Source organism: Methanothermobacter sp. (assembly GCF_030055435.1).
GTDB lineage: Archaea > Methanobacteriota > Methanobacteria > Methanobacteriales > Methanothermobacteraceae > Methanothermobacter.
Map to the genome: position 1 here is coordinate 1 of NZ_JASFYG010000001.1, position 115,343 is coordinate 115,343.

Below are 115,343 nucleotides of genomic sequence, written 5' to 3' on the forward strand. Positions count from 1 at the left end.
GTATACCCAGGGCCATACCGGCTGACCAGAGCATACCTATCGCGGTATCCTCACTTATATCTGTTTTCCTTGTGATTTTACCCATAAGGAGAGCGGCTGCAACGGTGAAGGGGATGGCCGCTGTCACCGGATTCACACCGAGGAGGTATCCCAGCCCCACACCACCAAATGCCGCATGTGATATACCCCCGCTTATCGAGACTATCCTCTTGGTCACCACGTAGCTTCCAACTATACCGCAGGCTACGCTGACAAGCACCGCTGCAATCACTGCGTTCCTCATGAACTGGTACTGGAGAATTTCAAGCACGGCAATCACCCCTCCTTGTGTTCATGGAGCACCCTGTGGGGTATCCCATGTGCGATGAGTTCCACTGGACAGCCATATGCATCCTCAAGGCAGCTAACGGCCTCCTCCACTGTCCCATGGACGAATAGCCTGTGGTTCAGGCACGCCACACTGTCCACGTGCTGCGCGACCGTCCCGATATCGTGGGATACAAGGATCACCGTCATCCTCTCCCGCAAGCCATCTATGAGGCTGTAGAATGAGGTCCTGAAGGCCGGGTCAACGCTTGCAGTTGGTTCATCAAGGAGGAGTAGATCAGGGTCCCTCACAATGGCCCTTGCCAGGAAAACCCTCTGTAGCTCTCCCCCTGAGAGCTCGCCAATTTTTCTATCCCTGTAATCCAGCATCCCCACCATTTTCAGGGATCTGAGGGCCCTTTTTCTATCATCATCTGTATATGCCGCAAATCTTCTGTATGTGCCCATGAGGACTGTCTGGAGGACGTTTATGGGGAAATCTGTTTTGAAGTGACTCCTCTGGGGGAGGTATCCGATCTTTTCCCGGGCATCCTCAGGATTTTTCCCCAGCACCTTCACAGTTCCTGAAGATGGCCTTATCTGTCCTGTTATGAGTTTCAGGAGTGTTGTTTTACCCCCACCGTTGGGGCCGATCACTGCAAGGATTTCACCTTCAGGTACCTCAAGGTTGATGTCCTCAAGTATGGGCCTGCCATTCACGTGGTAATTGACATCCCTCATCTCAACTGCCAGCATTTCCATCACCCCTTAAGGGCCCTCAGTACCTCCTCAATGTTCCTGGTGTAGTTTCCCCCCAGTGGATCCACAACGGCAATCCTCGCCCCTATCTCGTCTGCAATGAGTTCTGCATTTCTGCTGCTGAACTGTGGGGATACGATTACAACCCTTATGTTCTTCCTTCTGGCATCCTGAATTATCAGTGATAATGTTGCCGGGCCGGGTTCCTTTCCCTCCCTTTCAATTGCAACCTGTTTTAGTCCGTATTCCCTGCAGAAGTATCCCCAGGCGGGGTGGTAGACCAGTATGCTTTCACCGGTCCTGTTTTTAAGTTCCATTCTGAGCCGGCTGTCCAGTTCATGCAGCTTTTCAAGGTAGGTGGCAGCGTTTTCCCTGTAGTATCTGCTGTGCTGGGGGTCGATCTCCTGGAGCCCCCTCAGTGTGTTGTTCACCATCACCATTGCGTTTCTGGGTGATGTCCACACGTGGGGGTCGTATGGGCTCTCTGATGATTCATGTGAATCTTCAATGGATGATGGGATGAACTCTATCCCCTCTGAAGTGTTTATTATCCTCATAGTGGGGTTGAGCGTCCTTATTTTATCAAGGTAGTGGTTTTCGAATTCAAGGCCGGATCCAACAATGAAGTATGCTCTGGCCTCTGACACTCTTCTTAGTGTCTCTGGTTCAGGTTCATAGGTGTGTGGGTCGGCGCCCTCCGGTACCAGGACAACCACCTCTGCCCGGTCCCCTGCAATTGCCTCCACGAACTCCTTCTGGGGCATTAGTGTAACCGCAACAATCAGTTTTTCCTGCTGCGGCTCATCCGACGTCTCTGATGTGAAGATGTACATTCCACTCATGGAGAGTATGGTTATGAGTGCAATTGCACCTATCTTCCATCTTTCCATCCAACCACCAATTCACTTTATGTCCATGAAAATATATAAAAATTGTTAATATATGAGGCATAATTTAATAAATTTTAGCATAAAGTATATAAATTCTTATTAAAATAGAGTGATCTATGGTTGTGGTCAGTGTTTCACTCAGTGAAAAGTTACTTGCAGAGATAGATGCACTTAGGGATGAGATGGGATTCTCAGGAAGATCCGATGTTATAAGGGCTGCTGCAAGGCTTCTGATAGATGAGAAAAGAAACATGCAGGAATTGAGTGGAGATATAAACGCGGTTCTCTTTCTAATACACAAAAGAAATGACGAGGACATGGTCACAGAGATAAAACATGACTATGAGGATATAATCAGCACCCAGATACACAGTCACCTCAAGGATGGGAAGTGCCTTGAACTCTTCATAATTGAGGGAGAGTCCTCAAGGGTGAGGGAACTCACAGAGAGCTTCATAGCCTGTGGCAGAATGGTCCACATAAAGCTCTTCACGTTCTGATCTCAGGTACCTAAAAAAGGAGAATAGGTTTGTTAAGGGCTTGCCGTCGCTTAAATCGGCGTCAGGGGAAATAATGTTGAGTACAAGATTTGTTCAGGACCTGTATTCATGGCTGAATCCGGCGTCATAGAGCTTGGAGGCCCTGAAATCCCCTGGATCTAGAACTCTTCCCACGATTATCATGGCAGTTTTTTTTATACCGGCCTCACGTACCTTCATGGATATATCCGCCAGGGTGCCACTCACAATCTCCTCATCAGGCCATGAGGCCCTCTTAACCACGGCAACGGGAGTGTCAGCTGGGTAGTGCTTCATCAGCCTCTCTGCAACATCCTCTATCATGTGGACACCCAGGAATATGCACATGGTTGAACCGTGCCTTGCAAGCTCCTCGATGCTCTCTGAAGGCGGCACAGGTGTTCTCCCTGCAGGACGTGTTATTATAACGGTCTGAGAAATCTCAGGGAGTGTAAGTTCAGCCCCCAGGGCGGCTGCGGCTGCAAAAACGGAACTTACGCCGGGTATAACACTGTATGGAATTCCTTTCTCATCAAGGACCCTCATCTGCTCCCTGATGGCCCCATAAATAGAGGGGTCTCCTGTGTGAACCCTCGCCACTGTTTTACCGGCCCTGCAGGCATCCACCATGATCTCCGTTATCTCATCAAGGTTCATGTGGGCGCTGTTGTGGACCTCCGCGCCTGGCGCATACTCTAGGATCTTTTTGTTTACAAGTGAACCTGCGTATATCACAACATCGGATCTTTCAAGAACCCTTATGGCCTTCAGTGTTATGAGTTCAGGGTCTCCTGGACCTGCACCTATGAATACAACCTCACCTGTAACTTTCTCATTAACTTCAGGGTTTTGTGTGCCTTTCAGATTATCATCTCCTCTGTGTTATTCAGGGTTTTACGTAAGGGGTAGGGATGACCCTGCGGATCCCGTCATGTCCGCGGGTTTATAATTTCTATGGCCCTATTGGGACATTCCCTGGCGCACCTCCCACAGGCACCGCAGGAGAAGGGATCCACCTCTGCAGTCACACCCATCCTTATGGTATTCATGGATAACCTGACAAGGGGGCAGACATCCCTGCAGAGGAAGCCGCACTCCTCTCCCAGACATTCCCGGGGGTCGACGTGGGCATAAACGCCGGGCACACCGGCAGCCCTCTTGAAGGCCTCCCTTGTGAGGTAACCTGCAACATGCAGGGGGGTATCCCCCAGCACAGGGTCAGCTTCCATGGACGCCAGGCAGGGGTAGTTGTGGAATCCTTCACCTGCAGCCACATCCACCTCAGGGAGGGGAACCCCCCTTATCCTCTCTGCAACGTAGAAGGTGGAACCGCATGGAGCGCTTCTTTTAACCCTGACCGAAAGGACACTCTCCTTCACATCCATCTTCACATCAGGCTTCCCGAATCTCGAGGCAAATGAGTCAATGAAGGGATTTCCTGTAATATCAAGTGAACAGAAGGGTAATGGGAAGACGGCTGATTCAACCATCCCTGAAATCTCAGATTTAAGACCTTCAGGGAGCTGACCTGGCGCATGGGATTCCACTATGATGGCCTTCGATCCCGATTCAACCGCTATTTCAGCCGCGACGAGGTTAAGGTCACCGAAGAGTCCCGCAGCAACTGTGAGATCTGCATCAGGGATTTCTGGGGGAAGAAGTGATGATGGATCATCCAGAAATTCATCTAGATAGTCATCATAATCAAATACAGCCACTATGTCCGGTGCCAGCCCATGGGCGGCGACGGTATTCACCACCCTGGCGCCGTATTCTCCACAGGCCACCATTATGATCCTCATGGAAGCACACCTATCTGTAGAAGAGTATGTATGCAATCACCATGAGGATCAGGGCTAGCACAACCCCTGTGATGGCCATGTTCCTGTCGCTGCCAAAGATTATGGGCACGGGCCCTATCATTACAACTCCCGCGGCCTTAACCTCCCCCTTTTCCCTTGTCTGGGAGGCGCTGAGGGCTCCTCCGATGAATGTTAAGAGTATGCCTGTGATTATAAGGATTACTCCCGCGGTTATGAGAATCTCTCCTCTCATGATATCCTCCACTGAATTGTTGTACTCCTATATCTGGTGTATCTGGTCTCAGTACAGCTATTGTACTCCTCATTTTATAAGTGGTATGTCGCGTGTCAGTGGCTGCTAAACCCCTCTCTCTGAATGAAATAAATTGCTGATGATTTTACTCTCGTTCCACGTATTCAATGGACACACATTCCCAGGGCTGGACCTCGGTATTTATTGTGGCGTAGAGTTCCCTATCATTGTGCCTGAAGAGGTCCTCACAGCTGAAACTGAGGTCTGATGATACCTTAACCGGGTAGATCCTCCCCCTGTTACTCTTTACGATTATCTCTCCATCTCTGCTTATACCTATCACAAGCTGTTTTATTTCATTTGCCATATTGAATCCTCCAGCTCCTATACTAATCTGAAGGACCACCTAGATAAATCTGACATGAATCCTCTGATTCGGGATGGACCCTGTAAATCTTCGTCAGCATAGAATCTCATAGCAGACGGTACTCGACCCTGTGGCCCATCTTTCTTCTCTCAATGAGTTCCATGTCAACCATTTCATCAAGGAGGCCGTCATCGGTTGCGATCTCATCTCCGGGGGTCCATGAAGGTTCTTCTGCGAGCCTATCGTAGACCTCAAGAAGGGACTGTATCCTCTCAAGGACATCTTTATCAACATCAAGGCCCTCTATCTCCCCCTTTATCCTTCGGGCGGTCTCTCTGAGCATGTCTTCATCTGTGCTGGGAATGATGCACAGGACTCTGACCTCATTCCTCAGGAAGTACTGACCCCTGTGAACACTGAATATGTCCCTCTGGATTATAAGGCCACCGGCATCCTCAACAAATTCCTCAAGTTCATGGAAGTTATGGGGTCCCCCTCTGAAGACCACTAGGGAATACATGTAAGTTTTTATGTGCATCAAACTATATCTATACACCAGTTAGTAATATTTATATACTAAAATTTATTAATTATCCTCATGGATAAACATGGTGTTCTGGCAGCTGACGCCGTAACATCAACCTTTTTCATGGTTCTGCTTTTATCCACCATGGTTGCCATCGCTGGTTCAAGGATTGAGGGTGTTCACCATGAGGAGGGACTTCTTGAACTCCGCATACTCATGGACGATGTGGCATGTGCCGTTGACCTTGCAGTTGCAGGGGGCCCGGGCCGTGAAGTTGTTGTTGAACTCCCACCCAGTCTCAACCACACATCAGCTTACAGGCTGAGGATCAACTCAACCGGGGTCTACGGCTGGGTGGATGGCTACAGGGGGTTCTCAGATATATGCCCTGTTATCATTGCGGACTCAAAGGGGAACCCCACATCAATTAACCTTGAGGCAGGCAGGAAATACTCAATAAGGAACACCTGCAGGAATAACAGGACCCTTATCATGGTCTCGGAGGTGAAACTTTGAGGTTGGATGTATCCAGGAGTCCCTGGGCTTCATCTGTGACAAATTTGAGGCCAGGTCATATCTATGGCTGCACCGGAGGGCAGGTACCCATTGAGTACCTGCTACTTACAGGGGCCGGGCTCCTCATTGCCATACTCATCTCTGGTCAGGCTGGAATGCAGCTTGAACTCCTGGCAGCCCATTCGGCTGCAAAAACCGGGGCCCTGGAGGGGGTTACGACTGACACCCTCGCAGTCTACCCTGCTGTTACCTTTGAGGAGTACCAGAACCAGAAACCGTCCCTACTCCAGCCATCAGATGTGAGGGTTCTCAGGGTTGAGATGATTGACGAGGGCTACAACAGCACATACGGTCGGAGGAAGTTCCGTCTGAGGGCATGGCTCTCTGGCCCACCTATGGAGCCTTCCCTGAGGGAGTCCCTCTCTGACAGGGTGAACTTCTGCATGAGGAGATCCATCTCACGGACCTTCAGAACAGAGAACCTGACCGGCACCTACCACAACCCCGCCCTTTCAGACCACTACGTCTTCACAACATCTGAGGCGGTGTGGGTTCCTCCTTAAATTACACCAAGGCTGGATGTAAACTGATATAAAGGGTTAACAACATAATTAAACTGTAATACTCATCGCCGGGGACACTTCCTGATACCGGTTACCGAGTCACTGGGGTGTATTGATGGCCAAAACAAAGAAGGAAAAACTGGATGATGTGCTCTCTGCTTTTATGCAGGTCGGTCAGATAAGGGCTGCGGGTATTGTTTCAAAGGAAGGGCTGCTTATAAACGCACGGACACCTCCAGATGTTGATGCCAGGATATTCTCAGCCCTCTGTTCAACAATAATGGGTGCTGCAGAGGCGGCTTCAGGGCAGATGAACACTGGCGGCGTTTCTGAGATAACCGTGAGAACCGAGAAGGGTATAATCATTCTCAAACCTGCAGGTGAGAAGGCCATATTCACGGCCCTGGCAGAACCTGAGGCACAGCTTGGTCTGCTGCTCTTTGAAATGGATTCAAGGGCAGCACAGGTTGATGAAATTCTAAGGGAGATGTGAACATGAAGAGGACTTACATCCCGAAACTCGACGACCTCCTTGGTGGTGGAGTGAGGGAGGGGGCTTCTGTGATGTTCTCGGCATCCCCCGGAGTTGACTATGAGGCATTCGGTTACCAGATGCTGAACGGGCGCCTTGCTGAGGGCGAGAGGGGGTTCATATTCACCAACGTCGAGGAACCAGAGAGCATAATATATGAATTCAGCTCCTATGGCTGGGACATCAAGCCCCACATTGAGAGGGGGGATATGTTCTTTGTTGATGGAAGTTCACCCTTCCTTGGAATGCCATCAGAGGAGCGTTATACTGTCAGTGATTACTCAGAGATAAAGGAGATTGTTTTGAATGCAATAGAGGATATTCCCGGTGGATTGGGGGTTATAAACTGTCTATCTGTAATCATAGATTACGTGGGGGATGAAGACACCCTTGAAATTGTTGAGGCATGGAACAGGAGGGCCTCTGAACTGGATGTAAACCTGGTCTACCTCTTCACCGAATGGGACTATGAAAGGGATCTCATGGATAAATTGAGATCACTTATGGACTGTGTCATTGACCTGAGGACTATTGAGGAGAGGGTCATAATAGGTCAGGGGTTCATGGTTGCACATTCTGACTGGTCCAGCCCCCCCGATACCATGGTGCTCTTCTTTGTTGTACAGCCAGGTGGCGTTAAGGTCTATGTGCCCAAGATACTGGTAACTGGCCCCTACAATTCAGGAAAATCCACATTCGTGAAGTCCATATCCACAAAAGCAGTTTCTGTTGATAGAAAGGCCCTCTCGGCGTTCCCCACAACCATTGCAATGGACATAGGCCACCTTGAGTATAAGGGCTTCATGGCGGATATCTTCGGTACACCGGGACAGGAGAGATTCGACCTAATACTGGATGTCCTCTCAAGGGAGGCTGTAGGGGCATTTATACTGGTGGATTCAACCGCACCTGAAACCTTCGCCAGGGCCAAGGAGATGATAAGAAAGACAAGGGCAGAGGCGATACCTAAGGTTGTGGTTGCCAATAAACAGGACCTTCCAGGCGCACTCTCACCTGATGAGATAAGAAAAAGGATGAAGCTTGGAGGTGATGTCCCCATAATACCTGTTTCACTTAAAGAGGGATGGGGAGTGAAGGAAGCACTTGAAACCCTCCTCGGACTTCTCTATGGTGGTTAAATGATTGTTAAAATTCCCTCAGGAATACGTGGCCTTGATGAGCTCATTGGTGGAGGGGCGATCCCTGAAAATACTGTTACACTTGTCTATGGGCCCCCGAAGGTTGGTAAATCCATATTCAGTTATGGTTTCGTGGTTGGGGGTGCCGAAAGGGGCGAACCCTGTCTCTACATATCCACAGACTATGGACTGATGGACCTCAAGAGGAACATGAAGGTTCTTGGTATGGATGCCGAGAGTTACATGGAGAAGGAACTTCTCTATGTGATAGACGCGATATCAAGCATATCAGGCCCAGCATCTGATGCTGGCAACACCTACCTCTCATCATCTGTGCATAACCCCACCGATATAATGGTGAAACTGGGGGTTGCCATAAGGAACATAACTGCAAGCTACAGCATGTTCAGGTCTGTCCTGGACTCCCTCACAACTCTAATGGCATTCAATGATGAGATGCTGATAGTCCGTGTCCTCACAGCATACATAATGAGGATCAAGGACGCTGGCGGAACTGCCATTGTCACCTACACCGAGGGATCAGCAGACCCTAAGGTTGAGACCATGCTCAAGGCGGTTGTGGATAACATAATACACCTCGATGGATCCGAACTCACAGTTGAGGCCATGATAGGGATCGGGAGGGTCAGCGCCCCCTACACCATAGACGATGAGGGCCTTAAGGTCAACCCATGAGGGATATCATGAGTGAGAACTACACCACAGGTATAGCGGGACTTGATGATATGGTGGGTGAACTGGAGCCTGGTTCAGTCATCCTGGTCACGGGTCCCCCCAAGGCAGGTAAATCTGTACTTGCAACGGAGTTCATCTACAGGGGGCTTCAGGCAGGAACCCCATGTCTTTTCATAGCAGCAGAATATGGTTACAGGGACCTTCAGAGGAATACGATGGCCTTTAACTGGTTCATCCAGACCTTCAGTGATAAACTTCATGTAATTGATCTTCCAACGGGACTTGGAGGTGGTAAACCCCAGGACTCAGGGAACATAAGATACTCTGCCCTTCAGAATACCACCGACCTCATGGTAAAGGTTGGTATAGCCACAAGGAGCCTCTACCAGGAGTCTGGAATATTCCTTTCAGCATTTGACTCTGCATCCATTCTCCTGGCATTCAACCCCCCAAGACTTGTGCTCAGGGTGCTCAAGGCCTACAATAACCGTGTGAGGGAGGCCAATGGAATAGCACTGGTGGCGTATACAGAGGGTGTTGCGGATCCAGAGATAGAGAATGGAATTTCTGAACTCTTCGATGTGCATATCCGCATGGACGGCTCCATGATATCTGCCAGTACCCCCAGAGAAACCAGGGAGGCACCCTACAGTATATGTGACCAGGGTCTTCTGGTGGGCTGATCTAGATTTCAGGCCCCATTTTTAGTGGCTGAAGTTATTGCATAAGGTCCATTAACGGCTAATTGGGTCATCAGGTCCCTTTACGGTAGCTATTTAAATTAAGATTCCCATATATTTCATTAATAATATCTGGGGCTGTAATGATGATATTAACCATTCTGAGCATATTTGATTTTCTTAAGGGAGAGGGGGAGACTGAATCTCTGGAGAAGTACCTCCGTAAACTTGAGGAACTCCTTGAGGAGGAATTTGACACCCTCATAAGAATAGCCAGCTTTTATGCTGATGAAGGGAATAGCCGGGAGGCCCTTGATTACCTTGAAAGGGCCTACAAGGTGGCATCTGATATGAATGACGAGGAACTCATGGCATTTGCCCTTGACTCCATGGGTGACGTTTACCTCAGTGATAGGAAAATCAAAACTGCAATGGAGTACTTTAAAGAGGCGCTCCGGATCTATAACTCTGTTAACTCTCCACTCAGAAAGGATTTAAGGGAGAAGATCAAGGAGGTCGAAAAGATCAGGGAGGCCATAGATATAGCAAGTCTCAACCGCCTCCAGGAGGAAGCTGAACCTGAGATGGCAGAGGTGGATCTTGGTGCCCTTGAACCATTACTGGACAGGCTTGTGGAAAGAGTTGAATCACTTACAATGTACCAGTCACAGTCCTATGAGGACTCCATATCCCAGATAAGGGAGGCCTACCATATTGCAAGGGATATTGGTGATACAGCCACAGAGGCATCATTGCTCCTGCTACTGGGGGCCTATTCACTTAAAAATGAGGATTTCAGCGATTCAAGGAAGTACCTTAAGAAGTCCGAGGATCTCTTTAAAAAGACAAACAATGATATGGGACTTGCCGTCGTAATGGTACTCATGGGGGTCCTTGACTTTATAGAAAACAACCCTGAGGGTGTTGCATCAAGTTTCAGAGGGGCTGTTGAGATCTTCCAGAAACTGGATGAGAGGGAGATGGAGTCTGTGACCCTTGAACTCCTCAACAAACTCTACAGTTTCTGAGACCAGAAGGGCAGATACTCTGGTTCACGGAACAACTGCATCAACAGAAGGTACTTCATAAGGTAAGAGATGAGGAATGTTATGAAACAAACTTCCTAATCAACAATTCTACTCTCTCCACCTTACTGGGGCTTTAAACTCTAAGGCCTTTGAATACGAAAATTCTTAGAAGGGGTCCAGAGGGAGTATGAATGCAAGTAGAACCCCCAGGGCCCCGAAGAATACCCCAATTGACCACACTATCATCACAACCTTCTTTTCGGTCATGGGTCTTCTTAGTATCCATCTTATGAGGGAGTTGAATCCCTCAGAGGGGGCTATGAGTTTTCCATCCTCTGAGATTTCTGTAGGCTTGTGATTGTGCCTTTCAACTACACCAGCACTGTAGAACTTCAGGAGACCATCTATGATGTTGGGGAGGAGGACTATTAGTGCTATTATCTTGATCCTACCTATGAATGCAACAGAGGCTATGCAGGCCCCTATTATTAGGGTTCCAACATCCCCCGGGAATACCCTTGATGGGTACCTGTTGTAGATTAGGAAGGCCAGGAGGGCTCCGAGCATTGCCATGGTTATTATGGAGACATTGTATTTGCCCATTATGATACATGAGGCTGTGAGGGCAGTCATTGCAATTGATCCAAGGCCAGATTCGATGCCATTCAGGCCAGCAAGCATGTTTGTGAGGTTTGATGCAATTGAAACTGCAACTGGCATCATAATCATGTAAAGTATTCCGACGTTTGGGGGGGCCACCCATATTATGGGAAGACCTGCAAGGAAGAGAAGGAAGAGTTTTTCACGTGATGATAGCCTCACAAGGTCATCAACCATGCCGACTATACCCACAAGGAGTATCACAAGGAGCGTCACCATGAGTTCGTAGTGGAGGCGCGGAAAGAAATACATACCGAGAAACATTCCTATTGTGAAGCCAAATAGTATCCCGATACCACCCATCTCTGCAACGATGGGCTTTGAGATCTTATGTATGTCGTTTCCAACGACGTTAGCATCTTTAAGCTTACTTATAAGTCTTGGCATAACCATATACGTTGATGTAAATGATATGATACAGCAGATTATTGATACGATAAGTACAGATGAATATTCGGGTGTAAAGTTCAGCACCATTAAAATCACCGGATTTATCCTACTATTAACGATACGGCTTTATAAATATTTTCAGTTAATCACCCATTCTTGAGTATATAGTATACTGTCCTGAGGGGTATGCCGAGCTCCTCAGAAATTTTTCTGGCTGGAACACCATTCTTTGCCATCTCACGAACCCTGAAGCGCGTGTTCTTATCATACTTCTTCTTCTTACCACGCTTCAGTTTCATATCGCCCTTGAGGTAGTATACAGTCTTGAGGGGTATATTTGTGATACCTGAAATCTGCTTGGGAGTTTTACCCTCCCTCAGGAGACTCTGAACCATCTTAACGTCCTTTTCTGTGTACTTCCGGGGTCTCCCGATTCTCTTGACAGGTTCAACCTCCACTCCAAGTTCCTCAAGGGCCTCCAGGTACCTCTTTGATGTACGGTGATAGAGGCTTATGGGACATGTGATCTTCTTGAGGTCAGGGTTCTTCTCAAGAATCTCAATTATTCTCCTGGCAGTCAGAGGCTGATTTAAATGGATCTTTTCTGCCATAAAATCACTCAATTACCTTTTATAAGGTTAAGAAACATTCTAGCCCTGTCAGTAGATGGCTTGCCCAGGTTTTCAATGCTTCTTTCTTCTTGTGTCACGTCCTCCACACTCACATGGAAGAGTTCAGCGCATGTTTCAGTGTCAATATCTGTCTCCATGTGCAGTACAGCGGCCCCGAATGCAAGGGGGTCAGGTTTCATGTGCAGGCCCTTCATTTTCTCCTCAATCTCAAATTTCCTCAGTAGAACATCCCCCAGGTTCTCAATATAGACCATTCCACAGTTCCAGTACCCCCTGAGGAGTTCAAGGGCATCCTCACTGAACTCATCGAAGGTCCTCACCTGTGTCCTGTCAAGTACGGGTCTAAGGTTGGGAAATGGACCCGAGTATTTGGAGCGACGATCCAGGGATGTTCCAAGGTAGTAGAAGGCGATGTCCCAGAGAATGAGGTTCACGGGAACATCCCTGAAGACCTCCCTCTTGAGTTCCTCCATTGTCTCAAGATCCTCCTTCAGCTTGGGATTCAGGTTACCATTTTCATCACCAAGACCGGCTTCATGGATTAGCCTGTGCATCCTATGCAATCTAACCTCCCTTAGTTCATCTTCGGAAATCCTGAGATCAGGTGAATATGTCCTGGCATCAAAGACTATCTCCCGGTACCTCTCCACAGCATCGTAATCCCTGAGATTCTCTCTGTAGACGGTATCCTGTATCTGATCTATTATCTTCTGGGATAGACCTGCATATGCAAGTGCAAGGGCGGTCCTCGTGTACCTGTCATTCACTATGCTGGATTTTTTCCTGTGGAACTGTATCAGCTCCACCCTAACATTTGGGCCATACTTCTGCCTCAGCATCCTCTCGTAGTCATCGTCCTCACTGTCAAGGGTTATGCGCCTTCTGATCCACCTTCCATCCTCAAGGACCCTTATAACGAGGCTGGCAGATCTTACAGCCCCCTTCTTTTCGTTTTTAAGGAGCCTCATTATCTTCTTGAGGGCCTTCCTGGCCCAGAGGCTCAGCTCAGACATCTTCACCATGTAATCCCCTGAGAGAGGGAGGTGCGGTATTATCTCAGGCCTGCAGATTGCCCGTTCATTGAAGATGACCTTCAGGCTATCTGATCCACAGGGGCAGTCAATACCCCCTGCTGGGTCATGAAGCTCAACCTCTCCCAGCCGCAGGGTTCTTGAACATCCATGGCATGTGAGGAAAACGTACTCCTCAATGTTGCCAAGGGCTATCCTGTGGGATGAGATTGCAGAGTTAACCCTGTCAAGAAGGTTCTTCTTTACAGATGCCTTCATACGGAAGTACTGGGCATGCCTCTTTATATCATGGATGTCCTCAGCGATTTCAGGGGACTGGTGGGTGCTGTACCCGGATATTGACCTGAAGGGGTACTTGAAACCCCTCAGCTCCATAGCCTCCTTCAGATCCTGAAGCTCCTCAAGGTTTCCACGGAGATAGATGTAAAGGTTAAGGAGCGCCTCCGGTGACTTAAGATCATCTTCAGAGATCCTTCTATCCCTTATACTCTCCAGAAACCTTTCTGACCTTGCAATTAGACCTGATTCGTTCATAATATTCTCCAGCCAGGCACAGCATACCGAAGTAGCAGAGGTTTATACACGTCTACATTATCCGTTCACCGATACCTGCATCACCAGGATCCAGGAGGTTCAGTGATTCACCGGTTGCAAGGACCATGCCCTCAGATTTAACACCAAAGAGTTTGGCTGGTTTAAGGTTGGTAAGGACGGTAACCTTCCTCTCAAGGAGATCATCGGGGCTGTACTTCTCTGCAAGGCCCGCAACCACCTGCATTTCCCTTTCACCCACGTCTATAATAAGTTTAAGGAGCTTATCTGACCCCTCTATTCTCTCAGCTGACCTTATAATACCCACCCTGATGTCCAGGGCTGCAAAGTCATCGATTGTCACGGTCTCAGACACACTATCCTCCTCCTTGATGAGTTTTGATTTCTCCTCCTCAATTACCTCATCAGGTATCTTTGAGAAGAGGGGCTTGGCCCTCTCTATGACCCTTCCCGCTTCAAGTTCATGGAAGCCCCATGGTTCATCCTCCATGTTCATGATGGAGAGCACTCTCCCCGCTGAGGATGGCATGAAGGGCATTAAGAGTTTCCCGAGGTTGGCCGCAAGGAGGTTGCATAGGTAGAGGCATGTTGAGGCCCTCTCAGGTGACTCCTTAATGGCCTTCCATGGTTCCTGATCGTTGAAGTACTTGTTACCCTTCTTTGCAAGTTTAATCACTGCCATCAGGGCGTCCCTGAACTGGAAGTTCTCCAGGAGCTCACCCACAGTATCTGGGGCTCTTTTTATGGAGTTGAGGAACTCCTCGTCCTCTGCGGTGAGTTCTGATGGTTCAGGCACCCTGCCATCAAAGAACCTCCCTGTGAAGGAGAAGGTGCGGTGGAGGAAGTTTCCAAGGACATCCGCCAGTTCATCGTTGACCCTCCTCTGGAAGTCGTCCCATGAGAAATCAGTATCCCTGGTTAGCGGGGCGTTGACTGTGAGGTAGTACCTCAGAAGGTCCTTATGGAATCTTTCAAGGAAATCTGATGTCCAGACAACCCAGTTCTTACTGGTGGACATCTTTCTCCCCTCAAGTGAGAGGTACTCCCCGGCTATTATGTTCTCAGGGGTTCTGCACCCGTAGGCCATGAGGAGGGCTGGCCAGAATATGGCGTGGTGGTATATTATGTCCTTTCCTATGAAGTGAACCGCGCCTGCATCCCAGTATTCCCTCCAGGGCTTTCCGCTTCTTCTGCTCCAGGCTGCAGCAGATGATATGTATCCAAGGAAGGCCTCACCCCAGACATAGATTATCTTACCATCATTTCCCTCAAGGGGTACAGGGACTCCCCAGTCCATGTCCCTCGTGAGTATCCAGTCCCTGAGGCCCTCCCTGAGCCACTGCAGGGCGTAGTTCTTAACATTTGAGGGCATATCCGATTCCTCAATCCATCCCCTGAGTTTATCCTGGAACTGGCTGAGGCGGAAGAAGTAGTGCCTTGAATCCCTCACCACGGGTTCTGAGCCGCACACCATGCACAGTGGATCCTCAAGCTGGAGGGGTTCAAGGTGCCTTCCACAGCTCTCACAGTGGTCTCCACGGGCACCCTCACCTCCACAGTGGGGACAGGTCCCCTCAACGTACCTATCCGGGAGGAAGCGCTCACAGCTGTTGCAGTAGAGCTGCTTTATATCCTTCTCGTATATGTAGCCCTTCTCATAGAGTTTCAGAAAGAAGTTCTGGGCTATTTCATAGTGCAGATCATCGGTTGTCCTTGTGAAACTGTCAAAGGATATGTCGCATTCCTCAAGGTCACGTTTTATCATCTCATGGTACTCTGTGGCCACTTCAATGGGTTCCAGGCCCTCCCTCTCTGCCTTGACAGCTATGGGTGTTCCGTGTTCATCTGTGGCGCACACAAACAGGACATCGTCACCCCGCAGCCTCCTGTACCTTGCATATATATCTGCGGGTATGTAGGTTGACCTCAGATGACCGAGATGTGTGGGCCCATTGGCATAGGGAAGTGCGCAGGTGATAAATACTTTGCTCAACTCAACTCCTCCTCGAATCATAAAACAGATTAGAATAAGATGAGTGATATCATTAAGATACAGTTTAGATTTACGGTTTACCTCTATATAAATTTATGTGAGGGAATTTAAAACCATCTCCATTTTCATGGAACCACTTTAGGGGCCCCCTTCCGAACATTAAGGTTTATATGACCCTTTCATGGCTTATGGGCAGAATCCTTCTGACCTCCTATCCTGGTAACTGTGAAGTATGGACCCATATCTTTATGGGTCACCTCAGTAAACAGTTAAAACATGGTGTCTTCACTTTTCATAAACCCTTTCTCAGAGGATGCCAGGGAAATTGTAAGGAACTATGGATCCCCTGACACTATATTTGAGGCCAGCAGTGCACTCCTGGATACAGTTAAACGTACAAGGGGCCAGAACCTTGATGATAATTCACTCCTCCCGGGAAGCATAGGTGAACTTGCCATCAAGAGACTGGAATGGTACCTCAGGAGGCAGAGAAAAGGTTTTGATCATGGGGACTACGCATACCTCATGAACCCCGAAATAGAGGAGTACGATGTAATTGCATTCTATGTCCTTGCACAGGCAGCAGGTGCAGGTTTCAGAAGGGGCTCAAGGGAGGTGAGACTGGTTGTTGAATCTGCAGGGGCCCTTGTGGAGGACCGCTTCAGGGTCCTTGGAAGTGAAAGGGCTGAGATAATCGAGGAAGTCCTCATTGAACTTGGATCCGAAGGAACCGGCTGGATTGAACTCTCAGAACTCATTGGGTCAGGTAAGCTGAGGCTCACAGACCTCATACTCCACAGGGGGAGGGTTGTGATTGATGAGGACGAATTCCTCATGACATTCCAGGATCGAATAACCGACAGGGACCCCAGGAGTCTCTATGCTGCACTTGTGGGTCTGGAACTCAAGGAGACACTGATATCCCGTATAATAATGCAAAAGACAGAGGACTACATTGAGAGGGTCTCTGAGATGAGCTCCACAGTGGAACCCCACCCCATCATCATTGAAACAGCAGAAAGGATAAGGGAGACTGTTAATGAGGTCACATCATTCAGGGGAGGGCCGGTTAAATCTGCAGGGCAAGGTAAACTTGTCCCGGATGCATTCCCCCCATGCATAAGGGGGACCCTGGATGGTGTGAAATCAGGTAACAGGAACGACGCCATCGTCCTCCTGCTCACCTCATTCATATCCTATGCAAGGTTATACCCCTCGGTTTTCAGGGACCGGACACCCCTTAAGGTTTCAGACCTTGACCCTGACCTAAGGGTGGTCAGGGAGGAGATACTCCCCATAATATATGGGGCAGCAGAGAGGTGTGAACCACCCCTATTTGAGGACGACCCCCAGGAGAAGCTGAACATAACCGCGAAGCTGGGATTTGGGGTCCATGATGAACTGGAACCCGAACATGAGGGTGAGAGTAAATGGTACACTCCCATGAGCTGCGAGAAGATCAAAATACACCTACCCGACCTCTGCAGACCCGATGAGCTCTGCAGGAGGATCACCAATCCCCTCACCTACTACAACAGGAAGAGGTGGGAGCTCCAGAAGGAGAAGTCAGAACAGGAAGGGGAGGACTGATAGGATCTTTGAGGCCGCAACACCCCTTGAGAGGAAGAGGTACTACCGTGAAGAGTGGGATGTAAGGAAACTCCCGGAATTCATAGCCAGGAACATCCATATGAGGGAGTTCGGATTTGACCACACAGGCAGGGGCCCCAGTGACAGGTACAGGGTATTCGATGATGAGAAACGCCTTTCAAGGTTCATGAGGGCCAGGTTCCCATTTGCAGCCTACTCCTCCGTCGCATTCTACAGGGAGCCAGGTAAGAGGAGGGGATGGCAGCGATCTGAACTCATCTTTGACGTGGACGCCAAGGACCTTCCTGTGAGGTCATGTAACTGTGAGGGGGTCTGTGAAACGTGCCTTGATGAGGCAAGGGAACTGGTCCTCATGATGGTTGACACCCTCAGGGGTGACCTGGGACTGGGGGACGTGCACGTGGTATACTCAGGGAGGGGCTACCATATAAGGGTCCTTGACCCTGGGGTCATGGAACTTGGATCAGAGGTGAGGGCTGAGATCCTGAGGTACACCGCCGGTGCACGCAGGCCCAGGAGGAAATTCATACACAGCGGCGAATCCTATGAGATGGAACACTTCTCCATCCCCCTAGGGTACCACAGGGTCTTCACAGAGAGGGCGAAGCACGTCTTCCTCCACATGAGGGGTGATGAGAGGATAGAGAATGTCACGGCAAGGACGGTCCGTGAAGTTGTGAAGAACAGGGAACTCCTCCTTGAGGACAGGTGGGGGGAGTTCAAGAGGAGGATAGGCCCAAGGGTCTACCCCCGGCTGGTTGCCGGTGTTGCCGGGATAAACATGAAGATGGTGGATGCCAAGGTCACAATTGACCTCAAAAGGATACTGAGACTCCCCACATCACTCCACTCGAAGGTTAGCATGATATGCATGGAGGTTAAGAACCCTGAGACATTTGATCCCCTCAAGAGTGCCGTCCCGAAATTTGTTCATGAAAGGGAATCATAATATCATCTTCTGATGGCCTTCCAGGGATTCAGGAAGGCGTCAAGGAACATCAGAAATTCAGGGGCCAGTGATTCAATTGTATCATTGAGTAGCTCAACACTGAAACCCTTTATTATCTCTTCACGGATGTGCTTTCCCATCTTCAGCCTTTCAGGTTTTGATAGGAGCCTTTTAATGTAATCAACTGCGTTCCTATCCCTCCTGGGGAATTCCACTACAAGCCTTGGACCCTCAACCCATACCCTCTCATGCCTTTCTGTGAACCTCTCACTGTGCCGTCTGGACCAGACAGGGGGGCCGTATCTTTTCCTGTAGGATGGAAGCTTCCAGACCTCCATTTCAATGAGCATAGAAGCTACACTTGATTCGTCACTCCAGTAGTCGGCCCCAAGAATCGAGAAACCTTCATTCTCCAGGTTCCTGACTATGGAATCAAGGGTCTTCCTGAGCTGTGGGTAAAGGGCATCCGCCGGGACATCAGGCACCCCTGTGGATACCAGGATGACCTTTGAGCCCCTTTTTTCAATGGTTTCAAGTATTTCACTGGGGTCTGAGGTGTACTGTGGTTTCCTGAAATATTCTGGTTTCGGGTCCCTCAGGAAATTCCTGGCCGCGGTTACAAATTCAGCCATCCGCTGGAGTGTGAGTGCCGCCGCAACGTTCCTATTACTATCTACAGGGTCAACCACCACGAGGGGCTCCTTGAAGTCCCCACCGGTACCATGGCCCTCGAGGTCTATGATGTACCCGGGCCTCCAAGTGAGGGCGCCCTTAAGCACCCCCTCGAAGTTTCCATAGTGGAGAACAAGGAGCTCTGCAAGGTAACCTGCAAAGCCTCCAACCCTGAACTCTGATCCATAGGTTCCCGTTGACTTCATGAACTGTTTGAGGAGAAGAACCTCATCCATCTGCTCCTCCTTAAGGTTCCTCTGGATGTACTTGGTGTGGAGTATGGTTCTGTCAACTGCGGATCTGAGTTCTGAGGCATGGGATATCCTGTAGCAGGGGACGAAGTCCACCTCGTAACCATCTATGTGTCCTGTAACGTAGGGGTGTGACGCATACCTCTCCTCGGCCTCTCCCCTGAACCTCTCTATGCACATGTATCCGAGTTTCAGGCCCTTCTCCTTCAGTTCATCCTCGGGGGTGTCCAGGGGGAAGTGGATGAATATGTCGATGTCGGCGCCGCCTGAGAGCCAGGTTCCCTTGGCAACTGAACCCACAAGGAAGGCCTCAGCATCTATCCCCATCCTCGCTGCGAGTTCATTTATACATTCAACAAGGCTATCTGATAATTCCATGACCCGCTGATATTCTTCTCTTCTGGGTTTTATACTTTCAAGTATCCCGCTGTAGTCCATGTTTATCCACCACGTATCCAGGTTTTATACTCTCAGTGTCCACTGTGGCCCATGATTGTCCGCCACAATTAAAATCAGATTCTGAAGACCTCAAGGTCACTGTAGATGGGTCCCTCCCGTGTGAGATCACTCCTTTTAAGTGAGACCCTGTCAACCCTGAGGGTTCCGGCTTCCACATTCTCAAGCTCATCTATCAGGGTTGCGAGTTTCTCACGGTTCCTCGGACCCTTGACCCGCCCGATGGTCAGGTGGGGCACATAATCCCTTTCCTTCCGGAATCCTATCCTGGCAAATTCCATGTCCAGGTTTCTCTGTAGCTCTGAGAATACCCCCGGGTTTTCAACGCCAAGCCACACCACCCGGATATAGCGTGGGTTAGGAAAGACACCTGCCCCCATCACGTGAAGGTCGAATGGTTCATAACCCTTCAGGGTTTCCTCAACTATCCCCCTTATCCTCCTCAGTTTGCCCTCACCCACATCACCGAAGAATTTCAGGGTGAAGTGGAGGTTCTCAGGTTCAACGAACTTTATCTGGGCATCGGCGCCCCTCAGGATATTCTGTATCTCACACACCCTTTCCCTTAGTTCATCGTCAGCATCAACTGCAAGGAAGGCCCTGACCTTCATTTCATGATCCTCCATGTTTCAGTCAAGTTTTTTCAGCCTTTCAAGGCTCCTGGCCGGTGTTTCAATGGTGTTGAGTATGTGGAGTTCCACCCTGCCCAGGAGTTCACTGAAGAACCTCCTGCGGAGCCCCATCTTTCTCTCATCCCTTACAAGCTGGTGGGGGTTGCAGAAGTCGTTTTCCAGCAGGTACTTCAGGCCCTCATCTGGATCCAGCCTCCTCATGGGGGGGTTATCAGGGTTTCTCTCAAGGAGAACGACCCTTTTGAGTGTGGTAGAATCCCTTATTCTCCCCCCGAAGAGCATTCCAACATCTGCGACCCCCCTGGATCTGGCATCCAGTTTCACAGATTCCAGGAGGGGGGAGTACTCCTTCCACACAGTCCCTATATCGTCCCGGATGTAGGAGTTCTTCTCGGATGCATAAACGAGGACTCCGTTCTCAAGGAGGCGGATGAAGAACCAGTCATCTGAGACATAACTGTAGGCCTCATCTAGGAGTAGACCGTAGGTGAGGGTCGTCTTACCTGTACCCGGCGGCCCTATGATCGCAAGTCCAGCCCCTTCACGGTCGAGGGCTGAGCCATGTACCGAGTAGCGGCGGTGCTCTGAATGGTACTCCTCAAAGAAGTCTGCAACCGCTGCAAGGGCTATGCTCTTAACCCAGCCATAGTAGTCACAGTTTCTGATTATGACTGTCTTTGAATTTGCCTCGTAGAGAACCTCCAGGTCACCACCATCTGACACAGCGAATACCTTTGCATGGGGCCTCACATCTTCGCTCATGAATCTGAAGTTGTCCTCCCACTCCTCCTTAAATGACACGTCATCTGTGAGGAGCTTGACACAGGCCCCATGGAGGCTGGCCTTCCTCTCAAAGAGTCTGAGTCTGGAGAGTTCAGCCAGGAATTCATCCTTTTCCCCGGGCGTTATGAGCCTGACGCTGTACATAGTATCCCATTTTCAGGGGTGGTGGGTTGATGATGGCGAATCCACCATCTGCCAGCTTATTTCTCGATTATGGTCTCTTTTATGGCCATACCGAAGTGCCTTGCAGAGTCCTCAAAGTAGACAAGGACCTTATCACCCTCACTGAGCTCACTCACAGATACAGGTTCACCCCTATCATTCACCAGCCTTATTGTCTCGGCGTTCTGCAGGAGGGTCCTCACCTTCACGCCCTCATACTCTGCCTCAACAAGTATCAGGGGCCTCTTCTCAATCTTAACCCTTCCAACAACCGCGGTCCTCGACCTCCCATTCCGGTCAACGATGAGGACCTCATCCCCGGTTTCAAGTTCAGAGAGGTACTTTGTCCTGCCACCGGGTATCATGACGTAGGCCTGTACAGGTCCGGCGTTCACTCGGAAGGGCCTTGAGGCCACATATTCGCTTTCAAGGGACTCACTGTGCACCAGGAAGAGACCCTGTGAGTAGCTGCCCACCAGCATACCCTCACCGACGTCCATCATTGAGCAGGTGTCCACGCAGACCCTGTCACCGGAGCCCAGGGGCTCAACCCTGGTGACGGTGGCGGGCTTGAGTTCATAGGTTTCACTTTCGATCTCCTCGAGGAGCTCTGCTATGGCCTTTATCTGTGAGATGTCCGCGGGTTCTATGAGGACACCGTCGGTTCCGTGTTCAAGGGTTTCAAGGGCAACCCTCGCCTCATCGGCATCTGCAACCGCAGCCACAAGTTTAACGTCCTCGTCCTGGAGATCTGCTATTATGTTCTCAAGGGGGATGATCTTCCAGTCCTCACCAACGAGTATGAGGTAGTCCACGATGCGGCCCAGTTTCCTTGCGAGTTCCTCGTGGGCCTTGCTCCTTATCTCAACGTAGGCCGCAACCTCTTTACCCCCGGATTTAAGCTCAGCTGCCATTTCAAGGTCCCTTGAGTAATCAAGGGTCTCGGGGAGTTCCAGGGTTCCATCGCCCTCCCCATCCTTTCCGATGAGTACTATGTCCGCCTCCTCCTCAGGGGATATGAGGGTGAGGTTTCCAAGTTTCTTTATCCTATCTGTATCGGAGGTGTCCACGATGTGGTCTATCCCTGATTCGAGGGCTGCTGTTATGAAGGCCTTCTTCTCATCCCAGTAGGTGTCAGGGGCCATCAGCCATGCGAATTTCATCTCAGTCGCCACCCCTGAGTATCCTGACGGCATCCTCAACTTCAAGGCCATCATGGACGATACCTGCAATGGCCCGGGTCATATCTGCCGGTGAATCAGCCTGGAAGATGTTCCTTCCAATGGCTACACCGGCACCACCTGCATCAACGGAGTCCCTGACCATCTGGAGGAGTTCATCCTCTGTTTCAATCTTTGGGCCCCCTGCTATCACCACAGGGACAGGGCAGCCCTTCACAACCTCCCTGAAGGTGTCAGGGTCACCGGTGTAGTTGGTCTTTATTATATCTGCACCCAGTTCTGCACCTGCACGCGCTGCAAGTTTAACAACCTCAGGGTCGTGCTCGTCCTTTATCTTCTCACCCCGGGGGTACATCATGGCTATGAGTGGCATTCCCCAGTCGTCACAGATCTCGGCCACGGTACCGAGCTTTATGAGCATTTCGGGTTCCCTCTCGGATCCCACGTTAACATGGACAGAGACGGCATCGGCGCCCAGCTTGAGGGCCTTCTCAACCGAGGTGACAAGCACCTTATGGTTGGGGTCAGGGCCGAGGCCCGTGCTTGCGGATAGGTGTATTATGAGGCCGATATCCCTCCCGTACCCCCTGTGTCCGCTCCTCACCATCCCCTTGTGCATGAGGACGGCGTTGGCTCCGCCACTTGCCACCTCATCAATGGTCCCAGCCATGTCTATTATCCCCTTAACGGGTCCAATTGAGACTCCATGGTCAAGGGGTACTATGACAGTCCTGTCGGTCTTCCTGTTGATTATCCTCTCAATTCTAATCTTTTTGCCTATCATGGGCACCCTCCTTGTAGATTTTACTGGACCAGAGTTTAAATTCCCTGAGCCTTGGTGGGATTCCAGCATCCCCACTTGACTCAAGCCATCCATACCCTGAGGTGAATGACTCTTCGGTGATGGATGAGCATACAAAGTCCAGGAGGCCCCGGTTCCTTATGATGGAGACCCCTGGTTTGAGTGTGGATGACCATATGAAGTACACCTTGAAGGTTGTATCTGGATGGTAACCCCCTCCAAGGTCAACGCTGAGCACATCACAGGATTCAATCATACTGCAGACCTCTTCAAGGGTTTCATGGAGGCGAACATCGCCTGATATGAATTCAACGTTATCCCTCTCCCTGCTGAGGGTCTCCATAACATCAACCGCCTCGGGACTGTTATCAACCGCCACAACCCTGCCACCCGGCACGAGGTCAGATATTATTCGTGTTGAGTTTCCTATGTGGCACCCCAGTTCAACAACGGTATCCCCTGGTCTCAGGACCTCCCTGAGGACGTCCCGGTAGATGTTTATATCATATACCAGTCTTATCATGGCCTCACCTGACTATTCCCTTCAAACCATTCCTCAGGGGATTCCCTGATGTAAGATGGAACAGTGATTAATATAATCTTTTAATTTAAAGTATTTTCCCCCTAAATCCACAGATCTGTTCATTATCACCCCTAAAACTCCATATGGTCGCCTACCACTCATCAGCATCACAGAAACCTTGCACCTGAAAAGTCAATTCCATACACATCATCCCCTCCGGCATCGGGGTCTTCTGACAGGGCGAATACAGTGTTACCCAGCATCGCCATGGATGCCCCCAGTGTCCCCTCAGAGAGGGCCTCCATGGGTTCTCTGAGTTCAGGGGTTATGAGTGAGGTTCCCGTGGCAAACTCACGGGAGAGTTCCATGAAGGTATGTGGTGTCGGCTCCCTGAGGAGCCTCCGGATCATCCCGGCGCCCATCCGGTTTATCGCCCCAACCTTTGCTTCGTCACCGATGACCGATGCCGTGTCAAGCTCCCCCAGGGTCTCTGTTAAGACATAGAGGCCCCTTTCAGTGATCCTGTCTGTCCTCCCGTATCCAGGTGGACCCTCCCTGGTTCTTATGACTATCCCGCCGGTCATCTCGGCTATCAGGTCCCCCAGTCCTGTTCCAAGTTCCACCTCGGCCCTGTGGGCCACTGAACCTGCAGTGTTGACCGTGATGGGGAGTTCAAGTTCCCTTGTGGCTGCAAGGACGCTCCCCAGGGCGCAGGCAGCTGATACCCCAAAACCACACCCTATGGGGACATCGACCCTGTGGTGTATGCTCACACCCTCCCTGAATCCTGTGATTTCCCTGAGGATTTCAAGGGAACGCAGGCTAACTGATTCCCCGTCTTCTCTTTTTCCGTTGACCCTTACAACTGTTTTATCTTCGGAACTCCTGACCTTTATGGAGGTTTCAACTCCCCGGTCAAGGACGACCCCTGCACCCCTGGAACCTGTTCTCAGGGGATCATCGGCCCTTACAACCTCAAAGAATCCGGTTATATGTGCTGGGACAAAGACGGTGGGCTTCATTTAAATACTTCCCTGGACATACTCTAACTGTTCACTTATATTGTAACATAAATATAATGATTTTTAAGGAGGACCTGCCATTAGAAAGAGGATTGATCTTCACACCCACAGCCTCCTGAGTGACGGTGAGCTCCTGCCATCTGAACTTGCAAGGAGGGCATGTGTCCTGGGACATGAGGCCATAGCCATCACGGACCACATCGACGCCTCGAATATAAACACCATAACATCCCTAATAGACGCGGTTGAGGATATCGGAGATAACTGGGACATCAGTGTCATCCCGGGGGCTGAGATAACACATGCACCTGTTGAGATAATTGAAAAGCTTGCAGTGAGGGCAAGGGGCCTGGGGGCTGAGATTATTGTTGTGCACGGGGAAACAATAGTTGAACCTGTGATTCCCGGCACCAATCATGCGGCTGTGAGCTGCCCGGAGGTTGATATACTGGCCCACCCTGGCCTCATAACGGTGGATGATGCTGAACTTGCCCGTGAGAATGGGGTTACGCTTGAGATAAGCGCAAGGAAGGGGCACTGCCTTGGCAACGGGCATGTTGCCCGTGTTGCCCGTGAGGTGGGGGTTCCGGTTGTCATTGACACTGACACCCATGCACCGGGTGATCTACTTGACTATGACACGGCACGCCGCGTTGGTCTTGGAGCTGGGCTCAATGAATCAGAGGTTGAGGAGGCCCTTGTTAAAAACCCCAGAAAGCTTCTTAAGGGTAATGGCATTATATAAGCTGTTATTTTTAATAGAATTTTCTGAGATTTTCATTTTTCAGCACTGGAAAAACGCGTGAATGATTGTAAGCCATTTAAGGGATTAAAAACGGATCTAAAAAAGAATTTAATAAGTGAATTTTTAATGTGTCTTCACCTTCGCCCGTTCTGAACTTCAGGGTCCACATTTTGTGGGGGGGGGGGGAATCCACCAGTGCTGCAGCGGGCACCACGAGGGTGTACCACCTGTTTCCGGAGAGCCTTGATAGGGGTTTCACATTGAGGGTGTTGCCGCTCACCCACTTTTTAATCCTCACTGTTTTCCCTAACTGGTCCCTGAGTGTTATACTCTTCCAGTATCTGCCCGGTTTTATTTGAGAGGAGAATGTAACACTGATGATGGGCCTTCTTGTAGTCATACCCCCCATCTGGAATTGCTTGAGGTTACACTGGGCCCGTTTTCCGTGTATCTCTGGAGGCCGTCAAGTGCTTTTACCAGGAGATCAGCGTCGCTGAGTTTCCTTGAGTAGGTGTCATGGAAGCATGTCTCATAGATCACAGTATTGTAACCCTGTGATGCTATAAGTATTATAACATACTGGGGGCTTGTTGTTTTGGGGACTGTAGATCTTCAGAGAATTCATGCGGGCTATTATCTGGTCAGTGTAGTTGATGGTTGCGGTGTTCTCTGATATTATGTACGGGAATCTTGGGTAGGCGTATACACTGTCATGGTAGTGGTTCTCATGGCAGTCTATGACAAGCATGGGGTTCTCGTTCTTTATATAGGCACTAAGAAGTCCCTTGCAAGGAGCTGGCCGTTCATACGACCCTTTGAGTAATCCTGCACGTCCTGGGTTACGTGGACACTGTAGAGAAGATACCTCTTTGTGAGGTTTGATGTCTGGATCTTCTCTCTCACTGCGCTTTGTATACCTGAATCCTGGGGGTGGACGCCTATGATGACTGCAATGGTTTCATTTGAGTTGAGGTCTCTGTAGTAATCCTTTTCAACATAGCCATAGGTCCTGTTTCCAAGTTACACGGCCTGTGAGGATCCCATGAGGGCAAAGGCCATTACAACAATTAAAAGTTTCCTAAATGCTTCATACTGATCAATGGAACTCATCTAAAATATGTCAAACATATAATGTATGATTGGTATGTTAATAGAGTCAAAATGGCAACATGATCTAGATCCTCCATCAAAGTATGAGATAAGGAATTCTTTTTGATATTGGATCCAATCTTGAATACTGTATTACTTCTGTAAGCGTTCTGGTGGCAGTCTATGAGAAGCAGGGTTTATCGTAAGTCCCTGGAGTATCTGCCATCATTTGTCAATGGAGAACTCATTGCATTACTTGTAACGCGTGGTAAAGGATGAATTACATTTATTCTTCCATAGACAATTTACAGCCTTAGAACTCCAGATCTGCCCTGAATATACTTATCGAGGGAGCTAATGTTATCTTACAGTAACCTTATGATATCACGGAGGGACAGTTGAAGTAGAATCAAATGCGATAAAAAGAATGATAGGTTATAAGAACACATTTCCAATTGTGCACTTGGAGTTACAATAAGTCTTAATAATTTGATGCCAATAAATAACAAAAACTTTATATCCCCTTCAGAATAAAATAACTCATTGTAACTAATACCATGATGGAGGAAAAAGCCAAAATGAGAAAACTCAGCACATGGAAACTGAAGCTAAGGATGTTCTTGGCAACAGCACTTTTATTTGGTATAATCTACGCCATACTCATAGCAATAGGGGCCCTAATGGGATTCGGCGGACCACTCTTCTATGCCCTGCTTGGTTTTGGCATAGTGTTCCTTCAGTACCTCCTATCCCCCAAGATAGTGGAACTCACAATGAACGTCCACTACGTCAGCGAGGCCGAGGCCCCCAGACTCCACGCCATGGTGGATGAACTTGCAAGGAATGCAGGAATACCCAAACCCAGGGTTGGAATTGCAGAGATTGCAGTGCCCAACGCCTTTGCATTTGGGAGAACAAAATCAGACGGCAGGGTATGTGTAACAAGGGGCATACTGAACCTCCTTGATGAGGAGGAACTCCGGGCCGTCCTTGGACACGAGATATCCCACATAAAGCACAGTGACATGATAGTCATGACCCTTGTGAGCGCGGTTCCACTCATCTGCTACTACATATTCTGGAGCACAGTATACAGCAGGGACGACGATGCAACTCTCCTTGGAATCGCGGCACTCATAGCCTACTTCCTTGGCCAGCTGATAGTCCTCTTCATATCAAGGACAAGGGAGTACTACGCGGACCAGGGCAGCGTAGAGATCGGTGGCCAGCCACACAAACTTGCAAGTGCGCTCTACAAACTGGTTTATGGCTCCGCTGCATTTGACAGGGATGAGCTGAAGCAGGTTGAGGGTGTTAAGGCATTCTTCCTTAACGATGTATCCGATGCCAGAAATGAGATAAATGATCTCAGGCAGCTTGACATTGACATGGACGGCACCATAAGCATGGCTGAGCTTCAGAGAGTGAAGTACAGTGGAGTAAAGGTTGGAGTTGGTGCAAGAATACTTGAACTTCTCTCAACACACCCAAACATGCTCAGGAGGATTAAGAGGCTCTCTGAGTTCACCTGATTTTTTATCTAGAATTCAATTTTTTGTGATATGATCGATTCTTTTTGGAGTGTATTGGCTCTGAACATATTCAGAATCCTCTGATTAAAAAATCTGATTCAGCAATGAGGCAGACATTCAACACTTCACAGATCCCTATGAGTTTCTTCATCAGTATCATCGTTCCAGGCAGTAGAAAACGTAGAAATAGGGACGAAGTGTGCGGGTTTTCAGTACTCCTTCACAACACCCACAATGGCCGACCTTGGAACCCATGTGTTGAGGGGCGTCCTCACGATGACCGATGTTGGTGTGTAGATGCGCTCAACCTTCTTGTTGTCGCTCATGAGGTACACCCTGGTGGGCTCTATCTTACCGACCCTCTTCACGATGAGGCCATACTCCGGGTGCTTGGCTATAACTATGTCCCCCACCTTGTAGTCGTCTGTTTTGAGCACTATGAGTTCCTGCCCATCCCTGAGCGTCGGGTACATGGAGTCACCGCTCACAACGGCTGGCATGGGGAGCTGGTCAACACCGAACTGGGACTCAATGGTCACATCCACCTTACTGTAGCCGTAACTCCTTGCTATCTCTGTGACATTAGCCTTTATTGTTTCAACGGTACTGTCAGGGTCATTTATAACGTCCGCTATGTATTCGCCGATCTTCTGCTCCATCTCAGGAGGAGTTTTCTGGAAGAATATGGTGTCTGCCTCAACCGTGATGTTAACCCCGTCAGTCTTTATTTTGATATCAACTGAATGGGCCTTCTCATTATAGTAAAATGCACCTGCAAAGGCAATGAAAAGCACTGCAAGGATAATCGGAACTTTCCTCATCTTCAATCCTCCGGCATGAGTTCATCAATCATTCTTCTGGTGATATGGACGTCCATCTGTCCCGGTGCTGTTGAACGATCCGCTGATGCAAAGGTTATTGGGGCACCGAAGAGGGCGGCTGCAACCCTAGTGTATTTCCCTGCTTCCCCCATGGATATTGCTATTGTGTTATCCTCCACCGAGAGCAGCTGAAGAACAACAAGGGTGTCCGCCATGTTCTGGGGCATAACCGCCACCTTTGCAATGTCTCCGAATTCCTTCTCCATACGGACTATCCGCAGGAGGGCCTCCAGTGAGGGTGTTCCCGTGAAGTCATGGTATGATATGATGCTTCTACTGGCAACTGCAGTGACGCTCTTTATGTAATCCGGCTCCGTGCTGAGTTCAACATCAACATAGGGGGCCACCTCGGCAGCGGACCTTAGGAGTTCTATCCTTTCAGTTTCAGTGCCACTGAAGTGGCCTCCCTCCTCCGGGGATCTGTTTGTTGCTATTAAAGGAAAGTCAATATCTTCTATAACCCTTTTCACTTCAGCCTCGGATACACCTTTGAGGGCGTCTATTCTGAGCTCCAGGATATCGGCCCCTGCATCTATGGCCCTTTCTGAGGATTTGATAGCAGCTTCATATGTCCTCTCAAATATGGGAACACAAATCCTGGTTTCCATTTAATTATTTCTCCTTAAGTTTGTGGAGTTTCGAGAACCAATAATTTACATTAACCTCTATATGTTATTTCTGGTAATTAAATTTTGTATTGTTTGGGTGCTTCTTATTCCCATCATACGAGACAGCACTCAGTAACCTCCACACTCCACATGGTTCTGCTGTAACCTATTTGTTTCTGCACTTTGAATGGGGTGAAGGTGAAGGGTGCGGTGTTCTGCTGTAACCTATTTGTTTCTGCACTTTGAATGGGGTGAAGGTGAAGGGTGCGGTGTTCTGCTGTAACCTATTTATTCCCGCACCTCAAATTAGGTATAAGGTGATTGATTTGAGGATAACTTCCATAGGTGCAGATATATCAGATAATGATACAAGCTGCAGCAGGGAACTTATAAATGCACTGGAGGCCTCGATACCGGGCCTCCTTGATGCGGGTGCAGAGAGCGCAGCACTTACAAACATAACAGGCGACGATGTGGTTATAAGTGCATTTGTAGAGGATGATATGCTGGAGGACGTGAACAGGGCAATAGTTGAGATACTCAGGGACTCATCAGAGAGCCTCGGTGACCTTGAGGGGATATCAGATGAACCTGATGGTGCAGGTGAGGGCATATCATATGCAGAGGCACTTGTGAGGCAGGATCGTTACCCTGATGCGGTTATACTGGCATTTGACACCTATGGTGGTGAGGACTTCGTGGCTGATGTTGCAAATTCAGCCATACAGGCTGCCGGGGGAATGACTGGCGTTACAGATGTGAGCCAGGAGATCAAACCAGGGGTTCGCAGGATTCCAGGAGTGGGTTACGTTTCGGATAAGACCGATGATCCGGTCGTTGTGGCAACGATAGAGGATATGGAGAGTGTTGGGGTAGTGGCAGGGGCAATGCTGGGGGCAGCCCTTGGCCACAAGAACGTGTACCTTGTAAGGAGGGGTTCACCTTCACATGTGATACCTGGAAGTGTAATAGTCTCTGCAACTGCATTCCTCAACGGGAACCTCATCGACCTCTCGGTGCCATTTGAGGAGAGAACCAGAATACTGATGGTCTAAACATGTGCCTCATGGATCCGATGATCTGGAATTGAGGCTTTCAGGTCAACTGGCTAGGTCGACTGATCACCAAGTATTTTAGATTTCATCAACATAGTATTGAGGGGATTTATCATGATACTGCTTGATGAGGATACAAGATGCCTGGTTCAGGGCATAACAGGTAAACAGGGATCATTCCATACGAAACAGATGCTTGAATATGGAACAAGGGTAGTGGCCGGTGTAACACCAGGTAAGGGTGGACAGGAGTTCCTTGGCCTCGGCGTGTACAACTCCGTTGAGGAGGTCAAGGAGGATATGGACGTCAATGCATCCATAATATTCGTACCTGCGCCCTTTGCCAAGGACGCGGCCTTTGAATCCATAAAGCACCTTGACCTTGTAGTTATAATAACAGAGCACATACCTGTCCACGACTCGATGCAGATAATGGAATACGCTGAAAGGATGGGTAAAACCGTTGTAGGGCCCAACACCCCTGGTATAATAACTCCCGGTGTTGGTAAACTGGGTATAATGCCCACAAACATCTTCAAAGAGGGCAATATAGGCATAGTCTCAAGGAGCGGAACACTCACCTATGAATTCGCTGCCCAGCTCACGGATGCTGGTTTTGGCCAGAGCACCTGTGTGGGGATAGGTGGAGACCCTGTAACGGGCCTTGGATTTGTGGATGTCCTTGAGAGGTTTGAGGAGGATCCCCAGACAGACGCAGTTGTCCTAATAGGTGAAATAGGGGGAGACGCAGAGGAGAGGGCCGCAGAGTACATAGGTGACCACATGTCAAAGCCGGTCTTTGCCTTCATCTCAGGTTCAACTGCACCTCCAGGCAAGAGGATGGGGCATGCAGGGGCCATCATAGAGGGCAGTTCAGGAACAGCTAAGAGTAAAAGGGAGGCCCTTGAAGCCGCAGGTGCAGTGGTTGTTGACAGGCCATCAGCCATAGTCAGGGAACTCAGGCGCATGGAGGGGGCTCTCTGATGTCACTCATGGATGACCTCCTTGAGGGTAAGATAAAGCTCTATGAACTTGAAAGGCATGTACCTGTTGATGAGGCTGTCAGGATAAGAAGGGAGTTCATTGAGAGGGTCTCAGGTGCCAGGCTTGAGCATGTATCCCACTATACAATTGACATGGATAGGGCGTCAAGGAGGAACATTGAAAACCCCATAGGTGTCGTTCAGATCCCCCTGGGGGTTGCCGGGCCACTGCTGGTTAAGGGTGAATATGCAGACGGCGAGTACTATGTACCCCTTGCAACCTCAGAGGGTGCACTGGTGGCCTCTGTGAACAGGGGTTGCTCGGTGATCACAGGGGCCGGGGGTGCATCTGTAAGGATAACAGGCGACTCTATGACAAGGGCCCCTGTTATAAGGACTGGTTCTACTGTTGAGGCTTTAAAGCTCAGGGAATGGATCCGGGAGAACATTGATGCCCTCAGGGAGGAGGCGGAGTCAACAACGAGGCACGGGAAACTCATAAAGATAGACCCGATTATCGTGGCGGGACCCTACGTTTACCCCAGGTTCGTATACACAACAGGGGATAGTATGGGGATGAACATGGTCACCATCGCCACAGAGAAGGCCCTTGAACTCCTCACAGAGGAGACAGGTGCCCATGTGATTGCCCTGAGTGGAAACCTCTGCACCGATAAGAAACCGGCATCCATAAACCTGGTTGAGGGTCGGGGTAAGAGCATCAGTGCAGAGGTAACTGTACCAGGGGAGATGGTTGAGAGTGTCCTCAAGACAACACCAGAGGCTGTTGTTGAGGTTAACACCGCAAAGAACCTTCTGGGATCAGCCCTCGCTGGGAGTATGGGGTTCAATGCCCACTATGCCAACATAATAGGGGCTATATTCCTTGCAACGGGACAGGATGAGGCCCACATTGTTGAGGGTAGCCTGGGGGTTACCGTTGCAGAGGAGAAAAACGGTGACCTTTACTTCTCCGTCAACCTCCCTGATGTGCCCCTTGCAACTGTTGGGGGTGGCACGGGACTTGAGACGGCATCCGAGTGCCTTGATATCATGGGTGTCGGGGGTTCAGGGGGTGTCCATGAGTTTGCAGAGATCGTGGGGGGAGCTGTCCTTGCAGGTGAACTCTCCCTAATGGGCGCCCTTGCAGCCGGACACCTTGCACGTGCACACAGTGAACTGGGGAGGGGTTAATCTCATTGACTGAAATTGGGATGGATGATCAGAGATGGATATACGTGAATTTCTTCATGAGTACATCAACATGAGCCGCTACGTGGCTCTCGGGACACTTGACGGTATACTGGCTGTGATGGGTGTTACACTCACCGCCAGTGGAGTTGCAGGTGCAGGTGGTCTCAGTGTGGAAAACCACCTCATAGCCCTGACAGGACTCAGTGGTGGCGTGGCCCTTGCAATGTCCAATGCCTTCGGTTCATTCATAGGTGAGAGGGCTGAGGAAACAAGGACAATGCGTGAGCTTGAGAAGAAGATGATGATGGATGAGGGTAAGCTGGATGACACCATCATCCACCAGCAGGCAAGGCGCCGGGTGTACATGAGCATGTTCACACATGGATTCTCAAGCTTCCTTGGCTCCTTTGTACCTGTACTCCCCTTTCTTGTGATATCTGAGAGGACGACAGCAACCATTGTGACTGTTGTACTGTGCCTCGCAGCCCTCCTGGTCCTTGGTATCTACCTCGGGAGGGTTTCAAGGGAGAACATCTACAAGACCAGCCTTGAGGTTGTTGTGATAGGGATCCTCATAGGCCTTGTCAGTATTTTCCTCGGGGGATCCCACTGAAAGTGATTTTTTTGCGGATACAAAGGTTATTAACATATTATTTTCTTAGAAGGTTCTATTCAGAAAAAATATAATCATTTGGGCAAGAAATTAGCTATTTATAGACCGTAAACCCTTTCAAAGGTCTCCTGGTGTATCCTGTAGGCGTCCTCCTCGGTGAAGATCCCCTTATTCAGGAATTCAATTGTCCTCCTCGGGACGGTCTTGGGTCCGAGGACCGCGCCTGGTCTGCTGTTATCATCAAGGTAGTCGGTCTCCATGAGGAAGCCTGAACCCTTTCCGATACCCTCCCTTATTACATCCCCTGATGCAATGAGGGATGGTGTGAGTCCATGGTTCTCATCCCTTCCTGTCAGGGGACCGGAGAAGTGCTTTATAACCATATACTTCTTTATGCCTGCTTTAGAGGCCATCCCTGCGAATTCCTTGAACTCTTCAGGTCCAGATGTCTCGGTGTGGAGCTGTACAGGACATGAGGCCTCGGCTGCAAGTTCCATGGCATACACCATGAGCCTGTTGTGGATGGCCATCTCCTCAGGGGGGACAGGGTAGTGGGGTCTTCCAACCTCACCTATTGCAACGGCCCTCCCCTCAAGGACCAGTGACTGGGCATATTCAAGGCCCTCCCTTATCATCTCCTCGGCCCTCTCAGGGTCGCGGCCGGCCTCAAGGAGCCTTGATAACTCCGCCGGGTGGAGTCCCACCACAGCATATGCTTCAACCTCTGTCTCATGGTTGATGATGTCAACGTACTTAAGCACGGTATCCATGGTTTTACGGTAATCTGTACCGGCGTTTATGGTCCAAGATGGCTTGTTGGGGATTATCATCCTCCTCCCGCCGGACCTCTGAAATTTAAGGGCCACGGCTTTCGGTCCCTCGCCGTTGATAGGGTCGACGTGTATGTGGTTATCGGTGATGGGTATGTCCAATCTATCACCGCTCCAGGGTTTTCTCGGGTACCTGGTTCATGCAACCACGTGGTCTTCTCATCTCCCCTTCAAGGCCCATCTTCTCCAGGACAGCCCTGAAGTCAACCTTGGTCTTGAAGCACCCGTCCCTGAGGAGGGGGACACCCTGTGGTGTGAACCTTGAGAGCTTCATCATTGCCAGGTTGAGGTCCTGGTAGCAGGCCACCCCCAGGACTGCCTTGAACCTCCGCTCCTCCATTATCTTCTTTATGAAGGTTGACCCCGGTATCACGAATACCGTGTACCCTATGCTCTCGGCCCGCTCCTTGATCTTACCTATTATGCAGCGGTTGCATCCCGTGCAGACAAGCCCTGTCCTGTCAAGCCTTGCCTCACATTTGGGATTCCTGAGGCAGTGGGGCAGTACAAGTGCCTTCTCATGGGGGTCTATTGACCGGAACCTCTTCTCGTTGATCTTATTCCTCACCTCAACCCCTATCTGGTCCACTATGCGACTGTTGAGCCCCAGCGTCTCTGAGAACTTCTTGAATGGACCGTAGAACATGTCCACTGTGATAAGGAGGAGTCTGGGGAATATCAGCCGGTCCTCATTGAGAAGAAGCCTCCCAAGGAAGAGGCTTGAGGCTAGCATCACAATGAGGCCCAGACCCGCCATGAATACCAGCTGCCCGAATATCTGATAGAATTCGTTGATCATGGTCATTCACGTTGATGGTTTATGTGGGTGTACTTAAAAATAGTTTCCCTGCCTCACCACTCAAGTTTTGTCACCCGCGTCCTGATACCAGGTGGCGTGTTTGAGAGTTTAACCAGGCCATTCTCCGACACTATCTCCATCCCTGAGAGTTCACTGACCGAGCAGAGCAGGTGGTGGTCCGGGTGGGTGCCAGGGGTTATATCGCAGCTCAATCTTATGGTATCTGAGGCAGAAACCACCATCTTCAGCCTCCGGGACCCTGGATGGTTCTCAGGGAGAACAACAAGGGGGTTCTCCATCTCAAGGAGGAGGTATGCGAGGGCCATTATGCCCCTCCTTGCCTTTTCCCCTGAGCTGAATGCGGATATGACTATGATATCGTCGGGTTCAAGGAACAGGGCAACCTCGTCATCAGGGGTGTTCATGAAGATGTTTCTCCTCCTGCCGGAGGGTATTATGCCAACTGTACCTGAATCCGACTCCACAAAGAGTATCCTGTCATCCCTCAGATTGAATTCCAGACCACTCACCCTCTAGCCTTCACATTCAACATTATCTGACTGGCATGATGGGCAGATTATCCGCCTTCCAACACCCTTGAACTCGTTTCCACAGTCAAGGCACTTACACTTACGGGTCTTCATCTTCTTGATGTCAATATCAGCCATTGGACCTCCAACAGTGCACATATCTATCACCAGCTTAATATATCTTCAGCATCCCTTATCTACTTTATCCAGATTGACTCCTACACCGACCCTATTTTATTAATACCATTATCTACTTTATCCAGATTGATTCCTACACCACCGCTCCATTTTAATACCATCCCACGTAAAAACTTATTATTGAGAATAAAGATAGAATTATATGGTTATAAAAACCAGGTGAGTTAATGAAGAACCTTATTTTTCCATTCACAGCTATAGTTGGACAGGAGAAGGTGAAAAAGGCCCTTATACTCAATGCAATAAACCCCAGGATAGGCGGTGTACTCATAAAGGGTGATAAGGGGACAGGTAAAACAACCGCCGTGAGGGCCCTGGCAGACCTTCTTCCATCACTGCCGACAGTTAAAGGTTGCCCCTTCAACTGCGACCCTGATGAACCTGAAGAGGCATGTGAGATGTGCCGTTCAGGTGACCTGGAGGTGGAGTACCGGAAGATGCGGGTGGTTGAACTCCCCCTGGGTGCAACAGAGGACCGCGTGGTTGGTTCCCTTGACATAGGGAAGGCGCTCACAGAGGGTATAAAGGCCCTTGAGCCAGGTATACTTGCAGAGGCCAACAGGAACATACTCTACGTTGACGAGATAAACCTCCTGGACGACCACCTGGTGGATGTCCTGCTTGATGCGGCGGCCTACGGTGTGAACACAGTTGAGAGGGAGGGAATATCCCTTCAGCACCCATCAAGGTTCATCCTGGTTGGGACCATGAACCCCGCTGAGGGCGAACTCCGGCCCCAGCTCTCAGACAGGATAGGTATACACATAAATGTTGGCACGGTCACCGACATCAGGCAGAGGATCCTCATAATGAAGCGGAGGGATGAATTCGAGGATGACCCTGAGGGATTCGTTGAGAGGTTCGCTGAGAGTCAACGGGAACTCAGGGAGAGGATAATGGAGGCCAGGAAGCTCCTTCCAGCGGTCACCATTGACGACGACCTCCTTGAGCTGATAGCAAGGGTCTGTGTGGATGCAGGTGTCGATGGGCACCGGTCCGATATTGCAATCGTCAGGACCTCAAAGGCCATAGCGGCCTTCAACGGCAGGAGGAGGGTCCGTGAGGAGGACGTCGAGGATGCAATAATACTAGTTCTTGGGGAGAGAATACCTGGAAGGACCTATAACCGTGAAAACACGAGAAGGGAGATGCAGAGGGCCCGTGAGGAGATGGAGCGTGAAAGGGAGTCAGAGGAGTCTGAATCAGAAAGTGGTGACTCAGGCAGTGACTCAGGTGAGGGTGCAGAGGATGAAACCTCTGGAGAGGGGTCACCAGGGGAGGGTAGCAGTGGAGACTCAGGGGCTTCACCGGCGGCATCATCCCTGGGGGCCCTTGCCGCTGATGTGGATGGCAGGGAACCTGAAACCCAGGACATGGACGTTGATATAAAGAAGATCCTCAGGATACGGGGTAAGAAGAAGGAGCGCCTCTACGGCTCAAGGGTTGAGTCAAAGACCACCAAGGGCAGATACGTGAAGAGCAGGTTCCCCCGGGGCTCAGGTGACGTTGCTGTTGACGCAACACTGAGGGCCGCCGCCTCAAGGGGGGAACTTAAGATAGAACCCGGTGATATAAGGGAGAAGATACGCAAGCACGGTGCAAGGGCATCAATCGTCCTGGTGGTGGATATAAGCGGGTCCATGTTCTCTGAGAAGAAGGCCGCCAGGGTCAAGGGCCTCATAGAGAGGTTCATAGAGGACGCCCAGAGGCATAAGGACAGGATAAGTGTTGTGGGGTTCCGTGGAAGGGACGCCAAGGTTATAATACCCTCAACATCCAGGGCATCATCATTCAGGGATACAGTGGACAGCATACGGGTTGGTGGCACAACACCAATGGCACAGGGCATAAAGAGGGGCCTTGAGATACTCAGAGAGGAGAAGAGACACAGCGAGTACGTCCCCTTCATGGTTATCCTCAGCGATGGTATGCCAAACGTGGGGGTTGAAAGGAACCCGAAGAGGGAGGCGGTTGAGGCCGCAGCCAGGCTCAGGGAGGAGGATATACCCTCCGCTATCATAAACTTTGAGCAGGGCTCAAGGGGTGGAAGGGACCTCAACATGGAGATAGCCCTGGCCTCAGGTGGCAGTTACTATGACCTCCATGACCTTGAGGACCCATCCATCGCTGTTCCAAGGATAATGGAGCATGAGAGGGAGATGTTCTAGCAGATGCTACTTTGGTATCCTTCTGGAGCATGAGAGGGGGATGTTCTGGCCAGGCTATGGGATCCCCCTCCATCCACATTATTTATACATGGAGATTCCAATATCAACCTGATGAGAATCGTTGTATACCATGCGGAGGAGTGTGACAGGAAGAAATGCACCAGCCTCAAACTGGGAAGGAAGGGAAAATTTAAAATAGTAAATAGTCTCAACCAGATACCCAGAGGTGCACTTGTCCTCAACCCTTTTTCTGAGAAGGCAGTCTCACCCAGGGACCGTGACATGGTCATGAGGAGGGGCATTGCAGCCCTGGACTGCTCATGGAAAAAGGTAAGAAAGTCATCGGTCATATTCCAGACCGCAGGGAACCACAGGGCGCTGCCGTTCCTGGTGGCTGCAAACCCCACCAATTATGGAAAGCCCTGCATACTATCAACTGCAGAGGCTGTGGCGGCAACCCTTTATATAGTTGGACTGAAAGATATAGCGTCTGACATCATGTCCTACTTCAAGTGGGGTCCACACTTCCTGGACCTCAACCGTGAACTTCTTGAAGCTTACTCCCAGGCTAGGGATAGCCGTGAGGTTGTTGAGATTCAGAAAAAATACATAGGAGGCTAATTATGGCAAGATTTGAGGAAGCAGAAAACAGACTATTCAATATCAAGATCTGCCTTAAATGTAACGCCAGGAACCCACCAACTGCGAAGACATGCAGGAAGTGCGGTTACAAGGGATTAAGGTACAAGGCAAAGGAACCAAGGGGCTAAACAGCCCCCACTCCCCATTTATTACTTTTCTGAGTGTTTAAAATGAAGGTTGAAGATTATTTCCATAATATTCTTGGGGAGAGGAAGATACACCTTACCCTCATCGACCCTGAGGAGCAGACCCCTGAGGAGGCCGTTGAAATCGCAGAGGCCGCCATAAGGGGTGGTACCGATGGTATAATGCTCGGCGGGTCAACCACCGATTCCAGTGAACTCGATGCCACCGCAAGGGCTCTGAGAAAGAACATAGATGTGCCGATAATACTTTTCCCAGGGAACACCACGGGTGTCAGCCGCCATGCAGATGCCATATTCTTCATGAGTCTCCTCAACTCAAACAACCCCTACTGGATCATAGGTGCCCAGGCCCTTGGGGCGCCAGCCGTTAAGAAGATGGGGATAGAGGCCCTCCCAATGGGTTACCTTGTGGTTGAACCGGGGGGTACGGTGGGCTGGGTTGGAGATACAAAGCCAGTTCCCAGGAACAAGCCGGACATTGCGGCAGCATATGCCATGGCAGCGGAGTTCCTTGGTATGAGGCTCTTCTACCTTGAGGCGGGTTCAGGTGCCCCACAGCATGTGCCTGAGGAGATGATATCCCTCGTTAAAAGGTGCACAGACCAGATACTCATAGTGGGCGGCGGTATAAGGACTGGTGAGGATGCCGCAAGGGTTGCAGGTGCAGGTGCAGATATCATAGTCACAGGTACTGTGGTTGAGAACAGTTCAAACGTTGAGGATAAAATCCGTGAGATCGTTGAGGGTATGGGTTACTCGAAGTTATAGATAACTTTGATTTCACTCTTTCATTTTATCTTCATTGTTCTTAATCATTTTTCAGGTTTCAGAGACACTTACTGATATGAACAGCATATCACAGCAAATTATATACATATGTGAATTAATAAAATTTTTTCAAGGCTGTATGGGGGTGATGGAATGAGATCACTCGTTGCATTGGTTCTTCTAGCAGTGATCCTTCTGGGTTCAGTCCCAAAGGTGTTTGCAGCTACCTCACCGTCATCCACACAGGAGCTTCAGGCTGAAGTCGAGCCAACAATAGCCATTGGGGCATTCTGGAAGGGTGGTGCAAATAACAGCACAATATACCTTCTTGATCTACTTGCAGATAATCAGGAATACACATGGGAAGGTGGATCAAACGGTGAACAGGTCAGACATTCATCAAACGTCGCCATAGACCTCTATGTGCGTGCAGCAGGAGACCTTCAGAACGGTACGAACACCATATCCCTTTCCAACCTCAAATACGCAGATTACGGTGACAATGTAGCAAAAACAGCATTCACAACCACCTACGCTCTTGTAAGGGAGAACTGGGCTCCACCAGCACAGGGTTCAGAGGCCATAATCCCGGTTGACCTCTTCCTGCTTGTGCCATTTGCAACACCACCTGGTAACTACACCACAACAATATACCATGCCGCTGTAGAGACCGGTGGAACAGCACCAAGCAGTCCATAGGTTGAACAATCCTTTCATTTTTTTATTTTGGGAGGTGTTAAACTGGATAGAAGAATTTTACTTGTAGTATCAATCGTGCTTATCATGTCGTTAATCGGGGAGTGCCTCGCTGTAGGTGTTGTTGTGGCACCCACACGGTTTGAGTTCAGGGGTGCCGGTGAACATACAGGTAAGATTACAGTTTCAAACCCATACGGTGAGGTCCTGCAGGTCACAGTAACCCCGAAGAGGATACTGAAGGATAAAAAGAATCTTCTGCTTCTTGATGATGGAGTTGCAGACTGGATAACAATTAGCAATGGATCATTCACCCTTCGCCCCGGTGAGAGAAGGGATGTGAACTTCAAGGTAATGGTACCTGCTAACTACAACTACAGGGACGCTGCGGGGGCGCTGCTTGTAACAGCAACCACACCGGGTAGGAACATTGCCCATCAGGGGACCTCGGTGATGCTGAGGCAGGCAAGTGAGGTGATAGTCCCGGTGGTCATAGGCCTTCCCGGGGAGATACGGGAGGGTCTGGCTGTTGAGTCATTCACTGGTCCGATGATACTCGTGGGGTTGATGCCCGGCAGATTCTCCTATACCCTCAAGAACCATGGAAACGTCTATGAGAACTTCACATCTACCATGAGGGTTAACGGATTTTTCCATCATACCTTAAACTCCACTGGAGGTCTATATCCCGGAGACAGCTACTCAGATGAAGTTACTTGGACTCCAGGTATACTGGACGCCGGTATCTACACTGCAACCCTCAATGTGGACTACGGCCGCTACAGTAGACAGGAACCTCTCATGGAAGAGAGGACAGTTATAGTTATTCCAGTCTGGTTGATAATCATTGTAGCCCTTGCAGTGACTGTATGGTTCATAAGGTCAAGGAGGCCGCGAATCCCACGGATCAGGGTAAGGATAGAAAGATAGAACTCATCCACTCCATTTTTTAATTTTGAATAGGATAAAGCTAATTTTAGGAAATATCTGCATGACCAACCTTCCTAAAACATCATCTGTCCAGTTGGTGGTATCATTAGATGACCTTTTAATTTAATATGGTCATATATAATCCTATGAAGAATCATCTGGTGGCCCATATTCTGAACCGTGTTGCTGACTACATGGAACTCAGGGGCGATGAATTCAGGACAAAGGCCTACAGGAGGGCCGCGAGGACAGTGGAATTTCTTGGGGAGGACATAGAGGATGTGGCAGCCCAGGGGAGACTCAGGGAACTCCCCGGTATAGGGGAAAACATCGCTGCAAAAATAGAGGAGATACTATCCACGGGTTCACTCTCACTCCTCGAGAAACTGGCAGGGGAATACCCTGTGGACCTTGACTCCCTCCTCTCGGTGGAGGGCGTGGGTCCGAAGACGGTTAAACTCCTCTACGAGGAGCTGGGGATAAAGACACTGGATGACCTAGAAGAACAGGCAAGGAGGCACCGTATAAGGCGACTCAGGGGGATGGGTGAGAAGAGGGAGGCCATGATACTCCGTAACATTGAACTTGCAAGGTCAAGGATCTCCAGGAGACCCCTCGCCTACGTGGTACCCCTGGCATCCCGGATAAAATCAGAGCTCCTTGAACTTGAGGGTGTCAGGAGGGTTGAGGTGGCAGGATCCATAAGGCGGGGCCGTGAGACCGTCGGGGACATAGACATACTGGTGACAGCCACCGACCCCCATAGGGTCATGGACCACTTCACCTCCATGGACCTGGTTGAGGAGGTCGTGGTTAAGGGTTCCAGGAAGTCAACCGTGCGCCTCAGGGAGGGCCTTGACTGTGACCTCAGGGTCTTCGACGACGAGGTCTTTGGGGCGGCACTCCTCTACTTCACAGGCTCATGGGAGTTCAACGTGGAGCTAAGGAGGATAGCCATCTCCTCCTCAATGAAACTCAGTGAATACGGCCTCTTCAAGGGGGATGAGAGGGTCGCCGGGAGGACAGAGACCGAGGTCCTGGAGGCACTTGGACTGACCTACATTGAACCTGAACTCAGGGAGAACCGTGGCGAGGTGGCCGCCGCAGCGGAGGGGAAACTCCCGGACCTTGTAAACTTCTCAGATATCAGGGGGGACCTCCACATGCACAGCCTCTTCAGTGACGGCATCGATGCAATGGAGTACATGGCAGAGTACGCATCCATCCTTGGGAGGGAGTATATTGCCTTCACCGACCATGCAAGGTACATCGACGATGTGGATGCATACCTACGGGCCGCCGAGCGTATAGAGGACGTGGAGATCCTTGCAGGTGTCGAGGTCAACATACTCTATGATGGAAGCCTCGAGGTCCCTGATAAAATCCTGCAGGACTTTGACCTGGTTGTTGCAAGCATCCATGACCCCGGGAACATCACAGAGAGGCTACTCAGGGCAATGGAGCATGAACCTGTGGATATAATAGGCCATCCCACCGGGCGAGTCCTGGGGTCACCTGACCCCCTGGTTGACATGGAGAGGGTGGTTGAACGCGCCTCTGAACTGGGAGTCGCCCTAGAGGTGAACTCCAACCCCCTCCGCCTGGACCTTAGAGACACCCATGTCCGGATGGCGGTTGATGCAGGCTGCAGGATCGCAATAAACAGTGACGCCCACTCACGGGGTGCCCTTGAGAACATCAGGTGGGGTGTTATAACCGCAAGGCGCGGCTGGGCAGAGAAGGATGATGTGATAAACACCATGGGTATCCGGAAACTCAGAAGGTGGCTTGGCGGCTAAAGGTGAGGACATGACGTCAATTCTGATCGTAGAGGACGAGGCACTCATAGCATCGGATCTCAGAATGAGACTGGAGGATATGGGCTACAGTGTCGTTGGGGTTGCAGCCACAGGTAAAGAGGCCCTCAGGCTGATAGCAGAGAAGAGGCCGGACCTTGTGCTCATGGACATAGTCCTGAGGGGTGAGATGGATGGTGTGGATGTGGCCCGGAGGGTGAAGGAACTCAGGGTCCCGGTGGTGTTCCTCACAGCCTACTCTGACCCCGAGACCATAGGGAGGGCCAGGAGGGCCGGGGCCTACGGTTACCTCCTCAAACCCTACGATGACCGGACACTCAAGGTGACGGTTGAAACAGCCCTCAAACGGTACCGGGCAGATATAAGGGACCTCCTGAAGGTCCCAAAGGAGAGGAAGACCGGTGCAATCCCTAGTGTCCTTGTGGTGGAGGATGAGGCGATCGTCGCAGCTGACCTCTCCCATAAACTGGAGGAGGCAGGGTTCAGGGTAGTGGGGGTTGAGGATACAGGTGAAGGTGCTGTATCAGCGGTTTCCGAACTCCAGCCCGACGTTGTCATCATGGACGTCTACCTCCGTGGTGAGATGGATGGTATAGAGGCCGCGGAGATGATACAGTGCGAACACGGGATCCCTGTGATATACCTTACAGCCTATTCAGATGACTCGACCCTCGCCAGGATACTGGAGACAGAACCCTACGGTTATCTCCTCAAACCCTTCAGCACCGAGCAGCTGAGGGCCGAGATCGAGGTGGTACTACAGACCATTAAGGAAACTGAGGATTACTCAAGGAGGATGCATGAGGTCATCGTCACCAAGGCAGAGGAGATGAAGATAGAGAAGACCGGCGTCTTCTTTGTATCATCTGTGATAGTGGGACTTGCAGCCTATGGCTTCATAACATGGAGCATGACATGGCTTATGTACACACTATTCATACCTGTGGTTTACAGTCTCCTGCATCTTTCATTCAGTTACAGGAAACCTGAAAGACCTGTTTCAGATTCAATGCCCATGGTGAGCATTATAGTCCCCGCCAACAACGAGGAAAACACCATTGAGAGGTGCGTTGAAACCCTATCCTCCCTGGACTACCATGTAAACGGCAGGAGGAACTATGAGATCATAGTGGTGAACGACGGGTCAACGGATCGTACCGGTGAGATCCTGGAGGACCTCGTGAAGAGGTACAGGCACCTGAAGGTTGTAACAAGGAGGGCACCCTTCGCCTTCAACGGTAAGGGGTACGCCCTCAACGATGGCATGACAATTGCTGAGGGCGACGTCATAGCGGTCTTTGATGCCGATGCCAGGGTTGAACCGGACTTCCTCAGGAATATAGTCCCCTACCTTGATGGTGATGATGTGGCCGGTGCCCAGTCCAGAGTGAGGATGTACAATGCAGATGAGAACCTCCTCACCAGGATGCAGGACATTGAATTCGCCATATTCGGCAACGTGATCATGAGGTCAAGGATGAACATGGATGTCCCGGCCTTCCTTGGGGGTAACGGCCAGCTGGTTAAGAGGAGGGTTGTTGAGGAGATAGGGGGCTGGGATGGCTACGCGGTTACAGAGGACCTGAACCTCAGCGTCAAGCTGATGCTCAGGGGGTACCATGTCAGGTATTCCCCGGAGGCGGAGGTCTTCCAGGAGGCCGTGAGTGAGTGGCCGGCCTTCTTCAGGCAGAGGACCCGCTGGCTCACAGGTAACCTGGAGACCCTCTTTGTCTACCTTGCCCCGATGATCGATGCCCCCATAGCACTCCACAGGAAGCTTGACGCCATGTTCTACCTCTTCTCCATGATCTTCATAGGGTTCGTCATGCTGGGTTATGTGGTGTTCATTCTGAACCTGGCTGGTTTCGGATTCAGGATGGAGGCCCCCTTCATAATAGGCCTAATATCAACCGTGGCGTTCTTCCCCCTCACAATGAGCGGTATAAAAATGGACGGCTACAGCATACCCCGTACTATACTTTTATCCATTGAGTACTGGGCCTACTGTTTATACCTCATACCCCTCTTTGTGGCGGCAGCAGTTCACATGCTACGGAGGCGCGAGAGGCGCTGGGCCAAGACTGTCCACAGGGGGGAGGGATAGAGATGCCTCACCGGTTTTTCACGGAATCATGAGAATCCAGACCCGGCATGCTTCATGATATCAGAAGCACCCATCCCACTGAGAGGAGTACAGATGCCAATTCAGGTCCAGGGATGGGTCATGAGGGATTGAAAACGACCAGAATGTCTCTGTTCTCTGAAAAACATGCTTGAAGCAGATTCACGTTTACCAGATTGCTGATCCACTGGTACTGTGGATTGTAGGTTTCTGGGTACATTGAAACTGAAAGCAGTGTGAATACCAGAAAAACGCTAACACCGAGAAAGCCGATGAAGGAGCTTACAGGGATAGGGTTTCAGCATTCAGACACTAAGGGAAAACATTCCACCAATATCTATTCCATCATACCTTATTCTCTGAGTTCTTCCAGCTGAATATGAGGTATAATGGGACGCCCCCCATGATCAGGAGTAAGCCGGCGATGATGGTCCCTGGTGTGGTATTAAGGAGGAGGTAGATACAGATAAGGACACCCAGGACACTCTTCACAGGAACCCTAGCACCACCTCTCCTTTGAAGTATCACCAGTGAAACGCAGGTTGCCGCGTAGGGGAGTAGAAGGGTTAAAACTGATAATTCAATGAGCCCAGCCGCCGTACCGGTGAGTGCAGCTGCAAGGGCCGTGAGGTTCTGGACCAGGATGCTGACGTGGGGTGTGCCGAACCTCCCGTGGACCCTGGAGAGGAGACGCGGAAGGAAACCATCCCTGGACATGGCAAAGAGTAGCCTTGCAGTTGAGAGCATCCCTGCCTCCTCTGAACCGGCAATCGAGAACACGGCACCTGCAGTGAGTATAAGGGCCCCAAGTTCACCCATGAGGCTGTACCCGGCAACCGTGAGGGGTGCGTTTGAGGCTGCAAGGACCCTCCAGGGCACAAGCCCAAGGATAACGGCATTGGTGAGGAGATAGAATAGCATCACAAAGACCATCCCCAGGGTTATGGCCAGGGGTATGTTTCTCTCAGGATCCTTAACCTCATCTGCAGGGACGGTTACAAGTTCAAATCCAACGTAGGCCCAGAAGACCAGGACGGTGACACCGCCAAGGGCCCCGAGGCCCATGGGTGCCAGGGGGGTGTAATTAGCTGCAGGGGTTGCGGGGTTGAGGGCGAGGTACACCGCCCCCAGGATTGCAAAGAGGAGCACCGGCGCCACTTTGAGTACTGTCAGGGCATCGTTCACCTTACCTGCCCTTCCAACCCCTGCGATGTTTATGAGTGTGAGTGAGACTATGAAGAGGACCTTGACGAGGGCCTCCCAGATGGCATTAAGGGGGATGAAGTATTCAAGGTAGTAGACGAAGGCTATGGGGAACACCGCTATGGCTATCCACGAGGAGACCCAGAGGGACCATCCGGTTATGAAACCCGCGAAACGTCCGAGGGTCTCACATGTATAGGCGTAGGGGCCCCCGGTCACAGGGAGGATCCTGGAGGCCTCAGATAATACAAGGGCAATAACCACGGCCATGAGGCCGGCCAGGAACCAGGCCATTATGGAGGCCGGGCCAAGGCTACCTGCACCATAGGCAGCCACGATGTAGATGTCAGCCCCCACTATGGTCCCGATTACAAGGTTAACCGTGTCAAAGAGGGTCAGCTCCCTCCGCAGCTGGGTTTTCATGGATTTAAATTAGAGTGGTTCCACCTTAATATCATTGTTCCCAAAAACTGATGGAAACATTTATAGATGCAGGGAATAAATGAAAAAATTGGACACTCTAACCTTGAAATTGATATTAAGATATTACAATTGAACTGAAATTCAGCACCTTCCTCGACAACATGTTCGATATTATCAAGATCAAGAAGGCCATCAACGAGGACTTCATCAACCTGGATGCGGTGGCTGAGATAAGGATAGTGGCAAGTGATGGGGAAATGAATGAGGAGAAGTATGCCAAGATCCTTGAAACATTTGAACAGCTGGGAGTCCATTTAAAGAAGAGTATAAGGAGGTAGACATCCTGTTGAACATGGAAAATTCACCCTCAAATTATTTTTTTGATCATTCAGACCCCTTTAATAGTCCTTTTTTTGTTTTTGCATAAAATCAAAGGGGATCTATAACATCCAGGGTCCTGTTTTCCAGGTCCCTCACAACAAACCTTCCATCCTCCTCGTAGATATTTATTTCCTGGTATGTTTCCCTAAATCCAGGTGGGGGCCCATAGCGACCATTGGAGACCCTCCTCCCGGTCATCCAGGCAACCTTATCTGCAACTGAACCAGAGGCCCACACCACATCACCAGGGGACGTGTGGGTATCAATGTACTCCTTAAGGGGATAGTAACGATTTTCAAAGGGCGTGCTCATATCTGCCCAGGAAGTATCGATTAAACTTAAAGGTGCCAGAAATGCAGATGAAGAAAGTATGACAAGCAGCAATATTATGATCTTGAAGGAAGCTGGGGATCTGTTTATCAGCTGATTAAAGAAATATGACCCTGTAATAGCAAGGGGAAGCACCACATACTGGAAGGCCCTTGAAACATCAAAGTATAGCTGTAATATGAGTATACCTGTAATGTATGCTACAATAGGTTTAAATTCTTTCCTTTTTCTTATGAACCACAGACCGATAGTTCCGCTTATAATAGGTATCAGTGAAAGTTCATTTACCAGATCAAGGCCCTGAAAATCTGAGCTTAGATTTCCAGAAGATGAAGGACCGTAAACTGCAAAATAAATTATCCAGAATATGATTAGAGGGGATATAGCGATTATCAGGTTCCTATTCTTTTTGATACTATCTGCAAGGATAACAGGCAACACCAGAAGACCCATGATATGTGTGGAAATGGCCATCAATGACGTTATGAACGATAGCTTCAGCTTTGACCTTGAGAGAGAATATATCGTGAGTACAATGAATATGGGGACGAATGTGGCGGGCATTACTACTGAGAGTGTGTCTGGTCTCGGAGCTGCAAGTACAAGCATCCCTGCAATGAACCCTGCTCTTTCCCCATAAAACTTTGATGAAACCCATGATGCTGTGAGGACAGTAAGGAGAATCTGGAGGATACACATGATGGAGTGCATGAATCTAACTCCACCAATCCACCAGAGGGATGCCATTAGTATATGTATAAGGGGCTGATGCCAGAGGGGTCTTCCTGCTGGATAGTAGACCATGTAGTCCCAGAGGAGACCATGAATTGGATCATCAATAATTTCCCTCGCCCTCACAAGATGAAAATCAAGATCACCATGTGTGGGAAACAGATAATATGGATTCAATATAAGAAGAAAGGCAACTACAACAAGCGGAATATATGGTAGAATCCTTTGCAACTTCCTTTTACTGAAAAAGTTTATCTTTGGCGGGGCAGTGGAGGGGTTATCCATATCATCTGCAGATTTCATGATAACCTTATTATACGTCTGCAATAAAAATAATTATGGTGTTATTATGGTTACAAGTGAGGAGATGAAGATGAGACTGGCTGAGAGGAGAGGCAGAGCTGTTTCAGCTTCCCCAAGAGAGTCATCAGCAGAGAAATTCTGTCCAAACTGCGGGAAGGAATATGGGGCTGACTCAAACTTCTGTGACGAGTGCGGCACGAGGCTTGAGGAGCGAAGAGAAGCGCCTGCAGTTGAAAAGCACGGTGACGTGCTATACGTTACAAGCAACCATATCCCCGGGTACAAAGCTGTTAAAACCCTTGGATTCGTTTATGGGCTGACAGTTAGAAGCAGGGGACTCGGGGGTCAGATAGGCGCAAGCTTAAGGTCCATTGTGGGTGGTGAGATCAAGGAGTACGTCACCATGATGGAGCACTCAAGGCAGGAGGCCCTTGAAAGGATGCTTGACCATGCCCGTGAACTCGGGGCAAATGCGGTTATAAGTGTCCGTTTCGACTCAGACTCCATATCCGACATAATGCAGGAGATCCTTGCCTACGGTACAGCAGTCATCGTTAAGCCAGAGGAATAGGTAAGGCCCCGGATATCCCTGGAACGATCAGATGACCTGGCCATTCAACTAAAAACCACAAACTATTTATAATATTTATTTCTTATTCAACATTAAACATTTACATGGGGGATTTTTTATTGGACATTTTTGATAGGATTGCACAGACCCTTGAGAACAGGGTGAGGTCAGGGATCGGAACACCCTACTTCAGCTCAGCGAAATACAGGACCCATGAATTCAGCACAGCTAATTTCAAGCCCATTGAGGCGGGAGAGGAGCGGCTCATTGCCTTCATAGACGGCGGCAACAGCCCCATACTGGAGGGGCCGGGCATCTCAGTCCAGCTCAACAGGGTTGCACTGGGCCTCTTCAGGGGAGGCCAGAGGGTCCAGTCCGAGATGCCATCGAGGATCGAGTTCTTCTCTGTCATGACCATGAACCCGGAGGAGGAGATCTGCAGATTCCAGCTACACCCCATGAGGGAGGAGTACCTGGAATTCCTCCCGGATGAGGATGACATGCACCTTGAACTGAAAGAAACCGATACAATTGATGAGCCAACCCTCAAGGGCCTTCCCAGGAGATTTGCAGAGTGGAGCATGGCACTGGGTGCCCTTGATGAACTCGATGCAGGGGATGTACTGGTTAGGGACGGTTCACTGCAGGCGTCATTCGAGAAGGAAAACAATTACATAAATGAGCTTGGGGATAGGGCAGGGGACATCCACGTGGTAGGGCTCTCAAAGACCTGCACCCTCTACACCACCACTTCAATTTCACTCCTTTCAGCCATCGGGAGGCTCGCATCAGAGGGTGATGTGAAGGGGACATGGTGCTATGACCCCATAGCCATAAGGACAGACAGGCCCACCATCCTGGCGGCGGTTAAGCTGAACCCCGCAGGAAGGATATTCCGCATGGACATCCTCGGGGATTATGAGGCGTATAAGGCACTGGAAGTGGCATCCGCCCTCTCACTGAACGCAGGGGACGCCTGCTTCCCGGGCTACCCCTACGGGCTGGTGGACGTGGACATGAGGGCCCGTGTCTCAGGGGATGAAGTTGAAATCTACAGGAGAAGAGTCCTATCACAGATCAGGGATGGTGAAGTCCTTAAGGGCATAAAATATGAGACAGAAAGTCTCGATTACCACGATACACTTAACAGGTATGCAGGTGAATATTAATGGAAATCGCAGGACAGATAATAGGTGGCGAAACAGCCGCGGTACTAATAAGGCAGAAATCAGATGAACCAGTGGAGCTCGGCGACCTCCTTGTCGCTGAGGGGGATGGCTACACGATACTCCAGGTCAAGGACCTCAAATACAGGTCCCAGATACCCCAGGGGATGAGGGAACTTGCATCAGGCTTCAACCTTGAAGGCTACAGGGGGGACGTGGAGTTCCTTGAACCGGAACTGCGGAACTATATCATCGCAGAGGCCCGCCCTATACTCCATGTGAGGAATGGTGAGCCAATGCTACCCAAACGCCTCCCCGGATTCTTCAGGGAGGTCCGGAGGATAAGGGATGGGGACCTGGCATTCCTCGAAAAGCCCCGCAACCCGGTATTCCTTGGAAATGTGAGGAGCGGCTCAAAGGTCCTTGAGACACCGGTCTACATCGACGCCCTGGACGCCATAACCCACCACATCCTCATACCTGCAACCACTGGTAGAGGTAAGAGTAACCTGGTGAAGGTCATGCTCTGGAGCCTGGCAGATATGGACCGTGTGGGCATGCTGGTGCTGGACCCCCACGACGAGTACTATGGCAGGAACGAGGCGGGGCTTGGAAAGCACCCATCAGGTAACGTGGTCTACTACTCCCCTGACGCGCCGGTCGGCGGGAATACCCTCTCAATAAACCTGAGGGCCCTGAGACCCGAGCACTTTGAGGGTATAATACCATTCACACAGGCCCAGGAGCAGGCAATTGCAAAGTACCACAACTGCTACAAAGAGAGATGGATCATCAAAATTGTTGAAGGGGAGAAGCTTTCCGATGTCAAATCTGTGACACTCAGTGTACTGAGAAGGGTCTTCGATGTGATACTCGGCGTCTACCTGGATGAGGACACAGGCGAGATAAAGTCCCGTGGAGGAGTATTCCGGGATGTGGGTGGTGAGTCAACCATAAAGGACATAGCAGGACACCTCGAGGATGGAAAGATAGTCGTGGTGGACACATCAAGGCTCATGGGCGAGGCGGAACTCCTCGTTGGGAGCGTGATATCCGGTGAGATCTTCAGGAGGTACCAGAAGTACAAGTCCACCGGGGAGCTCAGGAGAAAACCCGTCATAGGGATAGTGATAGAGGAGGCCCCCCGTGTCCTTGGAAAGGAGGTCATTGAGAGGCAGGGAAACAACATCTACAGTACCATCGCAAGGGAGGGCCGTAAATTCAACATAGGCCTGGTCGCCATAACCCAGCTCGTAAGCCTCATCCCCAGGACGGTCCTTGCAAACATGAACACCAAGATAATCCTGGGGAATGAGATGGCCCAGGAGAGGGCTGAGATAATAGGAAGCGCCTCCCAGGACCTCTCAGATGACAACAGGGCAATAGCAAGCCTGGATAAGGGTGAGGCCATAGTGAGCAGCATATTCACAAAGTTCGCGGTGCCCGTGAAGATACCACTCTTTGAGGAGTTCATTGAATCCACGGATCATGAGGATGAAGATGAGGACATTGAATTCATAGGATGAGGTGAAACTGATGTACAGATTCGCGCACCTGTCAGACTGCCACCTGGGGGCCCAGAAACAGCCTGAACTCCGGGAACTGGAATTCCAGGCCTTCAGGATGGCACTGGATGATGCACTGGAGAATAATGTCGACTTCATGATAATAGCGGGGGACCTCTTCCACTCCAACATCCCAAACATGGAGACCGTCAAGAGGGCCACACTGGAACTCAGGAGGGTCAGGGATGAGGGGGTCCCAATCTACGTCAACTATGGCAGCCACGACTACAGCCCATCAAACACCTCCATGATAGACATCCTGGAAACCGCGGGGGTCATAGAAAAGGTTGTGCGCCCCATCCCAGGAAAGAAGCTGGGACTGGAGTTCACGGTGGATGAGAAGACCGGGGCAAAGATCACGGGCCTATCAGGGAGGTCAAGGGCACTGGAGGTTGACTACTTCAGGAACCTTGACAGGGAGGCCCTTGAGGCCGAGGACGGCTTCAGGATATTCCTCTTCCACAGCGCCATAACCCAGTTCAAGCCCGTTGATTTTGCAGAGATGGACTCCATCGACCTCAACCTCTTCCCCCGTGGCCTGGAGTACTATGCAGGGGGCCACCTCCACAGGAGGGGCTGCTACCTGGAGGAGGGCTACGGCCCCATAGTATACCCTGGGGCACTCTTCGGTTCATACGCAGGGGACCTTGAGGAGAACGCCAGGGGAGAGGAGAGGGGGTACTACCTTGTTGAATTCAGGGAAAAGGCAAAAACTCCCCAGTTCAGGGTTATAAGGCCCGCTGAATTTGAATACATAGAATGTGATGTGACAGGTAAGAACTCCCAGGACGCATCCCTCCTTATACGTAAAGAAATGGGGGAACACGATGTCAAGGGAAAGGTTGTGATGTTCAAGATCAGGGGTGAGCTCAGCTCAGGGAGAACCTCGGACATAGATTCAGCATGGATAAGGAGGGAACTTGAATCCAGGGGGGCCCGTGTTGTCCAGATCAACAGGCACGGCCTCAGCACCCGTGAGATACAGAAGGTGAGGGTCGCTGAGAGCGAGATCCCTGCACTTGAGAGGAGGATCTTCAGGGAGAAACTCGCCGGAGTTGACATCAGAAACAAAAGTCTCATGAAGAGGGGCGACTCACTGGCGGTTGAACTCCTCAGGAAACTTGAAAATGAGATTGCCCCCGGTGAGAAGAAGGAAGAATATGAGAGGAGGGTCATTGAGGAAGCAGAGGCCGTCATGGGGGTGAATCTGGATGATGATAACCGATAACCCCCGGAGAGATGATGGTGTTGACCTGCTCGGGTGAATCCAGATAACTGATAGCAGGTGGTGATATTCTTTGATTATCAATTCACTTGAACTCAGGAACATAAGGAGCTATGAATCAGGAACTGTTGAGTTTGATGATGGGGTGACCCTCTTTGAGGGGGATATAGGTTCAGGTAAGACGACGCTTCTACTTGCAATAGAATTCGCGCTCTTCGGGCTGGGTGACCAGAGGGGTGACAGCCTTCTGAGGGCCACAGCAAATTCAGGTTCAGTCAAACTCACCTTCACTGTTGACGGTACAGAGTACACCATCTACCGGGAACTTAAAAGGGCCGCCTCAGGGGTGCAGCAGGGGGAACTCTACATCAGAACACCCACAGGGAGAAGGAAACTCTCTGCAAAGGAACTGAAGGCCGAGGTACTTAACATCCTGGGTTACAGGGAACCCCTGAATCCAAGGGCCAGGAGCAGAATATACCGTTACGCGGTCTTCACCCCACAGGAGCAGATGAAGAACATAATAGAGACCGGAAAAACTGACCGGCTTGAAAGGCTCAGAAAGGCCTTCGACCTTGAGAAGTACAGCAGAGCAGCTGATAATGCCAAACTGCTTTCAAAGAAAATAAAGAGATACGCAGAAAGCCTTGAGGATAGATCCTACGACCTTGAAGATAAGAAAAAGGAGCTCCAGAATATTATCACTGAGAAGGGGGAACTGAAATCTGAGAGGAAGCAGCTTGAAGATGAACTCAGAGAAATCGAGGCTGAGATCAGCAAACTCAAACTGAAACTTGAAGAACTCGAAAAGGAGGAAAAAAGGATTCAGAATGCGGATGAGAAGATAAAATCCCTTCAGAATGAAATTAAAAACCTGAGTTCATTCTCAGATAGTCTCAAGAGGAAAAACAGGGACATAGAGGAAGAATATAAGAAATCCATGGATGAACTTCAGAAATGCCAGGATGTGAAAGATAAGCTTCAGAAGAAACTTGATTCACTCAGAAACGATATTGAAAAGATGAAGGATCAGAAAAAATCCATCAAAGAGGACTATGAAAAGTTCAAAGATGCTTCTAGTAAGCTTGAAGGCCTTATGAATCAATTTAAGACCCTTTCAGGTGTCAGGGACAATCTGGAACTTGAAATCACCGCAATTAAGGGTGAGATTGACGACCTCAAATCAGAGATAAGAAAACTGGAGTCCCTTGAGGATCCAGGGTACACTGAGGATGAATTGAAAACTGAGATAGATAAACTTGAGGGCGAGGTATCGAATCTCCAGCATAAGATGGGCGCCATTTCCGGAAAGATAGAGGACTACATGTCCATAAAAGATGTTAGTGTCTGTCCCACATGTGACCAGGATGTGGACCCTGCGTACATAGACGATAAACTCAGAGATGCCCGAAAGAGGGAAAGGTCATTTAAATCCAGGATAAATGAGCTTAAAGTGAACATTAAAAATAAAAAAGAACTCCTGAAACGTGTAATAGAATACATGAGGTCCAGGGAAGAACTCAGTAGACTCCGGAAGGACCTTAAGAAGAAAACAGCCGAATATGAGAAAAAGCAGAAGGACTTTGAGAATAAGAAGGAAGAAATCAGGGGCATTGAATCAGATATAAACAAAAATGAAGAGATAATCAGTGAACTGAAGGATGCGGAATCCCGTTTTAGAGAAATTGAGGAGGAGCTGGAAACCCTCCGTGAAAGGGAGAAGAACTGTTCAAGCAGACTCTCAGCATCAGATTCGAAGATAGATGACCTTGAAAAAAGAATTCATGAACTCAACCCTGAAACCAGCAGGGAATACAGAGAGAACCTCCAGAAGATTAATGAAAATGCTACGATCATCGCTGAAAAGAAAGAGGAAATAAAGAAAAACCAGGAGGCACTTAAAAACAGGGATAAGGTGGAGGCCAGTATACAGGATGTAAGTAGAAAACTCCATGAACTTGAAACCTCTGAGAATGAGAAAAGAAAGATTCTGGGATCAGTTGGGGGGAAAATCGAGGAAAAGGAGAGACAGATCCGGAAACTTGAGGATGAAATTGATGAAAAGAAGAGACTCAGAAAACGTGCCAGTGAACTCAAGGACCATGTGACCTGGCTTGAATCCTACTTCATCCCTGCACTCGCTGACATTGAAACCCATGTGATGGCACAGATAAACCATGAGTTCAATGAGAGGTTCCAGAAATGGTTCAGGGTCCTGGTGGATGACCCCGATAAATCGGTGCGGATTGACGAGGACTTCACACCCATCGTGGAGCAGGACGGCTACGAACAGAACCTTGAGTACCTTAGTGGTGGTGAGAGGACCAGCATAGCACTTGCCTACAGACTCGCCCTCAACATGGTGGTCCAGAGTCTGAGCGATGTGCGGTCTGATATACTTATACTGGACGAGCCAACCGATGGCTTCAGCAAGGAGCAGCTCTACAAGCTCAGGGATATCTTCGATGAACTTGAGGCCAGACAGATAATCCTGGTATCCCATGAGGAGGAACTTGAAAACCTTGCAGACCACATATACCGGGTTGAAAAGTTCGATGGGGTATCAACCATCCGGAAGGCGGGATAAAGTTTTAAAAGGCCATATATAATTTTATTTCCATTTTTGACACTTTATAGGGTCCTTTAGCTCCATATAAGCTTTTAAAATCATTTTAAATTCAAATTTTCATTTTAATGTTGCTTTTAATTTATTGAGCATTCTAGTTCTTCTTTTAACAGAAATAAGCTCTGTAAGTCGCTTTTTATACAGGATTTACCTTCTGGATCTCCATTCTATCGGGGAGCCCCTCTGCCCCTAAACTCCAAATGGGATTCCCTGATGGCCCCTATCTTCAAATAAAGTGGGATGGATTCTCAGAGAATATCTGAATATTAGAAAAGGATTCTAGTGGCTTTTTTTGATTAAATGAGCTCTCAGAGCTTTTATTTCATGGAAACATTTATATACTATGATGATGTAACCATTGACCCAGTGTCCTAAGCGACCTGAAGGGTTAGTATTGGACATGGAGGCGATAGAATTACGCGATTCAAAGCAGTCACAGTGCTCTTTGCACTGATGTTCACTGTGGGTTCAGTGCCCATCAGTGAGGCAACAAATACTGAAACAGAAAACGCAAAGATAGTAACAAAAACTGAAACCATAAAGGCGGAACCTGTGAAGGTTGACGCCGCATACAAGTACAAGAAATATAAGAAGACCTACAGGAAGAATGTCAGGGCCACATACCGTACCAGTGTGAAGAAAAGGTACTACAATAATAAGTACTACAAGAAGAAAAGGGTACGGGCGGCCTACAGCACCAGCACGTACCGCTATGATCCTAACATAGGGGACTGCTGGGCTATGAGTGAATACTTATATAGAAAACTCACATCAGCCGGGAAGAAGGTGCGTATAATACAGTACGCCACGAGCATGTCACCACGACACCGCACAGTACAGGTGTACAGCGGCGGTAGATGGGTGGACTATGACTACAGTGGCTACAACAGGATATACCACCCCACATCAAGCAAACCCGGCATGTTTGTGGTTAAATCATCGGCCTAAGAGGCCAACCCCTTTATTTTTCTTTCAGGTTTAATTCTTATTTTCTGGATTCACCGTATCATGATTTCATTTAACTCCGATTTTAATCCCTATTAACTGCATCAATTTTCATTGATTGTCCTCTGGATTAACTGCATCCTCAATGGCTTCCCCTATGCAGTGGGGATTCCATCCAACAATCTCGGAACTCACTTCTTCAAGTTCCAGAGGCACGTTCTCAAGGCCATAGGGCCTCACGGTTATTATGGGCTTGGAGAGTTTCACAGCCCTTTTAACATCATCCATTATTTTTTCCTTCATGGTTCCCCAGAGGCCGGCAAGGATTATCACAGCATCTGCATCCTCAAGGTCAGTCTCTCTCCAGCTGAGACCTGAAAGGCCGAGTTTCTCCATGAAGACATGGTGGTCCTCAATGTCACCCTCTGTTATGTAAAGCCTGACTTCCATACCAGATTCTCCAGTACAATGATTAAAATTATGGTCAATTAAAGTGCATGTTAAAGCATCATCTTTGATTCAAGGAGGGTCTTCAGCTTACCAGGATCATGCCTTCTCTTCCACAGTGGAGTTTTATCATCACTGTATATACTGAGGTTCTCCTCGAATGTGGCTCCACCATCAGCACGGTAGATCACACCCAGCGGAAACTTCCCTGAACCGTAACCCTCAAGGGACTTCTCAAAGGCAAGCGTCCTGTCTGAGGTGTCATGGTCAGTGTAGTAGGTGTTCTCACGGAACCACTGGAACGTGTTGACACGGTTGAAGGTCACACAGGGCTGGAAGATGTCCACGAGAGCATAACCATGGTGTCTGATGGCCTCAACGAGAATGTCCCGGGTCCTCTCAATATCACCTGCAAAGGCCCGGGCAACGAAGGTGGCCCCCAGGGAGATTGCCACTGCAAGGGGATTGAAGGGCTCCTCAAAGACACCGTGAACCTGCACAGGTGTCCTGAAGCCCGGCTGACTGGTGGGGGATGCCTGCCCCTTTGTGAGACCATAGACCATATTGTTATGGACGATGTTTGTTATATCAGGGTTCCTCCTTATGTTGTGGATGAAGTGGTTGCCGCCCTCACCGTACATGCAGCCATCACCGCTAACATCGATAACTGTGAGTTCAGGGTTCACAGCCTTTATTGCCACAGCAGCCGGGAGGGACCTCCCATGGAGACCGTTGAAGTAGTTACACTTGAGGTACTGGGGGAGCTTACCTGCCTGGCCTATACCTGAGACAAGCACCAGCCTCTCAGGTGGTATATCAAGCTCTGCAAGGGCCATCTTGAGGGCCCGGAGAATCGAAAAGTTACCGCAACCAGGACACCATGCCACATCCACATCAAGGTCATAGTCCTCTGGTTTCATGCAAAAACCTCCCCTATGAATTTTCTTATCTCCTCAACACTGAAGGGCATACCATTGTACCTATTGAGTCGATGGTCAACCTCAAAGCCGGCCTCAAGTTTAAGGAGATCAGCAAACTGTCCCCGGTAGTTGTTCTCAACGACAGCTGTCACATCAAATGACTCTAGAAGCTCACGGGTATCAGGTGCCAGGGGGTAGACCTGACTGAAATGCACCATGGTGACCTCGGCATCAGATGACTCAATGGCCTCCCTCACAGGCCAGTAGGTGGAACCCCAGCATATCACTGCACTGGAGTCGTCACCCCAGACCTCAGGTGGGAGTGCATCATCCCTGAGCATTTGAAGGCGCAGATTCCTCTTCTCAACCATCCTCCTTCTTACATCGAGGTCCTCTGTTATGAAGCCGTCCTCATCATGTTCATCTGAATCGACACGTACAAGTCCAGAGCCGTAGCCTGGAATCCCCCGGGGGGAGATACCGTCCTCGGTGAATCTGAACCTCCTGTAACTGGCATCCGTCTCTATGATATGATACTCTGGCTCCACGCTGATTTCGGGTTCAGGGAGGTTGTAGTAGAGGTCTGCCAGGTACTGGTCTGAGAGTATGAAGACGGGTATCTGGTACCTGTCTGCAAGGTTGAATGCATGGGCCGCTATTTCAGGTGCATCCTCCAGTTTTCCAGGGGCGAATATGGCCCTTGCAAACTCCCCTGGTCCAGAGTAGAGGGCCAGGTTCAGGTCCTCCTGGGCCGTCCTCGTGGGGAGACCAACCGCCGGCCCCGGCCTTTGACCGATATATATCACCACAGGGGTCTCTATCATCCCTGCAAGGCCCACAGCCTCCTCCATGAGGGCAAAACCACTCCCTGAGGTTGCAACAAGTGACCTGGCACCTGCATATGACGCCCCAAGGCACATGTTTATGGCTGCAATCTCATCTTCGGCCTGCTCAAATACCATGTCAAATTCATCGGCATTCTCTGCAATGAATATCTGGAGGGGACTTGAGGGGGTCATGGGGTAGGATGACATGAACCTGCACCCCCCTGCTATACACCCGAGGCCCACGGCCTCAGTACCGTTAAGAATTACGTGTTTCCTGACAGAGGGGTCCGGTTCAACAGAAACTTTCAGGTGCTCTTTTAGTTCCTCACCAAGTTCATACCCCTTTCTGCCAGCCCTCAGGTCTGCATCGAGGATCTCAGGCCCCTTCCGCTCAAACAGTGCCCTTACAGCATCATCAAAGACACTCTCTTCTACCCTAAAGAGACGGGCTGCGGCGCCTGCAGCCACAACATTGGCGAATATCCGTCCACCTAGCTTCTCAGCCTCCTCAAGTATGGGCAGGCCCACGGCATCTTCCTCCCCGAAGCTCTCATCTGCAATAATCAGTGTCCCGTTGATTCTCTCCCTAAGGTGGTCCACCGCCCCTGGGCTCAGCGCAAAGAGGACATCGATACGGTCCACAAAGGCCCTCACAGGCCCTGATGAGACCCTTATCAGGGTGGAGTTTTCACCGCCACGCACACGGGACATGTACTCCTTGGAGGAGAATATATGGTAGCCGGTGGCACTGAAGGCCCTTATAAGGAGTGCCTCAACGGTCTGTATCCCCTGCCCTGCCTCACCGCAGAGGACCAGTGCAACATCATCCTTGACCTCTTTCATTAGACATTCACCCCCTTTCTATTTTCACATTCTTTTTCAGGGCTGTGCCCTCAGATTAGCCTCCTGAGATAGCACCTTCGCTCCCTGTTCTTCTCAAGGTACTGCTGGTGGTAGTCCTCGGCCTCATAGAAGGTAGTTGCCGGTTCAATGGCCGTCACGATCCTCCCCCTGAACCTCCCGGACTCCTCAAGCTTCCTCCTTGACTCCACTGCCAGCCTCCTCTGCTCATCGTCATGGTAGAATATCACCGAACGGTACTGCTCACCCACGTCCGGCCCCTGCCTGTTGAGGCTTGTGGGGTCATGGATACTCCAGAAGACATCGAGGAGGTCACTGTAACTTACAATGTCAGGGTCAAAGGTGACCTCAACAACCTCGGCGTGCCCTGTAAGTCCGGTGCATACATCCTCATAGGTGGGGTTTTCCATGTGGCCCCCCATGTACCCCACACGGGTGGATACGACACCCCTGACTCTCCTGAAGGCATCCTCAACTCCCCAGAAGCATCCGGCACCGAAGGTGGCCTTTTTATATCTTCCCATCCATTTCACCTACCTTGATACGTTACCCCGCACCTGGGCCTGGTCTGCGGTGAACCTGAAGGGTGAGCCTCCGCCCCCTGCTATGGAGAATGACATGAGGACACTTCCAGTGGGGTTCTTACGGTAGTCGAATGGTCCTCTGATGGTCCAGGAGTAGGTCTGGTTTCCTATGCTCAGTGTCCACCTCCCCACTTGACCTATGCCCTTGAGGTCATCCGCACCTCTCCGGGGATCACCGACACCACCCTCAATCGTGAAGCTGGTTCCGGCACTCATACGGCCGAGGTTGAAGGTTCTGCTTGACCCTGGCTGGAGAAGGAAGAAATAGTTTCCGGGATCCCCTGATATGATGTGCCTGCTTCCGCCACCAGTGGTGTTATTGGCCTCATAGATAAAGACGCTTTTTGATGGGCCTATGTTGGTTATGGTGAGCTTCACCTCAACTGTCTCATTCCCTGAAACCTTGAAGTAGGAGCTGTATATGTAGAGGGCTGCAACCGCTATTATTATGATGGCTGCAAAAAGAAGTATGTACTCCGCACCCCCCTGTCCACCTCTATCCTTCATTATCATGTAAAATATATATTGTATGATTATTTATATAAAACTGAGGTGTGGTAATGGGACCCGGGGCAGCTTCTGAAACTCCGCCTGTGAGCATGGAGGTTATATTAACTGCGGTGGCCGTGACCCTTGCGGTTGCAGCGATCATCATACTCATTGTAGTTATAGGTAAACGTAAGAGGTCAAGGGAGGAAGGGGAAAAACCTCTCAGGCCAGAGGTGTCAAAGAACGAGGATATAATAGCCCAGCTCAAGGAGGAATACGGGGTTTCTGATGATGATTCAGGAGAAGATTAACAGTTAATCGGTGAACCAATGAGGGTTGCGGTTCTGGGACTTGGAGCTGAGGGTTTAAGGGCAGTTGAATCATTAAAAAGAAGGGGTCACAGTGTATATGCAAGTGACATACGACATGTCCCCGTAAACATTCAGGGGGTTGACCTTGACCTTGGCTTCCATGATACAGGGAAAATAGAGGCTGCGGATGCGGTTGTAATCAGCCCATCAATGATAAAAACTGAATTCATGGAGCGGTTCAGGGATAAACTCCTCTGCAGGGTCCTTGAGGGCCACAGGAAGCCCAAAACCATTGTGGTCACAGGGACAAATGGAAAGACCACAACCGCCACGATGATAGCACATGTACTTGAATGTGCAGGTAAAAGGGTGCTTCTTGGCGGAAATGCTGGCGGAGGATTTGAGGGCTACACAGAACTCTTTTTAAGGGCATCAGAGGAGGAATTCGATTACCTTGTTGTGGAGGTCTGCGACATGACCCTGGAATTCGCATCAGAGTGCTTTGACATTGACCTCGTGGTCCTCACAAACCTTGGCGAGGACCACATGGACTTCCACGGCTCAATGGAGAACTACAGGAGGACGATGACAGAATTCCTGAAGGATAGGGATGCTGTGGTCGGCGCTGAAGAGTCAGACAGAGAACTCATGGCGGCCCCCCGGCTTCTCAGGACCTACAGTGAGTACACCGGGCCCCTGATGGTTGAGGGCAGCTTCAACAGGCTGAACGCAGGGGCGGCATCCGAGGCCCTAAGGTATCTGGGGGTTCCAGAGGATATCATAAGGGGGGGACTTGCCAGTTTTGAGCCTGTGAGGGGCCGTATAAGGTCCTTCATCATCAACGGGTCATCTGTCGTTGCAGGTAAAACCGACAACCCCCATGCCATTAGGGCAGTACTTTCAGAATCAGACTTCGATGTCATGTTCATCGGGACACCCCGGAGGTCAGAGGAGTGGCGCCTCCATATCCTTGATGAGATTGCAGGGTCACCCCCCAAGGTCCTTGTGATATTTCCGGGCCTTGAGGACACGGTTGACATGGTACTGGAGTACCTTGAGGGCCTTGAAATCCCATCAGATGTAATAAAGGTTGATGACCCTGATGAAATCCCCGGGATGATCCTTGAGTTTTCCAGGAAATACAGGAGAATCTTCGTGGGTGGAAACGGTCAGGACAGGATAACCAGGGTCCAGGAAAAACTTGATGAAATCTCCTCCTGTGAATAAGCAGCATCACATGCATAAGTGGTATATATGAATAACCCATAATAATACAGATTGGGTATTTTAATTTACCTGCTGTATCATCACAAAACTATTACTTCATGACCATATCCTAAAACAGATTTATGGGTGCATAAATTGATCAGGAACATGAAAGTGCTTGTGCTTGGAGCTGGAAACGCTGGTAGACCCGCCGCAAGATTGCTGAGATACCTTGGAAACAGTGTTCTTGTAAATGACCTAAGGGAACTGGATGAACTGCCCCCCAAGGCCAGGAAGAGAATAGATGAAATGAAAAGGGAGGGTGTAAGGTTCAGGTTTGGGGGTCACAGGATTGAAGACATGCTCTGGGCTGATGCCGTCTTTGTATCACCCAGCATACCCCCTGATGCACCGGTACGTGGGATGCTGGGGAGTGTGGAGAAGGATCTGATCCACATAACAACCTCGGATATAGGGAGGACCCTGAACCAGCTTATAGGCATACCCATGGTGGGAGTTGCAGGTACAGACGGGAAGACAACAACCACCAACATGATAGACCACATACTTTCATCACGCTACAGGACGGTGTCATTCTCATCGATCCAGGACTCACTTGTCATCGAGGGACTTGTTGAACTTGTGGTGAATGGTGATGTGAGTAACAGGGACATGGCCGTGTTTGAACTCCCACACGGGACCATAAGGATGGCTGATGGCCTCGAAATAGTTGCTGGTGTTGTGACAAACCTCACACCCGACCACATGGATGAGTTCAGGGACTATGATGAATACATTGAGAGGAACTTCTCAATAAAGAACCTCATAGCCCCAGGGGGTGTTCTGGTCCTCTGTGGAGATGACCCGGTAATCGCAGGGCTCCTGGATGACCTTGAGGTTAAAAGTATTGTCTATGGTCTGGGTAATGAAAGGAAGGTTGAGTTCATGGACAGAACCTTCAGTGGCTCGGCAGAACCACAGGTCAGTGCAACAGACATAGACCTCATGGGTCTCGAGGGCTCGGAGTTCACACTGAAGGTATCAGAGATACCGACTGCCCTCTGCAGCACCTGCGGATCTTTAAGCTGTGAGGAACATGATGGAGTGGTCCATGTCGGCCCCCTTACAGAGAGGATAAAACTCAGGGTGCCCGGTCTCTTCAACGTGGAGAACGCCCTTGCAGCCATAACCGTTGCACTGGTACTCGGATTTGACATTAAGGATATCAAAAATGTATTAGAGAAATTCAGGGGTATAAAGGGTAGATTTGAATTCATAGATGAGGTTGATGGTGTGTCTGTTTATATGGACGCAGCCCACAACCCTGAGAGCATGGAGAAACTCTTTGAGGGCATTGAATTTAAGGGGAGGCTGATAATAAGCCTGGATAACCCCGACACCCTCACAGTGAGGGATAAGTACAGGATAGGCCAGATACTTGGCGAAAAAGCCGATATACTGATTGTGAGCGGCAAGAATGAAACAACAGGCATAATTGATATGGAAGCAGCCTCTGAGGTAGAAAGGGGGGCCGGTAGAGATAAAACCATAAAGACCGAGAGCGTATATGATAGCATAAGGAGGGCCCTTGAAATCGCAGAAAAGGGGGATACGGTACTCCACCTGGGTCCCGGGGTTGTCAACGCCTATGATAATGTGAGGAATGATATTGAGAGGGCTATAGAGTCAATGAGGGACTTTATAGTTGTCCTCGGGGGCTGCGGAAATGTTGGAAGCCTCATGGCAAGGAACCTCAGGGCGAGGGGTTACCGGGTAATTGTCTCGGATCTCAAGGAAAGCACACCCCTCGAGGATGTCTTCAGGGATGAGGGAATAGAACTTGACCTTGGGGGTCACAGCATGGAGGTCCTCAAGCGCGCTGGCACCATAGCCATCACACCAGCCCTCGAGAATAACAGGAAGGTTCTTGACCTTATCAGGGGACTTGAAGCTGATGTTATAGGCGTTGAGGACGTCCTGAACATGTGCCCTGTTGAGAAACCCGTGGTTGGAGTCACAGGGACCAATGGAAAGACCACAACCACAGGTATTCTCAAATCCATAATGAGGGCTGCCGGAAAGACTGTGCCAGAGCACCACCTCAACATACAGGGCAACACTGAACTGGTACCGGCCCTCCAGGCAAGGCTCCCGGGGGACGTGGCAGTGGTTGAGATAGGAACATTTGGGAGGAGGGACGAGATAAGGCAATCGGCCCTTCTCGCAGGGGTCTCAGTTGGTGTCATAACCAACATATCAAGGGACCACCTTTCAGGTGGAAGGAGGTTCTCTGATTACATAGAATGTAAGAGGGAAATCATTGATACAGCTGAGGTCATGGTACTCAACGCCGATGACCCCATCGTGGCATCATTCGCAGAGGGACTGAGGGAGGAGAGAGCGGTGCTATACGGTATTCAGAGCATGGACTCTGCCACAGTGATGCCAGAGGGGAGGGAATGCCCCAAATGTGGTAACCCACTCAAATATACGCGCAGAACCATGGGGCATATGGGGGACTACCACTGTGTCTGCGGATACAGGAGACCCCAGCCTGAGGTCATGGCACTGGAGGCATCTGCAGATGGATTCAAACTGGTGATAGGCTCCGAGATGAGGGATGTGAAATTGAGGACACCAGGGATCTTCAATGTCTACAATGCACTGGCAGCTGCTGCCACTGCCTGGTCCCTTGGCGTGGACATGGATGATATAGTGAGGGGAATTGAGTCATTCGGTGGTGTGAGGGGAAGGTTCCAGAAACTGATGGACTCACCCCGCGTTATACTCGACTACGCCCACAACCCCGCCGGTGTGAGGGCTGTGATGCAGGAGCTTAAAGATACTGATGGGAGGCTGATAGTCGTAAACACCGTGGCATCTGAGAGCGGAATCGATGGTGATCTGGAAATTGCATCGCTCCTTAGGGATTCCGATACGGTTATACCGGCCTCCTATGCTGCAAGGAGAGCCTCCAGTACCCTGGGTAAGAGGGTTGTCCATATAGAATCCAGCAGAAAACGTGCAGGAGGGGGGACCCTTGGAGCGAGCCGTGAACAGGTTGAGGAGGCTGTCAATAAGGCCCTTGAAATTGCAGAACCAGATGACACAGTACTCATAATAGGTGAGGGGGGATTCAGATATGCAGAGGATTATATCAGGTAAGCACATCATTTTACTGGTTATTTTTGCAGCCATCATAACAGCATCGGGTGCATACATCGAGGGAAGTGTTGAACCCCAGCACCCAGGGGAGATAGCTGCCATTGAGCCTGGAAGCACGGTACTGAAGGGCCAGGATGTCATCGATGAGTCCAGGGTGAGGAGCGTCCCACTCATACTCCACCCGGACTACATACTCGATGAATTCAACTACATGAACCCTGGAAACCTACTTCAGGCGGTCCTCACAGGGGCTGTGCATGTCCCTATATCTGAGATGACCTCAGGAATAGACCCCTCAGGAAGATCCACTGTGGATGGTCCTGGGGTACTGAGGGTTTCAGGGGATAAACTGGCGGTCCAGGAGCCACCTGTCTTCCTCTGGGCCTACAAGACACCCTACACCTATGGGGTCAAGAGAAACAACGGCATTGATATAATCGAAAATGGAAGGAAGGTTAAATTTGTCCCTGCAGATAGTATAAGCAATAGCACCGTCCCCCACAGGTACAAATCCGTTAACAGGATAAAGAGGTGGCTAAAAAGGGCTGATGAGGGCGACGAAATAGTCCTGGACTACCAGCTATCCAACTTCAGCGACGGCAGACTCCCTGTTCCACCAGGGAGGATAGAGAAACTATTTGGTGAAGAGGTTCTTGAGTACATGGAGAACTACCCCTCAGGGGCTCCTGTGATGGTGTACATGGGGCCCTACCGGAAGATCCTTGTATCATCTGCAGTGAGCTACCTGGGCTCATATCCCCAGTACGATGATAACAAGAGGGCCTTCAATGCAAGGGCATTCGCGGCGGCATGGAATGGCACGGTGATTCCACCGGGAAGTGAGGGTTCAGGTAAGGAGACAGTCAGGTTCACAGCATCAAGGGACCCCAAGGCCCCCGGAGGATACGCGTCCCACGGGTCATGTCCACCTGGAAGGGCCCTCAGGGCTGTTGTCACTGACGCAGGGATGCCACTCCCCAGGGGAATGACCTGGGAGTTCCATGCGGTTCTATTCGGCTTCAACCCGGCAACCGGGATAAAGGTCAGAAACACAGGAAGGTACCCGGTACTCATTGAGATGTGGACGACGGGTTCAGGTGCAGGTACAACCATATACGCCAGAATCTACAGGCTTGAACCGGCATAGGTGGTGGAGTTGATCTCAGCTGTTGTTACGGCGGCAGGGAGGGGTAGCCGTATGTTCAGGGACATGCAGGAACTTGGCCTTGAGCCGGTCCACAAATTACTGCTCCCCATCGACTCAGTTACTGTAATAGAGAAAACTCTGGATTCCGTGCTCAGGGCGGGCGTGGATGAGTGTATCGTGGTCACGGGTCACCATGCAGGGGAGGTGGAGGAGGCGATAGCAGGTATGGACGTGGAGATCGTGAGGAATGATCCTCCTGATGTTCCACTCGCGGCGTCACTCCTCAATGGTGTTCTATCTGCTTCTGGCGAAATCATACTCTGCGTTGCCGGAGATCAGCCTGCAGTATCCCCCGGGACCATGGGGAGGATCAGTGAACACGCTGACCCTGAGACGGTTTCGATACTTGCAAGAGGGAGGAGTGGCTGGCTTGATAGCGCCGAGGGCCTCGGGATGCCCCTTGCAGCGAGCTCAGAGCTCCTTAGAAGGTACCTTCCAATGGGTGATGGAAATATAAATCCTCTGCTCCGTTTGATGGTGGATGATGGCATCAGGCTGTACGGTGTTGAGGCATCAGACCCCATTGAACTTGTGAATATAAACCACTACAGTGATTACCTCAGAATAATGGAATATTTTGGAGTTAAAGGGGAATAGCTGGATAAAGGGTCTAAAACAGAATATAAAAGAAAAATAGGTGGAGACCATGCAACTAGAATTCTTTTTCCCCGGTCTCCTCTTCAAGAAGATCCAGTCTATCCTCAATCTCCTCGAGGAGCTTACCCACACTCCTGAGGATCTCGAGGGTGTCATAGATCCAGTTTATAACAAGTTCCTGGTCTGCCTCACTCTCATACTTCCTTATCTTCTCCTCGAGGTCAGCAACATCCTCAAGGATCCTGAAGGTCTTTGTCTCAACCACAATCATCACCCCATGATTTTATGGATTGAACCTACTGGCTTATGGCCTCAAGGGCATTGACAACACACCCTATGTTTTCGCCGTTGAGCCCCACGATGAGTTCGTCGTCCCTTACACCGGCGTACTGCCTTGAACCGCTGCAGCCCATGGTTATGTTTGGTCTCTTCCTCATGTAGGGACCTGCAACTGCGTCTGCACAGAGTGACTGTATACCTGAGAAGTCTGCCTCAACGCGGCCACCCAGGGTGTAGACGAGGGCCTGTGAGATCTTCATTGCCTGGGCAGGGTTGCAGATGATGACTATGACGTCAGGGTCAAAGGTTGCATCCTCAAGGGGCGCGTATACTGCGGCGTAGAACCTGAGGTCAACTGATGGTATCTCATCAAAGGTTCTCTTGGCGGATGCAAAGCTTGCAAAGCGGCCAAGGTTGTAGTAGAACTCCCCTGTTTTGACCTTCTCTGGTGCCTCATCTATCCCGATGGCATCTGCACCACCCTTGCATGCCTGGGCCTCTGCCGTTGCATAGAATGATTTTCCCGCAGCGGCCATCTGGACCATTTCACAGTGCCTTGCAGGTTTCTCTATTTTTTCAACACCCTCAGGAAGGTCATCCTCCCTTAGAACGAGTTTTATAGCCACCGGGGACTTTTCAAGTCCAAGGAGGGTTTTCAGTTTTTCTGATATTTCATCATATCCATTTGTAGCGCATGCATCAACCACAAGATCACCTCAATCAATAATCTTCACGGGTTTACCGTACTGTCGTTTCTCTAGATGGCCACAGTCTCGGCACCTGTAGATCACAAGGATGAAGTTCCCTGATTCAGGGTATGTCTCCTCCACCTCATCTGCAACACCACCGCAGACACTGCACTTCACCCTCTCTGGCTGATCCATTCTGTAGTGTATCATTAGAACCACACCTGTAATATTTATGTAAAAAAGAGTATATTAATTTCTCGGTTCTTTTATTGATTTATCTGTCTGGTTTTCAGCTGCTCCAGCTACCCCTCTATAGGGATGCTGGGATTTCAGTGGAGTCAAGGGTTCTTACAAACTCCCTGGCATGTTGCAGGGTTCTTGAGTAGTCCTGGTACATGTAATTCTCATACAGTATGGCGGGTGTTCCACCCTGAATTATGGGTTCCGTTACATAGGCGGGGCTTGTCTGTGACTCAGGGAAATAGTAGGATAGCCAGCTGATCCTGGATGCAAGTTTCAGGGCTATCACCCTGCTCTGCTCGTGGGGGAGCGGGGTGAAAACGAACCTCCTCATACCATAGTTGCCCCTGTTGGAGTGCACATCAACTGCCAGGCTGTAGTTACCCCTGGATACATCGGGTACCACGTATCTCCGTGCAAGGAGCTGTCCTGCCATCCTCCCCTTTTCGTAGTCCTCAGGGTTAAGTGTGACGTTGACCCGGTATACGAAGTACTTGTACCTCAGTTTATCCTGGTTCTCCTCAAGGACATGCAGCACTGCCCTGTGGGAGTCCCTCTCAAGGGGGTGGACCCCTGTTATGTAGGCTATTTTCACCTCTGAGTCCGTGTTCCCGTAGGGTCCAAGTTTTTCAACTGTGCCCATCCTGTCTGAGCCTAGGACCACAGCTTCGTTCCCATCTGTGCTGTGGAATGGGGGGTTCAGCAGGTAAACCGTGATTAAGGTTCCCATGATTACGAGTGATATGATCAATTTTCTCTGCATACTGAACTTCCATAGTACATTTTCCCTTAGATAAGGGTTTGTTTATTCAACAATAGTTATTAGCTTTCTATAAAAGAAAAGGGTATCAGACACTCACCACTTCAGGTAGAGTGCCTGTTCTCCTGTATTCAACCAGAACCTGTCTGAAGATCTTTCTTGCAAGGGATGGGGTTATGTCAGGGGATCCCTCAACATATATACCAACATGGTTGGGGCTTCTGCCATTGGCGTCCATCCAGGTGTATGTGCGCTCCGCCATATCGGTGTATTCGCTCCGTGTAAGGGTAACGGTATCCATGAACCCATAGGGGTCCTCAGGTCCACCGTATTCACCCACATGTATCTTTCCAGTTTCATTGAGTTCCAGCATCACAACCCCCCTTGCAAAGATGTATAGTAACTGGGGGCCTGTGAAGTTGAATCCCCTGTAATTCACTGTACCGTTACCTGAGTCCATCTCAGCAAGTTCAAGGACAGCCTGAAGGTTCAGCTGATATCCATCTGAGGTTTTTTCAACTGTTGCCGCTTCACCTTTATATTCTGAAACACTGCTGCCCTTAAATAACTGCAGTGCCCCAGCTGTCAACAGAAGAGCCACCATAACTGTTACAATAACCGGAATCATTCTGTCGGAATCCATATCACCCAACCCTGAAACTCCTTATAATTGTGTCTATGTCATCCTGTATAAGTGAGATGTCATCAGATGTGAAAAGCAGGGAGTATTCATATGTGCCATCTGTGAATGCAATGTACTCCTGCTCCCCGTATCCGTACTCTGAGTAATACGATGATTTGATGGAATATGCCCTTTTGCCATCAACCTCAAGCTCCCTCACATCTTCCACAATATCACCATTTTCATAACACACCTCAAGCCAGATATCCCTGAGTGTTTCAGCATCAAGGGATCCTGGCTTTTTATAGACTGTCATGATTGAACTCACACCACCCTTATAGGATTCAAGACTGACAACTGCATCTGAACTCCACTCTTCTTCTGGGGATATGCTCCACGTCTCTGGGTAACTGAATGAGATACCATTTCTCTGAAATTTATTCCCGGGTGAATCTGTTAACTCTGACCCACCACTCGCCTCAAGACTATCATAACTGGAATCATCACTGTAATCGGTACTATAATCAGTGAATACCATGGCTGCAACTCCAATGAAGAGGATTATTATTGTTGGGAGTCCAGCAGTTATTAGAAACTTTGATGTATCGCTCTGCTTTTTCCACCAGCTGTTACTCCCGCCGGAGTTAAGCTTAGACCCGCAGATGGAGCAGAAGACTGCATCTCTCCTGTTTTCTGATTTACAGTTTGAGCACCTTTTCAAATGTACACCTCCAGTTAAAAAATTAAATTGGAACTGCTTATTAGCCCAAGAATAGCTGCAATACCAGGGAAAACTGTTTTGGGAATTACATAGCAGATATGCTTAGAGGAAGCCAGATCGCACTGACTATGAGGATCACACAGCCCCTTCTGGGGTTGTTCCTTACATACTGATCCTATGATGCCCACAATGGAGGACGGTATTGCACTGACACCCAGATAGAGTAGTTCGGAGCCGAAAACCGAAAGTACAATGGCAAAAAGTCCTCCAAGCAAACCGAAGATTGCCCCAATTATTCCAAACACAGATTCAGGTGTTCTTGATGTTTCTACAGCATCACTCATTATAACTCACCTTCATCAGATATTCAGGGCTGTTCTGTATATGCCCGGATCATCGTCACCCGCCAGGTCAGTGAATATCAGCAGTTCAACCTTCAGAGGCTGATTAAATGAAATCAAGGCGCTGACCTGTTTTCGTGTCCCTGATGTTCCATGCAAGCGTGTCGTCGTAAAGCAGGTTCTGAGTCATCCACTGAGGTGCATCTCAAGTAGGAGAAGTCCTTGATTGGTGTGATCTTTCCCTCAACACAGTAACTTTCATAGTCCTCTGGGACGACTTCAATATCTTCAACCCTGATTTTAGATTGGAACTATGTGTTCGATTTTTATGTACTGGATACTTCAGTAGCGGTGTTGTCTGGCGACCTCATCCCGGCCATTGTAACAACGAGTATAAAAATCAAGACACAGTGCCCTGGATAACACCTACCTGGATGCTGAATTCTGTTCACCCCACCAGCTCATTTTATCAACCTCTTTTTGATCCAGAATTGTTCAGAGATGGAGTATGAAGTACTTCATTGCCTTTGTGAGTATACCCATTCCCACACCAGCTGCAAGGCCGGTTGAAAATCGCAGGAGATTGTTGCTTTCCCTGTAACCAAGTAGCTGTGTGAATCCGTCAAGGAATGTTGGTACTATCATAACTAATGCTGCTATTATCAGGGTGATATCATATTCAATCACTGTGAGGTATGCGTATATGAAGTATGAAAATGCACCTGTATATATGCCGGTACACCTTGAACATACAGGAAAATAGTGACCCCTTACTGAAAATGTTCTCTCTGGTTTTCTGTGGCACAGGTACTTCAGTTTCATCTGGACAACACCATCTCTGAAATGTCAATCAGGACAATTACTTAATTGATATCTCATTATATTTAAATGTTAATCTTTTTCATTTACATTAATAAATTTTTTAGGGATGCGGGATAATCAATTTCATCATGAAATTCGCTGAAAATGTCCATTAACTTCATATACCTTATGACAGATGATGGCCGAAGGATGATAAAGCACACATCCTCTGAATGGTATGAGCAAATTCGGTATAATCAAAGAGGGAATATACATTTTTTCACTGACACCTTCAATATAATTCCAGGATTTGGAATAAAAAAGAGTCTTTTCTGAATGTCAAGTAACATGGAGGAAAATATATATAGAATGATTAGAATAAGATAGCACAATATGTAATGAATTGTTTTCCCTCAACAAATCTTTGTGATAGGAAAATTTAAGGGAAGTGATAATAATGGATACGACACTGATATCTACAATATACTCCATTGAGCCGGTGATGTTCTGTATAACACAGTTCTCACCAAAAAAGGTTGTACTGCTCAAGGAGGATAAGGCGCCGAGGGAGAAGGAACAGGTTGAACAGGTCCTCAGGGACACCCTGGGCAACTTCCTTGAGATAACAACCTTTGAGACGAGTCTTTATGATGTTGTCACCATTGCAAAAGATATGGTTGAGATCATAGATGAGGAAAGGGCCAATGGAAGGCGTGTCGTGGTTAATATAAGCGGTGGCAGGAAGACCCAGGCGCTCGGCGCACTCTTTGGCTGCTATGCAAGAAACCATGATGTCCAGCGCATAGTATACGTGACTGAGGAGGATAACGAACTCATAGACCTCCCAATACTTAGCTTCGGGATCTCCAAGACCAAAAAACAGGTCCTTGAGGAACTCAAAGCCGGTGAAACATCGGTTAAGAACCTTGCAGTCAAGATAGGTATAAGCAGGGGGATGACCTACAACCACATAAGGGAACTCCGTGACATGGGGTTCATAGACCGTGAAAAGCTTGAAATAACCTCTGCAGGCGAACTTGCAGTGCTTTAAATCATTTTCATGGACACATCTTAACCTAGGAATTAAAGTGTCCTCAATGCCAATAATCTCTTTAAACAGGACAAAAGATTTTTTTGGAAGAGAAAAGGAGATAAGAAGAATTAATGAAGCCCTCAATGACCCCGGATTTGTGGTTGTGACGGGTAAGATGGGCTCAGGGAAAACCGCTATTCTCAGGAGAATCCAGGAGGAAAACTCCAACAGGACGACCTTCATTGATATGAGGTGCACCGATATCAGGAGGTCCCATGAGGGCATACCTGACTTCAGGAGGATAAAGATCCTTGCAAGAACCTTGGAGTGGAATATACTCCTTGACAGTATGCCTCCTGAGAAGTCATCCCTAATTGATGCATGGAAGATGTCACAGATGCACTGTATGCGGTGCGCTGTGGCGGTGAGGTACAGTGCAGCACTTATCAGGGATATTCAGGAGGAACTACCCAGGGCGGCTGTTGTTGAGGTGCCACCCCTCACAGAAAGAGACACAGAAAGGTACATAAGGTTCAGGGCACCGGCTTTCAGGGCTGTCAGGGCTGGAATAGAATATATCCATGAGGTCACAGGGGGCATGCCTCTATTCATTGACAGCTTCCTGAATGTCTTATCAGATGGAATCATATATGGTCCAGCGCTCCTTGAGGAGAACTTCAAGGCAAAGTTTCAGCAGATAGCCTTTCCATGGATCGCTGAACTTAACCGCCTGACCCTGAGGGAAAAGAATATACTGAGTCTCTTAAAGGACGGTCCCCTTGGAGGGGATGAAATACCTGCCAGTAGCAGTGAACTTCGGGAACTTGAACTCAGGGGCCTCATTGAGCTTCATGGAAATAGCTGGAGTCTCGGCTCAGAGCTGCTCAGAAGGGTCATTGTTGAACTTGAGAATCAGACGGGATGTATCTAGTTTTCATTCAATAAAAATATAAAATGGGGTTATCTGCCCCTCCAGTAACCGAATCCCACAAGGAACACAAGGGCCACAACACCTAGAAGTGCGTAAAGTGGCACCTGGGTTTCTGATGATCCGCTCTGGGTTGATGCTGAAACCTCATATGCTTTACCTGAGTCAGCACCCTTTTCTGTTTCACCAGGAGTAGCTTGACCCTGACTTTCAGCCGCTGAACCTGATGATCCTGTGTATGATTCACCTGATGAACCTGAGGGTCTCTGTCCTGTCATCCCGGCACTTTCACCATTACTGTCTGAACCTGAATGGCCTGGATTCCCTGAACCTCCTTCCTGTGGTACATCGACTGATGCGCCTGTTGCAGCTGCAAGGGCAGAGGCAAACCTTTTGAGGGATGCCTGGTTGACCGAGGAGACCTTAACAACCCAGTTATTGAAGACTATATTTGCACAGGTATGATGGCAGCACACCACACCATACTCTCCTGCAAGTTCAATGTAGCGGTTTGCAAGGTCCCTCAGGACAGCCTTATCTGCATTCCAGATGTTTCGCCTTGCAGCCTCAAGGACCCAGGCGATCATTGACTGGGTTGCAACAGCCTCATAGTCCCCTGATGCCCTGAACCTGTCACTGAGGAGGTTCAGTGCAAGCTGGTTCCACAGTTCATTGCTCACAGCACCTGTTGTGACGGCCATACCGAAGACATTCTTGTACCTTGAGGCGTATTCCAGCCAGCCGCTTGGTGAGCTGAGGAGTGAGTCCATGTAGCGCGGGTTGAGGAGCTGGGATCTCACCTCAAGTTCAATTTCCTCTGCAACGGTCCTGACTGTAACCGTTTTTCTGTTCCGTATATCCACCAGTGCGGTGTCAGGGTTGCCGCCGAGGTGGCGTGATGCAAGAACCATTCCACCGAACCAGTCATAGTAGTCGTCTGTGTCAATGAGCCTCCAGGTGCTGTCCAGGTTCTGTGTAACAAGGTTCACCTTACCCAGTAGGTACTGGAAGGTGCCCCTGTTCTGCTGTATATCCACTCCCCGGGGGGTTGACCTCCAGGCATAGGAGACCCTTGAGAGGTAGACATCTGCAAGTTCAGCGCTGGTATTCCACCTTGAGGTTGCCGGTGTCATATCTGATACCCCTGTACCCTCAAGCACGAGCCCCCTGAGTCCAAAGACACGGTCCAGTGAGCCGCATTCACTGTAGTGCCTCTTAACATAGTTTTCGGTGTCATTTGCCTCTGCAGCCATCTTAACAGCGGCGTTCATGAGGTCTATCCAGAGCTGGTTACCTGTGACGGCAGTTACAAATACGTCGATGCGCGGCCTTGGTATTTCAACGCCGTTCACTGTGATTCTGAGTTCTGATGCGTCCATGAGGACAGGTTCAGGTTTGACGTCACCGTTGGTGTTCCACTGGGGCTTAACCCCGAGGAGGTACATGAACTCTGCAATGGCAACCCCATCGGTCCTCAGAAGCTCTGTACCCCACATCACCATTCCGATGAGTTCAGGGAATTTTCCGTGCTTCATGTAGTACTCTGCAAGGAGGGTGTCTGTGATTTTCTTTGCGGTCTCCCAGGCGGCCCTTGTCGGCATCTTCTTGGGGTTGGTGGCGTAGAAGTTGGCGCCTGTTGGAAGCACATCACACCATGCAGGGTCACCTGCAAGGCCTGGCCTCACAAATCCACCTCCAAGGGCTGAAAGCAGGCTCTGCCATTCGGTGTTTCCACGTATCTTTCTGATCGTCTCATTGATGAATTCAAGGTCGGTGCCGTTTATACCTGCAGGGGCAGTGCCGTTTATGATGTTCCTGATCCATGTCCGTGCAAGGTTCTTGACCGAGGCTATCTCGTCACTGTATCTCAGGGGGTCCTTAAGCATTTCAGTGTAGACTGGCTTTGAGGGGTAGAGGGTTTTCCTGATGTTCTCCAGGAACTCTGACCTTGATGATGCTATGGTGAGAACCTCCTCAACCAGCTCCTCACCATCAAGCACCCTTCCCAGGCTGTGAAGTCCCAGGGGGATTATGTCTGATTCTATCTCATGGAGACTGAGGTGGAGCCTCTCCAGGGCATCTGTGAAGTTTCCTGACATGTTGAAGCCCATCTCTGAGGCTCTGGATCTGATCTGGGACTCAATGGCCGGGAGTATCTGGCTGTTACCAACCTTCAGGGCGTTCTCGTACTGGTGGATGAGGTCATGTATCTCAATGAGTTTACCGTAGAGTCCGCTCTCCACCATTGCAGGGGTCATGTGGTCGATTATGAGTGCCCCGCTCCGGTCCTTTGCAACCATGCCCTCCCCTGGATTTGAGACTATGTAGGGGTAGATGTTTGGTATCCCTGTGAGCTGGAATGGCCAGTCATCCTCCATGAGCCCTATCATCCTTCCAGGGAGGAACTCCAGTGTCCCGTGGGTTCCAAGGTGTATCATTGCATTTGCCCCGAAGACGTTCTCCATCCACCTGTAGAAGGCTATGTACTGGTGGTGTGGCGGCAGGTATGGGTTGTGGTAGTCTGTGACCTCATCCCATCCACGTGCCGGCTGGACCGTCACGAAGATGTTCCCCAGCATTATACCCGGTATCACTATGCTGCCGTTCACCGTCATTATGTTGCCTGGTGCGGCCCCCCATTTTGATAGGACCTCTGACCTGAGTTTTTCAGGGAGTTTGCTGAACCATTCCAGGTATTTCTGCACATCAAGGAGCTGCCCGCTGGCCTGCAGTTCTGCCCTGTGCTCACTCACGTACCTCTCAAGGAGTGGCTGTGCCCAGGTACCCTTGTTACCAAACTCTGAGACTATCCTGTAGAGCTCCTCCACGTCGGGTATCCTTTCAACCCTGTAGCCTGTCTCGTTGAGCTTCACCAGGAGGTCGTGGAGGCTCCTGAAGACGTCCAGGTATGATGCCGTGAACCCATCCTTCCCCGGTGGGTAGCTGTAGAGTATCACCGCGATTTTCTTATCTGAATTGCTGAGTTCCCTGAGCCTTGCCCATCCATCGGCCAGTTTGACGATCTTCTCCACACCCTCATGAACCACAACCTCATTCCATGATGCGTCGGTGTAGGACACAACGATGGGTGAGAAGACACCCTCGAACCCGGGTATCGTGACCTGCCATGTCCATTCGTACTGGGCACCCAGCGGGTTTGTGAGGCTTGAGTTGCTGTAGAGCTGCACCCCCTTGATCACGGGGATGTTGATCCTCTCAAACTCTGCTAGCGCCCCACCTGATGGCAGGTTGGCGTAGTTGAGTGACCAGGAGTAGAGGGATATCACCGCGTCTATCCTCCTTGTGAGGGGCCCCTTACCGTTAACACCAAGGGCGAGTTCCTCAAGGAGTGAACTCACAGCAGGGTTTGTGGCGCCCTGGTAGAGGTTGAATATGGCCCTTCCCTGTTTCTCTGCCTGGCGTATTATCGCGTCCACGGTCGGTGATGGATTGTAGCTTACAACGACGATGAATGGTCCTGTCATGTTTTTGTTTGCTGTGTACCAGTTCTCGAACTGTCTGTAGATATCTGCCCTCTGGTCTTCCGCCCATGCCGAGAAGTTCTGGTCTATCCATCTGAGGCTGTCATATGGTGGTATGAGACCAGGGTTGCCCTCTATCCAGGCCTTTATTCTGGATCTTTCTGCAACCACACTCATGACTCCAAGGTCAGGGTGGTAGAGTCCCCAGTCAGGGGCTGCCATGACCGGCCCCTGATTGTTCTCAACCGGGTTGAAGGTGGTCTCACCGAGGAGGTACTGGATGTACTTTATCATGTTCTCCAGGTTCTCCCTGGCTGCCCCTCCTGATGCGAGGGCGTAGTAGCTTGCAATGTAGGTATTCTCCACTGTGTCCGGTGTGTCATTTCCTGGTGTTCCGCCGAGGAGGTTCAGACCTGTTCCACCGTAGGGGTCAGTGTCTGTGTCTGTTGGGTAACCGAAGGCAGCTGCTATCATGTTTCTCTGGTTCGCGGGACTCCTCAGGAGGTATGGATACCAGGAGTCGCCCCAGCCTGTCCCGGGCATTGCCATGTCCAGGTAGGCGAAGTTCACGTGCTCCATGATCCAGTCACTGGCCGCTGAGGATGGGTCCCACATGTCATGGTAGATTATCCTCCTGTTACCCATTGACTTCAGTATGCGTCCCTTCTCAGGGACCGAGCTTATGATGGCTATATCCGGCATGAATGTGTGGTTCAGTGTTTGGCTTGAGGTCACGGTGTATGTCACTGGCCGGTAGGTGTGGTAGCTTATCCTCACCTCAACGGGGAATGTGTCACTGAATGTAACCCTGTAGGATCCGTCTGCCGCTGTTCGTGTTTCATTGATAACCGAACCATTGTATATCACGGTGATGCTTGCATTCTTCACCGGCAGTGCATCCTGGAGTGTGGTGTATCCTCCTGATGTTTCATTGTAGATCTCCTTTATATGTCCTGAAACCTCCGCTGCGCTGGCTGTCCCTGTCAGTGCAACTGCGAGTATTACCGCCATTACTGTGATGAATCTTTTAATATTTTCACCTCCCTTTAATTTTATTCAGGTTTACTTTAAGGGAGGCGATATTTAAAATTAACTTTAATTATTTTAAAACAAATTTTAAATATGTTTATTCATATGGTCCGATTAAATGCCTTTGCTGATAATAAAAGAAGTTGATGGGGTTTTCAGGTTATTTGGCGGGGATTCTTTAGTATTCACTGATAATAAAAGAAGTTGATGGGGTTTTCAGGTTATTTGGCGGGGATTCTTTAGTATTCAGTGATAATAAAAGAGGTGATTGGAGTTAAAGGTGGTGGCTGTTTCTCCTCATGGTCTCAGCCCTCTCCCTGTAACCTCTGATACCTCCGCTATCCTCCTGTAGGTTGAAGAACACCGAGTGTATGACCTCACCTGCATGTGTCAGGGCCGAGCCCACAAGACCCTCGGCAGTGTACCTGTGGTCTATCCCGTAGCCGGGGGATGGGTAACGGTGTTCCTCTGCGTTCATGATCCTCTCAATGAAGCCATCGGGGTCCACAGGGTCGTATTTTACATCATCATGGAGCATGGCCTCGATTGCATAGCTCTTTATGATCTTATCATGGAGTTTCCTGTAGGCTGAACTTCTTGATACAAGTTCAAATCCTGCAATTCTACCGTTGATTGCAACAAGCACTCCGTTCTGCTCTTTAAGCGGTTTGAATGGTTTTTTGAATTCCTCCAGTGTCTTTCTCTTCTTTCTGTAGGCATCTGCCATTGCACCTGTTTTTGAGGTTGAGCCGGCCCTCCTGTGGAGCCTGTTAACCTCATCCCATACGCTGCTCTGGCGTGAGCAGTACGCCGTCAGTAACTCTTCCTGGTTCCTGATATTGATCTCCCTGATATCCTCAAAGGTGTCACGTATGACATGCTCATCCTCAGGGGCATCATCTATTTCAGCGCTTCTACCAATGTTCTCAAGGTTCTCTGTCACGGTCCTTGTCTTGGTAACCCTTACGTTGAGTGCAGCCACCCTTTCAGGGTCCCTGAACTCCTTTGAGGTGTAGGACCATCTGCCCTGCTCCACGCAGCTTACAGGTATCATGGTTTCTGACTTCTCAGGCAACAGAACTGTGACGTTGGCCACACGGTTCTGCTTGGCACCCTCCAGTTCCTCCCCGTCAATTATGAGTACGGGTTCATCAGCCCGGTTAACTGCAAGTACCGTGGGTACTGAGCCATATTCGTCCACCTCACCTATACTTATGAGGTCCTTGCTCATGGCATCTCTCAGTGTAAGGTAGTTCTGGCTCCCCTCAGGCGCCCTCACCGGGATGACCTCCATCTGACCTGAAACCTGGGGTTTGAGGAACTCCAGGCTATCAAGACAGCTCTTGACTATCTCATTCAAAACATCACCTCTCAATGTTAACAGCCAGATAATTCACTCTGGATCTAGTTATGTATATGTAAATTATTGAATATAAATATTTTTACTGAATAATTGAAAATATTTTATTCAAATATGGGTGAAATATCTGTTTAATGAAAGAATTGCATTTAAAATGCGATATTCTGAAAGATTTGAAGTGTTTACAGGGGCACGCTGTGATCCTGGTTTCCTTCTCTGAGAGCCTGTAAGCATTTAATAAAAAATTAGAGGTATTATGGGGATATATCAGCTGTTGTCCATGAGGGCGGCCCTCAGGTCCTCAACAGGTACATCGTAGGTCTCACAGACCCTCTGGAGCCATGCCAGTGTCGACTCAGGTGTTAGGGACATGGAAACCCTGAAGAGCTCTGCAAGCACCTGAAACTGTGGTGAGGCGGTATCAAGGATTTTCACAAGTGATCTTGAAAGTTTGAGGCATTTCCTTGCGTTTGATATGAATGAGCTCAGGGTCTCCTGGTATTCAAGGGCATCCACGTCCCTCTCATCATCCATTATCACTGTGGGGGTGAAGATGTCGTACTCCCAGTTGAAGAGTCCCAGGATGAATCCCCTCTTATCCTCTGCCCCCTCAAGGTACCCTGATATGATGGACAGAATACCGTGGGATACCGCCGATGGACTTGACCTCAGGTTGCCTGTAACCCCCAGGCTTGACTCCAGCAGTTTCTTCAGGGAGGTCTTCATCCAGCCGCTCTGGGGGTCGTCAAGGTCGTTCAGCGTGGCCTCCACAACCTTCCTAATCTCAAAGGGTTTATCTGTGAGGTCAAAGAAGTGGGGGTAGCGGGATTTCATTTCCATCTTCAGCTCCTCTGTATCGTGTTCCCCAGGGTCTTCACGGGTCTCCTGGAAGGCCTCAAAGAGGATAATGTCCCTTAAACGTATGTGGGACGTCCACTCGGTGAAGTATTTTATCCGGATATCCTCGGCGGTTTTACGCCCCAGTGGGGTGTTCAGGAGGGAAGGATGGTATTTCAGGAACTCCTCCCAGCCCTCAAGGCCGGTGTATCCTGATTTCAGGATTCTCTCTGCAGCCTCATTATATTTTATGCCTTCAAATATGTCCAACATACCACCTCTAGAAGAGAGAGGGAGGTCACTGAGCCTCCCTATACACAAATATCCTGAATAAAACAATCATATATGTAGCAGTGTATATGTATTTTATTGAATATAAAGGTTGTGGTGAAGTTGATGAAAATAGTTCATTTATTAATCCTATGATTAAAATGTATAACAGAATTCTCCCGGGATTCTAAAAAAATAAAATGGGGATGTCGCAGCTACCTCCCGGTACCCTTAAGGTAACCGGCTCCAAGGAGTGCGACAATTGAAACTATACCCAGTATGGCGTAGAGTGGAGTTTCAGTGGATCCGGAGTTGCTGTTACTTGATGCTGCGACCTCGTATGCCTTACCAGATTCTTTACCGGTCTCTGAAGGCGTATTCTGAGATTTTGCTGAAGCCTCCTCTGAAACCGCAGATACGCTCCTACCAGGGCTGATATGTCCCTCTGATCCCCCAGGTGTGGATGGGTTCTGTGATCCCCCGGGCCTGCCCTGTGTAACATCAGGCGTGGGATCTCCTTCCACCTGAATGGCAGCCCCTGTGGCGTACCTGAATTTCTCAAGGAAGGTCCTGAGTTCAGCGGAATTCAGTGAGGAGAGCTTCAGTATCCAGCTGTTGAGCTGGATGTTACCGCAGGTGTGGTGGCAGCATGCAACACCGTACTCACTGGTTGTCCTCACGTAGATATCTGCCAGCATCCTCAGGGTCTCCCTGTCGGCATTCCAGTAGCCCCTCCGGGCGGCGTTTAGGAGTGTGCCTGTTATACTGATGAGTGCATATGCATTCTTCCCTGTTGAAAGCCATTCCCTGACTCCGAGACAATATCTGTCCCTTATATAGATATTCACTGCTTCGTTCCACATGGAATCAGTCACAGCGTCTGGTACTGTCACCTTCCAGCCCCAGAGGTTCTCAAAGAAGTTGCCTGATATGTAACTGGCGCCGGCATAGCCCTCCCGCATCATGGCACTGATCCATTCCCTGTTGAAGAACTTGCTGTGCAGGTCCCTGAGGATGAACTCTGAGAGCGTGTCGATGCCTGGTTTTGCCGGGTTCACCTGGTTCAGTATGAAGAGTTCAGGTCTCCTTCCTTTCACCCTCTCAACAGCAAGGCTGAAACCGCCAAGGAACTCGTAGTTATGGTCCAGGTCCAGGACTCCGTGTTTTGTATCTGAACGTGAATGGTAAACCCCGTCGATGTCCCTCAGCCTCCTTGTGAAGATCTCTGTGTTGATGGATCCCCAGTCGTCCTCCCGGTAGGAGTACTTCATGTCTGAGATGAAGGCGTCGCCGAGTTCCAGTCTGTCACTCCAGGTATCTGAGAGCTGTGCACCTGTTCTAACACCTGATGACCCCCACTCGCCAGGTGGAGGACCGAATATCCTGCTCACAGCCATCCTACCCGCCTCTGAAGCTCCAAAGTTCTTCGAAAGAAGAGCCTCTGTGTCGCTGAGCCAGTGCAGTGCAATGAAGTTCATCTCAAGGGGATCGTCCCCTGGCACAAAGAGACCTGCAACCCTCACTGTTTCAAGAGCAGCATCCAGGGCCTCCCTGAGCCGGGATCTCAGTGGTTCAGGTTTCCTTGAAATCTCCCCTGCAAGTGTTGTGTATGACGCTGCAAGCGCCACCCTCACGGACCTGTCAATGAGAACCGCGCACTGGGGGAAGGTCTCCCTGAGTATGCCTGATATGGTGATGAGTACATCGATTCTGGGCCTGCCAAGCTCTGATAGTGGAACTGCCCTCACACCCACGACGTTCCCGCTCCTCTGGGCCTGCTGTGCATAGACCGGTTCAACACCAAGGAGCCTCATTATGAAGGCAATGGTGGCACCGTTATCCCTCTGGGTCTCGGTTGCCCAGAGCACCACACCCAGCTCCTCAGGGGTGCCGTTGTAGGCTGCAAGCGCATCCCTCACAAGGTCCAATGCCTTAAGGTAGGCGTCCCAGTAGGGCAGCTTCTGGGGGTCAAGGCCATACAGGTTACCACCCGTCGGAAGGGCCTCAGGGGTCCTTATGGGGTCGTTACCCAGGGATGGAGGGATGTAGAGTCCATTGAGTGCCCTGAGAAGCATTGAACGCTCCCTGCCAGGGCTTTCAAGGATACTGGCGGCGAATGATGCCACCTTCAACGCGGCGGCCTCCTCGACTGCCGATAGAACCCTGCCACACCTTTCCCTGAGGGCCTCTGTGACATTACCACCACTCCGCACGGTTTCAATGATAAGATCCGCCGCGCCTGTTATGTTCCTGAGGGCTTCCTCCGGTGTTATGAACCTGTTGCCTCCAGCAGGCACCGCTGTGATCCTTGATGCCATTGAGAGTACAAGTGCCCTTACCATCTCAGGTGTCCAGTCACGTCCAAATACATGGAGCCCCAGTGGTGTGATGGAGGACTGCAGATGGATGATGTAGTCGTGTATACCCTCTGCAAGTTTCTCGGGTGACTCACTGAAGTTCACCACGGATTCCAGATGCAGACGGGATGCAAGTTCCACCATCTGCGGGATAAGTGCGCTGTTCCTCTCCTGCATGTACCTCTCTGTCAGTGTCTTGAGTGCCATCATGTCATCATCAAGGACTGTCGCTGCAAGGGGCTGTACCAGGTGGCTTATGATAACCGCAAGGCCGCGCCTCTTGGCATGGAGGGCCTCACCCACACCATCCATGGTGTAGAGGTATATTGATGGTATGCTCCCTGTGCAGATGTCAGGGAAATCGGCCCCAGAGAGCCCGGCATCCTTCCCTGGCAGCCACTCATAGGTTCCATGCCTTCCCAGGTAGACCGCTGCATCAACACGCCCCTGAAGGTAGGAGTAGAATGCAAGGTACTGATAGTGTGGAGGTATAACAGTGCTGTGATAGAGGAAATCAGCGTTTTCATAGCCCCTCTGTGGCTGAGCAGCCAGGTAGATGTTCCCGAGTTTTATAACAGGGAGCACGAAGTACTTGGTGCCGTTCCGTGTAACAGTCATCACATTGCCTGGAGGGGCGCCCCATCCACACAGCCCAGGGACCCTGAGATTCAGGAATGATGTCTTCGCCCTCTGGAAGTCAGCCCAGCGGTTTTCACGGTTCAGTATACCCTGAAGTGCCCTGTGGGCCTCATCAAGGTATCTGAGAGCATCCTGCTTCTGTGTTATGTTCATGGACTCCAGGGTGGACCTGAGTTCCCTGTACCATTCACTGAGGACCCTTGCTGAGGTCAGCCTCAAATCAGGGGTTACCTGGGCTGGATCGAGATTGTAGACCTTCCTGCAGATGGCCTCAATGTAGCCCATGGGTCCCTGCTCCATCTGAAGTCTTGCAACCTCTGGAAGATTCTGGTACCAGTCCATGAATTCATTCACAGGGTAGAGCACTGCATGGTCTGCAAGTTTTTCAAGTTCGCCTAGGGCCCAGGTACCCACGTTTATCCCCCCGCTTAGCATGAGGTCAAGGAGTGCGTCGGTACCTGCAGGCACATCAACCCTGTATCCACTGGCATTCAGGATCCGGAGGATCTCCATTATTGATTCAGGGCCGTTTAGTGAATCCGCACCTGCGATTCCCTGTTTTCCGGGTGGGTAGTTGTAGTAGATGAGTGCAACCCTCTTATCACTGTTTGCAAGTACCCTGAGACGGCTCCATGCCGCTATTCTCGAGGCGAGCTGCTCCACCCTTTCTCTTATGGGCTCTGTGAGGTCAACGGCAATTCCCGTGAGGGTGTCGGTTACACGGCATGTTGCACCCATCACCACTGGCATTATTTGTCCCTGGGTCTCCTTGAGGGCGATCACATTTGTGTTTATACCCAGACCCGATGTTTCTATTTCCCAGGTGTTCACATCTGAGCCATATATGAACGCCGGTACTAGGAGTATCCCGTGGGTGTTTATGAGGCTGTTAACCATTGCCTTGCTGGTCTCACCACCAACCAGCCATGTCAGGCTGATGATGGCATCGACCCTTGACATGTTGGTTGCCTGGTCAATGAAGTAGCTCCTTATACCTGCAAATTCATACATACCGTTTCCCATGTTTGACTGGGAGATAAGCGGAAGCACATTGAGTCCCTGGACCTCAAGGGCCTCTATCATTGCATCTATATGTCGGAGGTCACCCCTTTCAAAGGTGAGCGCGCTCCAGGCGGTTATTCCCACTGTTCTCCTTCCGGGTCTCAGGTAGAGGGACGCGTATTCTGTGAAGTTACTGTAGAGTCTTCCGTTACGGTATAGGCCAAACTGTGGCACCGTGGTTGGTGCCGTGCAGTTGAATCTGCCAGGGAAACTCTTTGCAAGTATGTATTCAAGCATCCGTGCCCTGTTTTCAGGTGAAGCGGTATCTGGAACATAATACTTTTTGACTTCAAGGTAATCTGCCATTTCAGGGTACTTGGCCTTGAGCATGTCAACCATCTGCATGGATGTCTTCCCCATCGGGGGGTATGATATGCTTGAGAATATCTGCTGTATCTCCATGTCAGTCAGTGCTGTTCCATTGGCATTCACAAACCTCACACCGGCGAAGTTTGAGAGCCTAACCACTGGAATTGAGAAGTAGGGGCTTGGATAGGACGCTATCACCTTACCATCGAGTTTTCCCTGGGATTTCAGGTTTACAAGGGTATCTGTGACTATCCCTGGCTGTATGTTACTGAGGTAAATTACGTGGGCCCATTCCACGAGTTCAGGGATCTCACTCACATTCTCGGAAACCTGTGTTGTGCTCCTGGCTTTGAATTTCACCTCAGGGTATCTGCTGCTTATCTCGTGCATGGGCTGGACTAGCTGCCCTGCCTCTGTGGGCCATGTTATCACGAGAAAGTGTATATCGCTCTGGTTTCCACCGTCTGTACTGTTGGCTGCCGATACAGGCGCTGTCAGTGCTAAGATCACTAGGAATAGCATCAGTGTAATGTATTCTCTTCCAGTCATTTTTCACCTCCTTTTAATTTTTATCAGATTTACTTGAAAAATTAAATATTTAAAATTTTCTTTAATTAAATTAAACTAAATTTGTAATACGATCTTATTCAACAGAAAAACTATAAAAGTAAAGGGAGAGCATAGAAATAACATTCAGGTGGTGCAGTGAATGGGAGGGGAGATTCAGCTCACAGATGAACAGCGCAGGGCTGTGGAACACTTCACCGGCCCCATGCTGGTTGTTGCAGGGCCAGGGGCCGGGAAGACAAGGATCATAGTTGAGAGGGTGGCCAACCTCATGGAGAAAAGGGGGGTTGACCCAGGAAGCCTCGTGGTGATAACCTTCACAAAGAAGGCTGCCGATGAGCTTAAGGAGAGGATACTCGGGCGTGTGGGTTCAAGGGCAGAGGAGATGCAGATATCAACCATACACTCATTCTGCAACCGCATACTACGCATGTACCCTGACCACCACCCCCTGGGTTCCCACTTCCATGTCCTGGATGAGGAAAAACAGCTAATGTTCATCTACGACCACAGGGAAGAACTTGGATTGAGGCACACCCCCCGGGAACGATTTCTTAAAATCCAGACCTTTTTCAGTGAATGCCAGGAAAATATGATCGAAGCGGAGACACTCCTGGAATACCACCGCTCCAATGGTTCAAAAAAGACAGATGTCGTCGCTGCAGAGGCATATGGTAAGTACCTCAAACTCATGGAGGAAAAGAGGGTCCTGGACTTCTCAGGGATGCAGTGGCAGGTCGTAAAACTCCTTGAAAATGAGGAGGGGGTCCTCCAGGACCTCAGATCAAGGTACAGGTTCCTCATGGTTGACGAGTACCAGGACACCAACCCCATACAGGAGAGGTTCCTGGAGCTCCTTGCAGGTGAGGAGAAAAACATATTCGCAGTTGGCGATGAGGACCAGAGCATCTACGGCTTCAGGGGGTCCACACCAGAGAACTTCCTGGGCTTCGAGGACAAGTACGATGCAGAGGTTGTGATGCTGGAGAGGAACTTCCGCTCAGTCCCCAGCATAGTGGACGTCACCCAGAGGTTCATGGAGGGGTACAGGGACTACCCCAAGACCATAAGGCCAGTGAGGAACTCAAAAAACAGGGTCTTCATCCTCGACAACCCCACCCACCAGGATGAACCAGGAAACATAGTCAGCATAATAAGGGCCCTCGTGGACCACGATGTGGTTCCCCACCAGGGATACGTGACGCTCCTCTTCAGGAGTGTTAAACACGATGCAGTCGAGATAATGAATGAACTAAGAAGGGAAGGCATACCCTTCAACGTCTATGGGGAGGGCGGATTCTTTGACAGGGAGGAGATACTCTACATCATACAGCTCCTCCACCACACAAGGAGTATAAGGCGTAGGATAATCAGACTGAGCAATGAAAACACCGAACACTTTGAGAGTGAATTCATGGACCTCACCGCTGAAACCGTTGATGTAATCAGAAATATGGGTGATGAGGGCTTCAGGTCACTCAGAACCCACGAAGAATTCAGGGAGGCTGGTTTTACTGATCAGGATGATATTGAAAAACTCGTCGCCCTCAACAGCCTCATAGACAGTGAACTCGGCGTCCTTGAGAGGTACTATGAGATCCTTGAGATCAGCAGATACCCCCACAGGCTCCTTGAAAGGGGTGATGATGAGTCAAGGGAGAAGCTCTACAACCTTGCAAGGTTCAGTTCAATAATCAAGGACTATGAGATGGTATCATCGAAGCCCACTGTCGAAGGCCTCATGGAGTTTGTGAGGATGGCAATGACCGGAAGCGTTAAGAAGTACGACCAGATCCTCCTTGACAACCCCTACTCGGTCAATGTCATGACCATGCACAGGGCAAAGGGCCTTGAGTTTCCCGTTGTCATAATCTGTTCCGTGTTCAATGGCAAGCTGCCAAGGAAGAATAGAGATGAAAAGGAGGACCTCAGCATCCCTGATGAACTCAGAAAAAGTACTGGAAGAGGGGATATCCTTGAGGAGAGAAGGCTATTCTATGTGGGGATGACAAGGGCCCAGGACATGCTGATAATCTCTGCGACAGAGAACCACAGGGGAAGACTGGGGTATTCGCCCTTCATAGAGGACCTCCTATCAGCTGCAAGGATAACAAGTGATAAACTGGGGAGGATAGACCCTGAAGACGCCAGGATAGAGGTCATAAAGAACAGCTGCCAGGTGGAAGATATCGAATCCGTGGATACCTTCAGGATGAGCTTCACGGAACTCAAAACCTACCTCATATGCCCCTTCAGGTACATGATGCTCTATGAGTACGGCTTCGATGTCCCCTCAACCAGGAACCAGTTATATGGTATGGCGGTCCATGAGTGTCTCAGGAGGATAAACAGGCGCCTCATGAGGGGTGAGGCCATAACCGATGGCTATATACATGAACTGGCATCAGAGACCCTGAGGGATCTGAATTTAAGTAGGAAGGCGTTTGATGCCTTTAAATCAAAACTGAAACGCTACATTGAGGATATAAGGTCCCGTGCAGCCAGGATAATCTCTGCAGAGAAACCCTTCAGTATAATGAGGGATGGTTTCATGCTGACAGGTCAGACAGACCTCATCATAGAAAACTCCAATGGCGGACTGGAACTCGTTGACTTCAAGGCAATGACAGGGGAGGGTATAGAGGCGACTGATATTTCTCTTCAGCTTGGACTCTACAGGCACGCCCTTGAAGAGGACTTTGATGGCTTCCTTGCCTACACCTTTGAGGATTCAGAGTGGCATGAGATAGAGCCCCTTGATGATGTTGAAGCAGTTCTCATTGAGGTTGCATGTAGGGTGAGGAGGGAGGAGTTCCCTGCAAGGAAGAACGATTTCTGCAGGTGGTGCACCTTCCACTCCATATGTGAACATGTATCAGGGCTCTACGGGACCCTTTAAGTTTCACTTCTTCACCCTGAATGAGTATGTTACAAGGTCGAAGTTTTCCTTCTCCATCTCAAAGTCACCCCTATCTGCCCTGCGTATCACCGCATACCGCCCAATGGGGGTAACAATTATGGTGGCCCTCACCATGCTACCATTTTCAGGGTAAATGAACTCAACCCCCTGGTAGCCGTTCACTGTGACCTTCCTTTCGCCTGTGAGATTATCCGGTACAGGGAACCTGTAGTCAGCCTTCAGCTTTTCAACCGTGACCATGGTCCTGAGTTCCCCGCCGGGCTCTGAAACGGTGATGGCATACTCATAGCCCTGCTCCACCTCATATGGGGGTGGATGAAGGAGACCTGCCTCCAGGATGCGGAATAGTGGAGTATGATCTCATGGTTCTCAAAGACCCTGTAGCCTGCTGTGCAGCATGATACAGATACGATAACCAGAAAAAGAATGGGAATGGGCCTCATCACTTAACTCTGGATATTGATGCAGTGATAGGAAATGATGTGAGGGTTCTCATCACTTCACCTGGAAGGAGTAGGTGATAAGGTCAAAGTTCCTCTTTTCAGAATCGAACCTCTCAGGCGTTTTTCCGCATAGTATGACGTAGATCCTCCCGTTCTTCTCAAGCCAGGTTGCACGTTCCTGTTTCGTCACCCCATCCACGTTGATGGTGTGTATGTTCTCATATGCGGTTACACCGTCAACGGTGAGGGTCCTCTCGGAGATCAGCCTGTAACCCGGCTCACCTGAAAAGGCCCGGTAGGTTTCATCATAGACGTCCTTCAGGGTCCTCTCTGCTGGCAGCGGTATGCTCTGTATGATGACCACGGTCTCAAGGTTACCTGCATCATCCACCCCTGATGGGTCAGCGACCGCTGCGATGCTGTTTGGACTTGCAACCGTCAGGTTCTCTGAGGTCCAGCTGGCAAGGTACCTGAATGATATCTCACTATCAGAGTACGTCTTGTATGGAACGTCCGGGACCGTATTGTTGCCCTCGGTTGTGACGGTACAGCCTGAGACAGCAACGGCCACAGCGATTAGGAGCAGAAAAAAGTATTCCCTCATATCAACCCCCTTTATCCACATAGTTAACTATCTATCCCATTATGGATATAGTTAGAGTGGGTGTTATTGATGGGGAGCTATTCGCATATGAGAGTACGAAGAGGGTATGGTTAGAGTGTGGTGTTAGTTATGCTCATGTTAACGTCGAATACCGTTGAGGGTAAGGTGATAGGCAGGTACCATGGTATCGTGACCGGGGATGCGCTCATAGGGGCCAACATATACAAGGACCTCTTTTCGGGTGTGAGGGACGTTGTTGGTGGCAGGACATCGGCCTATGAGAGGGAACTTGCAAGGGCAAGGGAACTGGCCCTGTCCTCCATGAGGGAGGCCGCCGGCAAGCTGGGAGCTGACGCAATTATAGGGGTGAGGATTGACTACCATAACCTTGGGGGTACAATGGGGAACACGATCCTCGTATCCGCCACCGGGACAGCGGTGTCCCTTGAGGAGTGAACCGGGATGTTGTCCCTGGGAAGGTACAGGTGGGCCGTTATTGCGGTTGCAGCGGGCCTTGCAGCGGGCCTCCTATCAGCCATCCTCTCTGTAAGGTTCCAGCTTGTCATATTCGGCTTCAACATCATGTACATAGTATCCCCCCTCCTCGCGGGATTCGTTGAGTCATACATTGCAGGGCGGAAGTACGGGGCAAGTACCGGTGCTGTAAGTGCAATCCTTGTCTTTTTTGCCGTGAACATCTACGGCTGGTTCTTTCCGGCTGAACCCATTGAGTGGAATGTGTTCACGGTTGGTGGTCTGATGCTGGTCTTCCAGGCGGCATTCCCCACAGCAGTTAACTTCCTCCTCGCAGCGATCATAACATACCTTCTTGGACTCGCAGGTAAGGGTGTGGGTGACCTCCTGGTACCCAAGAACGGGACCATACCCCTTGGCTATGATGCTGGAGGTGAAATGCTTGGTATAGTCGCAGGGGAGGCTGTCGGGAAACCTGATGAAATCACAGAACTTCGAAGGCTGGCTGTTGAGCGCATGCTGCAGAATGCTGAGGCCATGGGGGCTGTGGGGGTGGTTGACATCGATCTTGAGGTCACGGTGCTCAGGGGTCTCGGCGGGGAGGTTCTCGCTGTGACAGCCACGGGGACAGCCGTGAAGGCTTAATTTATATGTTTTTTTGGTTAGTCTTCATCTGCGTTTTGGTAGGTTTGTCTTTGTTTTTAGGGTTAGTCTTCATCTGTGTTTTTCCAGCATGTCCTCTATTCTCTCAATCTTCATTTCCAGTTCATCCAGCTTATCACGTAGAATCCTGAACTCATCCCTCCGTGTGGAGTCTATCCTCTCCTGCTCCCTCCGGAGGGTCTCAAGGAGTGTGGATGTCGCAGAAGCGGTTATGAGGCTTGTGGATGCAATGGCACTGATCATTATGACCACACCGGTCAGCCTTCCAGGGGCTGTTACAGGTATTATATCACCGTAGCCCACAGTTGTGATGGTCTGGAGGACGTACCATAATGAGTCCTCATATGTCCTTACAAGGGGATTCACGGGACTCTCAACCAGGTAGAATACGATTGTGAATACGAACAGTACAGATACAAATAGTCCCAGGCCATAGCCCAGGCGGCTGGTCCTTATGAACTCCCCAACAGACCCTGCAAGGTCCCTGAATGCGATGAAGAGCCCCACAACCTTTATGAGGTTCAGAACTGCAAGTATGACAGAATCAGGGTTCACCCCCAGGATGTTCACGCCAATGAAGTAGAAGGGCACCATCACAACGGGAATGTTCCACCTGTCGCGGACCCCCGGCTGGAGGATGTAGGCTGTTACAACCGTGATACTGGTTAGGAGGTCCAGGAGGACTATCCTTGAGAATGTCCCGGGCTGAAATGGAAGGAATGTGCTGATAATGAGTGACAGCCCGTCAAGTCCAAGGAGAACAAGGATGATAATCTCAGACAGTACCCTGAAACCTTTCTGAAGATCTTTCACTTTGGAACCCCCTTGAGGAAAGCATGAACTGGATACTACTTCTATATCGTGGATTATTTATAACCTTTCAGGCATGAAAAATGAAATCTTTCAGATTAAAACTCCATTTAATGTTTCGAATAACTAATAACAGAATATCAATGTCCCGAATAAGTAATAACATGATATTATCTACCCATTCATGGAAAAACTTTAATAGGGTGATTTTCTATAATCTATTTTTTCTTCTGGAGACTTTCACATGAAAGAGTGATAACAATGAAGGTGACAGTTTACGGTGCTGGTAATCAGAAATTATATACTGAGGAACTGAACCTCCCTGAAAAGTACGGCGGGGAGGCTCCATACGGCGGAAGCAGAATGGCCATGGAATTCGCACAGGCCGGACACGAGGTTACACTTGCGGAACCTGTAAGGGATGTACTGGAAGATGAACACTGGAACCTTGTTGAGGAAGCAGGTGTAACTGTCACAGATAACGATAAGGAGGCCGCAGCTGAAGCCGATGTTGCAGTGCTCTTCACACCCTTCGGAAAGGGAACCATAAATATAGCCAGGGAGATACTCCCTGAGCTACCAGAGGGGGCAGTTATAGCCAACACCTGTACGGTATCACCGGTGGTGCTGTACTACGTCCTCGAAAAAGAATTAAAAATGGACAGAACAGATATAGGTGTGTCCTCAATGCACCCTGCGGCTGTGCCAGGGACACCGCAGCACGAACACTACGTTATAGGCGGGAGGCCCACAGCGGAACTTGACATTGCAACAGATGAACAGATATCAAGGTGCGCTGAACTCGCAGAGAGCACAGGTAAAACAGCCTACGTGGTCCCGGCGGATGTGACCTCAGCAGTTGCAGATATGGGCTCCCTGGTCACTGCGGTGGCACTTGCAGGTGTCCTGGACTACTACTATGTGGGTACCCAGATAATAAAGGCCCCTGAGGAGATGGTTGAGAAGCAGATACTCATGACACTCCAGACCATGGCATCCCTGGTTGAGACATCAGGTGTTGATGGAATGGCCAGGGCCATGAACCCTGAACTCCTGGTGAAAAGCGCAAGGTCAATGCACCTCCTTGATGAACAGGAGGAACTGGACGCAGCCCTCAGGAAGATCTCCCAGCTCAACGATGATGTCATGAAATGGATCGAGGGCGCAGAGGTTAAACACACAGACCTTGTGGCTGCCCAGGCCCTCACAGGTGAACTCAAAACCGTCATGGGGGACCGTGCAGCTGAGGGTACAATAAGAAGGTGCATGAGGAAGATGTTTGAATAGGGGGTTTAAAGTTGATAGAGAGGATACTCAAGGACCTTGGAAGGGTGAACGGTGTTAACGGATCCCTGGTTGTTGGAAAGGACGGTCTCATAATAGAGAGTGAGGTTTCAGGTGACATCGACGCGGAACTCGTGGGTGCAATGGCCTCAGCGGTGTTCGGTACAGCTGAGAGGTCGGCCGAGGAGATAAAGCATGAGCCCCTCGAGCAGGTCATGATTGAGGGTAAACGTGGTAAGACCCTCATGATCGATGCCGGTGAGGGGATCCTCGTCGTGATAACCGACGTGGATGTGAACCTGGGGATGATCAGGATAGAGATGAAGAGGAGCGCCGAGAGGCTAGGTGACCTTCTCGGATGATCCTGTTTTTTTTGAATAATTCCTTTATTTTTCTTTGGCTATTCTCCTGATGGCCCTCTCAATGAAATTGCGGAGTCTCTTCTCATCCACAGTAAATTCACCAGGCCTCATGGGGAATGCACCCACAGAAGGGACCTCTCCGGTTTCCTCATTGAATATCACCCTTTTGCTGCCGGGGTAGAGGATGTAGGCCCCCATGCTGTGGAGTATGGCGTCCTTGTAGGTGTGCATCTTGTAGACGTCCCCATCCCTGTAACGGCTTTCAAGTTCCTCCTCGGCGTCCCGGAGGTCGATATCATAGAAGTCCTCAGGGTTAATGGTTGACCGGTACTTGGCATCAAGGTGGATGAAGTAGGTGCACTCCCCCACATCCACGAGCAGTGAATAGTCGGGTCTGAAGGGGAGTGAATAGGAACTGCAACGGGTATTTCTGGCAAATCTTCCATTGTAGGATAGTGCGAGTTCCACATCCCCCATACTGAACCTCAGCAGGGACATCCCCCTCCTGAGCCTCACACCCCAGTCATTGAGGTCGAAGATATCAGAGGGGTTGACTGAGTCCCCGGTTATATCCTTGAGTATCCCTATGAGTTTGAAGTAGCACCAGTACTCGTAGAGTTCGCTGAGCTTCCTCTCAAAGCCCCTGATGGCATCCTCAAGTTCATCCCAGGTGAACCTCAGTGAGAGGTCCAGCATGAAGAAGTACCTGAGTATATCCCTGTACCCCTCCCTCTTCTGGAGGACCTGTGAGTTTAGGGGGAGAACACTGAGTTCACCCACATCCATGAGCCAGCGGGCAGAGAGGAAACCCCTCACATCATCAAGGAACCCCTCCAGGGAGTCCCCTATGTAACCCTCAGGGGCTGTTTCAAGTAGCCTCAGGATAAGGTCCTCAAGCGACTCAAGAAAGTACCTGTAGAACCGGTTCTCGGGGATGTCAGGGGTCTCATGGAGCCTCACCTCCGGGAGTACCCTGGGGATACCCCCATCAATGCTGCCCGGGGTGGAAATCACGGATATGATCTCCTCAGGGTCAACGGTGGCGGCCAGTCCTGCAGGCACCAGTTCAACCTCCCGCCGGAGGCCCGATGAGTACATCTGATTTATGTGCTCTGCAGCTGCATGGAGGTTCTCGGGCCTGAATATATGCTCAAGGATGAGGAAGTCCTCGTAGAGCGTTCCTGCAGAGTGGTCATTCACGGTGAACCTCTGGAATATTGGGGAATCGGAGTTCAGTATGAGGGATGTTATCTCATCTGAAAGGTCCGAGAGCATTGCAGGGTACTGTTCATGGTAGTTTATCTTCTTTGAGCGCACCTCGACGGGTATGGCCTCATGGAGGTCACCGGAGGAGACATCAAGGAAGGACTTGCCGGCGTAGCTCCTGAAGTTGAGGAAACCCGCCGATTTTTCTTCTAACTGAAACCTGAGCTCCTGGAATACAGCATCCCTCTTCAGGGAGGGAAGGACATCACATTCACCTGAACCCTCAAAGAGTACATGGTACTCGGTCTCCTCAAGCAGCATGATCTCTGAGAGGTTATCATAGTACGGGCAGTGCTCGATTGGGTTGAGACCCGGTCTTTCAACCTCGGGGACGTTTATGAGACTCACAGGGTAACCGTTAACCTCGATGGTCCTCTCAGGTATCTCACCTGGGGCCGGGCCGCCCCGGATCCTCAGGGTGCCAAGCTGAAACTCTATGATAATCTCGGAGTCCATCTTCAACTACCTTATGAATGATACGTAGCGCTGGATCCTCAGCGTATCCACCATTTCCCTCAGTTTATCATGGGATTCAGGGAATCTCCCCTCGCAGTGTTCCATAAGCTCATTGAGGGTGTCCCTCAGGAGCCTCTCCGGGCCGTGGATCTTGGGCAGGATCTTCTGTTTGATCTGGGCGTCCAGGTAGCGCTCCCAGTTTTCCCATTCTGTGGGTTTTCCCTCGTACACCCATGCGGCGTGCATGAATTCCAGTACCTCCATGGTGACCCTGAAACCGAAGTCAAAGCCTGCCCCCTGAAGTTTCTCATGGAAGAGGCTGAGTTCACGGACCAGGTCATCACGGATGCCGCCCAGGTCCTCGGCGTCACCTGTGTCATGGTTGAGGGGGTCCTCCAGGAATTTCAGGTCCCCCGCAGGTTTTTCAGGTTCCCCCTCCTCCATGAGGTATTCCCTGGGGTTCAGGGTCTCGAATTCTATGGTGTTGGCACGGTCGAGGACCTTGGGTGAGAACATGTAGGTTGTCTCATCCACGTTCACGGTACCGACAACCAGGAGGTTCTCTGGGAGTGCTATCTCTGAGGGGAAGCCACAGTCAGGGTCGTCATGGAGGGGTACCGGTTCACCACTCTCGAGGGCTGAGAGGAAGTCTGAGAAGTAGCGTTCCACGTGTGAGAGGTTCATCTCATCGAGTATGAGTATGTATGGATTTTCGGGGTCCTCTGAGGCCCTCATTATGAAGTCCAGGGCAGGTGTGCTCTGGTATTTACCTGTCATGATGTTGAGGTAACCGAATATGTGCCTCTTCTCGGTCCAGTTGGCACCCACGGGTACAATGAGATACCTCTTGCTCTCAGGGGTTGAGATGTACTGGCCGTAGAGCTGGGCGATCTTCGTCTTACCTGTACCTGAGTTACCTGTGAGGATCACGAAGGGCTTCACCTTGAGTGAGAGGAGGAAGTTCTCGATGAGTTCAGGTTTGAAGTGGTATCCCTTGTTTTTAAGATAATTGTAGTAATTAATTCCTCTACCTATTAAATCAGGTCCTGATGGGTTGGAGATATCATTATCATCTTCTTCCGAAACTTTTTTCCTAATTTCGCTTAAAATTTTATAAAAAACCTCGTCTCCTAGGACTGGTTCAGCATTTTCAATGTCTACCTCTTTCGCTGTCCTAGCATAAATGATCCCACCGGTTTTTTCAGTGAAAACAGGTTCTTTTAGTCTGTAAACTCTGATAATCCATAAATAAGCGTTTGATTCAATAAAAGATTTTACGTGCTTTGGACTCCATATATGGTAGCTGTTAATTTTGCCTAAAATTGTTGGGGAGATGTTTATTACATCAACAACTTTAGCGAAATATTTTATGGCAGGTAAATTGTTCTGAGTTTCAGGAATACTCTTTTCAATGACAAAATCACGGTACTCTTTTTTGAAGGCATCTAAATAATTGTCATTTTTAGTATAGTTCACCGTCGGATACAATAAAAATTCATTTATATTTGTGCCATATTTTCTTATAAGTATGGTTTGTTTTCCTTCTCCTAGAGCATCTACAATCGCTTTCCACTCATTGAGGCACTTGTTTAATTTTCTGGAAGTTTCACTGGATTTTATCCTTTTAACCTCATATACAAAGTCCCTTATATTCTCAGGGAGTGTCTCGTCAAGGGGTCCTATTACCACAACCCCGGTTTTCCTGTCACCATCAACCACTTCTGTCCACTCGCCACTATAATTATCCTCAAAAAATTTCTTACTGTAATTACCTCCGAGTTTGCCCCTGTGGACCACGTAGTAGTTTCCATCGAGGTCACGTGCAAATGCAGCTCCTATTCTACGATCTATGCCTTCAGGAGGGAAGTTTATCTCACAGATGATTGTCCTGTTTTCACCCTCAGCAGGTTCATCCGTCCCAAAACCGTTCCAGTACCTGCTTCCCTCGATGAAACGGGTCATGTACCATATTTTGAGGTCCGACATCCAGTAAACCTTCCCTTTCTCTTCACCACCCTGAAAGCCCGCTCTCCCCACAACGACTTTGTCAGCTCTTTTCATTAGAATATTTGAGAATTTACGTTGAGCCCTTTTTATCTCATCATTGTCTTGTATGATTTCTAAGATTCCCCCACTTAATTTTTCCCCTGCTTTCATTGATTCACCCCCTTCATCTTTAATTAAATAAATAATAACAATAGCTATTATTTAATTGGCATTACATTTTTAAACTGTGTATATCTCTATCTTTTTCTAAATATATATTTCTAAAATTGCCTAAAAGAAATCCTTTTTTAATTAAAAGTGCATAATTAAAGCGATGTATTTAATCTTCAAAGTTTACTAATCTAGACAATAGTCTTACATTGAAGGGGCGTGTATAAAATATATAACTTAAAATGGGATATGAGTGAAAACTTTGTAATTTTAACAGAAAGCCATTTTGGTGTTAGTCCTCCCAGACCAGTGTTTTTTGAGGAACTTGACCTTTTAGGTTTTGATGAATGGATGGACTATCCAAAATCTGAAGAACCATTACTATGGGCAATTGGACGCAATTATTATTATAAGGGTGAAGTTATTGCCAAAACTAAAGGCGGAAATTTCTTTGAAAAACCAAAAATAGAATTCTTAAATGATCAAAAAATAGAAATAGAGCCTATAAATATCAAAAAATTGGTAAAAAAGAATAAAGACAAACTTTTTGTTTTAGAAAATGAGGCGATGGACTTTATTCAAGGCGTCTATAATATTTATAAGAATGATTCTATTTTCACGGTTTCATATAGCGGCGGAAAGGACTCTCAGGTTATACTTGACCTGGTAACTCGTGTAATTCCGCCTGATGACTTAATCGTTATATTTTCAGATACCACACTTGAAAACAGCTTTACTTACGAAAATGTTCAGAGAACTAAGGAGGAGTATCTTAACAAATATCCCAAACTAAAATTTAAAACAGCTAAACCTCCTAAATCCGCATCGGAACTAATTAAATATGCAGGGTTACCTAGCAGGTTTAAGAGATGGTGTACCGATGCACTAAAAACAGCTCCTTTTAAAAATCTTTTAAAGAAAATCCTAAAAGATTATTCGGAGGTCATAGTTTTTGAGGGTGTTAGATCAGAGGAAAGCTCCAAAAGGTCTACCTATTCGCGAATTGAAGGTGAAGTCAAACACTCGGCTATTATAAATGCACGTCCTATACTCGATTGGAATATAACTGAGGTTTACCTTTATCTTTTTTATAGAGGTTTAAACTTAAACCAGGCTTATAGATGGGGTTTAAGTAGAGTCGGATGCATTTTATGCCCATATTCTTCAGTTTGGACAGAATTCATCAATTATAACCTTGAAAAAGAATCTTTAGAGCATTATATTTCGTTCATCAAAAATTACGCTAATATAAGGGGGGTTCCTGAGAAGAATGTGAAGAAGTTCATTGCTAACGGTGAATGGAAGAAAAGGGCTGGAGGCCTGGGATTAGATTTGGAATCGAACATAATAATCTCTGAAGACTCTGATAAGATTAAAGGAACCATTAACAATCCAAGGCAAAGTTTTCTTGAATGGTGTAAAGTCCTTGGAGATCGAAATTATCGCGAAAATAAAGGCGAGTTGTCGGGTGAAATAAGGATTGATGATAGTAAGGTTGACTTTAAAATTAAGAATTCAAATTCAGAGAAACAAATAATCGAAGTATGGAATATTGAAAATCCAACAGTTAAATCGAAGATTAGGAAGATTCTCTATAAAACAACATTCTGTGTTAATTGTGGCTTATGTCAGGCTGAGTGCCCTAATTTTGCTTTAGAAACAGTTGATAAATTGAATGTGAATTCCAACTTCTGTAAAAAGTGTCATAAATGTCTATATTTCTCAAAAAATGGCTGTATAATTGCAGCATCAGTCTATAATTCTGTAGGGGGTATTAAGATGAAAAAAAGAACCGGCGGAATAGATAAATACTCAACATTTGGTCTTAGGCAGGAATGGTTAAACGACTTTTTTGTTCTAGGAGATGAATGGCTTTCTAACAATACTTTAGGGCCCAAACAAGTACCTGCCGTATTAAGATGGCTTATAGACGCTGAATTGATTGACGAAAAGAAAAAAGTTAGCACTGATCTTGGAAACTACTTAAGAGAAATTTACAAGAAGGACAAATCATCCGCTTGGCTTATAATATGGAATAACATGTATTACAATTCAATGGTAGTTAATTGGTATTTGAATAAGATTCCTTGGGGTAAAATAACTAATAAAAACGAGTTAAAAGAAAAGATGGGCTTAGATTATCCAGAGTACAGTAAAGGCACAATAGGTAATCCCATAGATGCCATGGTAAACATGTTTGATAACTCGCCATTAGGTGATAAATTAGGTATTGGCGTTATAGAAAAAAAGGGCAGGACAGTTAAGTCAATTCATAAAGTAGGTGTTAGTGATATTAACTCATATGTTGTAGCTTATTCCCTTTATAAACTAGCTGAAAACAGTTCAAGGAGAAACTTCACAGTATCCGAGCTTTTTGAAAACGATTTTGAAGGAGGACCCTATAAAATATTTGGATTATCAAAAAACAATTTTGAACGAATATTAAGAGGTTTGCAAGAAGGACAGAGGATTTTAAGTGTTGATCTAGTCGCTGATCTCGATAACATCCGTTTAAGAGAAGATTTGACATCCTTAGATATAATCAAAACATATTGTGAGGGGTTATAATGCTATATTCAGACATAATTTCTTTAAATGAAAGATTTCAGCCAGCTTATGACTTAGAAAATGAACTAGAAGATTACTGGAAAACATTCATACCTAACAAAAGGTTTTATAAAATTTTGGGCGAAACTTTAAATGCACTTGAAAGTAACCGTGTGGAAGATAGACAATCCATATGGATTCAGGGTACCTATGGAACAGGGAAGAGTCACGCAGCAGCAGTTATTAAACACCTCTTGTCAGATGATCCTAAAATTTTAGAGGATTTTGAAATTAAGGAACCTCAGTTAGCTGCTAGATTGAAATCTTTCAGAGAAAAAAAGAGAATATTTCCTGTTGTAATAAAAGGGACCGCTGGCATTACAGACCCCCGAGAATTTGCTCTTCTTGTTGAAAAGTCTGTTAGAAGAGCACTGGCTGAGGAAGGACATGAATTAAGCGTAAAAACTGATTTTGAAAAATTAATTGAATCTTTAAATAATGGTCATTTAAATTTTGAGAGTCTTTTTGAAGGTACAGAAATAGAGATCTATGGAAGTAAAGATAGTATAATCACTTTACTTGAAAAAGAAGACATTGAAATACAGAGAAAGATTGAAAAGATTCTTTCTTCCAAGGGTATTATAATTGCAAGAGAGAATATAACTGACTGGCTTAAGGAAATTAATGAAGAACTAAAAATGAGGAACATAGCAGATAATCTTGTTATTTTCTGGGATGAATTCACTGGAATAATGGATTTAGAAAATTCTGGCCCCCTTTTAACTGAAGTTCAGAATATCGCGGAACTCTCTCCGAAACATGGAATATACCTCTTTATAATATCACACAGAACCCCCTATCAACTAAAAAATAAAGGCAAAGAGGAGGACATTGAAAAAATTCTTGGAAGGTTTAAGCTCCTTGAGTACGCAATGGAAAGTGTTACAACATATCACCTAATAGAGCACACTATAAAAAAGAAGGACGCAGAGGCATGGAACTCACTTAAAAATCAAAATATAAGTAGAATAGAAGACGTTATAGCCAGAATAACTGAAATTGAAGATAATGCGACATCTTCACTTGAAAACATTTTCCCCATACACCCATATACTGCATACATAGCGACTATTATTGCTCGTCAAATTGGGTCCACTGAAAGGAGCATATTTAAGTTCCTATATGATGATGAAAGTGGTTTTAAGGCCTTCTTATCCAACGATGTGACAGAGAGACCATTTTTAACTGCAGATCATTTGTGGGACTTCTTCTTTAAAGATTTTGAAAGAATTGAAAGTGAAAAGGTGTATTCTATCATTGAACGATATAAATTATACCAGGAAAAGATTGATGGACTTGGAGAGAACTATTCTGCTATTTTTAAAGCGCTACTACTTCTGAACCTTATATATCGTCTTGTTGAATTAGGGGAAACACCGATATTAAAACCCGAAATGAAAAATATCTGCCATATATTCAAGGGTTATTTAGAAGAGGATACTATTAAGGAGGTTTTAGAATACATAGATAATGAAAAGATAGTAAACAAGAATCCTGATGGAATGTTTCTTATCTCTACTTCAACATTACCCTACGAAGAGGTAGAGAGAGAAAAGGAGTCCCTTAAAGAGACTTATAACAAAGTATCAATTGTTTTAAGTGATCAGCATAAAAAGGAATTACTAAACAGTATAAATGCTTTGAGGGAAGTTGAGACCCATATTTTTGACTTGCCTCCAAATAAGTTTAATCTACATTCCAAGCTTGAAAATGCCTTTAGTAAACACCATGCTGTGCAAATCGCATTGTTTTTGGGATTAGATGGAACAGAGATAAACAAGATTGAGTCTTATTTAAGCGAAGCATCTAAAGAGGATCATCTACGAAATAAATTGTTAGTTGTAAGTAAAAATGAACTTGGCGAAGAAAACTTTGATAGATTTTTAGAGTATAAGGCAAGGAGCAATATCGCTGCTAGGCACAACTATATGGATGATAAAGAGGAAAATGAGAAATATGCCAAAAAGATCATTGATAAGTGGATTAGTGAAATACAAAACGATTATTTAACCTGTTTCTTTAATGGAAATGAGTATCCTCAAATATTTTCAAAATTCGGAAACTTTATAGAGGATTTCCTCTCAAAGGAAATTTTTACCCATGGACTCGAAACGGTTAACTCAAAGCAAAGTAAGAACATTTGGAAAACTCAAAGATCTCCAAAAACAGCAGAAATATTTTTATTCGCGGAAAATAGGGATGATTTAGAAGAAAAAACTAAAGATGGCGCCAATAAGCCCCTGAGACTCATATTAAAAGACCATAATGAGAATTATATAGTTGATAACGATCTTAATTTTAAAGTTGATGTAAACAGGGAACATCCGCTTATTGTAATGGATAGAGAAATAGGGAAAGCAATCGAAAATGAGGGCGACGGTGTCTTCAATTTGGGCGATGTACTCAAATTCTTGTCGAAACCACCCTATGGACTATATAAATCTAAAATTAACATAGCAGCCCTATCATTTTTAATGAGAAAATATGTTGACCAGTTATTCGAAGCGGGATCTGGGATACAAGTTACCAAAGAGCGAATGAGGGATAAAGTCATTGAAATATTCGAATACTGGGAAAACAATAGAAACAGAGAGAAACTTAATGTTCGATGCGGTTCTGAAGATGAAAAGAAATTGATTAGATTATTATCTGATATATTTGACCTTGAGGACATTACTAGCCTAAATGAGGTTAAATGGAAAATCAAGGAATGGGTTAAAGAACGAGATACTCCCTTATGGCTCTTTAAGTGCGGAGAGTCTAATCAGCCTGAGAAGTTTGAAAAGATATTTAACCTGATTTTTGAATTTACGAGGTCTAACGATACCGAAATAAACTCGGAGAAAATAGGGAGGATCCTCACTGAAATAGAAGGTTTTGAACTTGATCTTAAGAGCCATATACAAAAGGTTTTATCGCAAAAAGAAGATCTTTGGACCTTTGTATTCAGAAAATGGCTTAAATCACACCTAGAAGAAAATGGAGATATAATAATAAATTACTATGAAATAATGGACTACCTTAAGCATCATATGCAGGAGGATATAGGGTCCTGGGAAGAGAAGGATGTTAAAGATAAGGTTAAAGATTGGTATATAAGGACCGTTACCCATCCCCCTAAGCCTTCGGAACCTCCAAAGTCCTCAGAAACTGAAACTGAACCCGAGCCTGAACTGCCTGAGAATGAAATAAAAAAAATAAAAGATAGGATTAATGAGCTAGACCCTGAAAAATTGAAGAATATACTCCGAAGGCTCGTGGATGAGAATCCTTCAATTATAGGTCCATTAAGAAGATTAATGGGGGAATAAGGCATGCATTCCAACCTGAAAGAGTTTAACTCTTTCAATGATCTTTTTTTGGAGATTGAGGAGGACAAAAACTCTAAAAACAGGTACCCTGTTAGATTCATTTTTTTGAATTCATTTGAGGAATTAAATGAAGTAATCGAACATTTAAAAAATTTTTCAGATGTTGTATTCCTTGATTCCCTGCTGGATAACATGCAGTGGCTTACAAAGGATAGTATCCTCCTGGAAATAAAGAATAAGTTGAAGGAGGATTCAAGGCTTGTAATTGTTCCTCTTTCAGAATTCCTCAGGTTCACCCCAACTAATGACTTTTATGGTCTTCTAAAGGCCTTGTCTGAAATAGAGACCAATGATTACTCGAGAATATACATTCCCCTTGTCGGACTTTATAAAAGATTTAAGAAGGAGTTTATTGATGAATTCTACAGAAAAGACGAATGGGCTCCCATCTGGAAGCTTATTGGGGATATAGAACCTGTTACGATATATCATGCTACATTTAATTTTGATGATACGCTGCAGCTCCCAGAATTTGAAATAATCAAAAATACGACGGACTGGTTCAACTTATGGAGAAATCCAGGAACTCTGAAGGTTCTTTCTTTTTCAAAGGTTATTCAGGTTTTTCATTCTAAATGGCTTCCTGACGAAATATTTAACTTAAAAATTATAAAGAATCAAAAGGAGTTCGTCGAGACAATATTTGGTGAAAAATTTGAATTGCCTTTTTATGAAAAAGATTCTAATTATTGGAATAGACTTATCAAGATATTCAATAAGAGAGGTGTTGTAAGTACGACATCTTTGATTAAGGATCATTTTAATATTATGGATTTGAATAAATTAAAGGCCGCTGATTTTGTGGAATACTTCTTAAGTGAACCAGACAAATTTTATAAGTGGATCTTAAAGAATTATGTTTCACAATTTTTAGAGGATAAAATATATCTAAAACACTGCTTTACCAAAATGGATGGCCTAGAAAATAGTGAACTAATTGAATTACTTTGGCTTGAAATATTCGGCCTTGAAAACATTGAAAGCTTCTATCTTGAGAGGAAAGAGATATTAAAAAGGATTCCGAAGATAGATGAGAGTAAAATTAAAGGTGCTTTGGAAAGGATCAAAGATCTTCCTCTAAAAGATCAGACACCTTATATTACGGGAATATCCACAGCCGAAAAAGAATTTGTTATAAATAATGTCATGGAAATGGATTTAGGATCCATTAGACATCATCTAAAGGACTGTTTTCCTGAACTCTACTCTTATTATGGTTGGGATAATTTAAAGCCCATATTGAATTCTGATGGATGGTTATTAGAATATTTCAAAGAGTACAATATGTGCAAAATTAGGAATGATTTCTCGGAAAATTTAAAATCACTTATTGAAGAAAAGAATAAAGACAAGAATTCCTTTTTTGATTGGTTTTATACTATTGAAAAGCCCAAAATAGATCCAAATGGAGTTAATTATTGGATTGATGGTCTGGGTGCCGAGTGGCTTCCATTTGTGTATTATTTGCTAGATGAATATCTAGGCGAAAACTATTTAGTTGAAGCACAAATTTGTCGCGTTGATTTACCAAGCATTACAAAATGTAACAAATATCCTTTTGAGAAATTTGGGGATCTAGACGGCTATATACACAATAACCATTATAAACATCCGAAAACGTTAATAGAAGAACTTGAAATAATTAAACAGATCATAAAGAAAATTAAAGATGAAATCACCATTAACGACCATGGGGTTATCAACATCTACTCAGACCATGGGTTTAGCTTTTTGACTTTAAGTAAGTTTAATGATAAAATTCTTGATTTTGATGATGCCCAGCATGAGGGCAGATACCTCTGGATGGATAATAATGAGGACTTGAATGATAAATATTATATAACTTTAAAGTCTGAATGCTCCGATAAAAACGTTTTAGTGGCATTAAAGCATGTTTCGTTATCTAATGTACCATCTAGGGAGACACACGGAGGCGCAACTCCTGAAGAAGTTCTAGTTCCATATTTCAGAATAATAAAGGCTGGAGAAGAAGTCACTTACACCCTTGAAACAGCTGAATTAGATGCTGATATCAGTAATCCCGTGGTCACTTTCAGATTATCCCCCGTTCCAACTAAAATACCAGAAGCTTTAATTGAAAACAAAACCTTGGTTGTCGAAAATAGGGGCGATGGTTATTACCAGGTAGATCTATCACAGTTAGGTGACCTAAGACCACAGTTATATAAAATCAAGTTAAAAATTAATAAACAAACATTGGATCTTAGGGTTAATTTAAAAGGAGGATTTAGGGAGAGGGAGCTTATATGAACATGCTTGACTTTAAAATTAAAGAGAAATTTCCAATGGAATCTGTTCTAAAGAATCCTGAGATATACGGTGTATTCTCAGGATATAATCTACCCTCCTTCGTAAAGGACTGGTTAATCCAGAGGAACAGCACTCAAGAGGGAAAAATTGATGAAGAAAATTTGAGACTCTTTTTAAACAGGCATATAGCTCAAAAAAATAAAAAAATTATTAAAGGGACATTAATTAATGATTACATCCCTATAACCTTATTGTCAAGGATTATAATTGAACCGGATATAAGGAGTGGTGTTATAAAATTTTCTATTCCTGATTTAGGGATCGGTCCTAATGAGGGTATAGTTCCAAACTATATTGCTGAGAAGCACCCCGAATTGAAAGGTGGAGAGGTTTGGGGTGTAGTAAAACTTTCATATAGTCCTCCAGATAATGGGAAAATGGGCTTTATAGAGATAGTAGATTATAAGTCATTCAAACCCTATGAAGTTGATCTGGAATATTTCAAACAAAAGAGGAATGACTTCACAATTGCAGAATGGATTGATTTGTTGATTAGGTCAATGGAGTACAATCCAGAGGGCTTTGAAAGTCTACAACAGAAACTTCTCTTTATATCAAGGTTGCTGATTTTTGTAGAACCAAATCTTAACATGTTTGAATTGGCCCCCAAGGGGACTGGAAAATCCTATGTTTTCAATAACCTGAGCAAATACGGATGGGTAATCAGTGGCGGCGTTATAAGTAGAGCCAAACTTTTGTATGACATTTCAAGAAAAACTCCTGGATTACTAACTCTTTACGATTTTGTTGCGATAGATGAAGTTGAAACAATAAAATTTACAGATGAAAGTGAGTTACGTGGCGCCTTAAAGAATTACTTAGAATCAGGTACATTTTCTGTGGCTAATTATAAAGGTGAATCCTCAGCAGGTTTAATGGTCCTTGGAAACATTCCCCTTACACAGGAAAGGAAACCCGTTGATAACAGGTACTTTGCTAATTTACACAAGTTTTTCAATGACCCCGCACTCTTGGATAGGTTCCATGGGTTTATTGAAGGATGGAAACTTCCTAGAATGAGAGAAGATCTTATAATAAGGGGGTATGCTCTAAATGTGGAGTATTTCTCAGAGATTCTACATGAACTTAGGACAGACTCTCAATTCAGAAATATAGTCGAAAAACTAGTTCATGTGCCTAAAGATGCAGATACAAGGGATAAAAATGCTATAATTAAATTGGCAACAGCTTACCTTAAGTTGATATTTCCCCATGTGAAGCATCCTGAGAATATAGACAAGAAAGATTTTGAAATGTATTGCCTTGATCCGGCCATTAAAATGAGGGAAATAATAAAAACACAGATAAGTTACATTGATCCTGAATTTTCAAGGGAAGTCCCTAATATTAAAATAAAAGATTATTGATTAGTAAATCACTCTTCAGGCAGTACTATCCCGTATGAGCTAGGCTCCTTGCAATTAGGATGGTTGCAATGACTGCAAGGAGGTAACAATGAGTGCATAGACAAATAGTCCTGTGAGTTCATTGCCCGCCTTGAAGAACTGTGTTATAAGTGCCTTTATGGCCTCGTTCCAGGCAAGAACCTCTATTAGGCCGAATGCAATTGTTATCAGTGTACCCATGGTCTTAAGAACTTCGAGTTTGAATTCCCCCATATCACCCCTTAATTGTATTATAATTTAATATATTCAGGTCTTATTTCAGGTCCACTCATATGGGTTGAACTCAGATGGTGGAATGTACATGACCTCAGCATATCCCCTCCTCAGGAGTTCCCTGTTTATGTTGACTCCATCAACGTAGACCACAGCGAGGACCCTACCATATTTATCATGCCTTTTTGCATCGTCTATGTCGAGCTGCACCGTCCTTGAGAGGCACATTGATTTCATGAAGTCCTTCGCCTCCCTGTAGCCTGGCTCCCCCCTCTCAGGGGTGTTAACACCCACAAGGCGTATCCTCCCTGTCCCCGAAACATCGATGGTGTCCCCATCAACAACATAGGTGCAGACTCCACTGGCATCATATTCCCCTGTTCCTGAGGCATTACCTGCATCTGAGGTCATGTAATCCTCTGGACTCACATCCGAGTAATTACTGGGGTTCTGGTCCTGGTATTCTGATTCCTCTGAGACACAGCCCGCCACTGAAAGAACGGCAAGTGCAAGGATAATCACAATCACTCTCTTAATATTAACACTCCCCTCTTCACTGTTAAATAATATGAGTTTACATGTATATATTAATTTTGAATCATTAGGGAAGGGGCCATGAACTGAAAAAAACATTTAATAATAGTATCTGGTCTCTTGATCCTGACTCAAATTTGGCGGATATTCTGAGATCTGAAAAAACATTTAATAGGATCGTCCGGTCAGCCACCAAAATAGAATTTAGGCGGCCTGAGTTGATCTGAAAAAAAACATTTAATAGGATCGTCCCCCAATTCTATTAACATGGTTAAAAGGGTGCTTGAGAGGTTCACCAGGGACTGGCGCTTCAGGGATGCAGTGGAACACGTTGAGACGGTCCCCGCAAGGCGCGCTGAATACGCGGAGGTCACCGACCTCCCTGAGAACATCATGAAGTACCTTGAGGGGAACGGCATCAGGCTCTACCGCCACCAGGCAGAGGCCCTCGAGGCAGTAAGGGAGGGGAAAAACATCCTCATAACAACCCCAACGGCCTCAGGGAAGACCCTGGCCTTCAACCTCCCCATAATGGAGGCCCTAACCCTTGATGGGAGTGCAACGGCCCTCTACATCTACCCTGCCAAGGCACTCTCAAGGGACCAGCTGAAGGTTCTGAGGCACCTGGAATCTGAGCTTGGAATCACACTGAACCCGGCAACCTATGATGGTGACACCCCCAGGGATATGAGGCCATGGATACGTGAGAATTCACGTGCAGTCCTCACCAACCCCCACCAGCTTCACCGTATACTGCCCTGGCACCACCAGTGGAGGAGGTTCTACAGTAACCTAAGGTACGTGGTGATAGATGAGGCCCACCAGTACCGGGGTGTCTTTGGATCAAGTGTGGCGCTCCTCATAAGGAGGCTAAGGAGGATCTGCAGGCATTACGGTTCAGATCCCAGGTTCATCCTTGCAAGCGCAACCCTCGCCAACCCTGAGGAGTTCTCAGGTAAACTGACTGGCCTGGATTTCCATGTTATCTCACGGGACACGTCACCCTCCGGCCCCAGGCACTTCGTACTCTACAACCCCTACAGCAAGAGGGGGGACCCATCGGCGCACCTTGAAACCTCATCCATACTCACCTACCTTGTTCTGAGGGGTGTTCAGACCCTCTGCTTCACGGTTTCAAGGAAGATGGCTGAACTTGTAACCAGGTGGACCCGGGAACAGCTTGACAGGGAAAACAGGAAACTCATTGACCGTGTGACATCCTACAGGGCAGGTTACCTTGCAGATCAGAGGAGGATGATAGAGTCAGGGCTTAGATCCGGGAAGCTCCTGGGAGTCACCACCACCAACGCCCTGGAGCTTGGTATAGATATCGGGTCACTGGACGCCGTAATAATATCAGGGTACCCGGGAACCATGATATCCACCTGGCAGCAGGCAGGGAGGGCAGGGAGGAACAGGAATGACTCCCTTGTGATCCTGGTGGCATTCGAGAACCCCCTGGACCAGTACATCATGAAGAACCCCTCCTTCATCTTCGAGAGGCCCCATGAGAACGCCATAATCAACCCTGAAAACAGGTTCATACTCAGGAACCACACGGCCTGCGCGGCCTCAGAGTTACCCCTCACCCTCGACGACTTCCTGGACCACGACTTCAGCATGGCAGTGGCAGGGGAGATGCTGGACGATGGGGAACTTGAAATCTCACATGAGGGACTGGTGTGCAGCACCGACCCCCAGTTCAGGTATGGCCTGGATGATATCTCATCAGATACCTTCACGGTGATATGCGAGGGCCGGACACTTGAGACCATGAGCCGGTCCCAGGCATACAGGGAGGCCCATGAGGGCGCTGTGCTCATGAACCACGGCAACACCTACATCGTACGGGACTTTGATCTGGAGAAGAGGAGGATAACCGTTGAGAGGAGAGACGTGGAGTATCATACATCGGTCCTCAGGGAGACAGAGCTCAGGGTGATCAGGAAACTCAGAAGACGGCGTGTGGGAAGCCTTGAGGTCAACTTCGGGGAGGTTGAGGTTACAGAGCACTACACCGGTTACAGGGTCATGAACTACAGTAAGGTCCTGGGTAAGAGGGACCTTGAACTTCCACCCATCAGGTTCAGGACCAGGGCACTCTGGTTCACGGTACCCGAAACCCTCAGGGAGAGGGTTGAAGGGGAGTACGGGGGTGATGAAACATTCGAGGGAGGACTCCACGGGGCTGAACACGCGCTCATAGCACTGTTCCCACTCCATGTACTCTGCGACAGGATGGATATAGGGGGACTGTCAACCCCCTGGCACCAGGACACACAGGAGGCAACGGTGTTCATCTACGACGGCTTTGAGGGGGGTATCGGACTTGCTGAGAAGGGTGTTGAGGTCTTCGAGGACCTCCTCAAGTCGACACTTGAACTTGTCTCATCCTGCGACTGCAGTGACGGGTGCCCATCATGCATCTACTCACCAAAATGCGGCAACGACAATTCACCCCTCCACAGGGACGCCACAGTGATGATACTCGAACACCTGATGGGCATGATCTCCGGGGTTGCCAAGGAGGAAAGCAGTGAGGAGGCCCCCGGCGTCCTTGAGGAGGTTGAACTCCTCTGCAGTGAGGGCAGACTATCTGATGCCAAGCTGAAGCTGCATGAGATCCTCGAGGAGGAACCATCTAATGCAGGGGCATGCTACCTCATGGGGGCCATCCTCAGGGAACAGGGGGAGGCTGAGATGGCAGATTACTTCCATGAGAGGGCCAGGAATGGAATGAATTGAATGGGGGATACTGGATGTTTGAGAAACTCAAATGGGACCTCATGAGGGAATATGAGGGCATGGAACTGGATGAGGCCATCGGGGCATCCAGGGTGACCGCTGCTGGATCAGAGGCACTTGAGGTGTCCTTCACCAGGAATATGAGGTTTAGGGTCCGCGAATCAGCGGATGACATCCTCTCTGACCTCAAGCTCCTCAGGGGTGTTGGGCCGGTCACCGAGGAGAGGTTGAAGTCTGAGGGGTACCTAACGGTTCCCGACCTACTTGCACATGAGAGTTACAGGGATGAGGCCTCCAGGGTCCTTTCCATGATCCACTCAGGGGATGTGTACAACCTGAGGTGTTACCTCAACGCCTCAGCATCCGATGAGAGGGTGCTTGCTGCTCTGGGACTCCTTGATGGCGGGGTGTTCACCTTCCTTGACATTGAGACCCTTGGGCTTTCAGGGGAACCTGTGATACTCACAGGGATGGCCTGGATTGAAGACGGTGAGATCCATGTGAGGCAGCGCCTCGCCCCTGAACCCTCCATGGAGGCGGCTGTCCTTGAGATATTCCGGCACATCCCACCCGACTCGATCCTTGTAACATTCAACGGTGCAAGCTTTGACATCCCCTATATAAGGAGGAGGTCAGAGTTCCATAACCTGAGTAACCGGCTGGAGCAGTGCCATGTTGACCTCTACCATGTTTCGAGGCGCCTCTGGGGCTGCAGCCTACCTGACTGCAAACTCTGCACGGTTGAGAGCCACATCCTGGGTGTGGAGAGGGACCTTGACATTCCAGGGGAATATGTGCCCGACTACTACCACACCTACCTCTCAACAGGTAACCCGGGGCCCCTGGTACCGGTGGTGGAGCACAACAGGGAGGATATAATCAACATGGCCCTTCTGCTCTCACACATCAACTCCGGGTCCACTGATTGAACGGTTATGGTGCAGATGGGGATTCTGGAAGTGAAAAACCCAATAAATAAATATTCCCTTTAACATATTATCTGGTGGTGTTTTACATGGATATCCTGATTCTTGTAAACCGCGTGGCGGGGCTCATCCTGGGGGTCATGATAATAGTCTCATGCCTCAGGATAATCTCGGAGCTGAGGTCCAGGGAACTTGCGGTCTCCATGCTCTTCCTCAAGAGGCGGGTGTCCAGGATTATAGCTGCATCCATATTCATAGCATCCATCTTCACGGTACTCGTGGGCCTAACATTCGTTGGGGGACAGTCAGAGTTTGTGGTTGAGGGCCTGCTGAACCTGAACGCCCTCTTTCTCCTTGTAGTGGTGGGCCTCCTAGCCTCAGTCATGGGGGGTGATACCTGATGGTCCCTGCCTGGCTCATCATGATACCACCCATCCTGACCCTGTACTTTGCAGCGAGGATACTCCTCAACAACCTTAGATACAGTGAGGCGGCCCTGGGGATGCTCTTCTCCAACATCAATGAGACCACACGCCTCCTGAGGGTATTCGCTGTTTCAATGATACTCTTCTCAGCCACGAGGGTGATGGACCTCATTGACCTCTTCCACCCAATACCCTGGAACGATGAGATAATAGCCTCCATAATATGGGTGGTTGACATCGTCCTTGTCTATGTCTTCTACAGGGTTGCCGCCACAACAACGCCCCATGAGAAGAAGATCTGATGAGTGAAGGAAAAGCTTCCACTGATATAGAATCTGATAGACAGCCTGCCGCCTTTCGGTGGGGGATATAACTGTTGAGGGAGAATCTGAATGGATAAATCTGCAAGGAAGATCATCGAGAGGGAATTTGAGAACCTGAGGGAGAAACTCCTTGACCTCACAATGCGAAACCAGCTCCTGAACTTCAGGCCAAGGTCAAGGACGGTTGAGGTTGTTAACCACGACCCTGAATACATCTACACCTACCTGGTCCTCAACGGCGGTAAGATGAAACTGGCCCCCAGGAGGGAACCTGAAGAGGAGACTGACCCCGGTAACGAAATTGAGGACCCTGAAGGTGAAGTTGATACCGTTAACCACATGGAGGACCCTGAAGGTGAATGGGAGATTGACCACGGTGATGAGCTGGAGGACCTTAAACCCGATGATGAGAACATCCTCCTGACTGACCTCACAGAATCTGAACTTCAGAGGAGGCTCTTCTACATCAACCAGAGGGCAAGGACGATGATCCAGGAGCAGGGCTATAACATACTCTACCTCGCCCTGGGGTTCCTTGAGTGGATGGCCGCGGATGAACCTGACATCAGGAGGGCCCCCCTGATACTTGTACCGGTGGTCCTTGAGAGGCGAAGGGCGGGCTCATCATTCTCACTACGCTGGGATGGTAGCGAGATCATAACTAACATGTCACTCCAGGCCAGGCTCAGGGAGGAGGGAATCGAACTACCCGAGTTCAGGATGCCCCAGAGTCCTTCAGGGATCGCAGAGTACTTCAGGAGGGTTGAGGATGCGGTGAAATCCATGGATGGATGGGGGGTCACCGATGAGGTCCAGCTGGGTTTCTTCTCATTCACCAAGTTCCTCATGTACATGGACCTTGACCCTGCATCCTACTCAAACTGGGATGAGATAGTTGAACGCCCCCTCCTCAGGGCCCTCTTCTCCATCGAAATAGATGAGGATGATGGGGAGGTGGACATAGACAGCATCCCCTACGAGGACCTCTACCACGTGGTTGACGCCGACTCATCCCAGATCGCGGTTATAGAGGATGTGAAGGCTGGTAAGAACCTTGTGGTTGAGGGGCCCCCCGGTACAGGGAAATCCCAGACCATCGTGAACCTGATAGCCGAGCTCATGGCCGCAGGAAAGACCGTGCTCTTTGTGAGTGAGAAGATGGCCGCCCTTGAGGTTGTGAAGAGCAGACTGGACTCCATTGGCCTTGGAAGGTTCTGCCTTGAACTCCACTCCCATAAGGCCAGGAAGAAGGACGTCCTCAAGGAACTGGAGTCAACCCTCATGGAGGCCGAGGCAGAGAGGCCAGACGCTGAGAGGGAGTTCAGGAGGGTGGAAAAGCTGCGCGATGAGCTCAACGAGTACAGGAGGGCCCTCCATGAGCCACTGTACAGCATACAGCTCTCACCATTCCAGTTATTCGGGATGAAGGAGAGCTCAGAGAGGTACTTCAATGGGGAGATGCCATTCGTCAGGATACCCTCACCTGAGACCATAACCCCCGATGAGTGGGATGAGGCCCTCGTGGAACTGAGAAACCTCGCGAAGCTGGCCGAACTCCTCCCACCCCTCCATGAGAACCCCTGGTCAGGCACCGACCCCGGGATGATGCTACCCTCGGATGTGAGGGAACTGGAGGTCCTCCTGGAGTCAGTGATTAAGGTTACCGATAAACTGATGGCCGCACTCAGGGAATTCCAGGAGAGGTACGGCTTCAGCCCAGTTAAGAATGTAGGGGACCTTGAGAGGCTCGGAGAGGTGGTCTCTGTTGTTGCAGAGTCACGCCCCTTCGACCTTGGTGTCCTTGAATCAGAGATCTGGGACCGCTACAGGGCTGACGCCTTCACACTCCTTGATAAGCTTGAGGCCTACACCCGCAGGAGGGAGATACTCGACAGGTTCCATGAATCTGTCCACAGCGTGGATCTGGAGGCACTCCTAAGGGAGTACCTAAAGGAGTCATCCAGCAGGATAAAGTTCCTGAGCGGCAGGTACAGGAAGGTGAGGAATGAGATAGACGCCCTCTACGTTGGAAGGGCCCCTGAGAATGACTATGAGATTGTGGAGGACCTTGAGAACCTGATTGATGTCATGAGCCTCAGGGAGGAACTTGAAAGGTACAGTGGCGTGGCCGAGAGGTTCTTCGGTTCAATGTGGAACCCTGAAAACCCATCCATCCAGGACCTGAGGGCCACCGCAGAGTGGATAGGCCGGTTCAGGGACCTCCACAGCGAGGGCCTCATATCGGAGAGGACACTGGAGTGCATCTCTGATGGCCTTGACGGTGATAGGCTTCTCTCTGAATTCCATGAAATCCTCGAAATCCACAGTGAACTCCAGGATAAACTCTCAAAGCTCCAGACAAGGATAAACACCCATGCCCATGTCATATTCAACTCAGCACCGGAGGAGGTCCCGTTCCGCGCCTGGAGGTCAAGGGTTAAGGCGTGGAGGGAGGCACTCAACCTCCTCCCCCTCTGGTCCCAGTACCTTGAGAAGAAGAGGCTCTGCATGAAGACCCGGGGGGCCGCATTCATACCACTCATAGAGTCCAGGATAATCAGCATGGAGGATATAAGGCCCGCCATGGAGGGTAACCTTGCAGATGCCCTCCTTGAGAGGGCCTTCAGGGAGATACCGGTCCTTTACACCTTCATTGGTGACCTCCATGAGGCCAGGATAAGGGAGTTCAGGGAGCTTGACTCCAGGATAATCGAGCTCAACAGGAAGAGGCTCATATATCAGCTCACAAGCAACATGCCAACCGTCTTCGGCGGGGCGGCTCCGGACTCTGAGGAGAGCATCCTCAGCGGTGAATTCACACGTAAGAGGGGGCATATGCCCCTCAGGAAACTCCTTAAACTTGCAGGTGGCGTTATAAAGAGGATAAAGCCCTGCTTCATGATGAGCCCCCTCTCCATTGCACAGTACCTTGACCCCAGGAGCAGCGAACTCCAGTTTGATGTGGTGATATTCGACGAGGCATCACAGGTTAAACCAGAGGACGCCCTGGGGGCATTCTTAAGGGCCAGGAATGCTGTGGTGATGGGTGACACCAACCAGCTCCCACCAACCAGCTTCTTTGACCAGATGCTCACATCAGAGGAGGACTCTGAGGATGTGGCCACAGCGGCTGACATTGAGAGCATACTACACCTCTGCAAGAGGAGCTTCCCTGTGAGGATGCTGAGGTGGCACTACAGGAGCCGGCACGAGTCCCTGATCGCCGTGTCGAACCAGGAGTTCTATGACAACAGGCTCCTTGTGTACCCTTCACCCTCAAGGGAGGATGAGGAACTGGGGCTTCACCTCAGGTACATTCCAGACACGGTATATGAGCGCGGAAGGACCTCATCCAACCCCCTCGAGGCCGCAGCCGTTGTTGAGGCCATA

107 protein-coding genes and 1 pseudogene (1 of these 108 running past the window's edge) are annotated in these 115,343 nt (G+C 48.8%); 53 read left to right on the forward strand and 55 right to left on the reverse strand.

The window, feature by feature from the left end; genetic code table 11:
- The 3 genes from QFX30_RS00005 to QFX30_RS00015 all read right to left on the reverse strand — a co-directional run.
- Positions 1-310: metal ABC transporter permease (locus QFX30_RS00005; protein WP_300486482.1), on the reverse strand; the 310-nt coding region annotated here is incomplete at its 3' end.
- A gap of 5 nt (positions 311-315) precedes the next feature.
- Complete coding sequence (locus tag QFX30_RS00010; RefSeq protein ID WP_300486486.1) at positions 316-1,062, reverse strand: metal ABC transporter ATP-binding protein; 747 nt, start codon at positions 1,060-1,062, stop codon at positions 316-318.
- 5 nt (positions 1,063-1,067) lie between these two features.
- Positions 1,068-1,955: a zinc ABC transporter substrate-binding protein gene (locus QFX30_RS00015; RefSeq protein WP_300486489.1), complete on the reverse strand. Its 888-nt coding sequence runs from the start codon at positions 1,953-1,955 to the stop codon at positions 1,068-1,070.
- Between the two features lie 116 nt (positions 1,956-2,071).
- Between QFX30_RS00015 and QFX30_RS00020 the strand changes: the two genes are divergently transcribed.
- A complete protein-coding gene (locus tag QFX30_RS00020; protein WP_300486492.1) occupies positions 2,072-2,455 on the forward strand; it encodes a CopG family ribbon-helix-helix protein in 384 nt (127 codons plus the stop codon).
- 93 nt (positions 2,456-2,548) lie between these two features.
- Here the strand turns inward: QFX30_RS00020 and cobM are convergent, their stop codons facing one another.
- The 5 genes from cobM to QFX30_RS00045 form a co-directional block, all read right to left on the reverse strand.
- On the reverse strand, positions 2,549-3,280 hold the full coding sequence (gene cobM / locus QFX30_RS00025; protein ID WP_300487335.1) for a precorrin-4 C(11)-methyltransferase: 732 nt from the start codon (positions 3,278-3,280) through the stop codon (positions 2,549-2,551).
- Positions 3,281-3,402: 122 nt separating this feature from the next.
- Positions 3,403-4,275 (reverse strand): DUF166 family protein, encoded by an 873-nt coding sequence (locus QFX30_RS00030; protein WP_300486494.1) that lies wholly within the window; start codon positions 4,273-4,275, stop codon positions 3,403-3,405.
- A gap of 10 nt (positions 4,276-4,285) precedes the next feature.
- A complete protein-coding gene (locus QFX30_RS00035) occupies positions 4,286-4,528 on the reverse strand; it encodes a TIGR00304 family protein (protein WP_300486497.1) in 243 nt (80 codons plus the stop codon).
- A 145-nt stretch (positions 4,529-4,673) separates the two neighbouring features.
- Complete coding sequence (locus tag QFX30_RS00040) at positions 4,674-4,895, reverse strand: hypothetical protein (protein WP_300486500.1); 222 nt, start codon at positions 4,893-4,895, stop codon at positions 4,674-4,676.
- 106 nt (positions 4,896-5,001) lie between these two features.
- Positions 5,002-5,415 (reverse strand): methyl-coenzyme M reductase family protein, encoded by a 414-nt coding sequence (locus QFX30_RS00045; RefSeq protein ID WP_300486502.1) that lies wholly within the window; start codon positions 5,413-5,415, stop codon positions 5,002-5,004.
- A 78-nt stretch (positions 5,416-5,493) separates the two neighbouring features.
- On the opposite strand from QFX30_RS00045, the gene QFX30_RS00050 reads away from it, so the two are divergent.
- The 7 genes from QFX30_RS00050 (at position 5,494) to QFX30_RS00080 (ending at position 10,575) form a co-directional block, all read left to right on the forward strand.
- Entirely contained in the window at positions 5,494-5,937 is a 444-nt protein-coding gene (locus QFX30_RS00050; RefSeq protein ID WP_300486504.1) for a hypothetical protein, read from the forward strand.
- Positions 5,934-6,500 (forward strand): hypothetical protein, encoded by a 567-nt coding sequence (locus QFX30_RS00055; RefSeq protein WP_300486505.1) that lies wholly within the window; start codon positions 5,934-5,936, stop codon positions 6,498-6,500. The genes QFX30_RS00050 and QFX30_RS00055 overlap by 4 nt, the downstream gene beginning before the upstream one ends.
- Before the next feature lie 115 nt (positions 6,501-6,615).
- Positions 6,616-6,993, forward strand: coding sequence for a roadblock/LC7 domain-containing protein (locus QFX30_RS00060; RefSeq protein ID WP_013295793.1), 378 nt, complete (start codon positions 6,616-6,618; stop codon positions 6,991-6,993).
- 2 nt (positions 6,994-6,995) lie between these two features.
- On the forward strand, positions 6,996-8,171 hold the full coding sequence (locus QFX30_RS00065) for a GTP-binding protein (protein WP_300486506.1): 1,176 nt from the start codon (positions 6,996-6,998) through the stop codon (positions 8,169-8,171).
- Positions 8,172-8,867, forward strand: coding sequence for an RAD55 family ATPase (locus QFX30_RS00070; RefSeq protein WP_300486508.1), 696 nt, complete (start codon positions 8,172-8,174; stop codon positions 8,865-8,867). It begins immediately after the preceding gene.
- Entirely contained in the window at positions 8,864-9,550 is a 687-nt protein-coding gene (locus QFX30_RS00075) for an RAD55 family ATPase (protein WP_300486511.1), read from the forward strand. The genes QFX30_RS00070 and QFX30_RS00075 overlap by 4 nt, the downstream gene beginning before the upstream one ends.
- 140 nt (positions 9,551-9,690) lie before the next feature.
- On the forward strand, positions 9,691-10,575 hold the full coding sequence (locus tag QFX30_RS00080) for a tetratricopeptide repeat protein (protein WP_300486513.1): 885 nt from the start codon (positions 9,691-9,693) through the stop codon (positions 10,573-10,575).
- Between the two features lie 165 nt (positions 10,576-10,740).
- On the opposite strand, the gene QFX30_RS00085 is transcribed toward QFX30_RS00080, so the two are convergent.
- Genes QFX30_RS00085 through metG form a run of 4 tightly spaced genes read right to left on the reverse strand, consistent with a single transcriptional unit; the run spans position 10,741 to position 15,833 of the window.
- Positions 10,741-11,712, reverse strand: coding sequence for a glycosyltransferase 4 family protein (locus QFX30_RS00085; protein ID WP_300486516.1), 972 nt, complete (start codon positions 11,710-11,712; stop codon positions 10,741-10,743).
- Positions 11,713-11,771: 59 nt separating this feature from the next.
- The gene (locus tag QFX30_RS00090) at positions 11,772-12,236 is read right to left on the reverse strand and encodes a helix-turn-helix domain-containing protein (RefSeq protein WP_300486519.1); all 465 of its coding nucleotides are present in this window, start codon (positions 12,234-12,236) and stop codon (positions 11,772-11,774) included.
- 8 nt (positions 12,237-12,244) lie between these two features.
- Complete coding sequence (locus QFX30_RS00095; protein ID WP_300486523.1) at positions 12,245-13,822, reverse strand: DUF530 domain-containing protein; 1,578 nt, start codon at positions 13,820-13,822, stop codon at positions 12,245-12,247.
- A 52-nt stretch (positions 13,823-13,874) separates the two neighbouring features.
- Entirely contained in the window at positions 13,875-15,833 is a 1,959-nt protein-coding gene (gene metG, locus QFX30_RS00100) for a methionine--tRNA ligase (RefSeq protein WP_300486526.1), read from the reverse strand.
- A gap of 276 nt (positions 15,834-16,109) precedes the next feature.
- Between metG and QFX30_RS00105 the strand changes: the two genes are divergently transcribed.
- Positions 16,110-17,423: a DNA primase gene (locus QFX30_RS00105; protein ID WP_300486528.1), complete on the forward strand. Its 1,314-nt coding sequence runs from the start codon at positions 16,110-16,112 to the stop codon at positions 17,421-17,423.
- A 4-nt stretch (positions 17,424-17,427) separates the two neighbouring features.
- Positions 17,428-18,393: a DNA primase catalytic subunit PriS gene (gene priS, locus QFX30_RS00110; RefSeq protein WP_300487338.1), complete on the forward strand. Its 966-nt coding sequence runs from the start codon at positions 17,428-17,430 to the stop codon at positions 18,391-18,393.
- A 2-nt stretch (positions 18,394-18,395) separates the two neighbouring features.
- Here priS and cca read toward each other — a convergent pair whose 3' ends face one another.
- The 7 genes from cca to QFX30_RS00145 all read right to left on the reverse strand — a co-directional run bounded on the left by cca (position 18,396) and on the right by QFX30_RS00145 (position 24,877).
- Positions 18,396-19,754, reverse strand: a complete 1,359-nt coding sequence (cca, locus tag QFX30_RS00115) for a CCA tRNA nucleotidyltransferase (protein WP_300486529.1) — start codon at positions 19,752-19,754, stop codon at positions 18,396-18,398.
- 74 nt (positions 19,755-19,828) lie between these two features.
- Complete coding sequence (gene thpR / locus QFX30_RS00120; RefSeq protein ID WP_367186112.1) at positions 19,829-20,398, reverse strand: RNA 2',3'-cyclic phosphodiesterase; 570 nt, start codon at positions 20,396-20,398, stop codon at positions 19,829-19,831.
- A 3-nt stretch (positions 20,399-20,401) separates the two neighbouring features.
- Positions 20,402-21,331: a hypothetical protein gene (locus QFX30_RS00125; RefSeq protein ID WP_300486531.1), complete on the reverse strand. Its 930-nt coding sequence runs from the start codon at positions 21,329-21,331 to the stop codon at positions 20,402-20,404.
- Positions 21,332-21,387: 56 nt separating this feature from the next.
- On the reverse strand, positions 21,388-22,512 hold the full coding sequence (locus tag QFX30_RS00130) for a 3-dehydroquinate synthase II (RefSeq protein ID WP_300487343.1): 1,125 nt from the start codon (positions 22,510-22,512) through the stop codon (positions 21,388-21,390).
- Between the two features lies 1 nt (position 22,513).
- Positions 22,514-23,314 (reverse strand): 2-amino-3,7-dideoxy-D-threo-hept-6-ulosonate synthase, encoded by an 801-nt coding sequence (locus QFX30_RS00135; protein ID WP_300486534.1) that lies wholly within the window; start codon positions 23,312-23,314, stop codon positions 22,514-22,516.
- A complete protein-coding gene (locus tag QFX30_RS00140) occupies positions 23,295-23,855 on the reverse strand; it encodes a trans-aconitate 2-methyltransferase (RefSeq protein WP_300486536.1) in 561 nt (186 codons plus the stop codon). The genes QFX30_RS00135 and QFX30_RS00140 overlap by 20 nt, the downstream gene beginning before the upstream one ends.
- A 167-nt stretch (positions 23,856-24,022) precedes the next feature.
- Entirely contained in the window at positions 24,023-24,877 is an 855-nt protein-coding gene (locus QFX30_RS00145; RefSeq protein WP_300486539.1) for a pantoate kinase, read from the reverse strand.
- A gap of 79 nt (positions 24,878-24,956) precedes the next feature.
- On the opposite strand from QFX30_RS00145, the gene QFX30_RS00150 reads away from it, so the two are divergent.
- The gene (locus tag QFX30_RS00150) at positions 24,957-25,622 is read left to right on the forward strand and encodes a histidinol phosphate phosphatase domain-containing protein (protein WP_300487346.1); all 666 of its coding nucleotides are present in this window, start codon (positions 24,957-24,959) and stop codon (positions 25,620-25,622) included.
- Between the two features lie 76 nt (positions 25,623-25,698).
- Here the strand turns inward: QFX30_RS00150 and QFX30_RS00155 are convergent, their stop codons facing one another.
- From QFX30_RS00155 to QFX30_RS00170, 4 genes are read right to left on the reverse strand one after another with little or no spacing between them, the layout of a single operon-like run.
- Positions 25,699-26,022 carry an Ig-like domain-containing protein gene (locus QFX30_RS00155; RefSeq protein WP_300486542.1) on the reverse strand — a complete coding sequence of 108 codons (324 nt, stop codon included), beginning with the start codon at positions 26,020-26,022 and terminating at the stop codon, positions 25,699-25,701.
- Positions 26,019-26,162: a hypothetical protein gene (locus QFX30_RS00160; RefSeq protein WP_300486545.1), complete on the reverse strand. Its 144-nt coding sequence runs from the start codon at positions 26,160-26,162 to the stop codon at positions 26,019-26,021. Before QFX30_RS00160 ends, QFX30_RS00155 begins: the two co-directional genes overlap by 4 nt.
- Positions 26,152-26,370: a hypothetical protein gene (locus tag QFX30_RS00165; protein WP_300486547.1), complete on the reverse strand. Its 219-nt coding sequence runs from the start codon at positions 26,368-26,370 to the stop codon at positions 26,152-26,154. Before QFX30_RS00165 ends, QFX30_RS00160 begins: the two co-directional genes overlap by 11 nt.
- A gap of 14 nt (positions 26,371-26,384) precedes the next feature.
- Positions 26,385-26,525 (reverse strand): hypothetical protein, encoded by a 141-nt coding sequence (locus QFX30_RS00170; protein WP_300486550.1) that lies wholly within the window; start codon positions 26,523-26,525, stop codon positions 26,385-26,387.
- Positions 26,526-27,289: 764 nt separating this feature from the next.
- Here QFX30_RS00170 and QFX30_RS00175 point away from each other — a divergent pair.
- Entirely contained in the window at positions 27,290-28,243 is a 954-nt protein-coding gene (locus QFX30_RS00175; RefSeq protein WP_300487348.1) for a zinc metalloprotease HtpX, read from the forward strand.
- Between the two features lie 209 nt (positions 28,244-28,452).
- Here the strand turns inward: QFX30_RS00175 and QFX30_RS00180 are convergent, their stop codons facing one another.
- Together QFX30_RS00180 and aroD are read right to left on the reverse strand one after the other, a co-directional pair.
- Positions 28,453-29,064 (reverse strand): S24 family peptidase, encoded by a 612-nt coding sequence (locus QFX30_RS00180; protein ID WP_300486553.1) that lies wholly within the window; start codon positions 29,062-29,064, stop codon positions 28,453-28,455.
- Between the two features lie 2 nt (positions 29,065-29,066).
- Positions 29,067-29,732: a type I 3-dehydroquinate dehydratase gene (gene aroD / locus QFX30_RS00185; protein WP_300486556.1), complete on the reverse strand. Its 666-nt coding sequence runs from the start codon at positions 29,730-29,732 to the stop codon at positions 29,067-29,069.
- Between the two features lie 326 nt (positions 29,733-30,058).
- Here aroD and QFX30_RS00190 point away from each other — a divergent pair, with 326 nt between their 5' ends.
- The 4 genes from QFX30_RS00190 (at position 30,059) to QFX30_RS00205 (ending at position 33,577) form a co-directional block, all read left to right on the forward strand.
- A complete protein-coding gene (locus tag QFX30_RS00190) occupies positions 30,059-30,787 on the forward strand; it encodes a hypothetical protein (RefSeq protein WP_300486559.1) in 729 nt (242 codons plus the stop codon).
- A gap of 114 nt (positions 30,788-30,901) precedes the next feature.
- The gene (gene sucD / locus QFX30_RS00195; RefSeq protein ID WP_300486562.1) at positions 30,902-31,771 is read left to right on the forward strand and encodes a succinate--CoA ligase subunit alpha; all 870 of its coding nucleotides are present in this window, start codon (positions 30,902-30,904) and stop codon (positions 31,769-31,771) included.
- A complete protein-coding gene (gene hmgA, locus QFX30_RS00200) occupies positions 31,771-32,964 on the forward strand; it encodes a hydroxymethylglutaryl-CoA reductase (NADPH) (RefSeq protein ID WP_300486566.1) in 1,194 nt (397 codons plus the stop codon). Before sucD ends, hmgA begins: the two co-directional genes overlap by 1 nt.
- Positions 32,965-32,998: 34 nt before the next feature.
- Positions 32,999-33,577 (forward strand): TIGR00267 family protein, encoded by a 579-nt coding sequence (locus tag QFX30_RS00205; RefSeq protein WP_300486569.1) that lies wholly within the window; start codon positions 32,999-33,001, stop codon positions 33,575-33,577.
- A 98-nt stretch (positions 33,578-33,675) separates the two neighbouring features.
- On the opposite strand, the gene QFX30_RS00210 is transcribed toward QFX30_RS00205, so the two are convergent.
- Genes QFX30_RS00210 through QFX30_RS00225 form a run of 4 tightly spaced genes read right to left on the reverse strand, consistent with a single transcriptional unit; the run spans position 33,676 to position 35,895 of the window.
- Positions 33,676-34,509: a TatD family hydrolase gene (locus QFX30_RS00210; RefSeq protein ID WP_300486572.1), complete on the reverse strand. Its 834-nt coding sequence runs from the start codon at positions 34,507-34,509 to the stop codon at positions 33,676-33,678.
- Positions 34,510-34,513: 4 nt separating this feature from the next.
- Entirely contained in the window at positions 34,514-35,206 is a 693-nt protein-coding gene (locus QFX30_RS00215; protein WP_300486575.1) for a DUF116 domain-containing protein, read from the reverse strand.
- Between the two features lie 53 nt (positions 35,207-35,259).
- Positions 35,260-35,736, reverse strand: coding sequence for a hypothetical protein (locus QFX30_RS00220; RefSeq protein WP_300486578.1), 477 nt, complete (start codon positions 35,734-35,736; stop codon positions 35,260-35,262).
- Between the two features lie 3 nt (positions 35,737-35,739).
- Positions 35,740-35,895: a hypothetical protein gene (locus QFX30_RS00225; protein WP_013295763.1), complete on the reverse strand. Its 156-nt coding sequence runs from the start codon at positions 35,893-35,895 to the stop codon at positions 35,740-35,742.
- Between the two features lie 206 nt (positions 35,896-36,101).
- Between QFX30_RS00225 and QFX30_RS00230 the strand changes: the two genes are divergently transcribed.
- The 8 genes from QFX30_RS00230 to QFX30_RS00265 all read left to right on the forward strand — a co-directional run bounded on the left by QFX30_RS00230 (position 36,102) and on the right by QFX30_RS00265 (position 45,205).
- Entirely contained in the window at positions 36,102-38,102 is a 2,001-nt protein-coding gene (locus QFX30_RS00230) for a VWA domain-containing protein (RefSeq protein ID WP_300486583.1), read from the forward strand.
- 111 nt (positions 38,103-38,213) lie between these two features.
- On the forward strand, positions 38,214-38,723 hold the full coding sequence (locus QFX30_RS00235) for a DUF367 family protein (RefSeq protein WP_300486586.1): 510 nt from the start codon (positions 38,214-38,216) through the stop codon (positions 38,721-38,723).
- 2 nt (positions 38,724-38,725) lie between these two features.
- On the forward strand, positions 38,726-38,872 hold the full coding sequence (locus tag QFX30_RS00240) for a 50S ribosomal protein L40e (RefSeq protein ID WP_010876192.1): 147 nt from the start codon (positions 38,726-38,728) through the stop codon (positions 38,870-38,872).
- Positions 38,873-38,914: 42 nt separating this feature from the next.
- Positions 38,915-39,658, forward strand: a complete 744-nt coding sequence (locus QFX30_RS00245) for a geranylgeranylglyceryl/heptaprenylglyceryl phosphate synthase (RefSeq protein WP_300486589.1) — start codon at positions 38,915-38,917, stop codon at positions 39,656-39,658.
- A 153-nt stretch (positions 39,659-39,811) separates the two neighbouring features.
- Complete coding sequence (locus QFX30_RS00250) at positions 39,812-40,357, forward strand: hypothetical protein (protein WP_300486591.1); 546 nt, start codon at positions 39,812-39,814, stop codon at positions 40,355-40,357.
- Between the two features lie 84 nt (positions 40,358-40,441).
- Positions 40,442-41,284: a hypothetical protein gene (locus QFX30_RS00255; RefSeq protein ID WP_300486593.1), complete on the forward strand. Its 843-nt coding sequence runs from the start codon at positions 40,442-40,444 to the stop codon at positions 41,282-41,284.
- A gap of 146 nt (positions 41,285-41,430) precedes the next feature.
- A complete protein-coding gene (polX, locus tag QFX30_RS00260) occupies positions 41,431-43,083 on the forward strand; it encodes a DNA polymerase/3'-5' exonuclease PolX (protein WP_300486596.1) in 1,653 nt (550 codons plus the stop codon).
- Between the two features lie 10 nt (positions 43,084-43,093).
- Positions 43,094-45,205 (forward strand): response regulator, encoded by a 2,112-nt coding sequence (locus tag QFX30_RS00265; protein WP_300486599.1) that lies wholly within the window; start codon positions 43,094-43,096, stop codon positions 45,203-45,205.
- 363 nt (positions 45,206-45,568) lie between these two features.
- On the opposite strand, the gene QFX30_RS00270 is transcribed toward QFX30_RS00265, so the two are convergent.
- On the reverse strand, positions 45,569-46,849 hold the full coding sequence (locus tag QFX30_RS00270) for an amino acid permease (RefSeq protein ID WP_300486602.1): 1,281 nt from the start codon (positions 46,847-46,849) through the stop codon (positions 45,569-45,571).
- A 161-nt stretch (positions 46,850-47,010) separates the two neighbouring features.
- Here QFX30_RS00270 and QFX30_RS00275 point away from each other — a divergent pair, with 161 nt between their 5' ends.
- Positions 47,011-47,187 (forward strand): hypothetical protein, encoded by a 177-nt coding sequence (locus QFX30_RS00275; protein ID WP_300486605.1) that lies wholly within the window; start codon positions 47,011-47,013, stop codon positions 47,185-47,187.
- A 91-nt stretch (positions 47,188-47,278) separates the two neighbouring features.
- Here the strand turns inward: QFX30_RS00275 and QFX30_RS00280 are convergent, their stop codons facing one another.
- Complete coding sequence (locus QFX30_RS00280; protein WP_300486608.1) at positions 47,279-48,418, reverse strand: hypothetical protein; 1,140 nt, start codon at positions 48,416-48,418, stop codon at positions 47,279-47,281.
- Between the two features lie 247 nt (positions 48,419-48,665).
- Here QFX30_RS00280 and QFX30_RS00285 point away from each other — a divergent pair.
- The 7 genes and pseudogenes from QFX30_RS00285 to QFX30_RS00315 form a co-directional block, all read left to right on the forward strand.
- A pseudogene (locus QFX30_RS00285) lies at positions 48,666-48,794 on the forward strand (zinc-ribbon domain-containing protein); the annotation flags it as partial.
- Positions 48,795-48,842: 48 nt separating this feature from the next.
- A complete protein-coding gene (locus QFX30_RS00290) occupies positions 48,843-49,166 on the forward strand; it encodes a heavy metal-binding domain-containing protein (RefSeq protein ID WP_300487351.1) in 324 nt (107 codons plus the stop codon).
- A 119-nt stretch (positions 49,167-49,285) separates the two neighbouring features.
- Positions 49,286-50,335, forward strand: coding sequence for a DNA double-strand break repair nuclease NurA (locus QFX30_RS00295; RefSeq protein WP_300486611.1), 1,050 nt, complete (start codon positions 49,286-49,288; stop codon positions 50,333-50,335).
- Positions 50,335-51,858, forward strand: coding sequence for an ATP-binding protein (locus QFX30_RS00300; protein WP_300486614.1), 1,524 nt, complete (start codon positions 50,335-50,337; stop codon positions 51,856-51,858). The genes QFX30_RS00295 and QFX30_RS00300 overlap by 1 nt, the downstream gene beginning before the upstream one ends.
- A gap of 10 nt (positions 51,859-51,868) precedes the next feature.
- Complete coding sequence (locus QFX30_RS00305; protein WP_300486616.1) at positions 51,869-53,125, forward strand: DNA repair exonuclease; 1,257 nt, start codon at positions 51,869-51,871, stop codon at positions 53,123-53,125.
- Positions 53,126-53,195: 70 nt separating this feature from the next.
- On the forward strand, positions 53,196-55,709 hold the full coding sequence (locus tag QFX30_RS00310) for an SMC family ATPase (protein ID WP_300486619.1): 2,514 nt from the start codon (positions 53,196-53,198) through the stop codon (positions 55,707-55,709).
- A gap of 477 nt (positions 55,710-56,186) precedes the next feature.
- Positions 56,187-56,696: a hypothetical protein gene (locus QFX30_RS00315; protein WP_300486622.1), complete on the forward strand. Its 510-nt coding sequence runs from the start codon at positions 56,187-56,189 to the stop codon at positions 56,694-56,696.
- Between the two features lie 108 nt (positions 56,697-56,804).
- Here the strand turns inward: QFX30_RS00315 and QFX30_RS00320 are convergent, their stop codons facing one another.
- The 5 genes from QFX30_RS00320 to QFX30_RS09035 are packed head-to-tail and all read right to left on the reverse strand — an operon-like array spanning position 56,805 to position 60,845.
- Entirely contained in the window at positions 56,805-57,143 is a 339-nt protein-coding gene (locus tag QFX30_RS00320; RefSeq protein ID WP_300486625.1) for a hypothetical protein, read from the reverse strand.
- Between the two features lie 50 nt (positions 57,144-57,193).
- Positions 57,194-58,060: a thiamine pyrophosphate-dependent enzyme gene (locus tag QFX30_RS00325; RefSeq protein ID WP_300486628.1), complete on the reverse strand. Its 867-nt coding sequence runs from the start codon at positions 58,058-58,060 to the stop codon at positions 57,194-57,196.
- The gene (locus tag QFX30_RS00330; RefSeq protein WP_300486631.1) at positions 58,057-59,730 is read right to left on the reverse strand and encodes a 2-oxoacid:acceptor oxidoreductase subunit alpha; all 1,674 of its coding nucleotides are present in this window, start codon (positions 59,728-59,730) and stop codon (positions 58,057-58,059) included. Before QFX30_RS00330 ends, QFX30_RS00325 begins: the two co-directional genes overlap by 4 nt.
- Positions 59,731-59,780: 50 nt before the next feature.
- Positions 59,781-60,272 carry a peptide-methionine (S)-S-oxide reductase MsrA gene (gene msrA / locus QFX30_RS00335; RefSeq protein ID WP_300486633.1) on the reverse strand — a complete coding sequence of 164 codons (492 nt, stop codon included), beginning with the start codon at positions 60,270-60,272 and terminating at the stop codon, positions 59,781-59,783.
- 9 nt (positions 60,273-60,281) lie between these two features.
- Positions 60,282-60,845, reverse strand: coding sequence for a class III signal peptide-containing protein (locus QFX30_RS09035; RefSeq protein WP_367186113.1), 564 nt, complete (start codon positions 60,843-60,845; stop codon positions 60,282-60,284).
- A 47-nt stretch (positions 60,846-60,892) separates the two neighbouring features.
- Between QFX30_RS09035 and QFX30_RS00345 the strand changes: the two genes are divergently transcribed.
- The 5 genes from QFX30_RS00345 (at position 60,893) to QFX30_RS00365 (ending at position 67,307) form a co-directional block, all read left to right on the forward strand.
- Positions 60,893-61,132 (forward strand): hypothetical protein, encoded by a 240-nt coding sequence (locus QFX30_RS00345; protein WP_300486636.1) that lies wholly within the window; start codon positions 60,893-60,895, stop codon positions 61,130-61,132.
- 18 nt (positions 61,133-61,150) lie between these two features.
- Positions 61,151-62,359: a Mur ligase family protein gene (locus tag QFX30_RS00350; RefSeq protein ID WP_300486639.1), complete on the forward strand. Its 1,209-nt coding sequence runs from the start codon at positions 61,151-61,153 to the stop codon at positions 62,357-62,359.
- Between the two features lie 135 nt (positions 62,360-62,494).
- A complete protein-coding gene (locus tag QFX30_RS00355) occupies positions 62,495-65,503 on the forward strand; it encodes a Mur ligase family protein (RefSeq protein ID WP_300486642.1) in 3,009 nt (1,002 codons plus the stop codon).
- Positions 65,481-66,650 (forward strand): hypothetical protein, encoded by a 1,170-nt coding sequence (locus tag QFX30_RS00360; RefSeq protein WP_300486644.1) that lies wholly within the window; start codon positions 65,481-65,483, stop codon positions 66,648-66,650. The genes QFX30_RS00355 and QFX30_RS00360 overlap by 23 nt, the downstream gene beginning before the upstream one ends.
- Positions 66,651-66,653: 3 nt before the next feature.
- Positions 66,654-67,307: an NTP transferase domain-containing protein gene (locus tag QFX30_RS00365; protein WP_300486647.1), complete on the forward strand. Its 654-nt coding sequence runs from the start codon at positions 66,654-66,656 to the stop codon at positions 67,305-67,307.
- Between the two features lie 55 nt (positions 67,308-67,362).
- Here the strand turns inward: QFX30_RS00365 and QFX30_RS00370 are convergent, their stop codons facing one another.
- The 8 genes from QFX30_RS00370 to QFX30_RS00405 all read right to left on the reverse strand — a co-directional run bounded on the left by QFX30_RS00370 (position 67,363) and on the right by QFX30_RS00405 (position 71,781).
- A complete protein-coding gene (locus tag QFX30_RS00370; protein ID WP_300486650.1) occupies positions 67,363-67,572 on the reverse strand; it encodes a hypothetical protein in 210 nt (69 codons plus the stop codon).
- Between the two features lie 31 nt (positions 67,573-67,603).
- Positions 67,604-68,293, reverse strand: a complete 690-nt coding sequence (locus QFX30_RS00375; protein ID WP_300486652.1) for a DUF169 domain-containing protein — start codon at positions 68,291-68,293, stop codon at positions 67,604-67,606.
- Positions 68,294-68,302: 9 nt separating this feature from the next.
- The gene (locus QFX30_RS00380; RefSeq protein ID WP_300486654.1) at positions 68,303-68,485 is read right to left on the reverse strand and encodes a hypothetical protein; all 183 of its coding nucleotides are present in this window, start codon (positions 68,483-68,485) and stop codon (positions 68,303-68,305) included.
- Positions 68,486-68,585: 100 nt separating this feature from the next.
- A complete protein-coding gene (locus QFX30_RS00385; RefSeq protein WP_300486657.1) occupies positions 68,586-69,245 on the reverse strand; it encodes a hypothetical protein in 660 nt (219 codons plus the stop codon).
- A gap of 118 nt (positions 69,246-69,363) precedes the next feature.
- Entirely contained in the window at positions 69,364-69,918 is a 555-nt protein-coding gene (locus QFX30_RS00390; RefSeq protein ID WP_300486660.1) for a pseudomurein-binding repeat-containing protein, read from the reverse strand.
- A 1-nt stretch (position 69,919) separates the two neighbouring features.
- Positions 69,920-70,618: a PsbP-related protein gene (locus QFX30_RS00395; protein ID WP_300486663.1), complete on the reverse strand. Its 699-nt coding sequence runs from the start codon at positions 70,616-70,618 to the stop codon at positions 69,920-69,922.
- Positions 70,619-70,632: 14 nt separating this feature from the next.
- Entirely contained in the window at positions 70,633-70,962 is a 330-nt protein-coding gene (locus QFX30_RS00400) for a hypothetical protein (protein ID WP_300486666.1), read from the reverse strand.
- 492 nt (positions 70,963-71,454) lie between these two features.
- Entirely contained in the window at positions 71,455-71,781 is a 327-nt protein-coding gene (locus QFX30_RS00405; RefSeq protein WP_300486669.1) for a DUF2085 domain-containing protein, read from the reverse strand.
- A gap of 436 nt (positions 71,782-72,217) precedes the next feature.
- On the opposite strand from QFX30_RS00405, the gene QFX30_RS00410 reads away from it, so the two are divergent.
- Both QFX30_RS00410 and QFX30_RS00415 read left to right on the forward strand, forming a co-directional pair.
- Positions 72,218-72,811, forward strand: a complete 594-nt coding sequence (locus QFX30_RS00410; protein ID WP_300486672.1) for a CRISPR-associated transcriptional regulator Csa3 — start codon at positions 72,218-72,220, stop codon at positions 72,809-72,811.
- Positions 72,812-72,857: 46 nt separating this feature from the next.
- Positions 72,858-73,724 carry an ATP-binding protein gene (locus QFX30_RS00415; protein WP_300486675.1) on the forward strand — a complete coding sequence of 289 codons (867 nt, stop codon included), beginning with the start codon at positions 72,858-72,860 and terminating at the stop codon, positions 73,722-73,724.
- Positions 73,725-73,753: 29 nt separating this feature from the next.
- On the opposite strand, the gene QFX30_RS00420 is transcribed toward QFX30_RS00415, so the two are convergent.
- The 4 genes from QFX30_RS00420 to QFX30_RS00435 form a co-directional block, all read right to left on the reverse strand.
- Positions 73,754-78,214 (reverse strand): cobaltochelatase subunit CobN, encoded by a 4,461-nt coding sequence (locus QFX30_RS00420; protein ID WP_300486678.1) that lies wholly within the window; start codon positions 78,212-78,214, stop codon positions 73,754-73,756.
- A gap of 292 nt (positions 78,215-78,506) precedes the next feature.
- The gene (locus tag QFX30_RS00425) at positions 78,507-79,592 is read right to left on the reverse strand and encodes a DUF6569 family protein (RefSeq protein ID WP_300486681.1); all 1,086 of its coding nucleotides are present in this window, start codon (positions 79,590-79,592) and stop codon (positions 78,507-78,509) included.
- A 267-nt stretch (positions 79,593-79,859) separates the two neighbouring features.
- Positions 79,860-80,699, reverse strand: a complete 840-nt coding sequence (locus tag QFX30_RS00430; protein ID WP_300486684.1) for a hypothetical protein — start codon at positions 80,697-80,699, stop codon at positions 79,860-79,862.
- Positions 80,700-80,914: 215 nt separating this feature from the next.
- Positions 80,915-85,615, reverse strand: a complete 4,701-nt coding sequence (locus tag QFX30_RS00435) for a cobaltochelatase subunit CobN (protein ID WP_300486687.1) — start codon at positions 85,613-85,615, stop codon at positions 80,915-80,917.
- A 160-nt stretch (positions 85,616-85,775) separates the two neighbouring features.
- On the opposite strand from QFX30_RS00435, the gene QFX30_RS00440 reads away from it, so the two are divergent.
- Positions 85,776-88,532: an ATP-dependent DNA helicase gene (locus tag QFX30_RS00440; protein ID WP_300486690.1), complete on the forward strand. Its 2,757-nt coding sequence runs from the start codon at positions 85,776-85,778 to the stop codon at positions 88,530-88,532.
- Between the two features lie 3 nt (positions 88,533-88,535).
- Here QFX30_RS00440 and QFX30_RS00445 read toward each other — a convergent pair whose 3' ends face one another.
- Positions 88,536-88,853: a hypothetical protein gene (locus tag QFX30_RS00445; RefSeq protein ID WP_300486693.1), complete on the reverse strand. Its 318-nt coding sequence runs from the start codon at positions 88,851-88,853 to the stop codon at positions 88,536-88,538.
- A 195-nt stretch (positions 88,854-89,048) separates the two neighbouring features.
- Positions 89,049-89,600, reverse strand: coding sequence for a PsbP-related protein (locus QFX30_RS00450; RefSeq protein ID WP_300486696.1), 552 nt, complete (start codon positions 89,598-89,600; stop codon positions 89,049-89,051).
- Between the two features lie 129 nt (positions 89,601-89,729).
- Here QFX30_RS00450 and QFX30_RS00455 point away from each other — a divergent pair, with 129 nt between their 5' ends.
- A complete protein-coding gene (locus QFX30_RS00455; RefSeq protein WP_300486699.1) occupies positions 89,730-90,056 on the forward strand; it encodes a YbjQ family protein in 327 nt (108 codons plus the stop codon).
- A 6-nt stretch (positions 90,057-90,062) separates the two neighbouring features.
- Entirely contained in the window at positions 90,063-90,719 is a 657-nt protein-coding gene (locus tag QFX30_RS00460) for a heavy metal-binding domain-containing protein (RefSeq protein ID WP_300486702.1), read from the forward strand.
- 69 nt (positions 90,720-90,788) lie between these two features.
- On the opposite strand, the gene QFX30_RS00465 is transcribed toward QFX30_RS00460, so the two are convergent.
- Positions 90,789-91,550, reverse strand: coding sequence for a potassium channel family protein (locus QFX30_RS00465; protein WP_300486705.1), 762 nt, complete (start codon positions 91,548-91,550; stop codon positions 90,789-90,791).
- A gap of 258 nt (positions 91,551-91,808) precedes the next feature.
- Here QFX30_RS00465 and QFX30_RS00470 point away from each other — a divergent pair, with 258 nt between their 5' ends.
- Both QFX30_RS00470 and QFX30_RS00475 read left to right on the forward strand, forming a co-directional pair.
- The gene (locus QFX30_RS00470; protein ID WP_300486708.1) at positions 91,809-92,834 is read left to right on the forward strand and encodes a H(2)-dependent methylenetetrahydromethanopterin dehydrogenase-related protein; all 1,026 of its coding nucleotides are present in this window, start codon (positions 91,809-91,811) and stop codon (positions 92,832-92,834) included.
- A gap of 11 nt (positions 92,835-92,845) precedes the next feature.
- On the forward strand, positions 92,846-93,193 hold the full coding sequence (locus tag QFX30_RS00475) for a roadblock/LC7 domain-containing protein (RefSeq protein ID WP_300486711.1): 348 nt from the start codon (positions 92,846-92,848) through the stop codon (positions 93,191-93,193).
- Positions 93,194-93,217: 24 nt separating this feature from the next.
- Here the strand turns inward: QFX30_RS00475 and QFX30_RS00480 are convergent, their stop codons facing one another.
- Both QFX30_RS00480 and QFX30_RS00485 read right to left on the reverse strand, forming a co-directional pair.
- Positions 93,218-94,915 (reverse strand): DUF2357 domain-containing protein, encoded by a 1,698-nt coding sequence (locus tag QFX30_RS00480; RefSeq protein WP_300486713.1) that lies wholly within the window; start codon positions 94,913-94,915, stop codon positions 93,218-93,220.
- 6 nt (positions 94,916-94,921) lie between these two features.
- The gene (locus tag QFX30_RS00485; protein ID WP_300486715.1) at positions 94,922-96,976 is read right to left on the reverse strand and encodes a DUF1802 family protein; all 2,055 of its coding nucleotides are present in this window, start codon (positions 96,974-96,976) and stop codon (positions 94,922-94,924) included.
- Positions 96,977-97,321: 345 nt separating this feature from the next.
- On the opposite strand from QFX30_RS00485, the gene QFX30_RS00490 reads away from it, so the two are divergent.
- From QFX30_RS00490 to brxL, 4 genes are read left to right on the forward strand one after another with little or no spacing between them, the layout of a single operon-like run.
- Positions 97,322-99,640: a DUF4007 family protein gene (locus tag QFX30_RS00490; protein WP_300486718.1), complete on the forward strand. Its 2,319-nt coding sequence runs from the start codon at positions 97,322-97,324 to the stop codon at positions 99,638-99,640.
- Positions 99,640-102,990, forward strand: coding sequence for a hypothetical protein (locus QFX30_RS00495; RefSeq protein ID WP_300486721.1), 3,351 nt, complete (start codon positions 99,640-99,642; stop codon positions 102,988-102,990). Before QFX30_RS00490 ends, QFX30_RS00495 begins: the two co-directional genes overlap by 1 nt.
- 48 nt (positions 102,991-103,038) lie before the next feature.
- Complete coding sequence (pglZ, locus tag QFX30_RS00500; RefSeq protein WP_300486723.1) at positions 103,039-105,321, forward strand: BREX-4 system phosphatase PglZ; 2,283 nt, start codon at positions 103,039-103,041, stop codon at positions 105,319-105,321.
- Positions 105,318-106,748, forward strand: a complete 1,431-nt coding sequence (brxL, locus tag QFX30_RS00505; RefSeq protein WP_300486725.1) for a BREX system Lon protease-like protein BrxL — start codon at positions 105,318-105,320, stop codon at positions 106,746-106,748. Before pglZ ends, brxL begins: the two co-directional genes overlap by 4 nt.
- Before the next feature lie 54 nt (positions 106,749-106,802).
- On the opposite strand, the gene QFX30_RS00510 is transcribed toward brxL, so the two are convergent.
- The gene (locus QFX30_RS00510) at positions 106,803-107,000 is read right to left on the reverse strand and encodes a DUF5654 family protein (protein WP_367186114.1); all 198 of its coding nucleotides are present in this window, start codon (positions 106,998-107,000) and stop codon (positions 106,803-106,805) included.
- A gap of 45 nt (positions 107,001-107,045) precedes the next feature.
- Positions 107,046-107,411, reverse strand: a complete 366-nt coding sequence (locus QFX30_RS00515) for a thermonuclease family protein (RefSeq protein WP_300487353.1) — start codon at positions 107,409-107,411, stop codon at positions 107,046-107,048.
- Between the two features lie 390 nt (positions 107,412-107,801).
- Between QFX30_RS00515 and QFX30_RS00520 the strand changes: the two genes are divergently transcribed.
- From QFX30_RS00520 to QFX30_RS00540, 5 genes are all read left to right on the forward strand, one after another.
- Complete coding sequence (locus tag QFX30_RS00520; RefSeq protein ID WP_300486728.1) at positions 107,802-110,279, forward strand: DEAD/DEAH box helicase; 2,478 nt, start codon at positions 107,802-107,804, stop codon at positions 110,277-110,279.
- 14 nt (positions 110,280-110,293) lie between these two features.
- Positions 110,294-111,208, forward strand: a complete 915-nt coding sequence (locus QFX30_RS00525) for a ribonuclease H-like domain-containing protein (protein WP_300486730.1) — start codon at positions 110,294-110,296, stop codon at positions 111,206-111,208.
- 86 nt (positions 111,209-111,294) lie between these two features.
- Positions 111,295-111,606 (forward strand): hypothetical protein, encoded by a 312-nt coding sequence (locus QFX30_RS00530; RefSeq protein ID WP_300486732.1) that lies wholly within the window; start codon positions 111,295-111,297, stop codon positions 111,604-111,606.
- Positions 111,606-111,932, forward strand: coding sequence for a hypothetical protein (locus tag QFX30_RS00535; RefSeq protein ID WP_300486735.1), 327 nt, complete (start codon positions 111,606-111,608; stop codon positions 111,930-111,932). Before QFX30_RS00530 ends, QFX30_RS00535 begins: the two co-directional genes overlap by 1 nt.
- A gap of 90 nt (positions 111,933-112,022) precedes the next feature.
- On the forward strand, positions 112,023-115,343 hold the 5' portion of the coding sequence (locus QFX30_RS00540) for a DUF3320 domain-containing protein (RefSeq protein ID WP_300486738.1). Its footprint extends 1,467 nt past the window's final position; the window shows 3,321 of its 4,788 coding nt (coding positions 1-3,321); it begins with the start codon at positions 112,023-112,025; its stop codon lies beyond the right edge, outside the window.

What these genes read in the sequence shown, in the direction of transcription:
- QFX30_RS00010 (WP_300486486.1), bottom strand. Translation starts at nt 1,062, where the DNA reads ATGCTGGCAGTTGAGATGAGGGATGTCAATTACCACGTGAATGGCAGG.
- QFX30_RS00015 (WP_300486489.1), bottom strand. Translation starts at nt 1,955, where the DNA reads ATGGAAAGATGGAAGATAGGTGCAATTGCACTCATAACCATACTCTCC.
- QFX30_RS00020 (WP_300486492.1), top strand. Translation starts at nt 2,072, where the DNA reads ATGGTTGTGGTCAGTGTTTCACTCAGTGAAAAGTTACTTGCAGAGATA.
- QFX30_RS00030 (WP_300486494.1), bottom strand. Translation starts at nt 4,275, where the DNA reads ATGAGGATCATAATGGTGGCCTGTGGAGAATACGGCGCCAGGGTGGTG.
- QFX30_RS00035 (WP_300486497.1), bottom strand. Translation starts at nt 4,528, where the DNA reads ATGAGAGGAGAGATTCTCATAACCGCGGGAGTAATCCTTATAATCACA.
- QFX30_RS00040 (WP_300486500.1), bottom strand. Translation starts at nt 4,895, where the DNA reads ATGGCAAATGAAATAAAACAGCTTGTGATAGGTATAAGCAGAGATGGA.
- QFX30_RS00045 (WP_300486502.1), bottom strand. Translation starts at nt 5,415, where the DNA reads ATGTATTCCCTAGTGGTCTTCAGAGGGGGACCCCATAACTTCCATGAA.
- QFX30_RS00050 (WP_300486504.1), top strand. Translation starts at nt 5,494, where the DNA reads ATGGATAAACATGGTGTTCTGGCAGCTGACGCCGTAACATCAACCTTT.
- QFX30_RS00060 (WP_013295793.1), top strand. Translation starts at nt 6,616, where the DNA reads ATGGCCAAAACAAAGAAGGAAAAACTGGATGATGTGCTCTCTGCTTTT.
- QFX30_RS00065 (WP_300486506.1), top strand. Translation starts at nt 6,996, where the DNA reads ATGAAGAGGACTTACATCCCGAAACTCGACGACCTCCTTGGTGGTGGA.
- QFX30_RS00070 (WP_300486508.1), top strand. Translation starts at nt 8,172, where the DNA reads ATGATTGTTAAAATTCCCTCAGGAATACGTGGCCTTGATGAGCTCATT.
- QFX30_RS00075 (WP_300486511.1), top strand. Translation starts at nt 8,864, where the DNA reads ATGAGGGATATCATGAGTGAGAACTACACCACAGGTATAGCGGGACTT.
- QFX30_RS00080 (WP_300486513.1), top strand. Translation starts at nt 9,691, where the DNA reads ATGATGATATTAACCATTCTGAGCATATTTGATTTTCTTAAGGGAGAG.
- QFX30_RS00085 (WP_300486516.1), bottom strand. Translation starts at nt 11,712, where the DNA reads ATGGTGCTGAACTTTACACCCGAATATTCATCTGTACTTATCGTATCA.
- QFX30_RS00090 (WP_300486519.1), bottom strand. Translation starts at nt 12,236, where the DNA reads ATGGCAGAAAAGATCCATTTAAATCAGCCTCTGACTGCCAGGAGAATA.
- QFX30_RS00095 (WP_300486523.1), bottom strand. Translation starts at nt 13,822, where the DNA reads ATGAACGAATCAGGTCTAATTGCAAGGTCAGAAAGGTTTCTGGAGAGT.
- QFX30_RS00105 (WP_300486528.1), top strand. Translation starts at nt 16,110, where the DNA reads ATGGTGTCTTCACTTTTCATAAACCCTTTCTCAGAGGATGCCAGGGAA.
- cca (WP_300486529.1), bottom strand. Translation starts at nt 19,754, where the DNA reads ATGGACTACAGCGGGATACTTGAAAGTATAAAACCCAGAAGAGAAGAA.
- thpR (WP_367186112.1), bottom strand. Translation starts at nt 20,398, where the DNA reads ATGGAGGATCATGAAATGAAGGTCAGGGCCTTCCTTGCAGTTGATGCT.
- QFX30_RS00125 (WP_300486531.1), bottom strand. Translation starts at nt 21,331, where the DNA reads ATGTACAGCGTCAGGCTCATAACGCCCGGGGAAAAGGATGAATTCCTG.
- QFX30_RS00130 (WP_300487343.1), bottom strand. Translation starts at nt 22,512, where the DNA reads ATGAAATTCGCATGGCTGATGGCCCCTGACACCTACTGGGATGAGAAG.
- QFX30_RS00135 (WP_300486534.1), bottom strand. Translation starts at nt 23,314, where the DNA reads ATGATAGGCAAAAAGATTAGAATTGAGAGGATAATCAACAGGAAGACC.
- QFX30_RS00140 (WP_300486536.1), bottom strand. Translation starts at nt 23,855, where the DNA reads ATGATAAGACTGGTATATGATATAAACATCTACCGGGACGTCCTCAGG.
- QFX30_RS00145 (WP_300486539.1), bottom strand. Translation starts at nt 24,877, where the DNA reads ATGAAGCCCACCGTCTTTGTCCCAGCACATATAACCGGATTCTTTGAG.
- QFX30_RS00155 (WP_300486542.1), bottom strand. Translation starts at nt 26,022, where the DNA reads ATGACTACAAGAAGGCCCATCATCAGTGTTACATTCTCCTCTCAAATA.
- QFX30_RS00165 (WP_300486547.1), bottom strand. Translation starts at nt 26,370, where the DNA reads ATGCTTGTCATAGACTGCCATGAGAACCACTACCATGACAGTGTATAC.
- QFX30_RS00175 (WP_300487348.1), top strand. Translation starts at nt 27,290, where the DNA reads ATGAGAAAACTCAGCACATGGAAACTGAAGCTAAGGATGTTCTTGGCA.
- QFX30_RS00180 (WP_300486553.1), bottom strand. Translation starts at nt 29,064, where the DNA reads ATGAGGAAAGTTCCGATTATCCTTGCAGTGCTTTTCATTGCCTTTGCA.
- aroD (WP_300486556.1), bottom strand. Translation starts at nt 29,732, where the DNA reads ATGGAAACCAGGATTTGTGTTCCCATATTTGAGAGGACATATGAAGCT.
- sucD (WP_300486562.1), top strand. Translation starts at nt 30,902, where the DNA reads ATGATACTGCTTGATGAGGATACAAGATGCCTGGTTCAGGGCATAACA.
- hmgA (WP_300486566.1), top strand. Translation starts at nt 31,771, where the DNA reads ATGTCACTCATGGATGACCTCCTTGAGGGTAAGATAAAGCTCTATGAA.
- QFX30_RS00205 (WP_300486569.1), top strand. Translation starts at nt 32,999, where the DNA reads ATGGATATACGTGAATTTCTTCATGAGTACATCAACATGAGCCGCTAC.
- QFX30_RS00215 (WP_300486575.1), bottom strand. Translation starts at nt 35,206, where the DNA reads ATGATCAACGAATTCTATCAGATATTCGGGCAGCTGGTATTCATGGCG.
- QFX30_RS00225 (WP_013295763.1), bottom strand. Translation starts at nt 35,895, where the DNA reads ATGTGCACTGTTGGAGGTCCAATGGCTGATATTGACATCAAGAAGATG.
- QFX30_RS00230 (WP_300486583.1), top strand. Translation starts at nt 36,102, where the DNA reads ATGAAGAACCTTATTTTTCCATTCACAGCTATAGTTGGACAGGAGAAG.
- QFX30_RS00235 (WP_300486586.1), top strand. Translation starts at nt 38,214, where the DNA reads ATGAGAATCGTTGTATACCATGCGGAGGAGTGTGACAGGAAGAAATGC.
- QFX30_RS00240 (WP_010876192.1), top strand. Translation starts at nt 38,726, where the DNA reads ATGGCAAGATTTGAGGAAGCAGAAAACAGACTATTCAATATCAAGATC.
- QFX30_RS00245 (WP_300486589.1), top strand. Translation starts at nt 38,915, where the DNA reads ATGAAGGTTGAAGATTATTTCCATAATATTCTTGGGGAGAGGAAGATA.
- QFX30_RS00250 (WP_300486591.1), top strand. Translation starts at nt 39,812, where the DNA reads ATGAGATCACTCGTTGCATTGGTTCTTCTAGCAGTGATCCTTCTGGGT.
- QFX30_RS00255 (WP_300486593.1), top strand. Translation starts at nt 40,442, where the DNA reads ATGTCGTTAATCGGGGAGTGCCTCGCTGTAGGTGTTGTTGTGGCACCC.
- polX (WP_300486596.1), top strand. Translation starts at nt 41,431, where the DNA reads ATGAAGAATCATCTGGTGGCCCATATTCTGAACCGTGTTGCTGACTAC.
- QFX30_RS00265 (WP_300486599.1), top strand. Translation starts at nt 43,094, where the DNA reads ATGACGTCAATTCTGATCGTAGAGGACGAGGCACTCATAGCATCGGAT.
- QFX30_RS00270 (WP_300486602.1), bottom strand. Translation starts at nt 46,849, where the DNA reads ATGAAAACCCAGCTGCGGAGGGAGCTGACCCTCTTTGACACGGTTAAC.
- QFX30_RS00275 (WP_300486605.1), top strand. Translation starts at nt 47,011, where the DNA reads ATGTTCGATATTATCAAGATCAAGAAGGCCATCAACGAGGACTTCATC.
- QFX30_RS00300 (WP_300486614.1), top strand. Translation starts at nt 50,335, where the DNA reads ATGGAAATCGCAGGACAGATAATAGGTGGCGAAACAGCCGCGGTACTA.
- QFX30_RS00305 (WP_300486616.1), top strand. Translation starts at nt 51,869, where the DNA reads ATGTACAGATTCGCGCACCTGTCAGACTGCCACCTGGGGGCCCAGAAA.
- QFX30_RS00320 (WP_300486625.1), bottom strand. Translation starts at nt 57,143, where the DNA reads ATGGAAGTCAGGCTTTACATAACAGAGGGTGACATTGAGGACCACCAT.
- QFX30_RS00325 (WP_300486628.1), bottom strand. Translation starts at nt 58,060, where the DNA reads ATGAAACCAGAGGACTATGACCTTGATGTGGATGTGGCATGGTGTCCT.
- QFX30_RS00330 (WP_300486631.1), bottom strand. Translation starts at nt 59,730, where the DNA reads ATGAAAGAGGTCAAGGATGATGTTGCACTGGTCCTCTGCGGTGAGGCA.
- msrA (WP_300486633.1), bottom strand. Translation starts at nt 60,272, where the DNA reads ATGGGAAGATATAAAAAGGCCACCTTCGGTGCCGGATGCTTCTGGGGA.
- QFX30_RS09035 (WP_367186113.1), bottom strand. Translation starts at nt 60,845, where the DNA reads ATGATAATGAAGGATAGAGGTGGACAGGGGGGTGCGGAGTACATACTT.
- QFX30_RS00345 (WP_300486636.1), top strand. Translation starts at nt 60,893, where the DNA reads ATGGGACCCGGGGCAGCTTCTGAAACTCCGCCTGTGAGCATGGAGGTT.
- QFX30_RS00350 (WP_300486639.1), top strand. Translation starts at nt 61,151, where the DNA reads ATGAGGGTTGCGGTTCTGGGACTTGGAGCTGAGGGTTTAAGGGCAGTT.
- QFX30_RS00360 (WP_300486644.1), top strand. Translation starts at nt 65,481, where the DNA reads ATGCAGAGGATTATATCAGGTAAGCACATCATTTTACTGGTTATTTTT.
- QFX30_RS00380 (WP_300486654.1), bottom strand. Translation starts at nt 68,485, where the DNA reads ATGATACACTACAGAATGGATCAGCCAGAGAGGGTGAAGTGCAGTGTC.
- QFX30_RS00385 (WP_300486657.1), bottom strand. Translation starts at nt 69,245, where the DNA reads ATGGGAACCTTAATCACGGTTTACCTGCTGAACCCCCCATTCCACAGC.
- QFX30_RS00390 (WP_300486660.1), bottom strand. Translation starts at nt 69,918, where the DNA reads ATGGATTCCGACAGAATGATTCCGGTTATTGTAACAGTTATGGTGGCT.
- QFX30_RS00400 (WP_300486666.1), bottom strand. Translation starts at nt 70,962, where the DNA reads ATGAGTGATGCTGTAGAAACATCAAGAACACCTGAATCTGTGTTTGGA.
- QFX30_RS00405 (WP_300486669.1), bottom strand. Translation starts at nt 71,781, where the DNA reads ATGAAACTGAAGTACCTGTGCCACAGAAAACCAGAGAGAACATTTTCA.
- QFX30_RS00410 (WP_300486672.1), top strand. Translation starts at nt 72,218, where the DNA reads ATGGATACGACACTGATATCTACAATATACTCCATTGAGCCGGTGATG.
- QFX30_RS00415 (WP_300486675.1), top strand. Translation starts at nt 72,858, where the DNA reads ATGCCAATAATCTCTTTAAACAGGACAAAAGATTTTTTTGGAAGAGAA.
- QFX30_RS00420 (WP_300486678.1), bottom strand. Translation starts at nt 78,214, where the DNA reads ATGGCGGTAATACTCGCAGTTGCACTGACAGGGACAGCCAGCGCAGCG.
- QFX30_RS00435 (WP_300486687.1), bottom strand. Translation starts at nt 85,615, where the DNA reads ATGACTGGAAGAGAATACATTACACTGATGCTATTCCTAGTGATCTTA.
- QFX30_RS00440 (WP_300486690.1), top strand. Translation starts at nt 85,776, where the DNA reads ATGGGAGGGGAGATTCAGCTCACAGATGAACAGCGCAGGGCTGTGGAA.
- QFX30_RS00450 (WP_300486696.1), bottom strand. Translation starts at nt 89,600, where the DNA reads ATGAGGGAATACTTTTTTCTGCTCCTAATCGCTGTGGCCGTTGCTGTC.
- QFX30_RS00455 (WP_300486699.1), top strand. Translation starts at nt 89,730, where the DNA reads ATGCTCATGTTAACGTCGAATACCGTTGAGGGTAAGGTGATAGGCAGG.
- QFX30_RS00460 (WP_300486702.1), top strand. Translation starts at nt 90,063, where the DNA reads ATGTTGTCCCTGGGAAGGTACAGGTGGGCCGTTATTGCGGTTGCAGCG.
- QFX30_RS00470 (WP_300486708.1), top strand. Translation starts at nt 91,809, where the DNA reads ATGAAGGTGACAGTTTACGGTGCTGGTAATCAGAAATTATATACTGAG.
- QFX30_RS00480 (WP_300486713.1), bottom strand. Translation starts at nt 94,915, where the DNA reads ATGGACTCCGAGATTATCATAGAGTTTCAGCTTGGCACCCTGAGGATC.
- QFX30_RS00485 (WP_300486715.1), bottom strand. Translation starts at nt 96,976, where the DNA reads ATGAAAAGAGCTGACAAAGTCGTTGTGGGGAGAGCGGGCTTTCAGGGT.
- QFX30_RS00490 (WP_300486718.1), top strand. Translation starts at nt 97,322, where the DNA reads ATGAGTGAAAACTTTGTAATTTTAACAGAAAGCCATTTTGGTGTTAGT.
- QFX30_RS00495 (WP_300486721.1), top strand. Translation starts at nt 99,640, where the DNA reads ATGCTATATTCAGACATAATTTCTTTAAATGAAAGATTTCAGCCAGCT.
- brxL (WP_300486725.1), top strand. Translation starts at nt 105,318, where the DNA reads ATGAACATGCTTGACTTTAAAATTAAAGAGAAATTTCCAATGGAATCT.
- QFX30_RS00510 (WP_367186114.1), bottom strand. Translation starts at nt 107,000, where the DNA reads ATGGGGGAATTCAAACTCGAAGTTCTTAAGACCATGGGTACACTGATA.
- QFX30_RS00515 (WP_300487353.1), bottom strand. Translation starts at nt 107,411, where the DNA reads ATGACCTCAGATGCAGGTAATGCCTCAGGAACAGGGGAATATGATGCC.
- QFX30_RS00520 (WP_300486728.1), top strand. Translation starts at nt 107,802, where the DNA reads ATGGTTAAAAGGGTGCTTGAGAGGTTCACCAGGGACTGGCGCTTCAGG.
- QFX30_RS00525 (WP_300486730.1), top strand. Translation starts at nt 110,294, where the DNA reads ATGTTTGAGAAACTCAAATGGGACCTCATGAGGGAATATGAGGGCATG.
- QFX30_RS00530 (WP_300486732.1), top strand. Translation starts at nt 111,295, where the DNA reads ATGGATATCCTGATTCTTGTAAACCGCGTGGCGGGGCTCATCCTGGGG.
- QFX30_RS00535 (WP_300486735.1), top strand. Translation starts at nt 111,606, where the DNA reads ATGGTCCCTGCCTGGCTCATCATGATACCACCCATCCTGACCCTGTAC.